At 72.6% G+C, this 113,877-nt stretch carries 103 protein-coding genes (1 of these 103 only partly in view); 36 read left to right on the top strand and 67 right to left on the bottom strand.

Annotation, left to right across the window (positions count from 1 at the left end):
- The 3 genes in view from KLI87_RS07255 to KLI87_RS07245 are tightly spaced (at most 5 nt apart) and all read left to right on the top strand, a layout consistent with a single transcriptional unit that may run on beyond the window.
- A protein-coding gene (locus KLI87_RS07255) for a hypothetical protein (RefSeq protein WP_214616300.1) crosses the window boundary here: on the top strand, positions 1–138 show its end. 1,578 nt of this gene lie to the left of the window's left edge; 138 of the gene's 1,716 nt are visible here — the last part of the coding sequence; its start codon lies beyond the left edge, outside the window; its stop codon occupies positions 136–138.
- A 5-nt stretch (positions 139–143) separates the two neighbouring features.
- On the top strand, positions 144–1,421 hold the full coding sequence (locus KLI87_RS07250) for a CHAT domain-containing protein (protein ID WP_214616299.1): 1,278 nt from the start codon (positions 144–146) through the stop codon (positions 1,419–1,421).
- Complete coding sequence (locus KLI87_RS07245) at positions 1,418–3,019, top strand: TIR-like protein FxsC (protein ID WP_214616298.1); 1,602 nt, start codon at positions 1,418–1,420, stop codon at positions 3,017–3,019. Before KLI87_RS07250 ends, KLI87_RS07245 begins: the two co-directional genes overlap by 4 nt.
- A gap of 6 nt (positions 3,020–3,025) precedes the next feature.
- Here KLI87_RS07245 and KLI87_RS07240 read toward each other — a convergent pair whose 3' ends face one another.
- Positions 3,026–3,658, bottom strand: a complete 633-nt coding sequence (locus tag KLI87_RS07240; RefSeq protein WP_214616297.1) for a TetR/AcrR family transcriptional regulator — start codon at positions 3,656–3,658, stop codon at positions 3,026–3,028.
- A 105-nt stretch (positions 3,659–3,763) separates the two neighbouring features.
- Between KLI87_RS07240 and KLI87_RS07235 the strand changes: the two genes are divergently transcribed.
- The 3 genes from KLI87_RS07235 (at position 3,764) to KLI87_RS07225 (ending at position 5,954) form a co-directional block, all read left to right on the top strand.
- On the top strand, positions 3,764–4,231 hold the full coding sequence (locus KLI87_RS07235; RefSeq protein WP_156214226.1) for a cupin domain-containing protein: 468 nt from the start codon (positions 3,764–3,766) through the stop codon (positions 4,229–4,231).
- 419 nt (positions 4,232–4,650) lie between these two features.
- A complete protein-coding gene (locus KLI87_RS07230) occupies positions 4,651–5,310 on the top strand; it encodes a DNA alkylation repair protein (protein ID WP_250903494.1) in 660 nt (219 codons plus the stop codon).
- A gap of 185 nt (positions 5,311–5,495) precedes the next feature.
- Positions 5,496–5,954, top strand: a complete 459-nt coding sequence (locus tag KLI87_RS07225) for an SgcJ/EcaC family oxidoreductase (protein WP_156214228.1) — start codon at positions 5,496–5,498, stop codon at positions 5,952–5,954.
- A gap of 121 nt (positions 5,955–6,075) precedes the next feature.
- On the opposite strand, the gene hemC is transcribed toward KLI87_RS07225, so the two are convergent.
- The 22 genes from hemC to KLI87_RS07120 form a co-directional block, all read right to left on the bottom strand.
- Entirely contained in the window at positions 6,076–7,047 is a 972-nt protein-coding gene (gene hemC / locus KLI87_RS07220) for a hydroxymethylbilane synthase (protein ID WP_284734056.1), read from the bottom strand.
- 129 nt (positions 7,048–7,176) lie between these two features.
- Positions 7,177–7,437 (bottom strand): hypothetical protein, encoded by a 261-nt coding sequence (locus tag KLI87_RS07215; protein ID WP_156214230.1) that lies wholly within the window; start codon positions 7,435–7,437, stop codon positions 7,177–7,179.
- A gap of 51 nt (positions 7,438–7,488) precedes the next feature.
- Positions 7,489–8,688, bottom strand: coding sequence for a helix-turn-helix transcriptional regulator (locus KLI87_RS07210; protein WP_214616295.1), 1,200 nt, complete (start codon positions 8,686–8,688; stop codon positions 7,489–7,491).
- Between the two features lie 44 nt (positions 8,689–8,732).
- Positions 8,733–9,947, bottom strand: coding sequence for a helix-turn-helix domain-containing protein (locus tag KLI87_RS07205; protein WP_214616294.1), 1,215 nt, complete (start codon positions 9,945–9,947; stop codon positions 8,733–8,735).
- Positions 9,948–9,991: 44 nt separating this feature from the next.
- The gene (locus KLI87_RS07200; protein WP_214616293.1) at positions 9,992–11,200 is read right to left on the bottom strand and encodes a helix-turn-helix domain-containing protein; all 1,209 of its coding nucleotides are present in this window, start codon (positions 11,198–11,200) and stop codon (positions 9,992–9,994) included.
- A gap of 43 nt (positions 11,201–11,243) precedes the next feature.
- Positions 11,244–12,461: a helix-turn-helix transcriptional regulator gene (locus KLI87_RS07195; RefSeq protein WP_214616292.1), complete on the bottom strand. Its 1,218-nt coding sequence runs from the start codon at positions 12,459–12,461 to the stop codon at positions 11,244–11,246.
- Positions 12,462–12,582: 121 nt separating this feature from the next.
- Entirely contained in the window at positions 12,583–12,978 is a 396-nt protein-coding gene (locus tag KLI87_RS07190) for a DUF3224 domain-containing protein (protein WP_214616291.1), read from the bottom strand.
- A 96-nt stretch (positions 12,979–13,074) separates the two neighbouring features.
- Entirely contained in the window at positions 13,075–14,157 is a 1,083-nt protein-coding gene (locus tag KLI87_RS07185) for a methyltransferase domain-containing protein (protein ID WP_214616290.1), read from the bottom strand.
- Positions 14,154–14,279, bottom strand: coding sequence for a hypothetical protein (locus tag KLI87_RS40920; protein WP_284734055.1), 126 nt, complete (start codon positions 14,277–14,279; stop codon positions 14,154–14,156). Before KLI87_RS40920 ends, KLI87_RS07185 begins: the two co-directional genes overlap by 4 nt.
- Positions 14,280–14,802: 523 nt before the next feature.
- Positions 14,803–15,597, bottom strand: coding sequence for a helix-turn-helix transcriptional regulator (locus KLI87_RS07180; RefSeq protein ID WP_214616289.1), 795 nt, complete (start codon positions 15,595–15,597; stop codon positions 14,803–14,805).
- A gap of 53 nt (positions 15,598–15,650) precedes the next feature.
- Positions 15,651–16,166: a DUF6879 family protein gene (locus KLI87_RS07175; RefSeq protein WP_250903493.1), complete on the bottom strand. Its 516-nt coding sequence runs from the start codon at positions 16,164–16,166 to the stop codon at positions 15,651–15,653.
- A 419-nt stretch (positions 16,167–16,585) separates the two neighbouring features.
- Positions 16,586–17,254 (bottom strand): carboxymuconolactone decarboxylase family protein, encoded by a 669-nt coding sequence (locus KLI87_RS07170; protein ID WP_214616288.1) that lies wholly within the window; start codon positions 17,252–17,254, stop codon positions 16,586–16,588.
- Positions 17,251–18,714, bottom strand: coding sequence for an NAD(P)/FAD-dependent oxidoreductase (locus KLI87_RS07165; RefSeq protein ID WP_214616287.1), 1,464 nt, complete (start codon positions 18,712–18,714; stop codon positions 17,251–17,253). Before KLI87_RS07165 ends, KLI87_RS07170 begins: the two co-directional genes overlap by 4 nt.
- 7 nt (positions 18,715–18,721) lie before the next feature.
- Entirely contained in the window at positions 18,722–19,993 is a 1,272-nt protein-coding gene (locus KLI87_RS07160; protein WP_156214237.1) for a M20/M25/M40 family metallo-hydrolase, read from the bottom strand.
- Positions 19,986–21,203 (bottom strand): M20 family metallopeptidase, encoded by a 1,218-nt coding sequence (locus KLI87_RS07155; protein ID WP_214616286.1) that lies wholly within the window; start codon positions 21,201–21,203, stop codon positions 19,986–19,988. Before KLI87_RS07155 ends, KLI87_RS07160 begins: the two co-directional genes overlap by 8 nt.
- Positions 21,204–21,295: 92 nt before the next feature.
- On the bottom strand, positions 21,296–22,399 hold the full coding sequence (locus tag KLI87_RS07150) for a GDSL-type esterase/lipase family protein (protein WP_214616285.1): 1,104 nt from the start codon (positions 22,397–22,399) through the stop codon (positions 21,296–21,298).
- A complete protein-coding gene (locus tag KLI87_RS07145) occupies positions 22,396–23,550 on the bottom strand; it encodes a CaiB/BaiF CoA-transferase family protein (protein ID WP_214616284.1) in 1,155 nt (384 codons plus the stop codon). Before KLI87_RS07145 ends, KLI87_RS07150 begins: the two co-directional genes overlap by 4 nt.
- Entirely contained in the window at positions 23,547–25,175 is a 1,629-nt protein-coding gene (locus KLI87_RS07140; RefSeq protein WP_214616283.1) for a urocanate hydratase, read from the bottom strand. The genes KLI87_RS07145 and KLI87_RS07140 overlap by 4 nt, the downstream gene beginning before the upstream one ends.
- Before the next feature lie 52 nt (positions 25,176–25,227).
- Positions 25,228–25,842, bottom strand: coding sequence for a PadR family transcriptional regulator (locus tag KLI87_RS07135; RefSeq protein WP_214616282.1), 615 nt, complete (start codon positions 25,840–25,842; stop codon positions 25,228–25,230).
- Between the two features lie 74 nt (positions 25,843–25,916).
- Positions 25,917–27,593: a thiamine pyrophosphate-binding protein gene (locus tag KLI87_RS07130; RefSeq protein WP_214616281.1), complete on the bottom strand. Its 1,677-nt coding sequence runs from the start codon at positions 27,591–27,593 to the stop codon at positions 25,917–25,919.
- Complete coding sequence (locus KLI87_RS07125; protein WP_214616280.1) at positions 27,590–29,023, bottom strand: aldehyde dehydrogenase family protein; 1,434 nt, start codon at positions 29,021–29,023, stop codon at positions 27,590–27,592. Before KLI87_RS07125 ends, KLI87_RS07130 begins: the two co-directional genes overlap by 4 nt.
- A 195-nt stretch (positions 29,024–29,218) precedes the next feature.
- Complete coding sequence (locus KLI87_RS07120) at positions 29,219–30,508, bottom strand: CdaR family transcriptional regulator (protein WP_214616279.1); 1,290 nt, start codon at positions 30,506–30,508, stop codon at positions 29,219–29,221.
- Positions 30,509–30,836: 328 nt separating this feature from the next.
- Between KLI87_RS07120 and KLI87_RS07115 the strand changes: the two genes are divergently transcribed.
- The 8 genes from KLI87_RS07115 (at position 30,837) to KLI87_RS07080 (ending at position 39,992) form a co-directional block, all read left to right on the top strand.
- Positions 30,837–31,736 carry an ABC transporter permease gene (locus KLI87_RS07115; protein ID WP_214616278.1) on the top strand — a complete coding sequence of 300 codons (900 nt, stop codon included), beginning with the start codon at positions 30,837–30,839 and terminating at the stop codon, positions 31,734–31,736.
- Positions 31,733–32,617 (top strand): ABC transporter permease, encoded by an 885-nt coding sequence (locus KLI87_RS07110; protein WP_214616277.1) that lies wholly within the window; start codon positions 31,733–31,735, stop codon positions 32,615–32,617. The genes KLI87_RS07115 and KLI87_RS07110 overlap by 4 nt, the downstream gene beginning before the upstream one ends.
- Positions 32,614–33,774: an ABC transporter ATP-binding protein gene (locus KLI87_RS07105; RefSeq protein WP_214616276.1), complete on the top strand. Its 1,161-nt coding sequence runs from the start codon at positions 32,614–32,616 to the stop codon at positions 33,772–33,774. Before KLI87_RS07110 ends, KLI87_RS07105 begins: the two co-directional genes overlap by 4 nt.
- A 92-nt stretch (positions 33,775–33,866) precedes the next feature.
- On the top strand, positions 33,867–34,655 hold the full coding sequence (locus KLI87_RS07100; RefSeq protein ID WP_214616275.1) for an enoyl-CoA hydratase/isomerase family protein: 789 nt from the start codon (positions 33,867–33,869) through the stop codon (positions 34,653–34,655).
- Positions 34,656–34,672: 17 nt separating this feature from the next.
- Positions 34,673–36,826, top strand: a complete 2,154-nt coding sequence (locus KLI87_RS07095) for an acetate--CoA ligase family protein (RefSeq protein WP_214616274.1) — start codon at positions 34,673–34,675, stop codon at positions 36,824–36,826.
- Positions 36,826–37,986, top strand: coding sequence for an acyl-CoA dehydrogenase family protein (locus KLI87_RS07090; protein ID WP_214616273.1), 1,161 nt, complete (start codon positions 36,826–36,828; stop codon positions 37,984–37,986). Before KLI87_RS07095 ends, KLI87_RS07090 begins: the two co-directional genes overlap by 1 nt.
- Positions 37,987–38,048: 62 nt before the next feature.
- On the top strand, positions 38,049–39,140 hold the full coding sequence (locus KLI87_RS07085) for an ABC transporter substrate-binding protein (RefSeq protein ID WP_156214249.1): 1,092 nt from the start codon (positions 38,049–38,051) through the stop codon (positions 39,138–39,140).
- Positions 39,141–39,152: 12 nt separating this feature from the next.
- A complete protein-coding gene (locus KLI87_RS07080) occupies positions 39,153–39,992 on the top strand; it encodes an SDR family oxidoreductase (RefSeq protein ID WP_214616272.1) in 840 nt (279 codons plus the stop codon).
- A 743-nt stretch (positions 39,993–40,735) separates the two neighbouring features.
- On the opposite strand, the gene KLI87_RS07075 is transcribed toward KLI87_RS07080, so the two are convergent.
- The 5 genes from KLI87_RS07075 to KLI87_RS07055 form a co-directional block, all read right to left on the bottom strand.
- A complete protein-coding gene (locus tag KLI87_RS07075; protein WP_156214250.1) occupies positions 40,736–41,302 on the bottom strand; it encodes a carboxymuconolactone decarboxylase family protein in 567 nt (188 codons plus the stop codon).
- The gene (locus KLI87_RS07070) at positions 41,299–42,144 is read right to left on the bottom strand and encodes an MBL fold metallo-hydrolase (RefSeq protein ID WP_214616271.1); all 846 of its coding nucleotides are present in this window, start codon (positions 42,142–42,144) and stop codon (positions 41,299–41,301) included. Before KLI87_RS07070 ends, KLI87_RS07075 begins: the two co-directional genes overlap by 4 nt.
- 54 nt (positions 42,145–42,198) lie before the next feature.
- Entirely contained in the window at positions 42,199–42,900 is a 702-nt protein-coding gene (locus KLI87_RS07065; RefSeq protein ID WP_156214252.1) for a hypothetical protein, read from the bottom strand.
- A 141-nt stretch (positions 42,901–43,041) separates the two neighbouring features.
- The gene (locus tag KLI87_RS07060) at positions 43,042–44,403 is read right to left on the bottom strand and encodes a DEAD/DEAH box helicase (RefSeq protein WP_214616270.1); all 1,362 of its coding nucleotides are present in this window, start codon (positions 44,401–44,403) and stop codon (positions 43,042–43,044) included.
- Between the two features lie 159 nt (positions 44,404–44,562).
- Positions 44,563–44,766, bottom strand: coding sequence for a cold-shock protein (locus KLI87_RS07055; RefSeq protein WP_067460243.1), 204 nt, complete (start codon positions 44,764–44,766; stop codon positions 44,563–44,565).
- A 287-nt stretch (positions 44,767–45,053) separates the two neighbouring features.
- Between KLI87_RS07055 and KLI87_RS07050 the strand changes: the two genes are divergently transcribed.
- On the top strand, positions 45,054–45,278 hold the full coding sequence (locus KLI87_RS07050) for a hypothetical protein (protein ID WP_156214254.1): 225 nt from the start codon (positions 45,054–45,056) through the stop codon (positions 45,276–45,278).
- Between the two features lie 53 nt (positions 45,279–45,331).
- On the opposite strand, the gene KLI87_RS07045 is transcribed toward KLI87_RS07050, so the two are convergent.
- Complete coding sequence (locus KLI87_RS07045) at positions 45,332–45,940, bottom strand: GAF domain-containing protein (RefSeq protein WP_156214255.1); 609 nt, start codon at positions 45,938–45,940, stop codon at positions 45,332–45,334.
- Between the two features lie 125 nt (positions 45,941–46,065).
- Positions 46,066–46,452 carry an STAS domain-containing protein gene (locus KLI87_RS07040; RefSeq protein WP_214616269.1) on the bottom strand — a complete coding sequence of 129 codons (387 nt, stop codon included), beginning with the start codon at positions 46,450–46,452 and terminating at the stop codon, positions 46,066–46,068.
- 351 nt (positions 46,453–46,803) lie between these two features.
- Between KLI87_RS07040 and KLI87_RS07035 the strand changes: the two genes are divergently transcribed.
- Positions 46,804–47,775: a phosphotriesterase gene (locus KLI87_RS07035; protein ID WP_214616268.1), complete on the top strand. Its 972-nt coding sequence runs from the start codon at positions 46,804–46,806 to the stop codon at positions 47,773–47,775.
- Entirely contained in the window at positions 47,772–48,830 is a 1,059-nt protein-coding gene (locus KLI87_RS07030; protein WP_214616267.1) for a phosphotriesterase, read from the top strand. The genes KLI87_RS07035 and KLI87_RS07030 overlap by 4 nt, the downstream gene beginning before the upstream one ends.
- A 6-nt stretch (positions 48,831–48,836) precedes the next feature.
- Here the strand turns inward: KLI87_RS07030 and KLI87_RS40915 are convergent, their stop codons facing one another.
- The gene (locus tag KLI87_RS40915; RefSeq protein WP_284734054.1) at positions 48,837–48,968 is read right to left on the bottom strand and encodes a hypothetical protein; all 132 of its coding nucleotides are present in this window, start codon (positions 48,966–48,968) and stop codon (positions 48,837–48,839) included.
- 1 nt (position 48,969) lies between these two features.
- Between KLI87_RS40915 and KLI87_RS07025 the strand changes: the two genes are divergently transcribed.
- From KLI87_RS07025 to KLI87_RS40910, 4 genes are all read left to right on the top strand, one after another.
- Positions 48,970–49,764 carry an enoyl-CoA hydratase-related protein gene (locus KLI87_RS07025; protein ID WP_214616266.1) on the top strand — a complete coding sequence of 265 codons (795 nt, stop codon included), beginning with the start codon at positions 48,970–48,972 and terminating at the stop codon, positions 49,762–49,764.
- 260 nt (positions 49,765–50,024) lie between these two features.
- Positions 50,025–51,356, top strand: coding sequence for a YcaO-like family protein (locus KLI87_RS07020; RefSeq protein WP_156214259.1), 1,332 nt, complete (start codon positions 50,025–50,027; stop codon positions 51,354–51,356).
- Positions 51,353–52,015, top strand: coding sequence for a TfuA-like protein (locus tag KLI87_RS07015; RefSeq protein WP_156214260.1), 663 nt, complete (start codon positions 51,353–51,355; stop codon positions 52,013–52,015). The genes KLI87_RS07020 and KLI87_RS07015 overlap by 4 nt, the downstream gene beginning before the upstream one ends.
- A gap of 70 nt (positions 52,016–52,085) precedes the next feature.
- Positions 52,086–52,760: a response regulator transcription factor gene (locus KLI87_RS40910; RefSeq protein WP_156214261.1), complete on the top strand. Its 675-nt coding sequence runs from the start codon at positions 52,086–52,088 to the stop codon at positions 52,758–52,760.
- Positions 52,761–52,778: 18 nt separating this feature from the next.
- On the opposite strand, the gene KLI87_RS07005 is transcribed toward KLI87_RS40910, so the two are convergent.
- The 8 genes from KLI87_RS07005 to KLI87_RS06970 form a co-directional block, all read right to left on the bottom strand.
- Entirely contained in the window at positions 52,779–53,111 is a 333-nt protein-coding gene (locus KLI87_RS07005; RefSeq protein ID WP_214616265.1) for a YdhR family protein, read from the bottom strand.
- Positions 53,112–53,133: 22 nt separating this feature from the next.
- A complete protein-coding gene (locus tag KLI87_RS07000; RefSeq protein WP_214616264.1) occupies positions 53,134–55,041 on the bottom strand; it encodes a TOMM precursor leader peptide-binding protein in 1,908 nt (635 codons plus the stop codon).
- Entirely contained in the window at positions 55,034–56,947 is a 1,914-nt protein-coding gene (locus KLI87_RS06995; RefSeq protein ID WP_214616263.1) for a hypothetical protein, read from the bottom strand. The genes KLI87_RS07000 and KLI87_RS06995 overlap by 8 nt, the downstream gene beginning before the upstream one ends.
- On the bottom strand, positions 56,944–58,308 hold the full coding sequence (locus KLI87_RS06990) for a SagB family peptide dehydrogenase (protein ID WP_214616262.1): 1,365 nt from the start codon (positions 58,306–58,308) through the stop codon (positions 56,944–56,946). The genes KLI87_RS06995 and KLI87_RS06990 overlap by 4 nt, the downstream gene beginning before the upstream one ends.
- Positions 58,305–59,360: a thiopeptide maturation pyridine synthase gene (locus KLI87_RS06985; protein WP_156214266.1), complete on the bottom strand. Its 1,056-nt coding sequence runs from the start codon at positions 59,358–59,360 to the stop codon at positions 58,305–58,307. Before KLI87_RS06985 ends, KLI87_RS06990 begins: the two co-directional genes overlap by 4 nt.
- A gap of 4 nt (positions 59,361–59,364) precedes the next feature.
- Positions 59,365–60,351, bottom strand: a complete 987-nt coding sequence (locus tag KLI87_RS06980) for a lantibiotic dehydratase C-terminal domain-containing protein (protein ID WP_214616261.1) — start codon at positions 60,349–60,351, stop codon at positions 59,365–59,367.
- 1 nt (position 60,352) lies between these two features.
- Positions 60,353–63,004 carry a lantibiotic dehydratase gene (locus KLI87_RS06975; RefSeq protein ID WP_214616260.1) on the bottom strand — a complete coding sequence of 884 codons (2,652 nt, stop codon included), beginning with the start codon at positions 63,002–63,004 and terminating at the stop codon, positions 60,353–60,355.
- A gap of 62 nt (positions 63,005–63,066) precedes the next feature.
- Positions 63,067–63,240, bottom strand: a complete 174-nt coding sequence (locus KLI87_RS06970; protein ID WP_156214269.1) for a thiomuracin/GE37468 family thiazolyl RiPP peptide — start codon at positions 63,238–63,240, stop codon at positions 63,067–63,069.
- 256 nt (positions 63,241–63,496) lie between these two features.
- Between KLI87_RS06970 and KLI87_RS06965 the strand changes: the two genes are divergently transcribed.
- Complete coding sequence (locus KLI87_RS06965) at positions 63,497–64,669, top strand: cupin domain-containing protein (RefSeq protein WP_214616259.1); 1,173 nt, start codon at positions 63,497–63,499, stop codon at positions 64,667–64,669.
- Between the two features lie 2 nt (positions 64,670–64,671).
- Here the strand turns inward: KLI87_RS06965 and KLI87_RS41435 are convergent, their stop codons facing one another.
- From KLI87_RS41435 to KLI87_RS06945, 4 genes are all read right to left on the bottom strand, one after another.
- Entirely contained in the window at positions 64,672–65,343 is a 672-nt protein-coding gene (locus KLI87_RS41435) for a response regulator transcription factor (protein WP_214616258.1), read from the bottom strand.
- On the bottom strand, positions 65,328–66,545 hold the full coding sequence (locus tag KLI87_RS06955; protein ID WP_214616257.1) for a hypothetical protein: 1,218 nt from the start codon (positions 66,543–66,545) through the stop codon (positions 65,328–65,330). The genes KLI87_RS41435 and KLI87_RS06955 overlap by 16 nt, the downstream gene beginning before the upstream one ends.
- Entirely contained in the window at positions 66,538–67,716 is a 1,179-nt protein-coding gene (locus KLI87_RS06950; RefSeq protein ID WP_214616256.1) for a sensor histidine kinase, read from the bottom strand. The genes KLI87_RS06955 and KLI87_RS06950 overlap by 8 nt, the downstream gene beginning before the upstream one ends.
- Positions 67,717–67,883: 167 nt before the next feature.
- Positions 67,884–68,480 (bottom strand): TetR/AcrR family transcriptional regulator, encoded by a 597-nt coding sequence (locus KLI87_RS06945; RefSeq protein WP_214616255.1) that lies wholly within the window; start codon positions 68,478–68,480, stop codon positions 67,884–67,886.
- A 157-nt stretch (positions 68,481–68,637) separates the two neighbouring features.
- On the opposite strand from KLI87_RS06945, the gene KLI87_RS06940 reads away from it, so the two are divergent.
- The 3 genes from KLI87_RS06940 (at position 68,638) to htpG (ending at position 72,371) form a co-directional block, all read left to right on the top strand.
- Positions 68,638–69,477 (top strand): NAD(P)-dependent oxidoreductase, encoded by an 840-nt coding sequence (locus KLI87_RS06940; protein ID WP_250903492.1) that lies wholly within the window; start codon positions 68,638–68,640, stop codon positions 69,475–69,477.
- Between the two features lie 144 nt (positions 69,478–69,621).
- Entirely contained in the window at positions 69,622–70,446 is an 825-nt protein-coding gene (locus KLI87_RS06935; RefSeq protein WP_214616253.1) for an SAM-dependent methyltransferase, read from the top strand.
- Between the two features lie 32 nt (positions 70,447–70,478).
- Complete coding sequence (gene htpG, locus KLI87_RS06930; RefSeq protein WP_214616252.1) at positions 70,479–72,371, top strand: molecular chaperone HtpG; 1,893 nt, start codon at positions 70,479–70,481, stop codon at positions 72,369–72,371.
- Between the two features lie 42 nt (positions 72,372–72,413).
- Here the strand turns inward: htpG and KLI87_RS06925 are convergent, their stop codons facing one another.
- From KLI87_RS06925 to KLI87_RS06905, 5 genes are all read right to left on the bottom strand, one after another.
- Positions 72,414–72,842: a cold-shock protein gene (locus KLI87_RS06925; RefSeq protein WP_214616251.1), complete on the bottom strand. Its 429-nt coding sequence runs from the start codon at positions 72,840–72,842 to the stop codon at positions 72,414–72,416.
- A 403-nt stretch (positions 72,843–73,245) separates the two neighbouring features.
- Complete coding sequence (locus tag KLI87_RS06920) at positions 73,246–73,548, bottom strand: PGPGW domain-containing protein (RefSeq protein WP_214616250.1); 303 nt, start codon at positions 73,546–73,548, stop codon at positions 73,246–73,248.
- Between the two features lie 226 nt (positions 73,549–73,774).
- Positions 73,775–74,839, bottom strand: coding sequence for an FAD-binding oxidoreductase (locus tag KLI87_RS06915; protein ID WP_156214279.1), 1,065 nt, complete (start codon positions 74,837–74,839; stop codon positions 73,775–73,777).
- Positions 74,840–75,093: 254 nt separating this feature from the next.
- A complete protein-coding gene (locus KLI87_RS06910) occupies positions 75,094–75,825 on the bottom strand; it encodes an isocitrate lyase/phosphoenolpyruvate mutase family protein (RefSeq protein ID WP_214616249.1) in 732 nt (243 codons plus the stop codon).
- A 151-nt stretch (positions 75,826–75,976) separates the two neighbouring features.
- Positions 75,977–76,657, bottom strand: coding sequence for a peptidylprolyl isomerase (locus KLI87_RS06905; RefSeq protein WP_214616248.1), 681 nt, complete (start codon positions 76,655–76,657; stop codon positions 75,977–75,979).
- A gap of 176 nt (positions 76,658–76,833) precedes the next feature.
- Between KLI87_RS06905 and KLI87_RS06900 the strand changes: the two genes are divergently transcribed.
- The 4 genes from KLI87_RS06900 (at position 76,834) to KLI87_RS40905 (ending at position 84,790) form a co-directional block, all read left to right on the top strand.
- The gene (locus KLI87_RS06900) at positions 76,834–77,862 is read left to right on the top strand and encodes an esterase family protein (RefSeq protein ID WP_214616247.1); all 1,029 of its coding nucleotides are present in this window, start codon (positions 76,834–76,836) and stop codon (positions 77,860–77,862) included.
- 408 nt (positions 77,863–78,270) lie between these two features.
- On the top strand, positions 78,271–80,679 hold the full coding sequence (locus KLI87_RS06895; protein WP_308165883.1) for a M4 family metallopeptidase: 2,409 nt from the start codon (positions 78,271–78,273) through the stop codon (positions 80,677–80,679).
- Between the two features lie 124 nt (positions 80,680–80,803).
- On the top strand, positions 80,804–82,363 hold the full coding sequence (locus KLI87_RS06890) for a M28 family peptidase (protein ID WP_214616246.1): 1,560 nt from the start codon (positions 80,804–80,806) through the stop codon (positions 82,361–82,363).
- Positions 82,364–82,735: 372 nt separating this feature from the next.
- Complete coding sequence (locus KLI87_RS40905) at positions 82,736–84,790, top strand: M4 family metallopeptidase (protein ID WP_214616245.1); 2,055 nt, start codon at positions 82,736–82,738, stop codon at positions 84,788–84,790.
- Positions 84,791–84,937: 147 nt separating this feature from the next.
- On the opposite strand, the gene KLI87_RS06880 is transcribed toward KLI87_RS40905, so the two are convergent.
- The 6 genes from KLI87_RS06880 to KLI87_RS06855 all read right to left on the bottom strand — a co-directional run bounded on the left by KLI87_RS06880 (position 84,938) and on the right by KLI87_RS06855 (position 88,486).
- The gene (locus KLI87_RS06880; protein ID WP_156214285.1) at positions 84,938–85,219 is read right to left on the bottom strand and encodes a hypothetical protein; all 282 of its coding nucleotides are present in this window, start codon (positions 85,217–85,219) and stop codon (positions 84,938–84,940) included.
- 200 nt (positions 85,220–85,419) lie between these two features.
- Complete coding sequence (locus KLI87_RS06875) at positions 85,420–85,761, bottom strand: hypothetical protein (RefSeq protein ID WP_214616244.1); 342 nt, start codon at positions 85,759–85,761, stop codon at positions 85,420–85,422.
- A gap of 98 nt (positions 85,762–85,859) precedes the next feature.
- Positions 85,860–87,089 (bottom strand): helix-turn-helix transcriptional regulator, encoded by a 1,230-nt coding sequence (locus KLI87_RS06870; RefSeq protein WP_214616243.1) that lies wholly within the window; start codon positions 87,087–87,089, stop codon positions 85,860–85,862.
- Positions 87,090–87,207: 118 nt separating this feature from the next.
- Entirely contained in the window at positions 87,208–87,468 is a 261-nt protein-coding gene (locus tag KLI87_RS06865; RefSeq protein WP_214616242.1) for a DUF3703 domain-containing protein, read from the bottom strand.
- A 16-nt stretch (positions 87,469–87,484) separates the two neighbouring features.
- Positions 87,485–88,084 carry a TetR/AcrR family transcriptional regulator gene (locus KLI87_RS06860; protein WP_173390600.1) on the bottom strand — a complete coding sequence of 200 codons (600 nt, stop codon included), beginning with the start codon at positions 88,082–88,084 and terminating at the stop codon, positions 87,485–87,487.
- A gap of 42 nt (positions 88,085–88,126) precedes the next feature.
- Entirely contained in the window at positions 88,127–88,486 is a 360-nt protein-coding gene (locus tag KLI87_RS06855; RefSeq protein ID WP_214616241.1) for a MerR family transcriptional regulator, read from the bottom strand.
- Positions 88,487–88,540: 54 nt separating this feature from the next.
- Between KLI87_RS06855 and KLI87_RS06850 the strand changes: the two genes are divergently transcribed.
- Positions 88,541–88,876, top strand: coding sequence for a putative quinol monooxygenase (locus tag KLI87_RS06850; protein ID WP_214616240.1), 336 nt, complete (start codon positions 88,541–88,543; stop codon positions 88,874–88,876).
- Here KLI87_RS06850 and KLI87_RS06845 read toward each other — a convergent pair.
- Positions 88,853–89,599 carry a DUF4097 family beta strand repeat-containing protein gene (locus KLI87_RS06845; RefSeq protein ID WP_214616239.1) on the bottom strand — a complete coding sequence of 249 codons (747 nt, stop codon included), beginning with the start codon at positions 89,597–89,599 and terminating at the stop codon, positions 88,853–88,855. The genes KLI87_RS06850 and KLI87_RS06845 overlap by 24 nt on opposite strands.
- 58 nt (positions 89,600–89,657) lie before the next feature.
- Here KLI87_RS06845 and KLI87_RS06840 point away from each other — a divergent pair, with 58 nt between their 5' ends.
- Genes KLI87_RS06840 through KLI87_RS06830 form a run of 3 tightly spaced genes read left to right on the top strand, consistent with a single transcriptional unit; the run spans position 89,658 to position 92,720 of the window.
- On the top strand, positions 89,658–90,260 hold the full coding sequence (locus tag KLI87_RS06840; protein WP_156214293.1) for a TetR/AcrR family transcriptional regulator: 603 nt from the start codon (positions 89,658–89,660) through the stop codon (positions 90,258–90,260).
- Between the two features lie 11 nt (positions 90,261–90,271).
- Complete coding sequence (locus KLI87_RS06835; protein ID WP_214616238.1) at positions 90,272–92,455, top strand: MMPL family transporter; 2,184 nt, start codon at positions 90,272–90,274, stop codon at positions 92,453–92,455.
- A gap of 43 nt (positions 92,456–92,498) precedes the next feature.
- Positions 92,499–92,720, top strand: coding sequence for a DUF2277 domain-containing protein (locus KLI87_RS06830; RefSeq protein ID WP_156214295.1), 222 nt, complete (start codon positions 92,499–92,501; stop codon positions 92,718–92,720).
- Positions 92,721–92,833: 113 nt separating this feature from the next.
- Here the strand turns inward: KLI87_RS06830 and KLI87_RS06825 are convergent, their stop codons facing one another.
- The 9 genes from KLI87_RS06825 to KLI87_RS06785 all read right to left on the bottom strand — a co-directional run bounded on the left by KLI87_RS06825 (position 92,834) and on the right by KLI87_RS06785 (position 106,508).
- Positions 92,834–93,853, bottom strand: a complete 1,020-nt coding sequence (locus tag KLI87_RS06825) for an aspartate-semialdehyde dehydrogenase (RefSeq protein ID WP_156214296.1) — start codon at positions 93,851–93,853, stop codon at positions 92,834–92,836.
- Between the two features lie 124 nt (positions 93,854–93,977).
- Entirely contained in the window at positions 93,978–94,928 is a 951-nt protein-coding gene (locus KLI87_RS06820; RefSeq protein ID WP_214616237.1) for a hypothetical protein, read from the bottom strand.
- Positions 94,929–94,947: 19 nt separating this feature from the next.
- Positions 94,948–96,216 carry a hypothetical protein gene (locus KLI87_RS06815; RefSeq protein WP_214616236.1) on the bottom strand — a complete coding sequence of 423 codons (1,269 nt, stop codon included), beginning with the start codon at positions 96,214–96,216 and terminating at the stop codon, positions 94,948–94,950.
- On the bottom strand, positions 96,213–98,924 hold the full coding sequence (locus KLI87_RS06810) for a hypothetical protein (RefSeq protein ID WP_214616235.1): 2,712 nt from the start codon (positions 98,922–98,924) through the stop codon (positions 96,213–96,215). Before KLI87_RS06810 ends, KLI87_RS06815 begins: the two co-directional genes overlap by 4 nt.
- The gene (locus KLI87_RS06805) at positions 98,912–100,015 is read right to left on the bottom strand and encodes a hypothetical protein (RefSeq protein ID WP_156214300.1); all 1,104 of its coding nucleotides are present in this window, start codon (positions 100,013–100,015) and stop codon (positions 98,912–98,914) included. Before KLI87_RS06805 ends, KLI87_RS06810 begins: the two co-directional genes overlap by 13 nt.
- The gene (locus KLI87_RS06800; protein WP_214616234.1) at positions 100,012–101,841 is read right to left on the bottom strand and encodes a hypothetical protein; all 1,830 of its coding nucleotides are present in this window, start codon (positions 101,839–101,841) and stop codon (positions 100,012–100,014) included. Before KLI87_RS06800 ends, KLI87_RS06805 begins: the two co-directional genes overlap by 4 nt.
- Positions 101,828–104,410, bottom strand: a complete 2,583-nt coding sequence (locus KLI87_RS06795) for an AAA family ATPase (protein ID WP_214616233.1) — start codon at positions 104,408–104,410, stop codon at positions 101,828–101,830. The genes KLI87_RS06800 and KLI87_RS06795 overlap by 14 nt, the downstream gene beginning before the upstream one ends.
- Positions 104,407–105,798 (bottom strand): hypothetical protein, encoded by a 1,392-nt coding sequence (locus KLI87_RS06790; RefSeq protein ID WP_214616232.1) that lies wholly within the window; start codon positions 105,796–105,798, stop codon positions 104,407–104,409. Before KLI87_RS06790 ends, KLI87_RS06795 begins: the two co-directional genes overlap by 4 nt.
- Entirely contained in the window at positions 105,795–106,508 is a 714-nt protein-coding gene (locus KLI87_RS06785; protein WP_214616231.1) for a 4Fe-4S single cluster domain-containing protein, read from the bottom strand. Before KLI87_RS06785 ends, KLI87_RS06790 begins: the two co-directional genes overlap by 4 nt.
- 713 nt (positions 106,509–107,221) lie before the next feature.
- Here KLI87_RS06785 and KLI87_RS06780 point away from each other — a divergent pair.
- Positions 107,222–108,850: a DUF4407 domain-containing protein gene (locus tag KLI87_RS06780; RefSeq protein ID WP_156214305.1), complete on the top strand. Its 1,629-nt coding sequence runs from the start codon at positions 107,222–107,224 to the stop codon at positions 108,848–108,850.
- Between the two features lie 3 nt (positions 108,851–108,853).
- Here the strand turns inward: KLI87_RS06780 and KLI87_RS06775 are convergent, their stop codons facing one another.
- The gene (locus KLI87_RS06775) at positions 108,854–110,005 is read right to left on the bottom strand and encodes an acyl-CoA dehydrogenase family protein (protein ID WP_214616230.1); all 1,152 of its coding nucleotides are present in this window, start codon (positions 110,003–110,005) and stop codon (positions 108,854–108,856) included.
- Positions 110,006–110,142: 137 nt separating this feature from the next.
- Here KLI87_RS06775 and KLI87_RS06770 point away from each other — a divergent pair, with 137 nt between their 5' ends.
- Positions 110,143–110,466 carry a PspC domain-containing protein gene (locus KLI87_RS06770; RefSeq protein WP_214616229.1) on the top strand — a complete coding sequence of 108 codons (324 nt, stop codon included), beginning with the start codon at positions 110,143–110,145 and terminating at the stop codon, positions 110,464–110,466.
- On the opposite strand, the gene KLI87_RS06765 is transcribed toward KLI87_RS06770, so the two are convergent.
- Both KLI87_RS06765 and KLI87_RS06760 read right to left on the bottom strand, forming a co-directional pair.
- Complete coding sequence (locus tag KLI87_RS06765; RefSeq protein ID WP_308165882.1) at positions 110,467–111,750, bottom strand: MFS transporter; 1,284 nt, start codon at positions 111,748–111,750, stop codon at positions 110,467–110,469. It abuts the gene before it with no gap.
- 156 nt (positions 111,751–111,906) lie between these two features.
- A complete protein-coding gene (locus KLI87_RS06760; RefSeq protein ID WP_156214308.1) occupies positions 111,907–112,257 on the bottom strand; it encodes a metallopeptidase family protein in 351 nt (116 codons plus the stop codon).
- 17 nt (positions 112,258–112,274) lie between these two features.
- Between KLI87_RS06760 and KLI87_RS06755 the strand changes: the two genes are divergently transcribed.
- A complete protein-coding gene (locus KLI87_RS06755; RefSeq protein ID WP_308165881.1) occupies positions 112,275–113,855 on the top strand; it encodes a metallophosphoesterase in 1,581 nt (526 codons plus the stop codon).
- Positions 113,856–113,877 lie beyond the last annotated feature (22 nt).

The raw sequence follows: 113,877 nt of genomic DNA, 5'->3' as shown, positions 1-113,877 counted from the left end.
GTCGCCCGAGCGATCCGCGCCCTCGGCCACGTCGAGACCGTCGTGGTCGACCCGGGACCCCGGCACAACGCGCGGCTCACCGTCCAACTGTCCGAGGCGCTCGGCGCGCGGCTGCTGTCCGACCGCGAGGCGCCATGAGCGGCATGATCAGCAGGCTGAACCAGGCGCTGGCCGGGCAGAAGCTGCAACGGCCGCTCGCACGCCCGCCGCGTCCCACCGGCGGGCGCCGCCCCGACCCGCCCGCCGCCCGGCCCGAGCCGGTGGCGCTGGCGGCTCGGCCGTCCGCCATCACCGAAGCACTGCCGGCCGGGACGGCACGTCTGACCGTGACCCGCGACCGCAGCGGTGACACCGAGGTCTTCGGGCTCACCGGCGCCTGCTGCTGCGGCATCGAACTCCCCTACACGGCCCCGCGCACCCAGGCGCGCCCGCCGCGCCTCTCGCTCGGCTCGCTGATCACTCCCGAGACGGGCGGCGAGTCCCCGGCCGAGACATGGAAGCGCCTCAGGTCGTGGTCGGTGCACTTGAACGAGCGCCTGCACGGCTGGCTCGCCGCGATCCGCCGCGCGCACGGCGCGGACCTCCGCCTGATCATCCTGGACCTCACGGACTACGACCTGCCGTGGGAACTGCTCTGGCTGGACGAGCCGCCGGAGTCCGGATGGATGGGCGCCCTCGTCACCGTCACCCGGTCCACGACGGCGGTCGAGCGGCGGCGCCTGGCGGAACCGCCGCCGGCGACCTGCAAGGGCGACGTCGCCGCCTACATCAACAAGGAGATGCGCGCCGACCGAGTGCTCCTCGACCACCTCTCCGCCCAGATCTGGGACGACTCGCTCGACGGCCTCTTCCTGCACCTCGACCAGCCCGGCGACCCGGTCGCCCTCGTCTACATCGCCTGCCACGGCGAGTACCCCTCCGCCGAACCGTCCGGCGCGAAGATCAAGCTCAGGGACGGCCCGGCCGCCTGGGACGTCGTCTCCGTCCGCGACATCGACGCCCGCACCTTCCGCCGCATCTCCTCCTCGCGCAGCGTGGTGTTCCTCAACGCCTGCCATTCCGGACGCCAGGCGTTCGACCCCGAACTCGACGACGCCACCCTGCGCGGTTTCGCCGAGGTCTTCCTGCGCTCCGGCGCGTCCGGTTTCATCGGAACGCTCGGCGCCGTCGGAATGCGCGCCGGACACGAGGCGGGCCGCGACCTCGTCGCCCATGTCATGCGCAACGGAAACGCGCCGCTCGCCACCGCGCTACGCGACTACCGCCGCCGTATCGCCGACGCCGCCCCGGAACCGTCCCGGGGAACCGACACCGAAGCCGCCCGCCTGCTCTTCCCGCTCTTCTATGCCTTCATGTACGTCTACTACGGCTACCCCGACACCGTTCTCGAACTGCGATCGAGAAAGGCCGGGGAACCATGACGGCGCACGCGGTCAACCTGCAACCCGTCATCGGCTGGCCACGCCAGGTGCGGCGCGGCGAGGAATACCTCGTCACGGTCGAATGCCGTGTTCTCCAAGAGCCGGGAGCCTGGCCGTACGAGGCCGAGGAGGTGGCGCTGACCTGCGTCCTGGACGGCGGCCCCGACTTCGTCGTGGAATCAGTAGACGACAACACGGTGATCGTCCACCGCTTCGGCGGAAGCTACAGCCCCACCCGCTTCGTCATCAAAGCAACCCCCTCGTCAGACCCGGGAGAACACCCCCTGACCCTCACCATGATGACGCAGGGCGGCGCGGCGACCCGCAGCGACGAACTACATGTAACGGTCCTGGACGACGCCTCACCGCCCCCGCCGAAAAAACCGGTCGAGATCCCGTCCGCGCCCCCCAGACCCGTCCGAGGACGCCTGCCGGTAGCAGAGGACCGGCGCCCGCTCTTCTTTCTCAGCTACGCTCGGTCGCGTTTCCGCGCAGGAGATCCCGATCGATGGGTGCAGAAATTCTTCGATGACCTGTGCGCGGACCTCGGCCAGATGACGGACGCACCGAACCCAGGGTTCATGGACCGCCAGATCGCGCCGGGTTCCGACTGGCCGCGGCAAATCAGGGACGCGTTGTCGAGCTGCCGCGTCTTCGTCCCTCTGCTCTCGCCCGCCTATTTCACAAGCGAGTACTGCGGCAAGGAATGGACAGCCTTCCAGGAACGCGCGCAGGCGGAGACCGCGGGGCCCAGTCGCCTCTCGGCGATGGTGCCCGCACTATGGACGCCGATGGGCATTGCAGACATCCCCCCGCCGGCGCGCACCGTGCAGTTCATCCCGTCGAGTTTCCCGCCCGCGTACGCGGCGGAGGGCCTGTACGGAATCATGAAACTGGGCCGGTACCGTGAACAGTACAAGGAGACCGTGTTCCGGCTCGCGTCCGCCATCAAGGAACAGGCCGCCCAGGCCGATCTTCCCCCCGGCCGGATCCCCGCCCTGTCCTCGGTGCGAAGCCTGTTCACCGATGAACAGCAGCGCTCCCGGCTGCCGTTGGTCCTGCTCACGCTCGTCGCTCCGTCCCTCGACAGGCTCCCGCCCGGCCGCGATGCCCGTTACTACGGCGCAAGCGCCTTTGAATGGGCGCCCTACCGTGAACGGTCGGTCGGCACGATCTCCCAGCAGGCGGCCATCGCGTCCGAAACCAACTGTGTCGTCGAGTCCTTCGGCCGCGTCCTGCCCAACCCCGCCGACGCACCGCGCATTCTGATCGTGGACCCCTGGGCGCTTCGGGACCCGATCCTGCGCGAGCGCCTCCGACAGCTGGACGAGACGCCCCTCGTCACCCTCGCTCCGCTCAACTCATCAGACCAGCAGACGATGGACGAAATCAGCGATCTCTCCCACGAACTACGCGAAACGCTACCGAGAAGCTGCGCACTGACGGGGTCGACCGTGGGCATGCCGTCTTTGGAGGCGTTTCGCCTGGCCCTCAACTCGGCCGTTCACGAGGCGCTGTCCCGCTATCTCACAACAGCGGACGTACCGTCGGTGCCGCCTGACGCCCGCCGCCGCTACCGTCTGCCCAACCCGGACTGAGACAGCTCACCGGTTCCCGTCGGCGAAGGCGTCCTCAATACCTTCCCGCCGAATCTCGGTCCCAAGCTCCACCGGGCCGTCCGCCGCGAGAGCGTTCAAGAACAGTGCTGTCTGGCGCTCGGCCATCCGCGGCCAACGAGGCCCGAATGGCAACGGCTGCGTGATGAGGGCACCGAACGCGATGACATCGGTGGCGTTGACGGCCGCGCGAATGCTCCCGTCCTCCCGTCCCCGCCCGAGGAACTCCTCCAGGTACCGGTAGATCTCCCCCCGCGCCCCCACCGCCTCCGGACTCATCAACGGCGGCGCCCCGTGCAACGGCAGAACAAGCTGGTCCCCGACCTCAACATTCCGCCGCAAATACTCCCCGACGGCCTCAAGCCCAGAACAACGCAGCTCACCGATGCTCTCCAGGATTCCGACAAGCAGCCCATAGGCGCGGTACTCCAGCGCATGCAGCAGCGCCTGCCGGTCCGGATACTTCCGGTACAGCGTCCCGACGCCCACCCCGGCCTCGGCGGCGATGGTGGCGAGCGGGACGCCCCGTCCCTCCCGAAGCATCACCGTGACCGCGGCGGCGAGGAGCCGCTCACGGTTCGCCTCGGCGTCACGCCGGGGACGCCGCCCACCAGGAGCCATGCGCCCAGTATGCCAGCAAAGCGGACGAATACTTCCGCTTACTCTCCCGACCGGCTACACTCGGCCTTAAGCGGATGAAATCGTCCGCTTCAAGGAGGCGCAGCCATGAGCATCCCGTACCTGGCCCAGCGCGAGGACCAGCAGAAACTCGAATGGCTCGACGGCGGCACCTTCTCCGTCCTGCTGGACGCGGCGGCGACCGACGGGCAGCTCACCGTCGGCCGGTTCGACGTCTCCAAGGGCGAGGCGCCGCCGTTCCACATGCACACCCGCGAGGACGAGATCTTCCTCCTGATCAAGGGCTCCGCCCTGCTGTGGGTGGGCGAGGAGCGGATGGAGCTGTCCGAGGGCGGCATCGTCTACCTCCCCCGCAACATCCCGCACGGCTACCGCATCACCTCAGACCGCGCGGACCTGCTGATGATCGCCACCCCCGGCGGCCTGGAGGGCATGTTCCGCCAGGCGGGCCGCGACCTCTCCACTCCCCGCCCGGACGACTTCGAGATCTCCCGGGAAGCCCTGGCCGCAGCCGCCGACGCCTACGGCCAGATCGTCGTGGGCCCGCCCCGCTGACCCCGGTCCGTCGGGCGCGAGGGGGGAGCACCCGGCGGACCGGCCCACCACCCCGACAGCGCGCGAGATGGCCACAACCCTTAACGCACCGATCCGTTTCGCGGAGTCACCGACAGCACCCGGCCGTTAAGGGGGTCGATGACCACATCGGTCGGCACCCCTGAATCCAATAGCCGTTGTTCTGTTCCTGGCGGAGGCGGCTCCGCGGCGACCCCGAATACGGTCACCCCCGCACCGACCAACCCCTTCATTCCAATAATCATGGAATTGACGCTTCCACGAAGTTCAATCGAAGAAAGCTAGCAGAAACCGCCGCGAACCACGTTCCGACCCCAGTCCTGGTTCGGCCGTTCACGACCGAAACCCCTTTCCAGCAGGCAACGGCCATAAGCTGCTTCCAGGACGAAGGGAGCCCGAGCATGCCGACCGACGACGTGATGGCCGAACTGGCCGCCCTCGCGGACCCGAAGACACGCGCGGTGAACGAACGCCACGGCGACGACCACGCCGTGAACCTCAGCAAACTTCGGGCGCTGGCGAAACGGCTGAAGACACAACACGAACTGGCATGCCAACTCTGGCGAACCGACGACAGCGCCGCGAAACTCCTCGCGACCCTGATCTGCCGCCCCAAGAGCTTCGAACGCGCCGACCTGGACGCGATGCTGCGCGAGGCCCGCACTCCCAAGGTCCACGACTGGCTCGTGAACCACGTCGTGAAGAAGAGCCCGCACGCCGAAGAACTACGCCTGGCCTGGTTCACCGACCCCGACCCCGTCGTGGCAAGCGCCGCCTGGGCCCTGACCACCGACCGCGTGACGAAGAACCCCGAGGGCCTGGACCTCGCAGCGCTCCTGGACACCATCGAAGCGCGGATGAAGGACGCCCCAGACCGCCTGCAATGGGAAATGAACCACTGCCTGGCCCGAATCGGAATCGACCACCCCGCCCGCCGCGCCCGCGCGCTCGACATCGGCGAACGCCTGGAGGTACTCAAGGACTACCCGACTCCCCCAGGCTGCACGTCCCCCTACGCCCCCACCTGGATCAACGAGATGGTGTCCCGCCAACACCCCTAACACGACATCCCCGCAACGCCAACGGCCGGTGACACCGGGACGGGTCCGCGCCCGCCGAGATGCGTGCGCCCCTGGCCGATACCACCCGCACCGGCATCCGGGACCCACCGCGCCCACGGGCAGCAGTAATACAGTGCCCGAAACGTCTTGACCTCAAGCACAGTTGAGGTCGCAGAGTAGCCTTCATGAGCACATCGGGCCTCGACGCACAATCGAGCAAGGCTGAGATCGAGGCGATCCTGCAAGTGATCGCCACCGTCGAACACGCACAGAACAACGAACTCCCCGAAGAATTCCTCAAGCTTTTCCGGGCCGACGCCATCTGGACGACCGGCGGCGGAAAGCGCCTCTTCGGCATCGAAGAGATCTCGGCCTTCACCCACCAAGTGCTTCCTGGCGGGATGAAGGACCTGACGATCACATTCGAACTGGAGCACGTACTGTTCATCCGCCCTGACGTCGCCGCCGTCAAGCTGCGCCAGATATACCAGACGCCCGAGGGGCCGGACGTGGGCTCTCCGCTGTGGGTCATGGCAAAGGAGAACGGGACGTGGCTCCTGACCGCCGCCCAGAACATCGGCGCACCCGATGACGAGCTGGATTCGGCGACGACGAGCCGGCCTATCTTCGACCCCGGCAGATGAGGTCCGAACTCGGCGCCTGGAACCACTCCATGTCACGGAGCAACGGTTCGAGCGCCGTCGCGGACCCGTCCAGTCTGCGCCCCTGCCCACCCAGACTTACGTCCTCATTCGAACCGCGCCGCTAGTGCGGGATGCGGTCGATCAGGTCGCGGGCGCCCTTGCTGAGCAGGTCACCGGACACGTACGTGCCGAGATCCTCACCCTTGTCCGGTGAGGCCCATTCCTGGGAGTGGACGAACTGCGAGCCGTCCCGGGTGAACACCATCCCCCGCAGGCTCAGTTGTCCGTCACGCTCGATCCGGGCGTGCCCTGCGATCGGGCTGTTGCAGTGTCCTTGCAGGCCGTGGAGCATCGTGCGCTCCGCGGCCACACACTGGCGGGTCTCCTTGTCGTCCAGCAGCCGGACCAGTTCGACGATGTCGGGATCGGCGCGGCGGCAGTCCACGGCCAGTACGCCCGAGCCGACCGCCGGAACGATGTCGAGGCTCTCGCCGTGCCGCTCGATCCCCAGTCGATCGAGGCTTGCCCGCGCCAGCACGATGGCGTCGAACTCCTCACCCGCGTCCAGCCGGCCCAGCCGCGAGTTCACGTTGCCGCGCAGGTACTCCACCCGCAGGTCGGGACGGATACGCCCGAGCTGCGCACGCCGCCGCACGGCCGACGTCCCGACCAGCGCGCCCGGCGCGAGATCGGCCATGCACTGGACGTCGCTCGCCACGGGAAACAGCATCACGTCGCTGGTGTCGTCCCGCTCGACGTAGGCGGCGAATACCAACTCCCCCGGACGAGGCACGTCGCCGGGCACGTCCTTCAGGCAGTGCACCGCGACATCGATCTGCCGCGTCAGTAGCGCGCGGTCGATCTCGCGCATGAACGCGCCCTTGCCGCCCAACTCACCCAGATGCCCTTGGTGCCGGTCCCCGGAGGTCTGGACGCCGACCACCTCGACCGGCACGTCCGCCAACTCCCGCAGCCGCACGGCCACCCCGTTGGCCTGCACCATCGCCAACGGCGACGTCCGCGTCCCCAGTCGCAGACCTCCGCCCCCGGCACCCCAGGAGGACCCCGGCTCACCATCGCCCCGCACACTCATCTCCTTCTCGCCCGCGCAAGATGCACCGTGGTCCATCACAGCACCGGCACGGGGAGCAGCGTGGGCGACTCTCCAAGTGAGCGCGGCGGCCGCGTCCGCGTCTTCGCCACGGCCGCCGCGCTCACGTCTTCACATGCCGTTCGTGCGCAGCACGTACATGACACGGTCGGCCACCGCCGCCGTCTCCGAGAGCGGACCGATGTCCTTGCCCCACGTCCACCGGTAGGCGGACGTGTCGGCGACGACGTCGTCGTTCATGCGTGGCGCCTCGGGGTTGCGGACATGCAGGCAGGGCGTCCGGCCAGGCTCGACACGAACCTTCGCGTGCCATCCCCGAACCTTCAGCTCCCCCGCCAGCCGCTCCAGATGCGCGGTGATTGTCGCGTCCATGACGCGAGAAGGTAGCCAGCCGATGACACACAGTGATTCTAGATGGAAACCCTAATGCGGGACGCCCATGCGAGCGGCCATCCCCCGCAACTCCCGCCCCACCGCCGCCTCCCTCGCCTGCGACAGCATGACCTCGATGGCATGCCGCGCGGGACCGCTGTTGCGGATCCGCTGCGGAGCGATTCGCTCGGCGCGCACTAGGGCGGACACCGCGTCCCGCTGACGGCCTGGCATGTGTGCCAGCGCTCGCCCGAGGTCGGCCCACAGCATCGCCTGCCGCTCTCGACTGCCCAACCGCTCCGGGTCAACCGTCTCGGCCGTACGAGCCGCGCCCTCGTGGTCACCGACCTCCGTCGCGATGGCGACGCCCCACACACCCACGTTCGCAGGGCCGAAACCGCCCCAGGCTCCGGGATGCTCACCCATGCGGGACGCGGTGTCGCGCGCCTCGGCGAGGTGCGCCTCAGCAGCCCCGAGGTCGTTGAGGGTCGCGGCGCACATCGCGGCGCTCAGGTGGAGCATCCCGTAGGTCTCCAGCGCCTCAGGGCCGTCCATATCCTGCAGATGGTCGGCCGCATGCGCGGCGACCCGCCTCCCGGTGTCCGTGCCGCGCGGCAGCGTCTGCACCCGCACCCATGCGGCGCGTCCGCCGACCACAGGGTCCTCCAGGCGCGCCGCCGCTTCACCGGCACGGTGAGCGGCCAGCGACGCGAGGTCGTCGTAACCGAGGAACCGTGCCGTCATCGCGACACCGTGGCTCGCCTGGACGAGCAGCGGCAGGGCGCGAAGCTGGTCCGCTTCCCCGCCTCTGGCGACGTGGGCATGCAACTCCGCCAGGATCGGCGCGAGCAAGGTGCCGCGCGTGGCGTAGTCGGCGCTCTTCTCGGCTTTGTGCACTGGCCCGTCCAGTGCGGCGGCGAGGTCATCAAGGGGGCGCGGACGATCGGTCCCGGCGTCGTCCAGCGTGTTGACGGTGAGCGCCGTCCGTAGCGCCGGAACAGCCCTGTGCCCGCTGGCCTGGACGGGATCCTGCATGAGGTGGGGGCCGCCCATGAGGTCGGTTTCGGAGACCTGGAGGGCCTGGGCGACGGCGGCGATGTGAGAGCGACGGTCAAGAGGCTGCTTGCCGTTCTCCACCTTGGACAGGAAACCCTGACTCAAATCCGCCAGATCGGCCAAAGTCCGCAGCGACATCCCCCGCCAACGACGCAACGCCCGCAGACGAGCCCCAATGGTGCCCTCGTCGTACATCGACCTCACTCCCTCCCCAGGTCTCGGCACCAGCACACAAACCTCTAATGCGGGACGCCCATTCGAGCGGCCATCCCCCGCAGCTCACGACCCACGGCCGCCTCCCTCGCCTGCTGAAGCATCACCCCGACCGTCTCACGCACCGCAGCGTTGTTGCGGATGCGCTGCGGCGCGACCGCCTCCGCACGCTTGAGCCATCGCAGCGCCTCGGCCTGTGTCCGGCGGTCGCGCGCCAGCCCGCGACCTACGTCGGCCAGGAACGCGGCGCGACGGCTCGAACGTCCGAGACTGGTCTCGTCAACGCTTTCGGCCAGTTTCAGGACGGACGCGCCGGAAGCGCCGCGCTCGACTTCCACCGTGACCCGCCAGACACCGACGTTGGCGGTGCTGAACGACTGCCAGTTCGTCAGGGGCTTGTCCGGCACACGCGCTGCCAGGCGTGCGGCCTCGGCGAGCCAGTACTCGGCGCCTGCCTTGTCGTAGCACGTCGCGGCCGTAAGCGATGCCGTCAAGGCCAGCATGCCGAGCGCTTCAACCGCGCCCGGTGCGTTGACGTGCGGCTCCAGGGCGTCGGCGGCTCGCTCGGCCATCAATAGCGTGCGCGCTTGGGGAGCCTTCGGCACTGTCTGCATTCGCAGAAAGGCGGCCTTACCAATCTGTGCGGGCTCGGCAAGATGGCTCGCGGCATCGGCAGCCTGCGCTGCGGCCATGTACGCGAGGTCCGGGTAGCCGAGGTTCTTGGCGGTGAATGTGGCGCACACGCACGCCTCGACGAGTGTTTCCAACGCTGTCCGTTGTGCGAGCTCGTCGGCGGGCTCCGCCGTGTGGACATACAACTCGTCCAGCACGGCGGGGAGCCGCTCGCCGATGGCGACATAGTCGCAAGCCCGGCGCAACGGCTCCAGCCCATCGCGAACCTCAACGACCAACGCCGCCAACGGGCGGGCCCGATCGGTCGCGGCCGCCTTGATGCCGTTCGTCTGCAAGGCAACACGCAGAGCGGGGATGTGCACGTGCGGTTCGGATTGGACGGGGTCCTGTGTCAGGTGGGGGCCGCCCATGAGGTCGGTTTCGGAGACCTGGAGGGCCTGGGCGACGGCGGCGATGTGGGAGCGACGGTCAAGGGGCTGCTTGCCGTTCTCCACCTTGGACAGGAAACCCTGACTCAAATCCGCCAGATCGCCCAAAGTCCGCAGCGACATCCCCCGCCAACGACGCAACGCCCGCAGACGAGCCCCGATGGTGACCTCCTCGTACATCGACCTCACTCCCTCCCCAGGTCTCGGCACCAGCACACAAACCTCTAATGCGGGACGCCCATTCGAGCGGCCATCCCGCGCAGTTCACGACCCACGGCCGCCTCCCTCGCCTGCTGAAGCATCACCCCGACCGTCTCGCGGACGGCCGTCGAGTTGCGGATCTTGTGGGGCGCGGTGGATTCGGCGCGGCGGAGCCAGCGCACCGCCTCGCGATGGGTTCGCGGCTCGCGTGCGAGGCCACGTCCCACGTCGGCGAGGAATGTCGCGTGGCGGCCGCGGCGTGGCCTCAGCTTCGCCTCGTCGACGCCTGCGGCGAGGTCAAGGAGCGGCCTGCCGGTGGCGCCGCGTTCGGTGGCGAGCGCGACGCGCCACACCCCGACGTTCGTCGCCGAGAACGCGCCCCAGTTCGCGCCCGGGTCATCGGCGGTGCGGGTGGCGAGGTCACCGGCTTGGGCCAGCCAGTGCTCGGCACGGTCGTACCTGTAACTCAGCGTCGCGATGAGAGAGGCCACCAGGGTGATCATTCCAAGTACCTGGACGTCGAGATCATCGCGGACGTGCGGCTCCATCGCCTCGGCCGCGGACTCGGCGGCCGTGAGCCTGAGGTCGCGCGCGCCCGTCGGCAGCGTGTGGATCCGCAGTGTCGCGGCTTTGCCGACGCTCACCGGGTCGTCGAGGATCCTCGCGCTGTCGTGCGCGCGCATGGCGGCGACGGCCGCGAGGTCGGTATAGCCGAGGTCCTTGCTGAGGAAGGTCGCGGACTGGAACGCCTCGATCAGCGTCCGCAGCGCCAGCCGGTGCGCTGCCTCGTCCGCCGGGGCACACACGTGGACGTGCAACTCGTCAATGATCGGCGGGAGTTTCACAGCGACCTCGTCATGGCCGTACTCGCTGCGACCGATGCGGACCATCTCCGCGACGAGTTCGGCGAGCGGCCTGGCCCGGTCCGTCGCAGGCGCGGTGAAGGTGTTGGTCATCAACGCGGTGCGCACTGCGGGAATCGTGCGATGCGGTTCGGACTGGACGGGGTCCCGTGTCAGGTGGGGGCCGCCCATGAGGTCGGTTTCGGAGACCTGGAGGGCCTGGGCGACAGCGGCGATGTGAGATCGACGGTCAAGAGGCTGCTTGCCGTTCTCCACCTTGGACAGGAAACCCTGACTCAAATCCGCCAGATCGGCCAAAGTCCGCAGCGACATCCCACGCCAACGACGCAACGCCCGCAGACGAACCCCGATGGTGACCTCGTCGTACATCGACCTCGCACCTCCGAAGGTCTCGGCGCCAGAACTGGAACCTTTAATGCGGGACGCCCATTCGAGCGGCCATTCCCCGCAGCTCACGACCCACGGCCGCCTCCCTCGCCTGTTGAAGCATGACCCCGACCGTCTCGCGCACCGCAGCGTTGTTGCGGATGCGCTGCGGCGCGACCGCCTCCGCTCGCCGCAACCAGCGGAGGGCCTCGCCTCGCCGGTTCCGGTCCCGGGCGAGGCCTCGGCCGACGTCTGCGAGGAAGGTCGCGTGCCGCGAGCGGCGGGCGCTGAGTTTCGCCTCGTCCACGGCGTCGGCAAGTTCCAGGACGGCGGCCCCGCCTTCACCGGACTCGACACCGACAGCCACCCCCCACACGCCGACGTTGGTGGTCGAGAACGACGACCAGTTGACGAGCGGTTCGTCGGGGACGCGGGCGGCGAGCGCGCGGGCCTCGTCCAGCCAGGCCCCGGCCGCTGCCGTCTTGTGCTGCACGGCCGCCGCCATCGCCGCCGACAAGGTGAGCATGCCGAGCACCTGGATGCCAAGCGGATCCGTCGCGTGGGGTTCGAGCATCTTCGCGGCCTGCTCGGCGGCGATCTGGGCCCGGTCCCAGGAGTTCTCGCGTGGCATCGTCTGCACGCGTAGGTAGTCGGCCTTCCCGGCGGCCACCGGATCGCCGGAAAGCTTCGCGGCGTCCATCGCCCGTGACGCGGCCAGGTGGGCGAGGTCGGAATAGCCGAGGTCCTTCGTCCGGAACGTGGCGAACATGTACACCTCGACCAGCACCGTCAAGGCTGTGAGTAACGCGGGCTCCCCAGCGGGCTCGGCGATGTGGAAGTGCAGTTCGTCGATGACGCTCGGCAGACGCCGACCAAGGGCGAGGTAGTCGCAGCAGATGAAGACCTCCTCCAACTCCCGTGTCTCGGCGAGGAGGTCGGGCAGGGGGCGCGCCCTGTCGACCGCCGCGTCGCCGAGCCGGTTGGTCTGAATCGCGGCCCGCAGCGCGGGGACGACCGAATGCGGCCCGGCCTGGGTCGGGTCGGTACTCAGGTGGGGGCCGCCCATGAGGTCGGTTTCGGAGACCTGGAGGGCCTGGGCGACAGCGGCGATGTGAGAGCGACGGTCAAGAGGCTGCTTGCCGTTCTCCACCTTGGACAGGAAACCCTGACTCAAATCCGCCAGATCGGCCAAAGTCCGCAGCGACATCCCCCGCCAACGACGCAAAGCCCGCAGACGAGCCCCAATAGTGACCTCGTCGTACATCGGCCTCGCACCTCCGAAGGTCTCGGCGCCCCCAGGCTACGGCGGGGCGGCGATGATCCATTCGTTCCAGCGCAGCACGGTACGTAAGAGTCACCTCACAGGATTTCCGCGTGGAAACCCTTCAGAGGGTGTAGACGAGGGTGAGCACTTTGAACTCGCGTTCCATTGCTCGGCCCGAGATGCCGGCGAGTTCTCCTGTGCCCGAGTTGGGGACGATACGCCCGTCGCTGGTTTGGGCGTCGCCGTCGGCCAGCCCGTGGTGCTGGATCACGAACGTGCCCTGGCGGCCGTCCAGGGTGCCTTCGATCCGTTCGGACGCCACGTAGCCGCCCCCTGCCGAGCCTTGGGCCGTGAGGACGTGGGTCACGCCGGCGCCTTCGATGGTTCCCTCGTAGCGCTTCTTGATCGTGACCCGGGTCAGCTTGGGGCCCTCCGCGGGCTCCTCGTAGACCGTCTCCTCGAACTCCACGATCTCGAACCTGGCCTCAACGGCGCGCTCTTTGTGCTGGTCAGACATGGAGCGCAAGGCTAGCCGACGTCGGTGACCTCTTACGCCGAGGTGGCGTCAGAACCGATCCGGCATTGAGGACGACGTCCACTACTCGACCGGCCCCTAGACGATGTTGCTTGGGTCGTCCAGCCAGATCGTGTGTGCTTGGGGAGTGACGGTCATTCCGAAGCGGGTGATGTCGGGACGTCCCCACTTCAGCCATTGGGCGTAGGCGTCTTCGACTTCTTCCCACAGGGCGCGGTCTCCGGCCTGTTCCACCCGGTAGGTCTCGTGGCCTGGTACATAGTCCACCGATGCCCATGCGCCGCCCGGCCCCCGGGCGTCCAGCACCCACAGGGTCGCCTCTCCGGTCTGCTCGATGTCCTCGTAGAAACGAGACACCACACCGGGCACGAGGGTGGCGATCACGAGATCGACGCTGACGGGTGCGGACCGGATCAGCCGGGGGTCAAGCCTTGTCGCGGAGCCGGCGGCTTTCCGGCCTGCATCGACCCATGCGCGTGGACGGCCTCCGGCGGGCCGGTGGGAACGAAGGAGCATGTAGTCCGCTGATCCGCAGAACCGGCCTATGGCGGCACCGTCGGGCAGGACGTCCAGGCGGACGATGGTGCCGCACCCGAAGCCCGGCGAATACGGGGCGACGATCACCCCGCCCGGTCGAGTCTGCTCGATCCACGCGTTCGGGATGGAGGTCACCGCGCAGGTCGCGTGCACCCGGTCGTACGGTGCTCCCGGCGGCCACCCCTCCGCGCCATCGCCCACGATGAGCCGGGGATGGAAACCGGCACCCTTGAGCCGCTTCGCGGCTTGTGCCGCCATATCCGGATCGACCTCGACGGAGGTCACCTTCACTCCGGGGCGGGAGGAAAGCAGCGCGGCCGTCCATCCTGATCCGGTGCCGATCTCCAGCACCCGGTCATGCGGCAACGGGTCGAGCCGAGACAGGAACTCGGCCACGACCGTGGGCATGGACAGTGACGAGGTAGCCAGCCCCGTCCCTTCGGCGTGGCCGTCCTCGAACTGGATGACGAGCGGCTGATCGCGCGCGACCACCTCGGCCCACAAGGCGGAGTCGGCGTCGCGGTCGATTCTGGCCCATGGGCCGGGACCCAGGTCGGCCCAGAACACCGGGGGCGCGAACAGGCTCCGGGGAACCTGCTCGAACACCTCATGCCAGTCGATCACTTCTTCTGCCCGTCGTTGGGGTTGCCGTTGGTGCCGTCGCCCTTCCCGCCGTGACCGCTGCCCTTCTGGCCGTCGCCGCTGCCCCCACGCTCATCGCCCTGCCCGCCTTCGTGCCTGCCCATCGCCGAGTTCCTTTCGCTGTATCCGTGCGGCCGGACGCCGCGTTGTGGAGCCTCCCCGCAAGGACCATGGCCTTGCTGCGGTCGCCGCCTCGGTTGTCGGGCTCTCAGTCGGAAGACGTCATCCGGTTCGTCCGGCATCAGCCACGCATCCGCGCATGAGCACCGACCGCTTGGCTGATGGCATCGACGGCGCCGTCCACCTCGTCAACCGTCCCGATCCGGTGCCACCCAGGTGAACCACCACCGGCCTTCGACGAAGTCCGCCCCCGATCTTTGCGATCGGCTCGCGGCGTCGGAGTTGATCACGTGCAGCACCGTCACGCGGAACCACACCGCACGACATCCCACCGCACACACGCACAGCCGCATCGTGGACGACCAGGTACGAACGGCGCCCACTCGTTGGCATCGGCTGATCAGCGGGGGCTTTGGGGTGTCGCGGGCTGTGGCGCCTCATACCGAGGACGCTAAGCTCATCGTCCTACAAGCATCCACAATGATGCTCGATGATGCTCACCAGGATTCAGGACTGGGCGTACGCCTTAGCGATCAGATGCTCGGCGCCCGCGCCGACGAGCGCCATGGCGGAGAGTTCAACGAAAAGGCGCCGATAGATCTCGACCTCGCCCGGCGTGGTGATGTTCAGTTCGGCGGTGGGCGTCTCCGTGATCACGCGCCGTCCATCGAAGATCCAGAAGTTGGGTACGGACCAAATACGGCGGTCCTGGTCACGGGGGATGATCCCGAGCGAAACCTGCGGCCACGTGGCAACCCGCGCCAAGTGATCAAGCTGCTGGCGCATCAGCTCGCGCGAACCGATCCGAAGCCACAACGCCGATTCCTCCAGGACAACAGCGAACGTACGCTTTCCTGACCGGACGACTCGTTGCTTCTCCATACGAGCCTGGACGGCGTCCGCTACTGCGCCCGGAAAACCATGGAATTCAGTGAACCGCCCCATTCGGGCTGTTGCGTACTCCCTGGTCTGAAACAGTCCGGGAATTACTCCTGGCTCATAGATCTGGAAGGTCGTGGTTCTTTCATAGAGCGGAATAGCGCCACGCTGCACCGCTTTCAACCCGGAACGGGCGGCCCGCCACCATTCGACGTACATCGTTTCGACGGCGCGGACCATCGCTATCAGGTCAGTTGTCTGCTCCTCGGCATCGCAGACGGCGCACCAGATACGGATGTCCGTGTCGGACGGCGTGGTCGTGGTCGCCTCGATCTTGTAGACCTTGGTGCGGTCCCAGTTCGCGGCCCGCGCCAGGGCCGCCCCACTGAGATTCGCATCACGGCGGATGTCACGAAGACGCAACGCAAGAGCGCGCCGCGCCTCCCGAACTGCCGGCGTGGGAGAGTGAGCCACCGTCAGGGCTGGAACCCGGAATGGTCGACGCCCCTCGCCCAAGCGGCTTCGAAGGCCGAACGCGCCAGCCTGGCCGATGCGTCCCGGTCATCGCGTTCGACCTCATTGAGGATACCCTCGCCAGAAAAGTGGTTCCAGTAGACGATGGCTCCGTCAATCACCCAGAAATCCGCCCCGGTAAGGCACAAGTCGGCGGCGTCACGGCGGATCAGCCACCGCACACTTTCACCGGCTCCGACGTTCATGCGCGTCGTCCAGTGGAGGTATCGCGTGTACTCACTGACGGGAGTTCCCACGATACGGGCGCGACGAACCGCAACACCACGTGCGACCGTTTCCAGGACGAGTGACACCCAAGGCGCGAACCTCTCGGCGGGGTCGTAGTCGATCCCGGCCTTCCAGTCGGCGAACGTCTTGGACGGAGGGCCGTAAAAGTCCCTCATTTCCAGATGTAGCGCCTCATGGCGTGCTTCGCGGAGCATTGCCTCGAATGTCTCCTCGAAGTTCTGCGATGACATGGTGCGCCTCCGCGAGCAACGGGTACAGCCGATCAGGGAACCTGATGATCGACTCATGGTCGGGTGTCAATTTACCCGTGGCTCGCGCGTCGGCCCTGGTCGACCCGTCGCCGGTCAGCCCTTGCACAAGGATCTCATGGGTATCGGTGTCCACCCATACGGCAGGGGAACCGCCACCTTCGCTTTGATGGTCTCCGCCGATCAACCGTAGAGTCATGCCTTGCCTCCGGCCTGGAGGATGCTCGATGATGCTCGCTACGCCTCACAGAAGCTTCTCCTGCGCGACGCCGCGCGGTCAACAGCTGCCCGGGTTGGGACTTCTACTTCCGATGGTTGAGGTAGGGGATCCCGGTTTTGGCTGGGTTGGGTCATCGTCGTGACTCGTGAGTGACGGGTGTGGCTGGACGAGCCCGGGGGCTTTACTTGAGTGGGGGGTTGTTCAGTTCTTCTTGGAGGATGGGGACTGCTACCTCTAGGGTTTGCAGGACTATTGTGCTGGCTATTTCTAGGGTGGCGGCTATCTCGGACGGGGTGGCGCCGTGGTTTTTGGCGTTGGTCATGTGCACCTTCAGGCCCTCGGTGAACATGTGGGTCGCCGAGGCGTCTATGGCTATGTAGATGAGTTCCTTGGTCTTCGGGGGGAGGGCGTTCCTGTCCCAGGGGATCGCGGAGAAGCGCAGGTAGGCCGCGAAGAGGACGGGGGCGTGGCGGAGGACGTCCTCCCAGGACGGGTCCCAGTAGCCGCGGCGGCGGGTGAACTCGGCGCGGAGTCGTTCTGTTTCCTCGGTGGGCTCCGGGGGGTCGTCCAGGAGGGGGAAGCCTGTGCTCGCGGCGTGGATGCCCAGGGTCGCGGCCAACTGGAGGGTTTCCATGACTTCTTCGCGGGTCGCGCCGTGGGCCAGGGCGGCGCGGATGTGGCGGCGGATGCCGGGGGTGTGGAGGTGGGTCGGGGCGGCATTCACCGCCAGGGCTATCAGTTCTTGGGTTTTGGGGTCCAGGGCGGCGTGGTTCGCGGGGACGTCTGCCAGGGCGGTGCAGGCGTCCAGGAGTTCGGGGTCGGAGGCCAGGAGTTCCCGCAGCGGTTTCATCGGCGGCCGGTGAAGCCCAGGAAGGGCAGGGCCTTGGTCAGGAGGTAGTACTCGCCGTGGGGCTTCGGCCATTGGGTGACGTTGCGTCCGCTCTCGGCGTGGTAGTAGTTCGTGCAGTTCGCCTCCATCGCGGAGGCGTGGCGGTGGAGTTGGGTGTCGACCCAGTCGACCCAGCGCTCGGCGGCGCCGGGGCGGGTGTCCACGACGCGGAGGCGTTTGCGGCGCATCCGGGCGACCATCCGGGCGGCCACTTCGGCCTGGCGTTCCAACTGGGCGATGATGGAGAAGCCGCCGTTGGTGTTGGGGCCGTAGAGCATGAAGAAGTTGGGGTAGCCGGGGACGGTGATGCCGAGGAACGCCCTCGGGTCGTCCTTCCAGGTGTCGTGGACGGAGATGCCGCCTACTCCGCGTACTTCCAGGGACGCCAGGTACTTCGTCGCGCGGAAGCCGGTGGCCATGATGAGGACGTCTATCTCGCGTTCGGTTCCCGTGGCGTCGATGATCCCCTTGGGGGTCATGCGGGTCACGGCGTGGGGGACGAGGTCGACGTTGGGGCGGTTGAGGGCCGGGTAGAAGCCGGTCGCCAGTACCGGGCGCTTGCATCCCCACGGGTAGTCGGGCGTGAGTGCGGCGCGCAGGTCGGGATTCTCGATGGTGGAATCGATGTACGCGCGGCAGGCCCGGAGGTTCTGCCGCTGGCGTTCGCCGTGCAGGTCGTAGCCCTTGTACATCTGGCGGAACTGGTAGAACAGGCGCAGCCGCCGGAGTTTCTGGATGGGCGGCACCCGGTACATGGCCCGTTCGCGGGGGGTGAAGTCGCGTTCGCCCTTGGGCAGGATCCAGCCGGGCTGGCGCTGGAAGACGTAGAGTTTCTCGACCTCGTCGGCGATCGCCGGGACGACCTGGGTGGCGGTGGAGCCGGTGCCGACGACCGCGACGCGCTTGCCGGTGAGGTCGTGGCCGGCCGGCCAGCGGGCGGTGTGGAATCTGGGGCCCTCGAACCCGTCCAGGCCCGGCCAGTCGGGGTAGCGGGGCTGGTTCAGGAGGCCGAGGCAGCTGATCACGACGTCGAACCGCTCGATCTCGCCATTGGGAAGGAGGAGGTCGTAGCGGGAGTTCGCCTCGTCCCAGGTCGCCGATTCGACGCGGACGCCGAAGCGGCAGTGGCGGCGCAGGTCGAAGCGGTCGAGGACGTGTTCGGCGTACGCCTGCAATTCGGGCTGGCGCGCGTGGGTGCGCGTCCAGTCGTAGGTCAGGAAGGAGAAGGAGTAGGCGTGCGAGGCGATGTCGACCTCGCAGCCGGGGTAGCGGTTGTCCCACCAGGTCCCGCCGGGGCCGTCGGACTGCTCGAAGACCGTGAAGCGGGTGAGGCCCTTCTTCTTCAGTTTCACCGCGGTGGCGATTCCGCCGAGGCCGCAGCCGATGATCGCCACCCGCGGGCTTGAACTGCGCCGTGTCATCCGGTCCTCACAGGGATATCAGTTCGTCCATGACCCGCACGCCGAAGCGCAGCGCCTCCACCGGGCAGCGTTCGTCCACGCCGTGGAACATCGCCGGATAGTCGTAGCCGGCCGGGAACAGCATCGGCGTGAATCCGTAGGTCTCCATTCCGAGCGTCCGGAACCATTTGTTGTCGGTGCCGCCGCTGAACACGAAGGGGGCGACGTCGCAACCGGGGCTCACCTCGCGCAGTGCGCGGGTGAGAAGTCCGAACCATTCACCCTCGTGGTCGGAGAGGACGGGCGGGCTGCGTCGGAGCAGTGACACCTCGGTGTTCTCGTCCAATCCGGAGGTGAGGTGCTCGTGCAGTTCGTCCTCGTGGCCCGGGACGAAGCGGCAGTCGAACCGCGCCCACGCCTCGCCCGGGATGACGTTCTCCTTGTAGCCCGCGCCGAGCCGCGTCACGTTGACGGTGCCCTGGACCCCGGCGGCGAACATCCGGCCGAAGGGACCGGTCCGGGTGGCGAGGACGTCCGCGATCTCGGCGGGCGAGGTGAGCGGGCGGCCCGCGACGCGGGAGGCGAGGACGCGCATCGGCTCGGTGACCGTGTAGGGGCGCTCGGCCGACAGCACCCGCAGCGTCGTCTCCGCCAGCCGCGGGATCGGGTTGTCCTGCGCGATCATGCTGCCGTGCCCGGCGACGCCCTTCGCGCGCACCTCGTACCAGCGCAGGCCCTTGTCGGCGACCGACACCGCGAACAGCGGCGGGCCGGACGGGGTCGGCACGTTGAAGCCGCCGACCTCGCCGATCGCGGCGCGGCAGCCCTCGAACAGGTCGGCGTGCTCGGCGACCAGGTGGCCCGCGCCGAGGCGGCCGCCGGTCTCCTCGTCGGCGACGAACGCCAGCACGATGTCGCGGCGGGGGCGGCGGCCCTCGGCCAGCGCGGTGCCGAACGCCGAGAGCGTCATCGCGACCGCGTTCTTCATGTCGACGGCGCCGCGCCCCCAGACGTGGCCGTCGGCGATGTCGCCGCTGAGGGGGTGGCGCGACCAGTCGGCGGCCTGCGCGGGGACGGTGTCGAGGTGGCCCTGGACGAGCAGCGCGGGCAGCGAGGGGTCGGTGCCCGGGACGCGGGCGACGACGTTGGAGCGGCCCGGTTCGGCTTCGATGACCTTCGGGTCCAGGCCCATGTCGGAGAGGAGGGTCGCGACGTACTCGGCCGCCTCGCGTTCGCGGCCGCCCGGGTTCGTCGTGTCGAAGCGGATCAGGTCGGCGCAGATCTCCTCGACCTCAGCCATCGGCGCCGCCCAGGGTCAGGGCGGCCAGGGCGTAGGTCCGGACGGCGGCGAGGTAGTCCTCCACCGGCACGGACTCGTCGTCCCAGTAGCAGTCCATCGAGCCGGGGCCGTAGGTGACGGCCCTGATGCCCGCCTCCCAGAAGATCGGGGTGTCGGGCCACGCCTGGTGGAAGCCGTGCGCGGCGTCCCGCCCGGTGGAGGCGCGGTGCGCGGCGGCGACGTCGGCGAGCAGGCCCTCGCCGTCCGGCACCCGGAGGGAGCTGCGCGGGTTCTTCACGCAGGTGGCCTCCAGCGACACCTCGACAGGGAACCCGGTGAGGTCGTCGAGTGCGCGCTCCACGGCGGCGCGGACGTCGCGGAGCACGTCGTCCTGCGTCTGCGCGGGCGGGAAGCGGAAGTCGAAGGTGATGTCGCAGCGCTCCGGGACGAGGTTGTGCGCGACGCCGCCGGAGATCTGCGCGACGTTGCAGATCTTGACGTCGTCCAGGACGCGGCCGTCGGCGGCGGTGATCGGCATCGCGAGCACCTCGCGGACGACCTCCGCCGCCCGCGCGACGGCGTTCACGCCGATGTCGAGCGCGGTGGTGTGCGCGGCGCGCCCGCGCACGGTGACGGTGACGTAGGCGATGCCGCGCTGGCCGGTGAGGACCCGCAGGCCGCTGGGCTCGCAGTTGACCGCGTACGCGCCGCGCAGGCCGTCGCGCAGCGCCTGGCGGGTGCCCTCGCCGCCCTCGAAGTGGTTCGGGACGGCGAGCACGACGACGTCGCGGGGCAGCGGGACGCCCGACCGCGCGAGCATGGCCGCCGCCATCGTCATCGCGGCCGTCCCGGCCTTCATGTCCGCGACGCCGACGCCGTGGATGGCGCCGCCGTCGATCTCGCCGCCGAACGGGTCGCGGCGCCAGGACGTCGAGGGCGGGTAGACCTCCAGGTGGCCGTTGAAGATCAGCGCGTCCGCCGGGTCGCCGGTGCCCGTGCGGGCGAGCACGTTCGGCATTCCGGGCGTGCCCGAGTCGGGCAGTTCGACGGTGAGGCCGGCCTCGGCGAGGGGGGCGGCGAGGTGTTCGGCCGCCGCCGTGAGCGCCGGGCCGTCGCCCCAGACACTCGGAATGCGGATGAGATCACGGAGAAAGGCGACGAGTTCCGGTTCGTGCTGATCGATGACGCCGATCACCCGGGCCGCGTCGTCCCCGGTCGCTACGGTGGTCATGGCATTCGTCCGTTCCATGCGATTCGTTTCGAGCGTAGAAGCCTTTTCCGGGGACGTCTTGAGGCCGCCGGACCAAAGAATTCCCGGGACGGCTATGCGCCCGGCACAGCCATCCCATTAGGGCCGAAGACGAGCGCGTGAAAGCGTTCGGCGATACGCCGATATCCGTCCGCGTTCGGGTGGAGGCCGTCGTAGAGGTCGTCCGCGTCGTCCTCGCCGAACAATGAGCGGCCGTCCAGGCAGGAGAGCGCGGCGTCCGCGCGGGAGGCGACGGCCTCCTCGATCAACTCCCGCATCCGGACGAGCGTCAGCCCCGACGTCGAGCCCGTCGCGTGGTAGCGGCCCTGTTCGTCCTGGACGGTGGGTCCGGCGCGGTCCTCGGCGGTCGGGCAGATGATCGGCGACACCACGACCAGTGGCGTCTCCGGGTGCCCGTCGCGGACGGTGTCGAGGAAGCCGTGCAGCGCCGGGCCGAACGTCCGCTCCTTGAGCGAGTCGAGGTTCTGGACGTTGATGCCGATCTTGAGCGTGATGACGTCGGCGGGCAGGTCGCGGATCGTCCGGGCGACGAAGGGGTCGAGGTGGCAGTTCCCCGCGAAGGCCAGGCAGGTCAGATCGAGCCCGGCGGCGCGCGCGACCCGGGCGGGCCAGGCGCTGGTCGGGCCGCCGGCCTCGGCGCAGTGGCTGATCGAGCTGCCGTAGTGCACCCATTTGCGTTCCGGGAGCCGCCCGGGGGTGACGGCCCCGTCGGCGCGCAGGTCGCGCAGCTCGACGACGGCGGCCTGGGGCAGCCAGACCTCGACGTCCTTCCAGCCGGGGCCGAGCCCGTCGAAGCGGATCGTCTCCGGCACGCCCCGGACGGTGTCGGTGACCGCGCCCGCGCGGACGATGCACAGGTCGCCGTCCCGGACGGGGCGGGAGAGCACGCGCGTCCCGTCCACGACCGCGTCGAACGCGACGGGGAACAGGGGGAAGTAGGCGTTGCGGAACCGCGTCACGAAGACGTCCAGCTCCAGGGCGCCCGCGTCGGTGCGCAGGACGAGCCGCACCCCGGCGGGGCGCGGCACCATCAGCCGCATGTAGGGGTCGGTGATCTGCGGGCGCGTCCACGCGGGCAGCCGGCGCGGGATCAGGCCGGTCTCGGTGCGCTCGATGTCGAGGGCGCCCGCCAGCAGGCCGTCGAAGGCGGCGGTCACGATGCGTCCTCCGTCCGGGGGCGGCGGGGTTCCTCCGCCAGCCAGCGTTCCAGCAGGTGGTCGTGCTCGCCCCGGTCGGGCGCGCGGCGGAACTCGCGGACGGTCCCGGTCGTGCGGACGCCGCCCGCGAGCGTCCGGAACCCGTCGGCCTCCTCGGTGACCAGGCCGCGGGCCAGCGTGTGCGGCAGGTCGAGGGCCTCGCGGACGCCGAGCACCGGCCCGCACGGCACACCGGCCCCGGCGAGCAGGGCGAGGGCCTGTTCGCAGGTCAGGTGCGCGAGCGCCGCCTCGACCTCGCGCCGCAGCGGTTCGCGGTTGCGGCCGCGCTCGGCGTCGGTGGCGTAGCGCTCGTCCTCCAGCCAGCGGGGCCGGTCCAGGACGGCGGCGAGCCGGGCGAACAGCGCGTCGCCGGCGACCGCGATCGTGATCGTGCCGTCCTTGGCCGCGAACGTCCCGTACGGCGCGCTGATCGCGTGGTGGCCGCCGGTCGGCAGCACGGGCTCATCGGTGTGCAGCGCCCGCATCGCGACCGACTCCAGGACGGAGACCAGGCCGTCGAACATGGACACGTCGATGTGCTGGCCCCGGCCCGTCCGCTCGCGCTCGCGCAGCGCCGACAGCACCGCGACCGTCGCGTAGAGCGCGGGCACGATGTCGCCGACGCTGACGCCGACGCGGACGCCGGGCCCGCCCTCCGGCCCGGTGACCGACATCAGCCCCGACATGGCCTGCACGATCAGGTCGTAGGCGGGACGGTCGGCGAGCGGCCCGCCGCGTCCGAACCCGCTGATGGAGACCGCGACGAGCCCCGGGTTGAGGCGCGCCAGCTCCGCGGGCGGGAACCCGAGCCGGTCGAGCACGCCGGGCCGGAAGTTCTCGACCAGCACGTCGGAGCGCTCGACCAGCCCGGCGAACCGCTCCCGGTCGGCGGGGTCCTTGAGGTTCAGCGTCACGCCGAGCTTGTTGCGGTTGAGGAGCCGGTGGAAGGTGCTCTCGCCGTCGACGAACGGGCCGAAGAAGCGGCCGTCGTCGCCCGCCGGGGACTCCACCTTGACGACCTCGGCGCCGAGGTCGGCGAGCATCCGCGTGCACAGCGGGCCGGACAGGATCCGGCTCAGGTCCAGGACGCGCACGTCCTCAAGCGCGGTCATCCGAACCACCGCAGGCCGCTCGCGCGGACGGCGTCGGCCGCGTCCTCGTATCCGGCGTCGGCGTAGCGCATGATCCCGATGCCGGTGTCGGCGGTGAGCGCGGAGCGGATCCGGTCGTCGGCGGCGCCGGTGCCGTCGGCGATCAGCGTGACCCCCGCGCTCTGCATGTAGCCCGCGTAGCCGCCTCCCCCGGCGTGGATCGCGACGAGGTCGGCGCCCGAACCGGCGTTGAGCAGCGCGTTCAGCAGCGGCCAGTCGGAGACGGCGTCCGAGCCGTCCGGCATGTTCTCGGTCTCGCGCAGCGGCTGCGACACCCCGCCCGCGTCGAGGTGGTCGCGGGTGAAGGCGATCGGGCCCTTCAGCTCGCCGCGCCGGACGGCGTCGTTGACCAGCAGCGCGAGCCGCGCGCGCTCGCCGTGCGCGAGCCAGGAGATGCGCGAGGGCAGCCCCGCCTGCCGGACGTGCTCGCGCGCGATCGGGATCCACCGCTGGACGAGGTCGTTGTCGGGGAACTCCCGGACGACCAGCTCGTCGATGTGGTCGATGTCGGCGGCGTCCCCGGACGAGGCGACCCACCGGAACGGCCCGAGGCCGCGGCAGAACAGCGGCCGGATGTAGCGCTCGATGAAGATCGGGATGCGGAAGGCGTCCACGCCGTTCTCCGCAGCCTGCGCGCGCAGGTTGTTGCCGTACTCGAAGACGATCGCGCCGTCCTCCTGCCAGGCGAGCATGGCCTCCACGTGCGCGGCGATGGACGCGCGCGCCCGGCGGGTCAGCTCGCCGGGGTCGTCGGTCCGCAGCTCCGCCGCCTCCGCCGGGGACATCCCGGCCGGGACGTACCCGTAGAGCAGGTCGTGCGCGGCCGTCTGGTCGGTGACGACGTCCGGGACGACGCCGCGTCCGCGCAGCGCGGGCAGCACCTCGGCGGCGTTGCCGAGCAGCCCGATCGACTCCGCGGTGCGGGCCGCGACGGCGTCCCGCGCCCAGGCGAGCGCCTCGTCGAGGGACTCGGTGGCGCGGTCGAGGTAGCCGCCGTCGATCCGCCGCCGGATCCGGTCGGGGTCGACCTCGACGCACAGCGCGACGCCGCCCGCCATCACCGTCGCCAGCGGCTGCGCACCGCCCATGCCGCCGAGCCCGGCGGTCACGACGAGGCGTCCGGCCAGGTCGCCGCCGAAGTGCGCGTCGGCGACGGCGGCGAGCGTCTGGTAGGTGCCCTGGACGATGCCCTGCGAGCCGATGTACTGCCAGTCGCCCGCGGTGTAGCCGCCCCAGGCGATCAGCCCGCGCCGCTCCAGCTCGTAGAAGTGCTCGCCGGTGGCCCAGCGCCCGACGAGGTTGCTGTTGGCCATGAGGACCAGCGGCGCCCGCGTCCCGGTGGGGAACACCCCGATCGGCTTGCCGGACTGGACGACGAGCGTCTCGTGCTCCTCCAGCTCCGACAGCGCCGCGACGATCTGCTTCAGCGCGTCGTGGTCGCGGGCCGCCTTGGCCAGCCCGGCGTAGACGATCAGCTCGCCGGGCCGTTCCGCGTGCGCCAGGGTGTTCTCCAGCATCCGCAGCAGCGTCTCCTGGCGCGGACCCCGGCAGCGCGTCCCGCCTCCGGCGGCGTCGGCGATCACCATGCTGGCCCTTCCTTCCCGCGGCGGGGGCCGCGTGTCGCGGGGCGCGGTGTGCTCAGCCCGGGTGGTGCCCCGATCCCCCATCCGGCGGCCCGGCGGTGCCCTCGGCGGCGACCGGCGCGGTCCGGGCCAGCGCGCCGCTCACGCCCGACTCGCGGACGTCCTCCCAGAACGACAGGCAGGCCGCCTCGATCCGCACGCCGAGGACGAGCGGCGCGACCCGCTTCTCCAGGTCGGGGACGGTGCCGAGGCGCTCCAGCGTCTCCCGGAACCCGGCGAGCCGCTCGCCGTGGTAGCCGGCCTGCGCCTCGGCGAGCCGCTCGACCGTCCCCGCGTCGCCCAGCTCGCTGAAGAACAGTTTCAGCTCCGCCTCGTTGCGGACCTGGAAGACTTCGGTGCCGGGGTCGCCGAGCCACGCGCGCAGCGCGTCGCGTCCGGCGGGGGTCAGCGAGTACGTGCGGCGGCGGCGGCCCTGCGTCTCGGCCGACTCCTCCAGGAGGCCGGCCTCGGCCAGCCGCTTCGGCTCCACGTAGAGCTGGCTGTGCGGAAACGGCCAGAAGTACCCGACGGAGCGCTCGACAGCCCGCTTGAGCTGGTACGACGAGCTCGGCCCGCGCAGGCCGATCAGGCCGAGCACCAGGTACGAGCTGGACGAGAGGTGGATCGTCATGGATCGAACTGTACCATCCATTCTGGACGGTCATAGGGCTCGCTCGTCTCCTGTTCGGCACCATGGGCGAGGGCTCAGCTCAGCAGTCGCTGGCGGCCGATCCGGCGTTTCATCGGCGCCAGCGCGGTCAGGTCGATCTCGATCAGATACGGGCCCGGTCCGGCGACCGAGCGGGTCAGCGCCCGGTCGAAGCCCGCGACGTCGGTGACCTTCTCCCCGCGCACGCCCATCGCCGCCGCGAGCGCGACGAAGTCGGGGGTGTGCAGGTCGACGTCGTTGCGGGCGCCGTCGAAGGTCGCGCGCTGGACGTCGCGCAGCACCCCGTACCCCTGGTCGTTGAACACGCAGACGGTCACCGGCGCGTCCGCCTGCGCGAGCGTCGACAGCTCGCCGATCGACAGCATGATGCCGCCGTCGCCGTGGATGACGACGGTCCGCTCGCCGCTGCCGATCGCGGCGCCGATCCCGAGCGGCAGCCCGGGGCCGATCGCGGCGGACGCGGGGTGCAGCGAGGTCCGCGCCGCCAGGATCGGCAGCAGCCGGTCGCCCCAGGCGTAGGCGGGCACGGTCGAGTCCCGGACGACCACGCCCGTGCGCGGCAGCACGCGCCGGACGACGTCCACGATCGCGCGGTGGTCGGGGCCGAGCGCCTCCAGCGACGCCTCCCGCGCCCGCGCGGCGGCCTCGCGCGCGCCGGGGACCCAGTCGGCGGCGGCGTCGCAGGTGGCCACCCGCTCGTCCAGCGCGCGGAGGGTCGCGCGGGCGTCGCCGTGCAGCGCGACGGCGGGCGGGTAGGTCCGGCCGAACACGCTCGTGTCGGCGTCGGCGTGGATGAGCTTGTCGGTGAGGCGCAGGCGCCACGCGTCCGTCGTGTACATCTGGAACCGCGCGCCCACGGCGAGGACGACGTCGGCGCTCTCCACGACCTCGCGCAGCGGCGGTGTCGTGACCAGCGCGCCGAGGCAGAGCGGGTGGTCCTCGGGCAGCGCGCCGCGTCCCTGGACGGACGTCACCACCGGGATCTCCAGCCGGTCGACGAGATGGCGCAACTCCGGCCAGGCGCCGCCGCTCAGCACGCCGCCGCCCGCCCAGATCAGCGGCCGCTTCGCCCCGGCGAGCAGGTCGGCCGCCGCGCGCAGCCGGTCCTCGGGCGGCACCGGGTGGACGTCCGGCGCGGGCCCCGACACCGTCAGCGACTCCGGTACGGACGCGTACTGGAGGTCGACGGGGATCTCGACGGCGGTGGGGCGCGGCGCCCCCGTCCCCGCCGCGCGTCCGGCCGCGACGACCGTGTCGGCGATGTCCTCGGCGCGGCGCACCGTCCAGGACTCGCGGGTGAGCGTGCGCAGCATCGTGAGCTGCTGCTCCGCCTCGTGCAGGTAGCCCTTGGCGCGGCCGTAGAAGCGGCTCTCGATCTGCCCGGTGATCAGCAGCACCCGCGACCCCGCGAAGTGCGCCTCGAACAGCCCGCCCATCGCGTTGGCCGTGCCGGGGCCGGTCGAGGCCAGCGCGACGCCGAGCCGTCCGGTGACGCGGGCGTAGCCGTCGGCCGCGTGCACGGCGCCCTGCTCGTGGCGGACGTTCACGACCGTGATGCCATGGTGGGGGCCGTTGTGCCGCCGGATCGCGTCCAGGATCGGCAGGTTGTGGACGCTCGCCACACCGAACACGTGCTCGACGCCGAGCGCGAGCAGCGCCTCCGCGACGAGGTCCCCTCCGCTGCGGGCCCTGTCGCCCGTCGGGGCGCTCATCGGGCCGCCGCCGTGTGCCGCTGGATCGACTTCAGCTCGGTGAACTGCGCGATGCCGTGCGCGCCCAGCTCGCGGCCGTAGCCCGACTGCTTGTGGCCGCCGAACGGCGCGAGCCCGTTGAACGGGGCGCCGTTGATCTCGATGCTGCCCGCCTCGATCCGCTCGGCGACCCGCAGCGCGTGCTCCTCGTCGCGCGACCAGACCGCGCCCGCGAGCCCGTACGGGGTGCCGTTGGCGATCGCGACCGCCTCGTCCTCCCCGACGTAGGGGATCACCGCGAGGACCGGCCCGAACACCTCCTGCTGCGCGAGGACGATGCGCGGGTCGGAGACGGCGAACGCGGCCGGGCCGGTGAAGAACCCGGCGCGCGGCAGCTCCGCGTCCGGGTAGGCCCAGATCGTGCGGGCGCCGTCGACGAGCGCGCGTTCGATGTGGTCGGTCACGCGGTGCCGCTGGCTCGCGCTGGCGAGCGGGCCGACGTCGGCGTCCGGGTCGTCGGACGGCCCGACCCGGTACCCGGCGAGCGCCGCCGCGACCAGCTCCTCGGCGTCCGGCATCGACTCGAACGGGACGAGCAGCCGGGTCAGCGCGGTGCAGGTCTGCCCGGTGTTGATCGCGACCGTGCGGACGACGCGCTCGACCGCCGCCTCCAGGTCCCCGTCCGGCAGCACGATCGCGGCGGACTTGCCGCCCAGCTCCAGCGTCACCCGCTTGATGGACGCGGCGGCCAGCTCGGCGACCCGGCGACCCGCCCGGGTCGAGCCGGTCAGCGACACCATCGACACCCCGGGGTGGCGGGTCATGTACTCGCCGACGTGCAGGCCGTTGCCGAACACCAGGTTGAGCGCGCCGGGCGGCGCGCCCGCCGCGTGCACGGCCTCGGCCAGCACGTAGGCGTCCAGCGGCGTGATCTCGCTCGGCTTGAGCACGACCGGGCAGCCCGCCGCGAGCGCCGGGCCGAGCTTGGCGGCGGTCTGGAGCAGCGGGAAGTTCCAGGGGGTCATCGCGGCCACCACGCCGACCGGCTCGCGGAGCACGGTGGACCCGCCGATCCGCTCGGTGAAGTCCATCCCGCGCGCCGCCGCCGCACTGTTGCGGAACGTTCCGATCGCGGTCCGCACCTGGTAGCCGAGGCAGTGCTTGCGCGGCATGCCCATCTCGCTGGAGATCAGCTCGGCGAGCCCGCCCTCCCGCGCCGCCAACTCGCCCGCGACGCGGTCGAGGAGGGCGGCCCGCTCGTCCGGCGGCATCGCCCGCAGGACGGGGCGGGCCCGCCCGGCCGCCTCGACGGCCCGGTCCATGTCGTCGGTGGAGGACTCGCGGACGGTGGCGACGCACTGCCCGGTCGAGGGGTCGATGACCGCGATGACGTCGTCGCCATTGTTCTCGACCCATTGCCCGTCGATGTATGTGTCCGCACGATGGTCCATGACGCTCCGCTCACCAGGTCCTGGGCGATTGGTCTCGAAGCCTAGGATCAAACGGCGAAGACCTGTTCGGGCCGGGCCACCAAAGAAATCCGGCACTCATTATGTGAGCGGCACAGGGTGAGCGGCACAGGGTGAGCGACACAGGGCGTGCGGCACGGGGCGTGCGGCACGGGGCCCGGCCCGGCGGCCCGCCGGTCAGGCGAACAACCGCGCGCGAAGATCCGTCCGCGCCTCTTCCCGGTCGCGCCTCATCTGGATCGCGTCAAAGGCCATCAACGCCACGTTGAGATCACCGATGTCGGTGATCCGGCGCATATCCCGGCCGGTGAGCGTGGCGATCTGCCGCAGCCGGTAGGCGACCGTGTTCGGATGCACGACGAGTTCCTCGGCGGTGCGCTGCAACGCCATATCGCAGGCGATATAGACGCGCAGCGTGTCCAGCAGATGCGGTTTCTCGACGAGCTGCCCGATCCGGGTCTCGATGAGCCGCTTGGACACCCAGCGGTTGTGCGCGAGCAGCACTTCGAGGATCACGTCCGTGCACTGCGTGACCTGGCCGCGCTGGTCCCGGTAGATGCTGATCTCCAGGGCCGACAGCGCCTGCCGGCAGCTGTGCCCGGCGGCCGACAGCGACTGGCCCGGCTCGCCCGCCGACACGAACAGCGCCCGGCCGGGCTCGCCGTCCAGCATGGTCGTCAGCAGGTCGACCAGGCCGGGGCCCTCGCGTTCGATCGGCACCAGCGCCAGCAGCAGGCCGCGCCGCTCGCGCAGCAGGATCTCCCGGCGCGGGTCGTGCCGCCATAGCACCTCCATGATCCGCCGCCGGGCCCGCACCCACTGCTGCGAGGTCGGCGCCGGGTCGTGGTAGGCCGCGACCGCGCGGAACCGCTGGTGCGGGTTGATGTTGAGCATCCTGGCCTGGTCGTTCACCGTGCTCGCGTCCACCACGGGCCCGGCGATCAGGCAGCTCAGCAGGTCGGTGCTGACCCGCGCCTGCCATCCGGCCAGCTCGTTGTAGGTGGCGGTGAAGGACTCCAGCTCCCGTGTGCACAGGACGTCGAACAGCTCGGCGAGCCTGCCGAGCACGGCCCGGATCTCGTCCATCCCGCCGGTGGCGTGGGCGAGCACGTGGTCGGTGACGACCCGCTCCAGCAGCCGCAGCCACTCGACGGCCTCGGCGACCGGCTTGCCCTGGAGGGCCATGCGGGCGCCGCGTCCGGACGGCGGCCCGGTGGCGGGCATCCCGCCGGGTGGGGTTCCGCCGGGCGGCGGACGGTCGACCAGCCCGTTCGCGCACAGGTCGATCACGTGCACCGCCATCTCGAACGCCTCGACGGGCGCCTGGCGGTCGACCGAACCGGAATCGGTCGTGGAGACGTACTGGCGGACGAACTCGTTCGCGAGAGCCGTCGACGCCGAACTCAACTCGCGCGACACCGCCGTCATGTGATCGGCGGTGGCGTGCGACGTGCCGGATGGTGCCATGATCACCCTCCCAGAACCGGGTCCGCAAGATCGGCATCGCCTCGAAGACCCGGGTCGTGGTGGTCTAACACGCTATGTCGTCCCACGTCAACGGCCTGCGGGCGCGACCCGGGCCCTCACCGGGGCCCTTCCGTCCAGTGAACGCGCCTGTGGACTGTGTCACCGGCACAGGTGCCCTGAGGGACTTTTGTGAGCGCGACCTCATGACATGGAGCGGCCTTAAACGTTGACTGTGTCGACATGCGGCGCGGACCGGCGCCACCGGTCCCCAGCGGAACCGCGTGTCGCCCGTTCCGGGTGCACGCAGGAACGGAGGGACGGTGAAATCATGACGGCGCGCACCACCATCACAAGGCTTCCCCCCGGCGGCGGTCCCGCCCCCGGACGGGTCGCGCCGAGAGCGCGCGGCAGGCGTCCGACCTTCGTCACGATGGCGCTCGGACTGCCGGTCGCGTTCATGGCGATCGTGTACGCCTATCCGGTCGGCAAGATGCTGATGAAAAGCGTCACCGAGCCGAAGGCGGGATTCGGGAACTTCACCGAGGCGGCGACCGATTCGACGATCTGGGACGTCCTCTGGGTGACCGTTCGGCTGTCACTCGAAGTGGCCGTGCTCACGGTCGTCCTCGGATTCCCGGTGGCCTATTTCCTGGCCCGCACGTCCGCGCGTAAAGCGCGCTTCCTGTCCCTTCTCGTGGTCATTCCGTTCTGGACGAGCATCCTGGTCCGCTCGTTCGCCTGGATCGTCCTCCTCGGTGACAACGGGCTGGTGACCAAGGTGCTCGACCCGCTCACCGGGGACTCGCAGGGGCTGCTCTACAGCGAGAGCGCGGTGGTCATCGCGATGACCCACATCCTGCTGCCGTTCCCGATCCTGATCATCAAGGGCACGCTCGACCAGATCGACGCGTCGCTGCCGCGCGCGGCGCGGTCCCTCGGCGCGGGCCCGGTGCGGGCGTTCGTCCAGGTGTACCTGCCGCTGGCGGTCCCGGCGATCGTCAGCAGCGGCATGCTCGTGTTCGTCATCGGGCTCGGCTTCTACGTCACGCCCGCGCTGGTCGGCGGCCCGAAGCAGAGCACGATCGCCGTGGTGATCGCGCAGAACGTCCAGGTGAACTTCGACTGGGGGATGGCCGCGACGCTCGCGACCATGCTGCTGGTGCTGGCGACCGCGCTGACGCTGGTCGTGCGCCGCCTCACGAAGGTGAAGGGGCTGGTGTCCCTGTGAGCGTTCCCGCGAGCACGATCGAGGCGCCCGGCGTCCCGAGGACGAGGCCGCCGACGCGGCGGCGCGGGCGCCTGCCCGCGACGCCCATGGAGCGCGCGCTGCACTGGTCGCTGCTGGGCGTGGTCACGCTGGTGTTCGCGTTCCTGGTGATCCCGATCCTCATCGTCGTCCTGGAGTCCTTCAACAGCGCCGACTACCTGTCGTTCCCGCTGGAGGGCTGGTCGCTGCACCACTACCGGCGGTTCTTCGCCGACTCGGCGTGGGTGGAGGCGACGCTGCTGTCCGCGCGGATCGCGCTGCTGGCGGCGGTGATCGCGACCGTGGTCGGCACGGTCGCCGCCTGGGGCCTGGCGCGCAGCACCAGCCGGGGCAAGGGCCTGGTGTTCGCGCTGCTGTACTCGCCGCTGGTGATCCCGATCATCGTGCTGGCGATGAGCTACTACTTCACCTTCGCCGACTACAAGCTGATCGGCCAGTGGCAGATGGTCGCGGTCGCCTACTCGGTGATGGGCATCCCCTACGTCCTCGTGTCGGTGTCGAGCGCGCTCCAGCAGTTCGACCCCGAGCTGGAGAACGCGGCGCGCACGCTCGGCGCCGGCATGACCCGGACGCTGCTGCGGATCACGCTGCCGTCGCTGACCTCCGCGATCTCGGCGGGCGCGCTGTTCGCGTTCGTGATCGCCTTCGACGAGGCGGTCATCATCCTGTTCGTGGCCGGCAACGACTCGGTCACCCTCGCGCGCAAGCTGTGGGACAGCGTGCGCTACGACCTGACGCCCACGCTCGCGGTCGCCGGAACGATCCTCATCGCCGTCTGCGTCGGGCTGTTCTGCCTCTCCGAGCTGATCAAGACCATCCGCGAACGGCGGGAGCGCCGATGACCGAGCAGGGACGCGCCGGGCGCGGCGCGCAGATGACCGACGAGCGGCCCGCCGGGGAGCGCCGCGCGGAGACGGCCGGGCAGGTCGTGTTCGACGGCGTCCACAAGTGGTACGGGGACGCGCCCGCCGTGCACGACTTCGACCTCGCGATCGGCAAGGGCGAGTTCGTCACGCTGCTCGGGCCGAGCGGCTCGGGCAAGACCACGAGCCTGCGCATCCTCGCGGGCCTGGAGTCGGCGACCGCCGGCGAGGTCTACCTCGCGGGGCGCGCGGTCACCGACGAGGTGCCCGAGAAGCGCAACATCGGGCTGGTGTTCCAGAACTACGCGCTGTTCCCGCACATGACCGTCGCGCAGAACATCGCGTTCCCGCTGCGGATGCGGCGGATGAAGAAGGCCGAGGCGCAGGGCCACGTGGACCGCGTGCTGGCGATGACGCAGCTCACGCCGTTCCGCGACCGCTACCCGCGCCAGCTCTCGGGCGGGCAGCAGCAGCGGGTGGCGCTCGCGCGGGCGTTCGTGTTCGACCCGAGCGTCCTGCTGATGGACGAGCCGCTCGGCGCCCTCGACCGCAACCTCCGCGACCACATGCGGCTGGAGCTCAAGTCGCTCCAGCGGCGGATCGGCGCGACCGTCCTGTACGTCACCCACGACCAGGACGAGGCGCTGGCGCTGTCCGACCGGATCGGCGTCATGCACCAGGGCGTGCTCCAGCAGACCGCGCCGCCGGACGAGCTGTACGAGAAACCCGTCAACTCGTTCGTCGCGAGGTTCCTCGGCCAGTCGATCTGCCTCCCCGCGACCCGGGTCGAGCAGGGCGCGCACACGGTCGTGGAGGTGGAGGGGATCGCGGGCCGGATCCTCGTCGACGCCGAGAACGACTGCTCGGCGGAGACGGGCGGCGAGTTCATGATCCGTCCCGAGCGGATCCGGATCGGTACCGACAGGCCCGACCCGGCCGAGCGCAACGCGGTCGCCTGCACGGTCGCGGCGCAGGTCTACCTCGGCCCGCAGATCGAGGTGCACCTGCGCACCGAGCAGGGCGCGGAGATGCAGGTCATCGTGCCGTCGGCGGCCAAGGCCGACTACGCGGCCGGCTCGGCGCACTGGCTGAGCTGGACGGCGCGCGACTGCCGCTTCCTCGCCCGCGTCAACTGACCCCCCCGCCGGGACACCGGCGTCCGAGAGCACACTCCCCCGCCGCGACCTCTGTTCGAGCATGCCGTGATTCGCACCGGAAAGGCGAAGTGATGGAAGTCCCAGCACTCAAGTGCTGCACCTGGCACATGGACGGCGACGTCGGTGTGCTCACGCTGAACCGCCCGGAACGGCTCAACGCGATCGCCAACACCGACATCGACGAGCTGGACCGCGTCGTCATGCGGGCGGGCAAGGACCCCGACGTCCGCGCGCTGGTGATCACGGGCGCGGGGCGCGGCTTCTGCTCGGGCGCGGACGTCAAGGAGTGGGCGGCGCGGTCCGACGCCGACGAGGAGTCCTGGCCCGCGAAGATGCACCGGACCATCGCCCGCCTGTACTGGCTGCCCAAGCCGGTGGTCGCGGCGGTGAACGGCGTCGCCGCCGGGTCGGGCTTCGACATCGCGCTGACCGCCGACATGCGGTTCGGCTCGACCGCCGCCCGGTTCGGCCAGGTCTACGCCCAGCGCGGCATCTGCCCCGACGCGGGCGGCTCCTACCTGCTGCCCCGCCTCGTCGGCGAGACCCGCGCCGCCGAGCTGATCTACACCGGCCGGATCATCGACGCGGACGAGGCGCTGCGCATCGGCGTCGTCAGCGAGGTCGTGGCGCCCGAGAGGCTGCTGGAGCGCGCGCTGGAGCAGGCGCGGATCTTCGCGGCCGGGCCGACGGTGGCGATCGGCGAGGCCAAGCAGAACATCCGGCTCGGGCACACGATCGGGATCGAGGAGGCGCTGCGCAACGAGGCGCGGGGAGCGCGGATCTGCGTGCACACCGAGGACAAGGTCGAGGGCCTCCAGGCCGCGATCGAGAAGCGCCGCCCGGTCTTCGTGGGGCGATGATGACGATGTCGGAGGCCATGTCAGAGGTCGTCTCGGAGGTAGTGGCGGGGCACCGGCTCGACCGGCTGTTCCGCCCCGCGAGCATCGCCGTCGTCGGCGCCTCCCCCAAGGGCGGGTACGGGCTGCGGACGCTGCGGAACACGCGCGGCGCCGGGTTCGCCGGGCGGCTCTACGCCGTCCACCCGTCCCATGCCGAGGTGGACGGGGTGCGCGCCTACCCCTCGCTCGCCGACCTGCCCGAGGCGCCGGACGCGGTGGCCGCCGCGATCCCGGCGGCGGGCGTCCCCGCGCTGGCGGCGCAGGCGGCGGACCTCGGCGCGGGATCCATGGTCGTGTTCGGCGCCGGGTTCGGCGAGCGGGACGAGGCCGGGCGGCGGCTGCAACGCGAGCTGGTCGCCGCCGCCGGCGGCCGCCTCCCGCTGATCGGGCCGAACTGCCTGGGCGTCGCGAGCTTCCGGGGCCGCGCCGCGCTGTGGGGCATCGAGCTGCCGCTCCTGCACGCGGACGCCGACGGCGTCGTCGCGCTCGCCGCGCAGAGCGGCAACATGGCGCTGACCACGATGCTGTCGGGGCGGCTCCCGTCGGTCGCCTACGGGGTGTCGGCGGGCAACCAGGCCGTCCTCGACCTCGCGGACTGCCTGGAGTACTTCCTCACCGACCCCGGCGTCCGCGTCGTCTGCCTGGTGATGGAGGGCCTGGCCGACCTGGCGCGGTTCCGCGCCCTGGCCGAGCGGGCCGCCGCGCGCGACGTCGCGGTCATCGTGCTGAAGGTCGGGCGGTCGGCGGTGGGCGAGGCCGCGACGGTCGCGCACACCGGCACGCTCGCCGGGCGGGACGCCTCCTACGACGCGCTGTTCCGCCAGACCGGCGTCTACCGCGTCGACGACCTGGACGAGATGATCGCGCTCAGCTCGCTGCTGGCCGCGCCGCGCCGCCCGCGCGGCCGGAGCGTCGGCGTCTACGCCAGCTCCGGCGGGGAGTGCGGCCTGGTCGCCGACCTCGCCGACGCGACCGGCGTCGCGCTCGCGGACCTCGACCGGGCCGCGCGCGACCGGCTGGCCGCCGCGCTGCCGCCCTACATGGCGGTGCGCAACCCGCTCGACCTCGGCGCCAACGCCTGGGGCGACCAGGCCATGTACCGGACGGCCGCGCTCGCCATGGGCGCCTCCCCCGACGTGGACGTCGTCGCGTTCGCGGGCGACGCCCCCACCCACTCCGAGCCGCTGGACGAGATCGGCTGGCCCGAGATGGTGATCGGCGCGGGCGAGGCGGCGGCGGAGCTGGACGTGCCGGTCGTGCTGATGACGACGACCACCGACGTCACGTCCGGGCTGATCGCGCTCGCGCGGCGGCACGGCGTCACGCTGCTCGCGGGGGCGCGTCCGGCGCTGCGGGCGATCGCGCTCGCGGGGGCGCCGCGTCCTTCGATCGCACGGCCGGACGAGCCGCCCGCCGACCCCGAGCGCAGGCGCCGCGCCGCCGCGCTCCTGGACGGCCCGCTGTCGGAGTCGCGGGCCAAGGAGCTGCTGTCGCTGTACGGGATCGGGTCGCCGTCCGGCGGGGTCGCCGCCGACGCCGACGCGGCCGCCGCGGTCGCGGACCGCGTCGGCTACCCCGTCGTGTGCAAGCTCCACGCGCCCGGCGTCGCCCACAAGTCCGACATCGGCGGTGTCGAGGTCGGGCTGCGCGACGAGGACGCGCTGCGCGGGGCGTTCGCCCGCATCATGCGGCGCGCCGCCGCGGCGGTCGACGCCCCCGGGGACGGCCCCGCGCCCGGCGTCCTCGTCGAGCGGATGGCGGGGCCCGGCACCGAACTGATCGTCGGCGGGCGCAACGACGCCGCCGGCTCCCTCGTCGTCCTCGGCGCGGGCGGCGTGCTCACCGAACTGCTCGGCGACTCGGCCGGGCTGCTGTGGCCGTTCACCCGCGACGACGTCCTCGACGCGGTGGGCCGGCTGCGGGCCGGCGCGCTGCTGCGCGGCTACCGGGGCTCGCCCCCCGCCGACCTCGACGCGCTGGCGGACGCGGCGGCCGCCGTGGGCCGCCTGCTCGCCGAACTGCCCGAGGTCGCCGAGATCGACGTCAACCCACTGCTGGCCGGGCCGGACGGCTGCCTCGCGCTCGACGCGCTGGTCGTCCGCCGCCCGGAGGAGAAAGGAGGGCGGGACTGATGGACTTCGCGATTCCCGACCACCTCGTGGAGTTCCGCGAGGCCGTCCGCAGGTTCACCGAGACCGAGCTGATCCCGCACGAGGACTACGTGGAGGAGCACGACGGACTGCCCGAGGAGGTCGAGCACCGGATCCGGGAGCGGGCCGTCGCGATGGGCCTGAACTCGATGGGCATGCCCGAGGAGGTCGGCGGCGGCGGGCTGGACGTGCTCAGCCAGGTGCTGGTCACCGAGGAGCTGTTCCGCGCGCTCGGCGGGCTGGCCGAGGTCGTCCCGACGACCCCGGGCATCCTGCTGGCCTGCGAGGGCGAGCAGCGCGAGCGGTTCCTGCTGCCGTGCGTGCGCGGCGACATCCAGTGGTGCTTCGCGCTGACCGAGCCCGACACCGGGTCGGACGCGGCGGGCATCAGCACCCGCGCGGAACTCCGCGACGGATCCTGGGTGATCAACGGCCGCAAGCGCTTCATCAGCCACGGCGACTCGGCCGACTTCGCGATCGTCTTCGCGCTCACCCACCCCGACCGCGAGCAGGACCGGATCACCGCGTTCCTCGTCGAGAAGGGCACGCCCGGGTTCGGTGTCGGGCAGCTCCACAAGACGATGGGCCACCGCGGCTACCGGCAGGCGGAGCTGGTGTTCGACGACTGCGCCGTCCCGGAGGGGAACGTCCTCGGCGAGCCGGGGCGCGGCTTCGGCATCGCGCACGGCGGGCTCAGCAGCGGACGGATCATGACCGCCGCGCGCTGCCTCGGCCCGATGGCCCGGCTCATCGACGACGGCGTCGAGTGGGCCAAGCAGCGGGTGCAGTTCGGCCGTCCGATCGCCGACTACCAGGCGATCCAGTTCATGCTCGCCGACTGCGCCACCGACCTGCACGCCGCCCGGCTGATGACCTACAACGCGGCGTGGGCGGCCGACCAGGGCGAGGCGCCCAAGATCGTCCACGCTCGGGCGTCGGCGGCCAAGCTGTTCGCCAGCGAGGCGCTCGGCCGGGTCGCCGACCGCGTCCTGCAGATCTTCGGCGGCACCGGCTACATGAACGAGACCTACGTCGAGCGCGCCTACCGCAACGCGCGGATCGAGCGGATCTGGGAGGGCACCTCCGAGATCCAGCGCATCATCCTCGCCCGGCAGCTCCTGAAGCGCGGCATGTTCTCCTGACCCACCGCCCGCCCACTCACCACGAGGTCGACACCCGCCGCCCACCCCACGAAGGATCAGCCATGAAGATCACCGGCAACTCACCCTCACTCTCGCGCCGAGGCGTCCTGAAGGGCGGCGCGCTGCTGGCGGGCAGCCTCGCGGCGGCGCCCGTGCTCGGCGCCTGCGGCGGCTCCGGCGGCGGGGGCGGCAAGCGCGTCGTGGTCGCCGACTGGGGCGGCGCGCTCGTCGAGGCCGAGAAGAAGTACATCTTCGAGCCGTTCAGCAAGGAGACCGGCATCGAGGTCGTGGTGTCCGGGCCGCCGACCGGCGCCAAGATCAAGGGAATGGTCGACACCGGCAACATCGAGTGGGACCTCATCGCGGGCGGCCCCGGCACCGTGCTGCCGATCGGGCGCGAGTACTTCGAGACGCTGCCCGACAACCTGCTCAACATCCCCGGCATCGACCCGTCCTACGTCGACAAGAACTGGGTCACCTACTACCTGTTCTCGGTCGTGCTGGCCTGGAACACCTCGGTGATCGGGGCCGGGAAGCGGCTGACCGGCTGGCGCGACTTCTGGGACACCCAGAAGTTCCCCGGCCGCAGGTCGCTGCGCGGCGCCGACAACGGCGTCCCGCCGGACATGGAGTTCGCGGTGCTCGGTGACGGCGTCGACCCGAAGTCGGTGTACCCGATCGACGTCGACCGCGCGTTCCGCAGCCTCGACCGGCTCAAGGGCCACGTGCCGCAGTGGTGGGTGTCGGGCGCCCAGCCCGGCCAGATGCTCGTCAGCAAGCAGGTCGGCGCCACCAGCATCTTCTCCGGACGGGTCGGCGAGCTGAAGACCAAGGGCGCTCCGCTCGACTTCACCTACAACGGCGGCATGTTCGAGCTGGCGAGCTGGTCGGTGCCCAAGGGCGCGCCGAACAAGGAGAACGCCTTCAAGCTGATCGAGTACTCCGTCCGGCCGCAGGTGCAGGCGACGATCTGGAGCAAGTACCCGAACGGTCCCGCGAACTCCAAGGCGCTCGCGCTGATGGACAAGGAGTTCGCCAAGACCCTCCCGTCACACCCGGCGAACCTGGAGGTCCAGTTCCTCCAGAACAGCGAGTGGTGGGGGAAGAACCGCGACGCCGTCCTGAAGCGGTTCCAGCAGTTCGCGAAGTCCTGAGGAGAAACTTCTGTGGAATCACTGGCAGGCCGTGCCTACCTCGTCACCGGGGGCGGCAGCGGCATCGGCGCGGCCACCGCGCTCCACCTCGCCCGGCTCGGCGCGTCCGTGACCGTGCTCGGGCGCCGGAAGGAGCCGCTGGAGTCGGTCGCCGCCGAGGTGGAGCGCCAGGGCGGGCACGCCCTGGCGTTCCCCGCCGACGTCCGCGACCCCGACGCCGTGGGGGCGGGCGTCGCGGCGGGCCTCGACCGGTTCGGACGGATCGACGGGCTCGTCAACAACGCCGCCGGGAACTTCGTCACGCCCGCCGAGAGCCTGTCCCCCAACGGCTGGCGCGCCGTCGTCGACATCGTCCTCAACGGGACGTGGAACTGCACGTCGGCGGTGGCCCGCGCGATGATCGAGGCGGGCACCCCGGGGGCGGTCGTCAGCGTGATCGCGACCTACGCGTGGACGGGCCACCCCGGCACCGTGCACAGCGCCGCCGCCAAGGCGGGCGTCGTGTCGATGACGCGGACGCTCGCCGTCGAGTGGGCGCGGCACGGCATCCGGCTCAACTGCGTCGCCCCCGGCCCGACCGAGACCGACGGCGCGGGCGGCGCCCTGTGGGCCACCCCGGAGGACCGCGCGCGCGTCCTCGCCTCGGTGCCGATGGGCCGGTTCGCGGTACCGCCCGAGATCGGGGACCTCACCGGGTTCCTGCTCAGCGACCGCGCGTCCTACATCACCGGTGAGGTCCTCACGGCCGACGGCGGGCAGTGGCTCGGCAAGCAGATCTACGGCCCGCCGCTCGGCGAGGCCATTACCACGACCAACGGAGGAGGCGCTCCCGCCGCTGGAGCGCGACACTGAACGTCCTACCGGCCGGCCTCCACACCCCTCCCGAGCAGCGTGACCGAGAGGGACGGCCGGCCGGTAGGCGTTATTCATGAAGTCACGGCCCAAGGGGGCTCGCCTGGCGGCTCGCCCCCTTGACCGCGCCTTTGGCGGGCGCGGCATCGCTTCGCGATCTTCGCGGTGGGGCCTCGCCTCCGGCGTCGGCCCCACCGCTCAGCTACGCGCCCGCGCGACGGCTGAGGTCCCTGTGCGGCGCGCTCCACCCGGTCAGGCGCGCGTCCGCGCGAACGGTGAGTCTTCGTGCGGCGCGTTGCAGGGGTATGTCCGCGCGAGCGCCAGGCTCTCCATGCGGCGCGTTCCAACCGGTCAGGCGCGCGTGCCGCGAACGGTAAGTCTTCGTGCGGCGCGCTCCAGCCGGTCAGGGATGGGTTCGCGTGAGCGCTGAGGTCTCTTGTGGCGCGCTCCAGCCGGTCATGTAAGTGTCCGCGCGAGCGCCAGGCTCTCCGTGCGGGCGCGTTCCAGCCGGTCAGGTGCGCGTCGGCGCGGACGCTGAGTCTTCGTGTGGCGCGTTGCAGCCGGTCAGGGGTGCGTCCGCGTGAGCGCTGAGGTCTCCTGCGTCGCGCTCCACCCGGTCATGCACGCGTCCGCGCGAACGGTGAGTCTTCGTGCGGCGCGCTCCAGTCGGTCAGGGGTGGGTTCGCGTGAGCGCTGAGGTTTCTTGCGGCGCGTTGCAGCCGGTCAGGGGCGTGCGGGGCGGGCTAGGTCTGGGGGGCGTCGGCGGGGAAGCCGGGGAGGCCGGGCTCGGGTTGGACGCCGACGGAGTTCAGCATCACCGCGACCGCCCAGTATCGGCCGACGACCGCGATCAGGTCGATGAGCTGGGCGTCCTCGTAGCGGCGGGCGAGCGCCTGCCAGGTGTCGTCGGAGAGGCGGCCCGCGTCGTGCAGTTCGTCCACCGCCTGGAGCAGGACCTTCTGGAACGCCGTCCAGCCGTCGGCGTCCGGGCCGTGCGGGACGCGTTCGATCTCGGCGTCGGTGAGCCCGGCGGCGCGTCCCATGCGGACGTGCTGGCCGAAGGCGTACTCCGACCCGCGCCGCCAGACGATCCGCAGGATCGCCAGCTCGCGGTCGCGGCCGGGCAGCGACGAGGCGTTCAGCAGGTACTCCTGGAGCGGGCGCTGCGCCTTCATCAGGCCCGGGTTGTGCGCCCACGTCCGGCCGACGTGCATGGTTCCGGTGAACGCGGCGTCGCCGAACAGCTCGCGTTCGAGCGCCTGGTACTCCTCGACGGGCAGCGGCGGGATGCGGGGTCCGGGCGTGGTCACGAGGCGCTCCCAAGGTCGGTGCGGACGGCGGTGCGCAGCGCGCCCGCGGCGTCGCGGTCGAGGTCGACGGCGGTGGGGATGGGGAAGTGCGGCGCGAGGATCGTCGCGCCCCGGTCGGCGGCGAGCGCGGTGATCCGCTCCCGGCTGCGCAGCGACTGGACGGGGTCGTGGTCGACCCTCGGCAGCCAGCAGTGGTGCTCCAGGTGGACGGGATGATGCGCCAGGTCGCCGACCAGCAGCGCGGTCGCGCCGCCGGAGGCCACCATCACCGACACGTGCCCCGGGGTGTGGCCGGGCGTGGGCAGGATGGTGACCTCGTCGGACAGCGGCAGCTCGCCGTCGTAGGCGTGCAGGCGCCCGGCGCCGGTGACGGCCCGCAGGCGGGGGCGCGCCTTGGTCGCGAACTCGCGGTTCACCGGGATCTCGTCGACCTCGTCGCTCGTCCAGTAGTCGACCTCGCGCTCGTGCACGTAGACGGTCGCGTTCGGGAACGTCAGCGTGCCCTCGTCGTCCTTCACCAGCCAGCCGCAGTGGTCGGCGTGCAGGTGGGTCTGGACGATCCGGTCGACGTCGCCGGGCTCGACCCCGAGCCTCGCCAGCGTCGCGGGCAGCTCGCCCGCGCCCGCCATGCCCGGGATCTCGCCGGCGCGGTGGCCCCAGCCGGTGTCGACGAGCGTCACATGACCGTCGCCGGTGATGAGGAAACCGCCGAAGTTCACCGTGAACGGCGTGTCCGGGTCGGAGACGCCCACCTCCGGCATCCATTCCGACGGGTCGACGCCATGGAACCAGTACCGGCTGGACCGCTGCGCGACCCCGTCACTGATATGCGTCACCCTCATACGGCCGACATCGAGCGTCGCCGAAAGCACGCCCCACCACCCCAATCCCGCTTTCTAGCCCATTCGCTTGTACTTGACCCGCCACCGCACCTGGCGCTCCTCCCAGGCGCGCGGCCCCGGCGTGAGGGAGACCCCCGCCGGCGGCGCGGGCGCCCGCGCGTCCTCGGCCTCGTAGACCGCGTTGTACGCGGGGCAGCCGGGCGCGGGGTGCCGGAACTCGTGCCAGAGCTGGAAGCGGCTCCCCCTGTCGTAGCCGAACCCGGCGACGATCTCCGGGAGGTGCGTCCGCGTGTAGAAGTCGTCGAACTCCGCGACCTCGGCGGGCGACGCGTCGGCCGCCGGGTCCATCCCGATCATGGCGATGCGGCCCGGGACGAGGTCGTCCGCCCCGGTCGAGCCGGTGTTCCGCCAGATCATCCGCCACACGACCGCGATGCGCTCCCAGGGCGGCCCCGGCGTGTAGGTGACGCGCTGGTCCTCGGGACCGTCCAGGCGGGCGAGGAAGCGGCGCGCCGACTCCTCGCCGTCGATGCCGTAGACCGCGAGCCAGTACGGGACGGCGTCGCCCGCGCCACCGGAGTCGGTCAGCTCGTACCGCGCGGCGCTGACGAACCCCTCGTTGAGGGTGACGACCTCGCGCAGGTGGACTTCGTCGTAGAAGTCGGCGAGCGCCCGCTTCATACCCTCGGGCTCGTCCGGACGGGTGTTCAGGCCCACCGCGAGAAAGAACGGGCAGCTCAGCGGTTGTTCACCCATGGGACGGTCGCCACCTCCGCTCCGGCCGCACGGGCGGAGACATCGCTCGGACAATCATTCAGAATGAACCATACATTCTGCACCATGTCAATGGGCATGCGGCGGCACCCCGCCGGTGGCGGGGTGCCGTTCTCGCGGAAATCAGGTGTTGTGGGACGACGCGCCGCGGCGGGGCTTGCGGCGGCGCGGGCGCCGCGCCTGGCCCGCCGGCGCGGCGGCGGCGGCCTTGGCCGGGGCCTTGCCCGCGGGCTTGGCGGCCTGCTTGGCGGCGGGGCGCGCGGGCGCGGGGACGGGCGTCCCCGACGGGGTCCGGGCGCCGGTGATCCGGGCCAGCTCGGCGTCGCCGGGCCGGACGCGGGTCGTGCGCGGCGCGATCCCCGCGGCGGACATCATCGCGTCCACCTCGCGGCGCTGGTCGGGCAGGACGAGCGTGACGACCGTCCCGGACGCGCCGGCGCGGGCGGTGCGGCCGCCCCGGTGCAGGTAGTCCTTGTGGTCGGCGGGCGGGTCGACGTTGACGACGAGGTCGAGGTCGTCGATGTGGATGCCGCGCGCGGCGACGTTGGTGGCGACCAGGACGGCGACGTCGCCCGTCCGGAAGCCCTCCAGCGTGCGGTTGCGCTGCGACTGGGTCTTGCCGCCGTGCAGCGCGGCGGCGAGCACGCCCCGGGACCGCAGCTTGCGGACGAGCCGGTCGGCGCCGTGCTTCTTGCCCACGAACATGATCACGCGGCCGTCGCGGGCGGCGATGTGCGCGGTGGTCTCCAGCTTGTCGGTGTCGACGACGTGCAGCAGGTGGTGCTCCATCGTCGTGACCGCGCCCGCGGACGGGTCGACCGAGTGCGTCACCGGGTCGTCCAGGAAGCGGCGGACGAGCGTGTCGACGTTCCGGTCGAGCGTCGCGGAGAACAGCATCCGCTGCCCGCCGGGCGGGGTCTGGTCGAGGAGCCGGGTGACCTGCGGCAGGAAGCCCATGTCGGTCATCTGGTCGGCCTCGTCCAGCACGGTGACCGCCACGTCGCCGAGATGGCAGTCGCCGCGCTCGATCAGGTCGGCGAGGCGGCCGGGCGTGGCGACCAGGACGTCGGCGCCGCGTTCGAGCGCGGCGGCCTGCCGCCCGATCCCCAGCCCGCCGACGACGGTGACGAGGCGCTGCCGCAGCGCGTCCGCGTACGGGGTGAGCGCGGTGGTGACCTGCTGCGCGAGCTCCCGGGTCGGGACGAGCACCAGCGCGAGCGGGCGCCGGGGCGCGGCGCGCCGGCCGTCGAGGCGGGCGAGCGTGGCGAGCCCGAACGCGAGGGTCTTGCCGGAGCCGGTGCGGCCGCGGCCGAGGACGTCCCGTCCGGCGAGGGCGTTCGGGAGCGTCGCCGCCTGGATCGGGAACGGGTCGGTGACGCCCTCGCGGGTCAGCGCCGCCAGCAGGGCGGGCGGCAGTTCGAGCTCGGCGAAGGACGAGACCGGGGGTAGGGCGGGACGGCGGACGCGGGTGGCGCTTCGGGGCATGGAACCTTCCTCAGTGATGGCGCGTGTCGAGGAGTGCTCCGCTGCGCGGGACCGGCCGGAGGGCCGGGCGAAGAAATCTCAAGAACGAACCGGGAGACGATGGGCGCGGGAACGGCGCGGACGGGCCGAGGGCCCGCCCGCGCCGTGCCGTGCAGGGTGTCAGGCGGGGACGATGTTCTCCGCCTGGAGGCCCTTCTGGCCCTGGGTGACGTCGAACGACACCTTCTGGCCTTCCTGGAGCTCGCGGAAGCCCTGCGCCGCGATGTTGGAGTAGTGGGCGAAGACGTCGGCGCCTCCGCCGTCCTGCTCGATGAAGCCGAAGCCCTTTTCGGCGTTGAACCACTTGACGGTGCCGGTGGCCATGGTGATCTCCTTTTGGCTCAGTCCGGGTCCCACACCCTGTGGGCCCGCGGACGCCGCGATGGCCCATCCGGAAGATCCGAACAACAAAAATGCGCCTGAGGTGGAACCAGCAGGCGCACACAAATGTCTATGGGAACCGCAACGTCCCGGACACTACCACATGACCCCGGGCCCCCACCGCCGGAGCGTCATGGAAGTGCCGCCGGGACGCCTCGGACGCAACGAATTCGCCAAGCGGTCACCGATCGGGGCCCCGTCAGGGTCCGGACGGGCGCATACTAGCGCTGATGAGACCCCCGCGAGCCGCGCAGCGGCGACACCTGCCCACCAGTCCCTTCAAGCCACCGCCACCGGCTCCGCCCGCCAAGGAGTTCGCCGTGGAGGACCGCGTGACCCACGACAAGTACGGCCTCGGCCGCGTGGTCGAGGTCGAGCGCGACGCCGTCTTCGTCGACTTCGGCACCCGCAAGGTCCGGATCCCGGCGCCGTACGCGAAGCTCTTCCCGCTCTGAGGCCGGGCCCTTCCCCGTTCGGAGGTCCCGGCCGCCGGTACCGCGCCGCGCGCTCAGGAGAACGTCCCGGGCGCCGGGGCGAGCCCGGTCGCGCGGCGTTCCTCCGCGAGCTCGATCAGGCGCGCCGACATGTCGGCGAAGAGCATCAGGTCCCGCGCCACGGCCGTCGTGAACGGCGACGCGCCGGGCCGGTCGACGACGGCCAGCACCCCGCGGGTCGCCTCGCCCGTCTCCAGCGGGAGCATGAGGATGGGGCCCGGCGGAAGCTCGCTGAGCCCCTGGTCGACGGCGACCCGCGACGAGAGGGCCCGCCGTGAGCTGAACACGCGTCCGATCATCGACCGGCCGCGCCGGACGGTCAGCCCGCGCAGCCGGTCACCGCCGGCGCCGACCGCGACCTCGATCCGCAGCGTGTTGCCGCCGTCCTCGGCGGGCAGCGCGACGAACGCCAGCGGCGCGCGGGCCATGGCGCGGGCGTGCTCGGCGACCAGGCCGAGCGCCTCCGCGGGCTCGGCGCCGCCCAGGATCGCGGCCATGAGGTCGAACGACGCCGCGAGCCGGTGCCCTTCCTCGGCGGGCCGCGGGGCCCGCGCCGGCCGCCAGGTGATCGGCGGCACGCCCGCGGGCCCCGCGCCGTCCCGCGGCGTCGCGGGCGGGGGCACGGGGCCGTGCCCAGCCTCGCCGTGCCCAGCCTCGTCGTGCCTGGCCTCCTCCTGCCGGGCGTCGCCGTGCCGGGCCTCGTCGTCCGGCCGGGCCGCCTCGTGCGGCGTCCCGGTCCCCGGCGGGTTCAGGCCGCGGCCGATCCGCCGCCGGGCCCGGCGAGCCCGGCCGCCTCGACGGTGCGGTGCACGCTGAAGTACCGGTCGAGACCGCTGATCTCCAGCAGCCTCGCGAGTTGCGGGCGGGGGGCGGCGAGCACGACGGCGGCGCCCTCGCGCTCCGTCCGCCGCCGCGTGCCGACGAGCAGGGCGAGGCCGGAGGCGTCGCAGAAGGTCACGTCCGCGAGGTCGATGACGACGAGGGCGCCCGGGTCGCGCAGGGCGATCCGCAGGGCCTCCCGCAGCGCTGGCGCGGTGGCCATGTCGAGTTCGCCGCGGAGGGCGACGACGGTGGCTCCCGGGCGGCGCTCGCGGCTCAGCCCGGTGGGGGGTGCGGGACGGTCGGCGCTGGTCATGCTGGTGTCTCCGATCCGGAGTACGGGGCCGCCGGGTTCGGACGCCATGGCGCGGGCGGGGTCGCCCGCGTCCGGCCGAGATGGTGTCGAGGCGTCATGGGTGCCGGACCGATCCGGACCCTTCAGGAGGCCGCGTAGTGGCGAACCAGGGGGAAACGGGCTTGGCCGCCCGCGTCGAGAACCCCTTGTCCACAACCGAGCCTACGCCCTCCGGGCCGGCGGCGCGGGCCGCGCGGGGCGGGGCGGCCCGCGCGACGGGGAGGCCGCCCGTTTATGCTCACGCAGGCGGGACGCGGTTTCGGTGCCGCGTACGGCATGTTTCCTGGAGCGAGGAGAACCGGTGGAGTCTCGATGAGCGCGCCCGACACACCCGGCGCGGGGCGGGTCATGACCGTGACCGGACCGGTCGCACCGGACGCCCTGGGGCACACCGTCACCTCCGTCCACGTGGTGAGCGACCTCCCCGCCGGCGAGAACGGCGGGGACGTCGACGAGACCCCGGTCGGCCTCGGGCTGCTCGGCGCGCTCAGCCTGGGCGCCGCGAACCGCGACAACGCGCGGCTGACCGAGGAGGGCGCGGCCGCCGAGCTGGCCGACTTCGCCGCGCTCGGCGGCGGGACGGTCGTGGACGTGACCGGCGCCGGCCGCGGCCGCGACCCCCGGGCCCTCGCCCGGCTCGCCCGCGCCACCGGCGTGCACATCGTCATGGGCGCCTCCGGCGGTGTCGCGGAGGAGATCGTCCGCGAGGTCGTGGACGGGGTGGACGGCGTCCGCGCGGGCGTGATCGGCAGGATCGGGACGCTCGACCCCGACCGCGCGGCGCACCGGGCCGTGGCGGCGACCGTCGGGGAGGCCGCGCGCGAGACGGGCGCGCCCGTGCTGCTGGACCGCGCCGCGACCTACGAGGCGACGCACCGCGTCCTCGACCTGCTCGACGGGGTGGACCCGGCGCGCGTGGCCGTGGGCGCCTGCGACGCGTTCGCCACCGACCACGAGGCGCTCGCCTCGCTGGCCGAGCGGGGCGTGTCCGTCCAGTTCGACCGGCTCGGGCGGCTCACGAACGTCTACACCGAGGTGGACGACCAGGACGTCGCCGCCGCCGTCCTCGCGCTGGCGGAGCGCGGCCACGCCGAGCGGGTGCTGCTGTCCCCCGGCGTGTCCCGCAAGATCGACCTGAAGGGCTTCGGCGGCGGCGGGTACGGGTTCGTCGTCCAGCAGTTCGTCCCCTTCCTGCGGTTCCAGGGCGCCGACGACGCGCTCGTGCACGCCCTGACCGAGGCGAACCCGGCGCGCTGGCTGACGATCACGGAGGAACGCCGATGACCATCCCCAACCTCGCCGGCCAGGTGCTCACGGTCGCGGGACCGGTCGACCCGTCGGCGCTCGGCCCGACGCTCATGCACGAGCACATCTTCCTCGACCTGCGCCGCCCGGCCCACGCGCTGCGTCCGGGCGAGGACTCCCCCGAGGCGCTGGAGCCGCTGACGCTGGCCAACCTGGCCCGGACGCGGCACGGCGGCGTCAACGCCGACAACGACGTCCTCGCCGACTTCGCGGAGATGCTCGCCGAGGTCGGGGAGTTCCGGCGCGCGGGCGGCGGCACGATCGTGGAGGTCACGAGCCTCGGGATCGGCCGCGACCCGGAGTCGCTGCTGAAGATGGCGCGGGCGAGCGACCTCAACATCGTGATGGGCGCGGGCTGGTACACCCCGACGTTCCAGCCGCTCGACATGGACGACCGGTCCGTCGAGGAGTTGACCGAGGGCATCGTCCGCGACGTCGTCGAGGGCGCGGACGGCACCGGGATCCGGGCCGGGATCATCGGTGAGATCGGCGCCGAGACCGCGCCGCTGACGCCGAACGAGCTGAAGAGCGTCCGGGCGTCGGGCCGGGCGAGCCGGATCACCGGCGCGCCGATCTCCTTCCACGTCGGCGGGGTCGGCGAGGAGAAGTTCGCCGTCCTCGACATCCTGGACGAGGAGGGCGTCGACCCCGCGAACGTCGTCTTCGGCCACGCCGGGGACATGGCCGTCGACCTGGACTTCGCCCGGCGGATCCTCGCGCGGGGCGTGTTCGTCGAGTTCGACTTCCTGACCTCGCCGGGCAGCCCGTGGGGGCATCTCGTGCTGATGAGCGACCACAAGGTCGCGCGCGGCATCGCGAACCTCGTCGCGGAGGGCTTCGCCGGGCAGATCGTGCTCGGCCACGACGTCTGCCAGAAGATCCAGCTCAAGCGGTACGGCGGGCAGGGCTACAGCTACATCCCCGACCACTTCCTGCCCGCGCTGCGGCGGCTCGGCGTCGGCGAGGACGCGCTGCACGCGATCATGGTGGAGAACCCCGCGCGCGCCCTGACGTTCACCGCGCCCGCCCCCTGACCGGGGTCAGGCGATCGCGCGCAGGCGGACGCCGAGCGCGCCCCGCGTGATCTCGCCCGCGGCGCGGGTGGCGAGTGCAGAGCGCTCGTCCGGGCGGGCCGCCGGGGGACGCCGGGCGGGCGGTCCGTACGCTGGCACCGTGTCCGAGCAACGGATCTTCAGCCCCGGCGTCGACGCCGCCGCCGACGGCGACATCGGGTGGGTCACGGTGCGCAACCCGGCGCGGCGCAACGCGCTGTCGATCGCGATGATGGACGCGCTCGGCCGGGCCCTCGACCGCCTCGACGCCGACCCCGGGGTCAAGGTGATCGTCGTGCGGGGCGAGGGCACCGCCGCGTTCGCCGCCGGGGCCGACATCTCCGAGTTCGAGGCGGAGCGCTCCACGGCGGAGGCGCGCCGCCGCGCGGACGGCGCGATCACCGACCTGTTCGGCGTGCTCGACCGGCTCGCGACCCCGCTCATCGCCATGATCCACGGGCACTGCCTCGGCGCCGGGCTGGCGCTCGCGCTCGGCGCCGACATCCGGATCGCCGACGACCGGGGGCGGTTCGCGATCCCGGCGGGACGCCTCGGCCTCGCCTATCCCGTCCCGCTCGTCCACGCGCTGGTCCGGGCGGTGGGGCCGGGCCAGGCCGCCGAGATCCTGTTCACGGCGGCACCGCTGGGGGCCGCCGAGGCGCTCCGGACGGGGCTGGTCAACCGCGTCGTCGCGCCCGGGGAGCTGGAGGAGGCCACCCGCGCGACGGCGGAGCGGATCGCGGCCAACGCGCCGCTGTCGGTGCGGGCGGCCAAGACGGCGATCAGGTCGGCGGCCGATCCGGCGCTGGCGGCGGCGGCCGAGCGGCTCGTCGAGGAGTGCGCGGAGTCCGGCGACGCCCGCGAGGGGCGGCGGGCGTTCATGGAGAAGCGCCCCCCGCGCTTCACCGGCCGCTGAACCCCCTCATCGGCGCCGGTGCGCCGATGACCCCCGAACGGCTGTCATGACAATTCCGTCAGCATGATCGAATAATGGAGGGGCCCGCCGAGGGGAGCGCGGGCCCGGCCGGTACGGGGGGTCGGGGCCGTTCCCAGGGTTCTCCGGTTCGGCGTTGGAGAGCACGGCGACGGGCATCGGACCGTCCCCCTGAGAAAGGGCCGTGACCCAATGTGCGAACGCTGCCGGACGTCTCTCCGAACGGTTCGACGGGCGGGCCGATGAGACTACGGGAACGCGTGCCCAAGATCGGGCCGACCCGCGAGGTCGTCGCCGCTAGGACCCTCGACAGGGTGACTCCGCTGCTCCGGACGGTCGGCGTGACACGCGTCGCCGACATCACCTGGCTGGACCGCGTCGGCATCCCCGTCTTCAACGCGATCGTGCCCCGCTCCCACGACCTCCTGTCGGTCTACAACGGCAAGGGGCGGACGCGGGACGACGCGCGAGCGTCGGCGATCATGGAGGCGGTGGAGCGGTTCGCCGCGTGGCAGCCGAGGACGCCGGACGTCGTCGCCTCCTGCGCCGAGCTGGAGGCCGCGGGACGTCCGGTGCTGAACCCGGCCGACCACAACCTGGCGCCGGGTCACGCCTACCGTCCGGACAGGCCCATCTCCTGGGCCACGGGGTTCGACCTGCTCGGCGACGAGGAGGTCCTCGTGCCGCTGTGCCTCGCGGGCTACTACGTCGACTTCCACGAGCCGCAGCCCTTCTCCGTCAGCACGAGCAACGGGCTGGCGTCCGGGAACTCGCTGGAGGAGGCGATCTGCCACGCGCTGTGCGAGGTGATCGAGCGGGACGCGCTGACGCTGGCCGACCTCGTCAGCAACCGGCTCCGGCACATGGTGCGCGACAAGCTGGGCGACCGCGTCCCGCCCGGCGTCGAGGAGCGGCTGGAGGACCGGCACCCGAGCGTCGACCTGGACACGCTGCCGGAGTCGGCGGCCTGGTTCGCCGGGCGGATCGTGGACGCGGGGCTGCCGCTGGTCGTCCGCGACCTCACCTCCTCGCTCGGGATCGCCACCTTCGCCGCCGTCACGCACGAGAGCGTCGCCGAGACCTTCTCCCCCGGGCACTCCGGATACGGGACGCACCCGAACGCCGAGGTGGCGCTGGTGCGGGCGCTCACCGAGCTGGCGCAGAGCCGCGCGGTGGACATCCAGGGCATGCGCGAGGACATCACGCTGCCGCAGGAGCACAACGGCGAATGGGCCGAGCACGTGTCGCGCGGCGGGTCGGTGGACGGGTCGGTGTGGCCGTGGCGGGAGTCCGCCCGGCCGGTGCGCTTCGGCGACGTCCCCGACCATCCGAGCGACGACGTCGTCGCCGACATCGACCTGATGCTCGGCCGGTTGGAGCTCGACGGCCTGTACCGGGCCGTCGTCGTGGACCGGACGCCGCCGGGCTTCCCGGTGCACGTCGTCCGGGTGATCGTGCCGGGGCTGGAGTCCTGGGCGGTCGACCAGAGCAGGCTCGGCCGGCGGGCGGGCGCGTGCTGGGAGGCGGCGCTGAACGAGGCCCGCGGCCGCGGGCGGGAAGCGAGGACGGCATGACGCGCGCCGTGGTGTTCGCGGGGCCGAGCATCGACAGGGCCGCGATCGCGGAGCTGGCGCCGGTGGAGGTGCGCCCGCCGGTGAAGCGCGGCGACCTCGACGCGCTGCTCGCCGAGCCCGACCCGCCCGGCGTGGTCGGGATCGTGGACGGCCAGTTCCTGCACGGCCTGATGATCTCGCCCAAGGAGGTGCTGCGGGCCCTCGACCGGCACCCGCGCCCGGTGCGGGTGCTCGGGTCCTCCAGCATGGGCGCGCTGCGGGCCGCCGAGCTCTCGGAGGAGGGCATGGTCGGCGTCGGGCGGGTCTTCGAGCTGTACCGGTCGGGCGAGGTGGACGCCGACGACGAGGTCGCGATCACCTTCGACCCGGACACGCTGCGCCCGCTGTGCGAGCCGATGGTCAACATCCGGATCGCGGTCGCGGCGGCGCGGGACCAGGGGGTGGTCTCGGCGGAGGCCGCCGAGACCGTCCTCGCGGCGGCGAAGGATCTGTATTTTCCGGAACGCTCCTACGAACGGATCCTGCGGCTGCCCGCGGTGCGGGAGCGCGTCGGCGCGGACGAGCGGGACGCGCTGCGCGCCTTCCTCGACTCGCCCGCCGCGCCGGACGCCAAGCGGGAGGACGCGGTGGCGCTGCTGCGGCTCATGCACGGCCGATAGCGAGGGCCGACAGCGGGGGCCGGTGGCGACGACCGGTGGCGAGGCGGCTTCACACCAGGGGGATGTGCCAGTGTCGACTCAGCTCGCGGGCCCGGAAGCGCCCGCCCATTTCCTGCCCTGCCGGGCGATAGTGATCGAGATCGTGAGCACGACGCCGCTGCTGCGGCACGGCCTCGCCGAGCTGCTGCGGAAGGTCCCGGGGTTCCAGGTGCACGACGCCGACGCGCCGAGCCCGGAGCTCGGCGCGGGGACGCGGCCGTGCACCACGATCCTCATCACCGACGACGACGAGGACGCGCCGGACGCGCTGGTGGAGCCGATCCTGTCCGCCTCGCCCCGGTCGAAGGTGATCGTCCTGACCGACTCGGGCGACCACCTGTTCCTCGGCAAGGTGCTCACCTCGGGCGCGCACGCGTGCCTCGCCAAGCGCGTCCAGCTCGACGAGCTGGTCTCCACGATCATGACCGTGCACCGCGAGGACGGGCGGTTCGTCCTGTCGGCGCCCGTCGAGGCCGTGCGGCGGCTGCGGCCGGGGCCGGCCGGTCCCGGCGCGCTGACCAACCGGGAGACCGAGATCCTGCGGCTGGTCGCGGCGGGCATGCGGAACCGGCACATCTCCCGGCGGCTGTTCATCACCGAGGCGACCGTCAAGCGGCACCTCACCAACATCTACGGCAAGCTGGAGGTGACCTCCCGGGCCGAGGCGGTCCGGAAGGTCGTGGAGTCGGACCTGCTGCGCGACTAGCCGTCGGGCGGCCGGCCGTCAGGCGAAGGCGGCGCCCACGGACGCCAGCGCCGTGTGGACGCTGTGCCCCTCGGCGGCGGCCTCGACCTCGAAGACGCTCACCGACGTCGGCGGGTATCCGATCAGCTCGATCGCCCTGCTGACCTGGGCCGGGCCGCTGATGTGCTCGACGGCGTCCCACAGGTAGACGGCGCCCCAGACGCGGCGTTCTGGGTTGGCGAACCAGACCTTGAGCCGCATGCCGGGGAGCTGCGAGTACGCCTCGACGGCGTAGTCCCTGAGGTAGGCGCGCAGGTCGTCGATGGAGACGTCCGACTCGGCCAGGTCCCAGACGACGAGCTGGAGGTACATCGCTTCGGCTCCTTGCGAGGGCTTACGGGAACGGGTGGGGGTGCGGGTTGGCATCGGACGGCTCCAGCGGCGCGTCCCGGTATCCGAGCCGGTGCGGCACGTCGCGCAGGCGCGGGATGCCGTCGACCCGGCGCTGGTCGTGGCCGAACGTCATCGGCAGCGTCCCGGGGATGATCACCTTGACGCAGGACAGGTCGAACGCGCGGTGCTCGGGCGTCGTCTGGTCGACGACGATCACGTCCAGGCCGGCGTCGAGGTAGCGGCGCGCCAGCTCCCGGAGGTCGTCGCCGAGGTCGGTGTGGCGGAGCGCGGCGGGGCGCCGCATGTCCGCGAACCGGACCGTGTGCGGCGTGCCCACGAGGAAGTCGAGGCGGGAGAACGCCTCGCGCGTGCCGTAGAGGAGGGAGTGGTCGGCCATCTCCCTGACGCGGGAGGGGTCGTCCACCATCGCGCGGGCCCGCTCCCGCTCCGCCGGGTAGCGGCGGACGAGGTCGGGCAGGATCGACCCCAGCTCGCTCAGCGCGTTCTCCACGGCCGACTCGGGATCGAGGTGCGATCCCGCCGCGCACACCGCCGCCGGACGGTCGTCCCGGGACGAGGGGTCGACGGCCATGACCCACGCGCAGGGGATGCCCTGTTCGAGCGTGGTGTCGAACGCCATGACGTCGTATCCGGTCTCCGCGCGGATCGCCTCCGCGATGAGCGGGACGGTGGGTCCGCGCGCCGAACCGAGGTCGATGCGCGGGACGGGCATGCGCGCGTACCAGGTCATCAGGAACGCGTCGCGCTCGGCGACCTCCAGGACGCCGTGCAGGATCGCCTCCTCACGGCATCCGCCGAGCGCGCACCCGTTGGAGATCTCGTAGACGAACCGGCCCTTCCCGGAGGCGTGCACGCGGTAGTAGGCGTAGGTCTCCGGCACGAGGATCGGAGCGTCCCGCCGGAACGAATATCCCCACACCCAGTCGTATCGGCGATCGGGGTCGAACGGCTCGTAGCCGGGCGGCTGCCGCTCGGGCGGGTAGAGACCCAGCTCCACCGGGTCCAACGCGCGGTCGCGGAGTTCGGTGTGGCTGCCGCGGACGGCGGTCCGCCTGCCGCCGGGGAACATGCCGCCGTGCCGTTCCAGCGCTTCGAGGATCGCGACGAGCTCGCTGCTCTCGTAGCTGCGGGTGCGGCCGTAGCCGCCCTCGGTCGCGCCGTCCCGCAGGCCCATCCACGCGGCGGCGATCACCGATCCGGCGTCGCTGTCGCGGGCCAGCAGCCGGATCAGCCCGCACTCGGCGTCCACGTAGGTCGCGGCGAGCGCGTCCCGGTGCGCGGCCAGGTCCCGGACGCGGTAGCGGCCGGGCGCGAGCTTGCGCCTGGGCCGCGGCACGATCCGGGCCGCGTCCTCGGTGTCGTCGTCCAGGCCGCCGCACACCGGGCACATCGGGTCGGGCAGGAACGCGTGCCTGGTCACCTCCAGCGTCCGCAGGTCGAGGTAGAGCAGCGCGTCGGACGTCCGCGCGCGGCCCCGCGCCGACCGGTCGATCTCGTCGGCGACCAGCGCGGCGACGGTGTCGGCGGCGAGGCCGGTGAGCCACGCCGACGGCCTGCCGCCCAGCTCGTCCCGGTGGTCGGCGAGGACGGTGTCGTGCGCGCGGGAGTGCAGCCGGTTGGCGCGCCGCCGCTGCTCCGCGCAGTCGGCGCAGCCGGGTTCACCGGGGCGTTCGAACGGGCCGATCACCACGCGTCCCAGCTCGGCGCGGACCGGGATCCAGGGGATGTTCCGTTCCCGGCTCAGGGAGCGCGCCCGGGGATGGTCGGCGGTGCTCCAGGTGTCGGCCGCGCTGACGACCACCGAGGCGCCGCCTGGGCCGGTCACGCGCGTGTCGCGCGCGACGGCGTCCGCGAGCGTGCCCGCGCCGAGCAGCAGCACGTCAGGCATCGGCCATCACCACGTGGACCGTGTAGGGCATCACGGCGCTCACCTCCGGGTCGTGGTCGAGGGGGACGACGACGGGCTCGTGCCCGCGCGCGGCCAGCGCGGCGACGACCGTGTCGAGATCGCATCGGCCCGCCGGAGCCGGCCGGAGCGCGCCGTCCGCGGGCAGGGCCGGGACGGGCGGCGGGGCGTAGTCGGGCTGCCCGTGCAGGCGCGACTGGTGGTCGAGGATCGCGGCGCCCAGGGCGTCGCGCAGCGCGCCCGCCATCGACAGGCCGCTCGCGCAGCCCCGCGCCGAGGCGCCGATCTGGCAGTGCACCGTCGGCGCCGGGAAGTCGCCGCCGAGCCGGTGGAGGGTGACGTCCTCGCCCAGCGCGTCCAGGATCGTCAGGTAGCGCGAGGTGACCGGGTCGCGCGGGACGTCCGCCACGTCGACGCGCGGGGCGTCGCCGGGCGCCGCGTCGAGCGCCAGCCGCCGGACGCAGGCGAGGACGCCCGCCGTCACCGCGTCCCGCCGCGAGTACGCCGAGACGATCTCCGGCGGGACGGCGAACGGCACGTCCGCCGACCGCAGCGCGGGGAACGCCCTCGCCACCCGGACGAACCGCTCCCGCCCGCTCGCCAGCGCCCGCCCCGGCACGTACACCTCGCGCCAGGCGCCGTCGCGGAGCAGGGCGAGGGCGTGGAACGGGTCGTCCTCGCCGGGGAAGGCGGGCTCGCCGTCGGGACCGGTGAGCCGGCGCGGGTCGATCATGAGCGAGCCGTAGGCGGAGAACGCGGCGAGCGCGGCGGCGAGGCGGGCGGCGGCGAAGCCGAGGCCGGCGCCGGTGGCGCGCGCCGGGCGGGCGCCGGGCCCGAGCAGCCCGACCGGGTCGGACACCTCCATCTCGCACACGTGCAGGGGAAGCTGGACGAAGTCGCGTTCCGTGGGCGGCCCGAAGACACCGACGTGGTCGTCGACGAGGCGGGCGGCCCGGCGGGAGAAGTCGTCCTCGTCCAGGCGGGCGTCGCCGTTCTCGGTCGGCGGCGGCGAGGTGGAGTCGAAGGGGTGCGGGACCACCGTGTGCGTCCGGCGGGCCAGCGTGCGCGGATCCAGCCGCGTGACGGTGCCCGGCTCCGGCCGTCCGACGCCGGTCAGCGACCGGAACACCTGGTGCATGAGCTGCGCGGAGGCGACCCGGCCCGGCACGCCGTCCCACGCGGCGGGTGCGGCGGGCCCGGGGCGGCGGGCCGCGCGGCGCAGCTCGATCGAGGTGGCGCCCGGCCCGTCGCCGACGCGCGGGCCCGTCGCGGCGCACCACAGCGAGCCGTCCAGGACGAGGCCCAGCACCAGGTCGGCGCCCGCCTCGGCGCAGGCCCGCTCCATCTCGGCGGCGGACGGCCCGCCGAGGTGCACGACGAGCCCGGCGCCCTCGACCGGCCCGCCCTCCACCACGCGGACGGACGCGATGCCCGACCGGCGCGCGGCGTCGGCCATGGCGGCGGCGGAGTCTCCCGCGCCGACGATCAGGACCCGCTCGTCCTGGTAGGCCCGGAACGCCCGCTCGGCCCGTTCCCGCGTGTCGTGGAAGTAGCCGAGGAAGGAGACCTCGTCGCGCCGCCCGTGCACGGCGTCATCGGCGGGCTCCCCGTCCCGCTCCGGGACCTGTTTGATCGCCCCCCTGCGCACCAGCGCGGCCAGCAGCCCCCGCACCATCTCGCGCCGCTCGCCGGACAGGTTCTCCGTCAGCTCCGCCAGTGAATGGCGGCCGTTCAGATAGGGCGCCAGCCTGACCAGCAGAGGATGGACGGACGAGCCTCCGAAAATGACCGGCCCGTCGTGCGTCAGCATGTAGAGGCCGTCGCCGGAACGGGTGTAGTAGACGTCGGGACGCAGCAGCAGCGCCCCGGAATCCCGCGCCTCGCTCATGGCTTCTCCGTGTGGGTGGAGGCGGGACGGCTGCCGAGCATGAACTCGCCGACGGCGCCCTCCTCGGTGAACCCGGTGCCGGTCACCGCGTTGAACGTCCGGGAGTCGCCGCCGCCGAGCCCGCACGGCGCCAGCCCCATGGCGGTCGCGACGAGGTACATCGTCTGGTAGAGCACGCCGACGTGCTTGAGGATCAGCGAGTACGGCATCTGCTCGTAGGCGCGCATCAGCCGGCCGAAGCGGGCGGTCACGACGATGAGCACCTGCGGGGCCGCGCGGACGAGCGTCCCCTGCCGCGCCGTGGCGAGCAGCCGGGCGGTCTCCGCGCCCGGCTCCCGGACGCGCCGCAGCACGTGGTCGTGGCCGTCGTAGTGGTAGGCGCCCGCGTCCAGCCCGGACGCCAGCCGCACGACCGGATACAGCTCCAACTCGTACGCGGACCCGCCCGACGGATAGGGCCGTCCGGTGAGATGCCCGCCGTTCTCGGATGAGACCGTACGGATCCGCGCGCACCGGTAGAGGAATTCGCCGAGTTCCTCCAGCGTGATCGGTGCGGCGTCGTCATGGACGCGCACCGACCGCCGATCCTCGACCACCGCGCTCAGCGTCGGATCGCCGTGCCGGAGTTCGGCCAGATCGGGGCGGTAGAGCGGAATCGGCTCTCCCGGATAGGGCTCGCGCCGGAACGGCGGCTCCTCGTAGACGCCGTCCGCCCAGCGGGTCCGGCCGTAACCGCCCCCGAGACGGTCGCGGTCGCCCAGGCGGCTGCGCCGGTGGAACCACAGCTCGTGGACGCTCCACTGGCGGAGTCGCGCCTCGTCCTCGTCCTCGTCGCCGGTCACGGCCAACCCCGTCCGCAGCAGGTCGCGCTCCAACCGCCGCGCGGCGGGGCCGCCCGCCCCGACCCCGCCCACGACCCCGAACAGCGCGGGATCGTGCAGGTGGACGCGGCCCCACGACAGCGGGGACTCGACGACCAGGTGCCCGTCCTCCCGGTGGACGACCGCGAACCGCGACAGCACGGCCTTTCCGCCGGGCTCCGCGTACGCGATCGCCTCGGGGCGGCCGGTGGGCTGCACCGCGTACAGCGGCACGCCGTCCCGCAGGACCTCGGTCGTCAGCCACCCGCCCTCCCGCAGCCTCCCGACGAGTTCGGCCTCACGGCCGTCCGCCGCGTCGGCGGCGCCGGTGACAAGGCGCTTCAGCAGTTCGCTTTTCCAGGGTTCGGCGGGGCCGAAGTCCTCGAAGCGGGAGCCGATCACGAGCCGGAGCCGCCCGTCGCGGGCGATCGCGCTGTAGACCCCGGCGACGAGCGCCAGCCGTTCGGTGAGCACACCCGGGGACTCGGGCGAGCCGATCATCTCCGCACCTCCCCGACCGGGGTGCGGGCCAGTTCCGCGACCGAGACGCCGAGCGCGTCCTCGACCGCGCGGGCCGCCATGTCGCAGAGCAGGAACCGTTCGACGGGCTTCACGCCGAGCCGGGTCAGGTGGAGATAGGTGCAGTTCAGCATCAGCTTGTAGCCGAGGAACCAGTCGGCCGCCTTGACCTGCTCGTTCCACACGTCGCTGCCGAACAGCTCGCGGTGGAAGGGGCTGACCCGGGTCAGGTCGGTGATGCCCAGGGAGTCGGCGCCGGGCGGCGGTCCGTCGTCGGAGAGCAGGCCGTCCGCGACGGCGCGGTCGCGCAACGGCAGAAGGGTGTCGACCCATTCGCGGACGTGCGGGACGTGCCCTCCCCCGCCGTCGAGCGCGGAGGCCACCGCCCGCACGCGGCCGGTCAGCGCCGCCGCGTTCCGCCGGTAGTGCTCGTCCCACCCGGACGAGAGCCCCCGCCCCTCGGGAAAGCCGTGCAGGAACGCGTCGGAATGCGAGCGGTAGGAGATCGCCCCGCGCGCGAGCCCGACGCCCGACAGCGTGTGCGCGGTCGCGACCATCAGGTCGAACGCGGCCGCGAGCCGCTGCCGTCCGGCCGCGACGGCCTCGGTCATCGCGAAGGCGAGGCCGCTCGTGCCGGAGTAGAAGTCGGCCTTCAGCGCGTCGATGTCGAAGGTGCCGGTGAACCGGATCGTGTTGTCCCACCGCCAGGGCAGCAGGTCCTCGGTCTCCGACTCCAGCTCGGCCAGCCGCCGGTGCATCGGAAGGTGCTCCTCCGGCACGAGCCGCCGCGTGGACGGGCATTCCAGCAAGAACCCGCCCACCGACTCGGTGACGGCGGGTCGCACGACGGTCTCCAGCGCGTCCCGCTCGCACCGGACGCAGATCCGCACGTGCGGTCCGTGAATCCAGTGCCGGAGGAAGAACGCGGCCTCGACATCTCCCGCGAAACGCTGGAACGCGGGCCTGATCCCGTCGAGGATCAGCGCCTCCTTGTCGTCGGCGTAGTAGTAGATCCGGAAGCCGTACCACCGCATCGCCTCAGCTCCCCTTCTCGGTGATGGACTCCAGCGCCGCGACGGCGAGCCGCCGCAGCCCGATCTCCGCCGGGAGGTCGACGGCCAGCCGGTTGCAGACCAGGTGCGCGCAGATGTCGACGACGGTCAGCACGGACAGGTCGGCGACGACGCGTCCCGGCCCCTCCCACCCCGACGGGGGCGGGCGGAGCGCGCCGCGGTCCAGCTCCTCCTGGAGCGCGCCGCGCAGCGTCCGCACCGACCGCAGCCACTCGACCAGCAGCCCCTTCCCCGGGTGATCGGGATCGAGGGTCGTCAGCGCCCGCATCCGGCGCGCGACCGCGACGCCCTTGTCCAGCCGCTCGGCGTCCGGCTCCGGCGGCGGAGCGAGCGGAGCCGCCGGATCCTCGCGGCGCGGCGCCGAGCTGATCCACCCCACCAGCCGCGCGGGATCGGTCTCGCAGGTCAGCCAGGCGAGCAGCAGCGTCGCGAACGCGGCCGTGGAGCGCTCCCCGGCCGAGGCGCCCGACACGAGCAGCCGCATCGCCAGCTCGCTCGAATCGGTGAAATGCCGCTCGACGGCCTCGATGGCCGCGCCGTACCCGTAGCGGTCGTGCTCCCGCCGGTACGGGACGGGGACGACGGTGTCATTCGGCTGAAGGGTCGCGAATCCCGGCTCGACCTCCTCCCAGGAGGCGAGCATCTCGGCCGTCCGCGCGTATTCGTCCTCGCCCATCGACGGCTCGGACGGGTGGTCGCGCAGATACGCGCCGACATGCTTGGTGAAAGCCTGCTCGATCTCCTCCGGCGGTGTTCCCGCCGAGGGCAGCGCACGCAGCCGGACGTGCGGCCCGCCGTCCCAGTAGCGCAGGAAGAACCACCCGGCGATCCGGCCGCCGTCGGTCAGCTCCCGGGCCAGCGGCGCGACCGCCTCCCTCAGCAGCCGGTCCTGGTCGCCCTGGTGGAAGGCGTGCAGGCTGACCCAGCCGTGCTCGCTTGCGTGCTCGCTCATCTCACGCCACCCCGCCGGAGATCTCGACCAGGAACTCCGACACGAAGCCCCCGGCCGCACCGGCCGCGGTCGGCTCCGGCAGCGCCTCCTCGAACACGATCACCGGTCCCGGCGTCTTCAGCATCCGTTCGAAGACGGCGACGAGATGCCAGATGGCGAAGTCGATGTAGACGGGCTTCCGCGATTTGTCGAGCACCCATTTTCCCCAGTTGTTGTCTTCGGCGTCGTCCTGCCAGAGGCCGTCCGCCCACATGCGCACATAGCAGCGGCCGGGAATCCCGTTCGCGCGCAGCCAGCCGACCAGCCTCACCAGGTGATCGGCGTCGGACTCGGCCTTGCGGCGCGCCGGGACGAGGCCGGTCGGGACGCTCCACCGCGCCCGCCGCAGCACGACCCGTCCCGCCTCCACGCGGGGCGCGGCGACGATCGAGGTCGGCGGCTCCCAGTCGGGCGCCAGCGGGGAGAAGCTCGGATGCAGGTAGTAGCTCGCCCCGAAAGCCCAGGTCAGGAAGCGCGCGACGGGCGGCAGCAGGACGTCGGCCATCATCCCGAGGTGCAGCGGGACGACCCGCTCCCCCAGCCGCCGCGACACGAGGTCCGCCAGCCCGGTGCGCGGGTCGTGCACCATGTCCAGGTCGCCCAGGGGCAGCCGCTCGGGCGCGGGCCGCGCGGAGACGGTGTGCGGATAGTCGATCTCGTACGCGGTCCCGGGGGCGCGGGCGTTCAGCGCGGACGCGAACGTCCCGCCCAGTTCCGCGAACACCGTGCCGGGCGGCGCGTCGAAGGGACGCTCCGGCGGAACCGTGCCGCCCGCGAATCCGGTGAGCCGCCGGATGCGGCTGCGCCCGCGCCCGTACCCGGCGTGCGCGACGTTCAGCGTGATCAGGTCTCCGGCCCTCTGCACGTAGCAGCCCATCGAGACCGGCGCGCCGATCCACTCCGGGGAGCGCGCGGCGAGGGCGCGCAGCCGTGCGACCGGGGCGCGGACGACGCCGTCCGCGTCGGCGGGGACGAGCACCGCGCGGCGCGCCGCGTCGCGGATCCGGCCCAGCTCGCGCAGCCGCTCCAGCGGGCTGCCCGCGAGCGCCGCGTCCCCCGCCATCGGCGACGCGCGCAGGAACCGCACCAGTTCCCGCGCCGCGCCGGGCGCTCCGTCACCCCGGTTCATCTCCTCGTGGACGGCGCGGAACAACTCCAGGAACGGCACCCGCGCGCCCGCGCCGAACCGCTCCCCGCAGAACGCGCCGAGCGCGAGCCGCAGCGGCAGCGCCGGGTCGAAGACCGCCAGCCAGTGCCGGACGGCGTCCAGGTCGTCCAGCAGGGGCCGCCAGCCCTCCACCGAGCATTCGGCGGGCACGTCGCCGAAGACCGCGTTCTCATGGAAGACCGACTTGCTGAGCCCGGTGACCGGGAACGGCAGCCCGAGCCGCTCGACCAGCGCGGACGCCGCGTCCCGCAGCCGGTCCTGGCGGGCGCGGTGGCCCTCGACGTCCTCGACCGGGACGGGCGGCACCACCTCGCGGCGCAGCCGTTCGAGCAGCGGGACGACGTCGGCCGTCTCCTCGCCGCCGCGCGCCGCCCACGCCGACAGCTCGCGCAGCGGGTCGGCGGCCTGGTCGGCGACCGGCGGGTCGAGGATCAGCAGCCCGGCCTCCACCAGCGCGGCGAGGAACCCCTCCACCCGCTCGCGGTTCCGCCCGCCGGGGGCCAGCACGTCCGCCAGCGCGGCGAGGGTGCCGGGCGGCCCGGCCGCGAGGAGCCGCAGGCACGCGCGGACGGCGGGCGTCTCCGGCAGCGTCACGATCGGCTCGCGCGGCGGCGGACCGGGGAAGGAGACCCGGCCGTCCGCGACGACCGCGCCCGGGTTGGCGCGCACGGTGAGCGTGGCGCGCAGCGCGGGCACCTCGCACAGCGCGCGGACGATGCTCCGCAACAGGAACCCGTCCAGCTCGACGACCCCGTGGACGGGCTGCTCGGCGAACTCCTCCCGCTCGCCCCACACCGCGAGGCCGCTGATCGTGAAGGTGCTGTAGGGGCTGGTCTTGGCCGCCGCCCGCGCGACGTACTTCACGAGCCGCGCCATCGTCTGCGGGCGCGGGCGCCTCCTCGGGTCGTCCAGCCACTTGGCCAGCTCCCCGTACAGGGCCGGGCTGGCCTGCGACAGCGCGCGGCGCAGGCACGGGTCGGAGGCGACGCCGCGCAGCACCTGCTCCCGCTCGGCGACCTCGGCGGCGAGGACGCCGGGCAGCCGCGCGGCGAGCCGGTCGGCCTCGTCGAACCGCGCCAGCCACTCCCGGACGCGGCGCGCCGCCTCCGGCCCGAGCGCGCCCTCGACCTCCGCGTTCCACTCCTCCGGCCGCGGCCGCCGCGACCGGAACACCGCCCGGCGCAGCCCGACCAGCCGGGGCTTCGGGCCGCCGTCCCCCACCGCGCCGATCTCGGCGAACAGGACGTCCGACAGCGCCGCGCCCTCGGCCGCCAGCCACGCGCGCAGCCGCGCCAGCTCGCGGGCGCACCCGTGGGCCTTCTCCGTGCGCAGCACGTCCAGGGCGGCGGCGGGCAGCCCCGCGCGCCGCAGCACCAGGGGCGCGTCGGCCCGCGCGCCGCCGTCGAGGGTGATCCCGCCGGATACCGTGCCGAGGTTCTCGCTCATGGCCCCTCCTGCCCGAGGCCGTGCCGCCGGCGCGAGGCCGGCGGCACGGCGGTGAAGGTTCGTCAGCTGCAGCAGCTGCACGTGGCGCTGCACGAGCAGAAGGGCAGCGAGGCCCCGTGCTCGGGCATGCCGTGACCGGCCGTCAGCGACTCGATGGTGAGCCCGCTCTCGGCGAGGTCGAACACGTCCATCGGTACGTCCTGGAGATCGAAATCGAGCTCCTCAGGAGCGTTCATGGGATTCTCCTTTCTTTCGTCTTCGTGGGCTGGAAGACCTTCCGGGACGAAACGTAAACGGCGGGGAGGCCCGCCGACAGTGGCGGCGCGGAATTGCGGAACAACTCCGACGAAGGTGAAAGCCCGGCTACGACCACCGCGTACACCCGGGGTCGTAGCCGACTGCGCCCCGGTCGCGTGCCCCTTGCGGGAAAATGGCGGGAAAGAACATCATGGCGGCGATGAAGATTCGCGACGACGCCCGCGGAGGCGGACAATGAAAAGCGCACTCGGCCGCCTCTCCTCCCAGCCCGACGGCTTCGCCGAGCGGTGGCCCGACGAGCCGCGGGTGCACCACGGCGACCCGGCGGAGGCGGCGCGGCTGCTGAGCGTCGGCGACCTCGACCGGGTCATCGCCGACCAGGGCCTGCCCGCGTCCTCGGTCACGATGGCCAAGGACAACGTCATGGCGAGGCCCGGCAGCCTCACCGCGCCCGAGCTGGCCGCCTTCCCCGGCACCGCCGGGGCCGTGGACGCGCGCCGCGTCGGCGAGCGGCTCCGCTCGGGGCACACGCTGCTGGTGATGGGCCTGCACCGCACCTGGCGCCCGCTGAGCGAGTTCTGCCGGCTGCTGACCGCCGAACTCGGCCACCCCCTGTACGCGCACGCCTTCCTCACACCGCCGGGCAACCAGGGCTTCGCCCACCACTGGGACACCGAGGCCGTCTTCATCCTCCAGACCACCGGCCACAAGACCTGGGAACTGCACGAGCCGGTGCTGGCCGACCCGCTTCCCCGGCACCGCTGGGGGCGTACTCCCGTCCCGCCGAAGGAGCGGGAGCGGTTCGAGAAGGGCGAGCCCTTCCTGCGCGTGCGGCTCGCGCCCGGCGACGCGCTGTGGATTCCGCGCGGCTGGGTCCACAACGGCTACGCCGAGGACGACACGAGCCTCCACATCAGTCTCGGAATCCTCCAGCTCACCCGGCACTGGGTCATCGAGAGATTGCTCGACCTGGCCGCGGGCGACCCGCGGTTCCGGGCCGCGCTGCCGCCGGCGCTGAACGAGCGCGGCATCGACGAGGCGGCCGCCGAGGCCGCGCGGTGCTTCGCCGCGTGGCTGTCCGACCTCGACCTCGACCGCGCCGCCCCGGCGCTGCGCGCCGAGCAGTTGCGCGCCCAGGGCGGCCCGCGCAGGGCGTCGGTGACCGCGGCCGTGCGCGCACCCGGGGAGGAGGGCGCGGTCGCCGCCGTGCCCGGGGCGGTGCTCGCGACGGGCAAGGGCGACGGCGGCCTCGTCCTGCACCTCGGCGACCACGACGTCCAGGTCCCGGACGCGTTCGCGGGGACGGTCGAGGCGCTGCTCGGCGGCGCGCGCCTGGAGCCCGGCGAGCTGCCCGCGCCGCTCGTCGGGGAGCTGCTCAGGGAGGGCGTCGTCGCGCCCGCCGGGTGACGCTACTCGCGCAGGATGCCGTCGCGGCGCGCCTCCCGGTAGAGGTCGACCCGCGTCGGCGCCTCGCGTCCGGCCCTGGCGTACTTCTCCCTGGCCCGCTCCAGGTACTGCTTCACGGTGTGCTCGCTGATCCCCATCTGGCGCGCGACCCCGGCGCGGGTGAGGCCGCCCAGCCACAGCCGCATCGTCCGCAGCTCCTGGTCGGAGAACCTCGGCTGCGCGAGCCCCGACGCGAGCCCCGACCCGAGCTCGGACGCGCCGAGCATCGCGGCGGCCTGCGTCGGCGAGGTGTAGGACTCGCCCGCCGCCACCGCGAGGATCGCCTCGATGAGGTGCCGCCGCCCCTCGCTGGTCTCCTTGGTGATGTAGGCGCGGGCGCCCGCCAGCTCCGCCCGGTAGATGATCTCGGGCTCGGAGTGCTGGGAGAACACCACGATCCGGCGCCCGCGCGCGGCCAGCTCCGCGATCTGGTCGAGTACCAGAGCGCCGTCGATGCGCAGGTCGATGACCAGCACGTCGGCCTTCGCGGCCGGTCCGCAGTCGACGTCGTCCAGGTGGGTCGCGGTGTAGATGATCTCGACGCGGCGGAGCGGGTCCTCGGAGACCCAGGTCTGGATCCCGGAGAGCACCACGTCCTGGTCGTCGATGACGGCGATGGTCACGTCCGGTGCCACGAAACCTCCACCCACAGCAGTTCTCCGTCGTGGTCGCTGGTGACGGTGACGTCGCCCCGCACCTCGAACCGGGGGACCGCCGCGTCGGTGCCCGCCAGCACCGACACGCTGACCCGGTCGGCGCCCTCGGGGACGATGGTGACGCGGGCGTGGCCGCGCGCCTTCGCCAGCACGGCCAGCGGGACCTCGGCAATCGCGGACGCCGTCCGCTCGTCGATCCCCATCCCGGTCAGCTCGCCCACCCTGACGACGTCGACGACCACCCCCCGCCGCATGACCTCGTCGATCCCCGGACGCAGCGCCTGGAGCAGCGGGTCGGGGATGTCCTCGTGCTCGGCGAGCAGCTGCCGCAGCATCGCCTCGGCGGTCGCGCACCGGCCCCGCACGGCGGGCTCGGCCGGATCGACCACGCCGGCGGCGAGGTCGCGCAGAATGGGCGCGATCAGCCGCCGCACCTCCTGGTAGCGGTCCTGGCGCGCCCGCGCGACCTCGTTGATCACGGCCTCGCGGCTCGCCATCCGCCAGCGCGCCGCCGCCGCGGTCGCCGCCATGCCGCCGCTGTAGCGGAACACCCGCGCCCCGGCGATCATCGCGAGCTGGATGCTCCCCGAGGCGTACAGCAGCGTCACGAACCCGGCGACGCTGTGCCGGTCGCAGGTGCCGGTGGCCAGCAGCACGGCGAGGACGGTCCCGCCGTTGGCCGCCTGGAACGCCACGATCCTGCTCACCGGCCGGTGCAGCAGGAGCAGCACGCCGATCAGCCCGGTCGTCGCCCACCCCCAGTTCACCTTCAGCAGCTGGCCGCCGGGGCAGTTGACCGCCATCGCCAGGCCGCTGGCGAGGGCGACCGCGACCATCGGGCCGATGACGGCCGGGCCGTCCTTGCCGCGCAGCAGCGCGACCGCGCCGACGACGATGACCAGCAGTTGCAGCCCCCACACCGCCACGCCCACCGCCGGGGAGCGGTACTCGCCGAGGTAGACCAGCAGCGCGGCGCCCGCCGCCCCCAGATGCCACAGCGCGACCGTGATGACGGTCGCCACGTCGAACGCGCGGTGGAAGCCGGCCGCGAACGGGGCCGCCGCCACGGTGTCGCCGCCCGCCGAGCCGTGGTCGGCGGCGTCCGCGCCGTGGTCGCCGCCGTTCGCGCCGTTGACCGCGCCGTTGGCCGCGAGTCGGGCGAATATCGCCATCTCAGCCATGGGGCCACCGCAACGTGACGACGGTTCCCCCGCCCGGACGGGAATCCACCAGGCCCGTACCGCCCACCATCAGCATGCGCTCCCGGATCGACCCCCGGATGCCGTGCCGCCCGCCCGGGACGAGCGACGGGTCGAACCCGCGCCCCCGGTCGGCGACCGTGACCGTCATGACCCCGCCCGCCCGCACCTCGGCGCGCACCTCGGCCCGCGCGACGCCGGAATGGCAGGCGACGTTGCGCAGCGCCTCCCGCGCCGCGCCGGTGAGCGCCACCGCGACCGGCTCGGGCACCATGAGCGGCACGCCGCCGGTGGTGATGTCCGCCGCGACGAGCGAGGCCATCTCCACCGCCAGGCCCTCCAGCCGCTCGCCGAGGTCGACCGGTGGCGGCTCGCCGGTCAGGGGGGATACCGAGAACTCCTCCAGGACGTCCAGCGCGGCCTGCGCGTTGCGTGACAGCACCGGCGATCCGCCCTGGACGGCGCCCGAGGCGACCATGACCAGCGTGGCGAGCACCGAGTCGTGCATCTCCGAGCGGTGGTGGCGCTCGTCGGCCCGGCGCGCCGCCTCGACCATCGCCTGCCGCCGCTCCCGGTCGCGTTCGGCGACGATCGCGTCGGCCCGTCCGCCGCCCCGGCGCAGCAGCCACATCAGCGCGTTGACCACGACGGTCTGCACGAACAGGATCCGGACCTGGCTCGTCTCCGTCGGGACGCCGGTCATGTACGCGGCGGTGACGGCCATCGCCATCGCCAGCCCCGCGGGCTGCGACAGCGCGAGTTGCGCCACGTAGATCGAGGTGCTGGCCAGCATGATCGCCCAGGTGGTCTCGTCGACCACCGCGTCCACGGCCACGAGCCTGTCCTGGACGAGCAGCACCAGCGACACCGCGAACGTGTCGGCGGCCACCAGCCCGAACGTCAACCCCCGCCCGACGGCCCGCGCGGCGAAGAACACCGCCCACGCCGCCAGCCCGCCGAGCACCCACGCCTGCCAGACGCGCGAGACCCCGGCGCCCTCGCCGATCACCGCCGCGATGATCGCCGCGAGCACCCCGCCGCAGCGCAGCGAGATCGTGAACCGCAGCACCGTGCGCGTCAGCGCGTAGTCCGACGGCCCCGGCCTCGCCCTCGGCCGTTCACCGGCACCCGGCCCGACACGCCATGTAACCATCAGCCACGTCCGAACGATCGTCCTGATACCTACGCAGTAGGCCCACGGGGGGCATACGCAGTATGCCTCCTCGATGCGCGGTCTACGCGTCGATCATCGAACAAATGGCCACAATTGGCACCCGAGGTCCCGGTGATAAAACCCCTGCCGAACCGTCCGCAACGGCCTCAGCCGGACTGGAGGGCGCAGGAGTCCAGGTAGGGGCCGAGTTCGCGGGCGACGGTCCGCAGCGGGCGGACGTCCCGCTCGGCCCGCGCCATCAGGATCGCGCCCTCCAGCGAGCCGACCATCAGCGTCGCGAGCCCGGCCGCCCGCCGGGCCGGGACGCCCATCGCGGCCAGCTCGCGCGCGATCGGGCGGCGCCAGGCCGCGAACGCCTCGGCGGACGCGGCGCGCGTGGAGGCGACCGAGTCCGCGCAGTCGACGGTCGCCGCCGCGACCGGACACCCCCGCTCGAAGCCCGCCGAGGTGAACTCCTCGACCCACTGCCCGACCATCGCCGCGAACAGCCGGGACGGCGTCGGGCGCGGCATCGCGGCCACGAACCGGGCGACGCGCTCGCTCGCGTAGCGCCCGGCCCACTCCACGGCCTCGTTCACGAGCTGCTCCTTGCCGCCCGGGAAGTAGTGCTGGAGCGACCCGCGCGGCGCGCCCGCGTGGACGGCGACGTCGCGCAGGCCCGTCGCGGTCACCCCGTCGCGGCGGATGAGCTGCGCGGCGCTGAACACCATGCGCTCGCGCGGCCCCCGCTCCCGCTCCGCCATGGCCGCCCCCGCCCGAGAAGAAAGTTCTGAAGGCTATTGCCGCCTTCACCTGGGCCATTATCATGACCGTTGTCATAACTCGCAAGGAGGCGGTCCGGATGGGCGTCGATCCCGCCGAGCGCGTGGGCTTCATCGGGCTGGGCGTCATGGGCAGCCCATGGCCCTCAACCTCGCCCGCGCCGGAACCCCGCTGACCGTGTGGAACCGCACCCCCGCCAGGTGCGAGCCGCTGCGCGCGGCCGGAGCGGAGGTCGCGGCGGGCCCCGCCGAGGTGTTCCGGCGGGCGCGCGTGGTGTTCCTCATGCTGGCGAACGGGCCCGCGATCGACTCCGTCCTCGGACGCGGCGCCCCGGAGTTCGCCGCGAACGTCTCCGGCCGCGTCACCGTCCACATGGGGACGACGTCGCCGGAGTACTCGCGGGGCCTGGAGGCCGAGATCCACGCGGCGGGCGGCGCGTACGCGGAGGCGCCGGTCTCCGGCTCGCGCGGCCCCGCCGAGGAGGGGCGGCTCGTCGCGATGCTGGCGGGCGACCCGGCCGCCGTCGCCGCGACCCGCCCGCTGCTGCCGCCGATGTGCCACGAGACCCATCCGTGCGGGCCCGTCCCGAACGCGCTGCTCATGAAGCTGTCGGTCAACATCTTCCTGATCACGATGGTCACCGGGCTCGCCGAGTCGTTCCACTTCGCCGCGCGGCACGGGCTGGACGAGCGGCGGCTGCTGGACGTCCTGGACGCGGGCCCGATGGCGAGCACGGTGTCGCGCGCGAAGGGCGGCAAGCTGCTCGCCCGCGACTTCGGCGTCCAGGCGTCCATCGCCAACGTCCTGGACAACAACCGCCTCATCGCCGAGGCCGCCCGCGCCTCCGGCGTCGCCTCGCCGCTGCTGGACGTCTGCCACGCCCTCTACCGCGAGACGCTCGCCCTCGGGCACGGCCGCTCGGACATGGCGGCCGTCCTGCACGCGCTCGAATCCCGGACCTCCCTCACCGGACCGTGAAACCGGCGCGGCCTGTTACACCGTTCCCGACTCCCCGGCATCCCGGCCGTGTCATGTTTGGTCTCCCACATTTCATGTGACGGGTGGGAGGTTGCCGTGGCCGGCGACGACTCGTTCCTCTGGCACGCCGCGGAAAATGATCTGATGACCGGGATCGACATGTCGATCCCGCATTCGGCGCGAATCTGGAACTACTGGATGGACGGCAAGGACAACTATCCCGTCGACCGGGAGGCCGGCGACCGCTTCTCCGCGATCTATCCGGGAATCATCGACATGGCGCGGTCGTCCCGGTACTTCATCATGCGCGTCGTCCGCCACCTCGCCGCCGGGGGCGCGCGACAGTTCCTCGATGTCGGAGGGGGACTGCCGAGCCACGACAACACCCACGAGGTCGCGCAGCGCGTCGCGCCCGACGCGCGGGTCGTCTACGTCGACAACGACCCGCTCGTCCTCGCGCACGCGCACGCCCTGCTGACGGGTCCGGACGCGGGCGGCACCGACTACTTCGACGGCGATCTCAACGACCCGGAGCGGCTCCTCGCCAAGGCCCGCACGCGCCTCGACTTCACCCGTCCGGTGGCGCTCATGCTGATGAACGTGCTCGGCCACATCCCCATCACCGAAGACGACGGGCGGGCGCTGTCGATCGTCGCGGCGCTCAAGGACGCCCTGCCGCCCGGCAGCCACCTCGCGCTCCACGACGGCACCGACACCGACCGCGCCCACGTCCAGGCGTGGCGCCTTTACAACCGGGGCGGATCGGCGCCCTATCATCTGCGCGGCCCCGAGCGACTGCGCCGTTTCCTGGACGGGTTCCAGCTGCTTTCTCCCGGGTTCGTCCCGATCCCGCAATGGCGGCCCGACCCGAGCCCGTTCCGGACGCCCGGGCGGTGCGCGGCGTGGGGCGGCGTCGCGAGAAAGCCGATCACGGCGACCGGCGGCGCCCCTGGGAAGGCGGTCATTTGACCGCGCCCTGACCCAATTCTAATCTCGCTGCAATGACGGCGCAGACGACCGAAGAGACCTTCACGTTCCAGGCCGAGGTGGCGCAGCTTCTCGACCTGATGGCCCACTCGCTCTACAGCAACAAGGAGATCTTCCTGCGCGAGCTGATCTCGAACGCCTCCGACGCGATCGACCGGCTGCGCTTCGAGCGGTTCTCCCACCCCGAACTCGCCGAGGACGGCGATGACGACCCGCGGATCCGCGTCGGCTACGACCGCGACGCCGGGACGATCACCATCTCCGACAACGGCATCGGGATGAGCCGGGACGAGGTGATCGGGAACATCGGCACGATCGCGCGCTCCGGCACCGCCGAGTTCCTGCGGAACCTGAGCGGCGACCAGCGCGGCGACTCCGCGCTGATCGGCCAGTTCGGCGTCGGGTTCTACTCGGCGTTCGTCGTGGCCGAGCGGGTCGTGCTGACGACGCGGCGGGCGGGCGCGGCGGCGGCCGACGGCGTCCGCTGGTCCTCCGACGGGCGGGGCGAGTACACGCTGGAGTCCGTCGAGCGCCCCGAGCGCGGCACCACGATCGTGCTGCACCTGCGCGACGGCGAGGACGAGCTGCTCAACGGCCACCGGCTGCGGACGATCGTCCAGCGCTACTCCGACCATGTCAGCGTGCCGATCGTGATGCCGTCCGAGGACGCGGACTCCGCCGAGGAGACGACCGTCAACCAGGCGTCGGCGCTGTGGGCGCGGCCGAAGGGCGAGCTGACCGAGCGCGAGTACCACGACTTCTACCGGCACCTCAGCAACGACTTCACCGACCCGCTCGCCTACGTCCACGCCAAGGTGGAGGGCCGGTACGAGTACACGCTGCTGCTCTACGTCCCCTCGCAGGCGCCGTACGACCTGTGGGTCCCGCAGGCGCGGCGCGGGATGCGGCTGCACGTCCAGCGGATCTTCATCCTGGAGGACAGCGGCCAGCTCATGCCCGCCTACCTGCGGTTCGTGCGCGGCGTCATCGACTCCAGCGACCTGCCGCTGAACGTCTCCAGGGAGATCCTCCAGGGCAGCCGCGCGGTCGACCACATCCGCTCCAGCGCGGTCAAGCGGGTGCTGCGGCTGCTGAAGGACATGGCCGCGAACGAGCCCGAGAAGTACGCGACGTTCTGGCGGAACTTCGGCGCCGTGCTCAAGGAGGGCATCGCCGACGACTACGCCAACCGCGACGACATCGCCGAGCTGCTGCGCTTCACCACCACCCGGTCGGCCACGCAGGAGGCGGACGTCTCGCTGCGCGACTACGTGGGCCGGATGAAGGAGGGCCAGGACAAGATCTACTACCTGCTCGCGCCGACCCCGGCCGCCGCGTCCGCCAGCCCGCACCTGGAGGTGTTCCGGGAGAAGGGCATCGAGGTGCTGCTGCTCGGCGAGGCCGTCGACAACTGGGTCGTGACCGGCCTCGTGCAGGAGTTCGACGGCAAGCGGCTCCAGTCGGTCGCGCAGGGCGTCCCCGACCTCGGCGACCTGGAGGACGACGCGGAGAAGGAGGCGGCGGAGAAGGCCGGCACCGAGTTCGCGCCGCTGCTGGAGCGGCTGAAGGCCGAGCTGGACGGCCAGGCGCACGACGTGCGGGTGACGACCCGCCTGACCACCTCGCCCGCGTGCATCGTGGGCGACGAGGCGATCACCGACCTGGCGCTCGCGCAGCGGCTGCGCGGCTCCGGGCTGCCCAACCGGCCGGTGCTGGAGATCAACCCCCGGCACCCGCTGATCGAGCGGCTGAACCGCCGCCAGGACGACCCGCGCCTGGCCGACTGGGCGCACGTCCTGTTCAACCAGGCCGTGCTCACCAGCGGGGCGCTCGTCGAGGACCCGGCCGCGTTCGTCGGACGGCTCAACGACCTGCTCGTGGCGCTGGCGGCCGACGACACGCCCTGAACCCCGGGCGCGGGCCTCCGCCGGGGACCCCCCGGCGGAGGGTCAGCCCTCCACCCAGCCGTACTTCTTGGCGAAGGCGAGCAGCCCGCGCCGCAGCTTGAGGATCTGCGCGCCGGTCAGCTCGGGGTCGTCGCGCAGCAGCAGCTCGGTCAGCTCCTGCGTGAACTCGTCCTGCGACAGGACGTCGCACAGGCCGTCGTCATCGTCCCTGTCCAGCACGGGGCCCCGGTCGAGCGAGCGCGCCGGGGGCCGGGACACCGGGTCGGCCTCCAGCGCGCGCACGGCGAACGCCTTCAGCCCCCGCTCCCCCTGGGTCACCTCGAACTCGACGGGCGTCCCCGGGGAGAACACCGCCTTGTCGTCGAGCAGCTCGTTGGCGTGGACGAAAACGTCCTCTCCGCCGCCGTCCGGCACGATGAATCCGTATCCGCGGAAATCGTCGAACCTGAGAACCTTGCCCGTCTGCGTCATGACCACCCCTCCGCAAAACACACGACGCCTGCCCGTCCACTACACAGCCGGAACCGTCCAGACGCCGAATCGGTGCTCCCCCGTTTACGCCGGCGCCGCGGTGCCCCCTGGAGACGCCCCCCGGGCATCACGCCGATATCCTAAGCCACCCTCCCGCCGTTCGAAGCGTTCCCTTCAATCGGGCTCTTCACTCAAGCGGGCGGTGATGCGGGGCGCACGGACGGTTCCGTTGTCGGCCGGGCGGGGCCGCAGAAAGCACCGGAGAATTCGCCCTTCCTCCAACACCTTCGGACGAATCACCGGCGGGCGCCGCCGGGCCCACCAAGATCCATTCCGCTCATCCGGCGGATGCCGGCATGCGGAGCCGGCATGCGGAGCCGGCACGGTAATGGCCGGCGCGGGATCAGGAGCGCTTCACCTTGCGCCAGGCGGCGGCCAGGTAGCCGCGGACGCGGTCGTTGACGCGGCGCGCGGCGGGGAACTCGGTGCCCAGCAGGCCCAGCCCGGCGAGGATCGCCACCACGCCCGGCCCCGGCAGCACCAGCATCACGACGCCCAGAACGATCAGGCCGAGTCCGGCCACGGCGACCGCCGCCTTGCGCAGCAGCCGCAGCGGCGTCCTCGCCTTGGCGGCCGGGACGACGTCGGCCCCGGCCGTCCGGTCGGACATGTGATCGGACATGTGATCGGACATGGTCGCGGTCATCTGGTATCTCCTTGATCGCCGGCCTTACCGTGTCCGACGATCGGGACGCCGCCATCGACCCCGGATGTGTCCAGTGCCACAGCCGCCGGCGCGAGGCCGCCGCGGACGGATCGACGGCGCCACGCGCCGGCGCTGGAGCGCGGCCCCGAGGGCCTGAAGTCCGCGATCTACCAGGCCGCCGGCCAGGAGCAGGGCCGCCACCGGATGGGCGGCGGCCGGTGCGCCCCTAGCCCGCAGGGGCCGGGCGGGGCCGGAAGGGCTCCAGGCCCGGGTACCGGCGGCCGGTGATGATCTCCTCCGCGAGCAGCCGCCCGACGAGCGGGGCGAGGACGACGCCGCTGTGGCTGACCGCCTCGTGGTAGCCGGGCAGCTCGGGGACCGCGCCGATGCTCGGGAGCCCGCCCTCGGGCAGGACGCGCTGCCCGATCCTCGGCCGGACGACCGCCGCGTACGCCAGGTGCGGCAGCACCCGGGCGGCCCTCGCCAGCAGGTCCTGGGTCAGCTCGCGCAGGTCGGAGCCGTCCTCCAGGCGCCGGTCGACCGGGCCCGACCTGATCAGGACGCGGCCCGGCCCGTCCGGGCGGATCGACACCTCCGGCGAGTGGACGATGTGGCGCAGCGTCTCGCCGGGGATCGCGACGGTCAGCAGGAGCCCGGGGCCGCGGGTCAGCGCCAGCGACGTCCCGGCGCCGGCGGCGATCGCGGGGGCGCCCTGGCCCGCCGCGTTGACGACGACGTCGGCGCTGAGCACGCGCCCGCCCGCGGTGGTGACCGTCCAGCTCGCGGCGCCCCGGGCGAGGCCGATGACCGGTGTCTCCGGACGGACGACGGCGCCGTGCCGGGTCGCCAGCTCCAGCAGGTGGCGGGTGAGCGTGACCGCGTTCACCCAGCCCTCGGTGGGGGCGTGGAGCACGCGGGCGGGCAGCCGCGCCACCGGGCCGAGCCTGGTCTCCGAACGCCAGGCGAGGGGGTATCCCCAGGCTCGGTAGCGCTCGGCGCGGCGTCTCAGCTCCTGCTCGTCGTCGGAGAGCAGGACCGTCCCGCAGGGGTGGTACCAGTTCGACAGCGGGGTCTCGGCGGCGAGCCTGGCGTGCTCCTCCATCCCCGCGCCGTTGAGCCGGAAGTAGTCGTGCGGCTCCTTGTCGAACGCGCTCAGCCGGGAGAACGTGACGCCGGTCGCGCCCCGGGACGGACGGCCCGCCTCCACGATCTGGACGCTCGCGCCCGCCCGCGCCAGCTGGTGGGCGACGGCCGCGCCCATGATCCCCGCGCCGACGACGACCGCCTTCACCGCACCACCCGGGGGCGGCCGCGCCTTGTCAGCCGGGTCACCGAACCTATTCCGTTCACCGCCCGGATCATGACCGGGAGCGGCACATGTTTACGATCCGTACATGAATGACTACCATACGTGCATGATACCGAGGCGACGGCTTGACGCAAGACGTGACGGGAGAGGCGCCGGCGACGCGGGTGCCGGTGGGCTGGAGCGGCGTCCCGGGCGGGACGCGGCGTCCGGAGCGGACCCGGACGCCGCGTGCGAGGTCACCGGTGGGGGTCGCCCTTGGCGAGCACGCGCCCGGCGAACTCCGTCAGCGCCTGGAGCGCGAGCCGGTAGGGACGCGGACCGTACGACACGCGCGCCACCCCGGCCGCCGCGAGGTCGGCCAGGGACGTGCCGGGGGCGTTGTTGGCGTTCACCGGCCCGGGGATGCCCGCGACCAGCGCCGGCACCGCGTCGATCGGCGCCCCGATCGGGTACACGCAGTCGGCGCCGGCCTCCAGGTAGAGGCGGCCGCGGGCGATCGCGTCCGCGACCGGGTCGGCCGCCTTGGCGACGAACGAGTCGGCCCGGGCGTTGATCACCAGTGCGTCGCCCGCCGCCGCGCGGACGGAGGCGAGGTAGGCGGCCTGGTCCTCGGGGCGCGCCAACCCCGCCGCGTAGGTGTCCTCAAGGTTGCAGCCCGCGGCGCCGATCGACAGGAGGCGGTCGACCAGTTCGGCGGGCTCCAGCCCGTAGCCCGCTTCCGCGTCCACGGTGACCGGCACGTCCGCCACGCGGATCACGCGGCCCGCGGCGGCGAACATCTCCTCCACGGGCGCGCCCTCGTGGTCGGGGTAGCCGAGCATGGCCGAGACCGCCGCGCTCGCGGTGGCCAGTGCGGGGAAACCGGCCTCCTGGACGGCGGTCGCGCTGCCCGCGTCCCAGACGTTCGGCAGGAGCAGCGGGTCACCGGGGCGGTGCAGGTCGCGAAGGCGCTGGGCGTGCTCGGTCATGATTCTCCTTCTGTCCTTTTTCAGGGGGGACAGGTGAGGACGGTCGTCTGTGACGACCTTCGTGTACCCGTCCGTCCGGAGAACCGAAGCGGGGCCGACCGAAATTCCGCCGCGCGCCGCCGTGCCGCGCCCGTGCCCGAACCCGAGCCGCTCAGCCCCGGGCGAAGACCTTGTAGATCTTGACGGGCTTGGCGGGCTCGCCGTCCTGCGGGCTGCTTCCGCCCGGCTTGATGCCGCCCTTGACGATCCGGTCGAGCACGCCGAGGCCGTGCGTGACCTTGCCCAGGACGGTGTAGGCGGGCGGGATGTCCGCGCGGGAGTGGACGAGGAAGAACTGGCTGCCGTTGGTGTCGGGCCCCCAGTTGCCCATGGCGACCGTCCCGCGCGGGTAGGTCTCCTTGCCGGTCAGCTCGTCGTCGAACTCGTAACCGGGGCCGCCCTTCTCGGCGGCGTAGATGTCGCCGCACTGGAGGACGCCGAGCCGCGCCGAGTTCGTCAGCCGCCAGCACCGCGTGCGGTCGTAGAACCGCTGCCGGGTCAGGCTCGCGAAGTTGTGCACCGCGCAGGGCGCGTTCCCCGGGTCCATCCGGATGCTGACGGCGCCGAAGTTGGTGATCAGGACGACGTCGACCTTGCCGTGGGCGCGGGCCGTCGAGCGCGGCGCGCGCACGGGCTTGGCCGCCGGGTTGTCGGGCGTGGGCGTGAAGACGCACCGCACCTGCTTCCCGCCGTGCCCCGGCGAGGCGGGGGCCGCCTGCGCGGCGCCCGCCGGGACGAGCGCGGCGGCGACGGCTGCGGCCAGGGCGGCGGTGACTGTCCAGCGCGGTCTCATGCCGCCCCACGGTAGTGATCGTCCGCGCCGCCCGGTAGTGGCAAATCACGACGAAGCGCGGCCGCGCCCGGCCCGCCAAGACCCCTGCTCAGCGGGCCGGGATCCGCGCATGGCGTGCCGCTCCGGGCTGGGTTAGCGTCGAGGTGATCATTCATCCCCGCCTTGAGGGAGTGCGCATGCTGCCGTGGTCCGCCGACTTCGCCGGACGCCTGGAAGAGCACGTCGTCAGCAGCGAGCTGCTGCGCGGCAACCCGCTGAAGGACCCGCACGAGCGCCCGCTGCTGGTGTACGTCCCGCCCGGATACGACGACGACCCGTCACGGCGCTACCCCACCGTGTACGTGATCACCGGGTTCACCGGGCACGTCGGGATCTGGCGGAACCGGATGCCCTACCGCCGGCCGTTCCCCGAGACCGCCGACGCGGTGTTCGCCTCCGGTGAGGCGCCGCCCGCGATCGTCGTGTTCGTCGACGCGTGGACGGCGCACGGCGGCAGCCAGTTCCTCGACTCCCCTGGCACGGGCCGCTACCACTCCTACATCTGCGACGAGCTGGTCCCGTGGGTGGACGCGCACTACCGGACGCTCGACGCGCCCGAGCGCCGGGCGATCAGCGGCAAGTCCAGCGGCGGCTACGGGGCGATGATCACCCCGATGCTGCGCCCGGACCTGTTCGGGGCGCTCGCGACGCATGCGGGCGACGCGCTGTTCGAGTACTGCTACCTGCCCGAGTTCCCCAAGTGCGTCCGGCACCTGCGCGGGTACGGCGGCGACATCTGGCGGTGGTGGGAGGACTTCCACGGCCGGGCGTCCTTCACCAAGCCCGAGGACATGGAGCTGCTCAACCTCCTCGGCATGGCGGTCTGCTACTCGGCGCGCGAGGACGGCACCCCCGACCTCCCCTTCGACCCGGTCACCGGGATCATCCGGCCGGAGGTGTGGGAGCGCTGGCTCGCGTGGGACCCGGTGCGGATGGTGCCGGGCCACGCCGAGGCGATGCGGTCGCAGCGCGCGATCTGGATCGACGGCGGGACGCGCGACGAGTGGTTCCTGGACGTGGGCGCGCAGGCGTTCCACCGGGCGCTGCTGGACGCGGGAGTGTCCGAGGACGTGATCCATTTCGAGCTGTTCGACGCGGCCCACGGCGGCATCGACTACCGCTACCCGATCGCGCTCTCCTGGCTCTGCCGGCGCATCGCGCCCTGATCCCGAAACCAGAAATCGCCCTTCATAACCCGACAGACGCCGAACCGATATGAAATTGAAACCGGCGCCCCAGGCCGCGCCGGTCGGGGAAGTCCAACGGCGGGACGGGGTTCCAACGCCCCGCCCGCCTCGGCGGTTCCAGCACGCGGCGGGCCGGACGGGAAGGCCGGCCCGCCGGTCGCCCCTGTCCAGGAACGTTTTACGGGCCATCCATTAACTTGCTCTGAAATTTTGAAAATCCAGTACCAAATGGATTCATTGACTCTTTTCACACGCCGGGGTGCACTTCGGGACAGCTCATCCGGATGAGTTCCCAGTCCTCGCTCGACGGACAGGGGTGTCGCGGAGCGTTCCAGGAGGGACGCGCCCGTGCCCCGCCCCGCCCGGGCACGTGGAAGGAGCACCCCTGTGAGACACCAGACCGCGTTCGGGGCGGCGGCGCTGGCCGCGAGCCTCGCCGTGGCGATGTCCGCCCCCGCCACAGGTGCGACCACCCGCACCACCCCCGCGGCCCCGGCCAAGCCGGACCCCCGCGCCGTGGCCGCCGCCTCGGCCGACACCTTCGTCGTCGCCAAACCGGCCGCCTTCCGCACCGCCCCCAAGGACCGGATCATCCGCACGGGCGTCACCTCGGGCCTGCGCGGTCTCCAGCACGTCCAGTACCAGCGCACCTACGACGGCCTGCCGGTGTACGGCGGCGACTTCGTCGTCACGACCAACGCGACCGGCGGCATCCTGAGCACCTCCGTCGACCAGAGCGAGCGGCTGGACCTGCGCACCAAGGCGACGATCACCGCCGCGCAGGCCGCGAAGGCCGCGAAGGCGAAGGTCAGCGAGATCGGCACCGTGTCGTCGCCGCGACTGATGGTGCTGGCCGAGGGCTCGGGACGGCTGGTCTACGAGACGGTCGTGAGCGGTCACCAGAAGCGTGCCGAGACCAAGCTGCACGTGATGGTGGACGCCAAGTCCGGGAAGGTCGTCAAGACCTGGGACGAGGTCCGCGACGTCGCCGACGACCAGAGCAACTACCACGGCACCGTCGACCTCAGCACGGCCGCCACCTCGATGACCGACCCGCAGCGTCCCGGCCACCAGTGCGGCGGCCAGGGCGGTTCCGCCTACACCGGCACCGACAGCGCCTGGGGCACCGGCAGCGGCACGAACCTGGAGACCGCGTGCGTGGACGTGCTGTACGCGGTCCAGAAGGAATGGGACATGCTCAAGGCATGGCTCGGCCGCAACGGCACCGACGGCAACGGACGGGGCTTCCCCGCGCGTGTGGGCCTGAGTGACGTCAACGCCTACTGGAACGGCAGCTACACCAACTTCGGCCACAACCAGGCCAACAACAAGCAGGCCACCTCGGTCGACGTCGTCGGCCACGAGAACGGCCACGCCGTCTTCACCAACACCCCCGGCGGCGACAGCGGCGGCAACGGCAACGAGAAGGGCGGGATGAACGAGTCGGCCGGCGACATCTTCGGCGCGCTGACCGAGCACTACATCAACGAGCCCGCCCAGTACGACCCGCCCGACTACCTGGTCGGCGAGGAGGTCGACCTGGTCGGCCAGGGCCCGATCCGCAACATGTACGACCCCGGCCAGCTCGGTGACCCCAACTGCTACTCCTCCTCGATCCCGCGCACCGAGGTGCACTCGGCGGCCGGCCCGCAGAACCACTGGTTCTACCTGCTGGCCGAGGGCTCGAACCCGACCAACGGGAACCCGACGAGCCCGACCTGCAACAACTCCACCGTCACCGGGATCGGCATCCAGAAGGCCGGCCAGATCTTCATGGGCGGCCTCAACAAGAAGGTGACGAACTGGAGCCACGCCCGGGCCCGCGTCGAGACCATCAACGCGGCGATCGAGCTGTTCCCGAACTCCGGCGCCGAGTGCGTGGCGGTCAAGGCCGCGTGGAGCGCCGTGGACGTCCCGCAGCAGGGCGCCGAGGCCGCCTGCGCGCCGCAGGGCCCGGACTTCTCCGTCGCGGTGAACCCCGCGTCCGGCAGGGCCGACGCGGGCGGATCGGCGAACGCGACCGTCACGACCCAGACCACCGGCGGCGGCGCCCAGCAGGTCACGCTGTCGGCGACCAGCACCCCGGCCGGTCCGACGGCGACGTTCTCGCCCGCGTCCGTCTCCTCCGGCCAGTCGTCCACGATGACGGTGAACGTCCCGGCGGGCACCGCCGACGGCACCTACAAGATCACCGTGCTCGCGGACGGCGCGTCGGTCGACCGCACCGCGACCTACACGCTCACGGTCGGGGCGGACCAGCCCGGCACCGTGTTCGCCGACGACTTCGAGGCCAACGGGAGCTGGACGGCCAACCCCGCCGGTTCCGACTCCGCGACCGCCGGGAAGTGGGAGCGCGGCGCCCCGCAGCCCACCAGCTACAGCGGGACGAACCTCCAGCTCGCCGCCGCCGGCGGCAGCAACACGCTGGTGACCGGGCCGCAGGCGGGCAGTGACGCCGGGACCTACGACGTCGACGGCGGCGTGACCACGATCCAGTCGCCGGAGATCACGCTGCCGTCCGGCACGCTGGCGCTGAAGCTGTCCTGGTACTTCGCCCACCTCAACAACAGCGGCACCGACGACTACTTCCGGATCAAGGTCGTCGGGACGCAGACCACGACGGTCGTCCAGCAGACCGGCGCCGCGGCCAACCGCGCCGGTGCCTGGAAGAACGAGACGATCGACCTGTCGGCGTTCGCCGGCCAGAAGATCCGCATCGTGGCCGAGGCCGCCGACAACGGCTCCGGCAGCCTCGTCGAGGCCGGGCTGGACGACATCAAGATCACCAAATCCTGACCGCCCCCCGCCCGCGGCCCGTGACGGGGGCCCGCTCCCCCGTCGCGGGCCGCGACATAAGGGCCTGGTCACCCGCAAGCTCAGTGTGACCACCGTCCGACACGACGTGACCATCGGAGAGACCATGAGACCCCGGATCACGGCGGTCGTGGGGGCGTCGGCCCTCGCGCTGGCCGCCTTCGCACCCGGCGGCTCGGCCTCGGCCGCGCCCGCCGCCCCCGCCGCCCCACCCGCACCAGCCGCCCACGCCGGGGCGGCGCTGAAGTCGCCCGACATCCCGCTGGCCAATGTCAAGGGGCACCTGGCCCAGCTCCAGTCCATCGCGACCAGGAACGGCGGCAACCGCGCCCACGGCCGCGCCGGGTTCAAGGCGTCGATCGACTACGTCAAGGGCCAGTTGGACACGGCCGGCTACCAGACGCAGGTCCAGTCGTTCAGCTACAACGGCGCCACCGGCTACAACCTGATCGCCGACTGGCCGGGCGGCGACGTCAACAACACCCTGATGACCGGCGCGCACCTCGACAGCGTCAACGCCGGCCCCGGCATCAACGACAACGGCTCCGGCTCGGCCGCGAACCTGGAGGTCGCGCTCGCGGTCGCCCGCGAGAAGTACCAGCCGAAGCGGCACCTGCGGTTCGGCTGGTGGGGCGCCGAGGAGCTCGGCCTGATCGGCTCGACCCGCTACGTGGACACGCTGCCCGCCGCCGAGCGGTCGAAGATCAAGGGATACCTGAACTTCGACATGGTCGGCTCCCCGAACCCCGGCTACTTCGCCTACGACGGCGACGGGTCGAGCGGGGGCGGCGGCCCGGCGGGCTCGGCGGAGATCGAGCGGGTGCTGCGCGCCTACTTCGCCACGATCAACGTCCCGGTCGAGGACACCGCCTTCGACGGGCGCTCGGACTACGGCCCGTTCATCCAGTACGGGATCCCGGCCGGCGGCCTGTTCACCGGCGCCGAGGACTACAAGACCGCCGCGCAGGCGCAGAAGTGGGGCGGACAGGCGAACACGCCCTACGACCGCTGCTACCACTCGTCCTGCGACACCTCGTCCAACATCAACGACCCCGCGCTCGACCGCAACTCCGACGCCATCGCCTACGCCGTGTGGACGCTGGCCGGGGACGGCGGCCAGGAGCCGGGCGGCGAGACCGTCTACTCCGACGGCCTCGAATCCGACACCGGCTGGACGGTGAACCCCGGCGGCACCGACACCGCGACCGCGGGCCGGTTCGAGCGCGGCGCCCCGCAGGCGACCGCCTACAGCGGGACGAGCCTGCAACTCACCGCGCCCGGCGGCAGCAACGCGCTGGTGACCGGCGCGCAGGCCGGGACCGACGCCGGGTCCAACGACCTCGACGGCGGCACCACGAGCGCCCAGTCGGGCCCGATCGCCCTCCCGGCGGGCGCGAAGACGCTGTCGTTCGCCTGGAACTTCGCCCACCTCAACAACAGCGGCGCAGACGACTACCTGAGGGTGCGCGTCGTGGGCCCGAACGGGTCGGCGACCGTCCTCGACCAGACCGGCGCGGCGGCCAACCGCGCGGGCTCCTGGCAGACCCAGACCGCCGACGTCTCCGCGTACGCGGGGCAGTCGGTCCGCATCGTCGTCGAGGCCGCCGACAACGGCTCCGGAAGCCTCGTCGAAGCGGGTCTGGACGACATCAAGATCACCAAGTGAGACGGTGTCCGCCCAGGTCAACCGGTAATTTCAGGGGATTTCAGACCTTGACCGACAATTATTGAAATTCCAGTACCAAATGGATTTGTTGACATCAACCAGCTCGCACGGTGAGCTTCTGGAACCAGCTCACCCGGTTGAGTTCAACGTCCACCAGCACCCCAACGGCGTGGGGCCCCAGACCCGCGCCAAGCGTCCTGTGCCCCCGCAACGGACGCTCGCGGATGCGGCCGCCCCCGCCCGGCCGCATCCGCGATCAGCCGACCTCGCGGGTCCACTCCTAGTCAACGCCGGGCGACAGCGGCGCCCGCGGCGACTCCCACAAGGACCTCCGCGGGCCAAGCGCCCCCGGCCCATGTAAGGAGCACCGCTGTGAGACACCAGACCGCGCTCGGGGCTGCGGCGATCAGCGCCGGCCTCGCCGTGGCGATGTCCGCCCCCGCTTCGAGCGCGAGCGCCACGCCCGCGCCGCCCACCCCCTCCCCCAAGGCGGCCGCAGCCTCCGCCGACCGGTTCGTGTCCGCCGGTCAGGCACCCGTCCACGCGTCCCCCCAGGACAAGATCGTCCGCCGTGGCGTCACGTCCGGGACCGGAGGACTCCAGTACGTCTCCTACGACCGCACCCACGCCGGTCTGCCCGTCCGCGGCGGCGACTTCGTCGTCGCCACCGACGCCGCGGGCAAGGTCCTCAGCACCTCGACCACCCAGACCGGCGAGCTGACGGTCTCCACCACCCCGTCGCTGACCGCGGCCAGGGCCGCCGCGATCGCCCGCAAGCAGATCACGCGGCCCAAGAGCACGACGACGCCGACGCTGTCCGTCCTGGCCGAGGGCAACGGGCGGCTGGTGTACGAGACGGTCGTCCGCGGCTTCAACCGCCCGCCGGGCTCCTACGGCTTCGGCCCGCACGGTTCCTACGGGTTCCGCCCCGGCGGTTCCTACGGCTTCGGCCCGGGCGGCTCCTACGGCTTCGCGGGCCCCCCGGGTTCCTACGGCTTCGCGGGCCCCCCAGGTTCCTACGGCTTCGCGGGTCCCCCCGGCTCCTACGGCTTCGCCCCCGCCGGCTCCTACGGCTTCGCCGGGCCTCCCGGTTCCTACGGCTTCGCAGGGCCTCCCGGCTCGTACGGCTTCGCCGGCCCCCCCGGGTCCTACGGCTTCGCGGGCCCGACCGGCTCCTATGGCTTCGCGGGCCCGCCCGGGTCCTACGGTCTCGCGGGCCCGCCCGGCTCGTACGGGCTCGCCGGCCCCAAGGGCTCGTACGGCTACGGCCCGCGCGGGTCCTACGGGTTGGCCGCGCTGCCCGAGCGTCCGTCCAGGCTGCACGTGATGGTGGACGCGAAGACCGGCAAGGTCGTCCGCACCTGGGACGAGGTCGTCGACGTGAACGACGACCAGTCCTACTACCACGGCGGCCGCACCAAGCCGACCCACATCGACACGTCCGGCTCCAACGGCCGGTACACGCTGAGCGACGCGCGCCGTCCGGGGATCAGCTGCGGTGGCGAGAACGGCACACCCCTCAGCGGCACCGACGACGCGTGGGGCAACGCCGACGGCACCGACCTGGAGACCGCCTGCGTCGACGCCATGAAGGCGGCGCAGGCCGAGTTCGACATGGTCAAGGCATGGCTCGGACGCAACGGCCTGGACGGCAACGGGCGCGGCTGGCCCATGAAGGTCGGCCTCCGGGACGTCAACGCGTACTGGGACGGCAGCTCCGCCTACTTCGGCCGCAACCAGCATGGCACGCGCCAGGCGACCCCGACCGACGTCGTCGCGCACGAGCTCGGCCACGGCATCTTCCAGTCCACGCCCGGCGGCTCGGGCGGCAGCAACGAGAAGAGCGGCCTGAACGAGTCGACCGGCGACATCTTCGGCGCCCTCACCGAGTGGTACCTGAACGAGCCGAGGGTGGACGAGAAGTTCGAGGGCACGGTCGCCCTCCTGAACTACGACCCGCCGGACTTCGAGGTCGGCGAGGAGGTCGACCTGGTCGGCTCCGGACCGATCCGGAGCATGTCCGACCCGACCACGGCCTCCCGCAGCCACCCCCTCTGCTACGGCCCGGACGTGCCCCCCATGGAGCCGCACGCGGCGGCCGCCATCCAGAACCACTGGTTCTACCTGCTGGCCGAGGGCTCCAACGCCAACGACCCCAAGAACGGACGGCCCAACAGCCCGACCTGCAACAAGATGGTGGTGACGGGCGTCGGCCTCAAGAAGGCCGGACAGATCTTCATGGCGACCCTCAACATGAAGACCTCCAACTGGACGCACACCGCCGTCCGCAAGGCCTCCCTCCAGGCCGCCCTCAACCTGGCGAAGTCCGGCGCGCTGACGTGCACCGACTTCACCCGCACCCGGGACGCGTGGGAGGCCGTGCGCGTCCCCCGAGCCAGCGGCGAGCCCACCACCTGCACGGGCTGACCGCGGACGGCCGTACGGGGCGATCTCGGCCCGTCCCGTGCGGCCGTCGTTCCCACGGGGACCCGCCCCCCGCCGGGCCCTCGGCGCCACCCTGTCCTCGGCGCCGAGGGCCCCTCAACATCTGAGCGCATGACAGGCCACCCTGGATCAACGGGTGAGCCGCCGGGCGACGTCGAGATGCGGCTCGGCCACCGTGCGCGGCACGAACAGCTTGCACACGCGCCCGTGAATGGTGCAGTTCCACCACCCCGACGAGACGTCGTCACTGTGCGCGGCACCGACGATCTCACGGGTCTTGATATCGGCGACGATGAAGGCTTCCTCATCACCGATGAACTCATACTTGCCGTCGATCTGATACCTGTCATCCACCGGCTCGGGCCTTTGTGGTGTGAACCAGAGCGCCGTCCAAGGATTGGGCACGATCACGCCTTTCCTGAGAGATGAGCGCGGCGGCGGGAGGCTCCAGTTCCCGCCGCCGCGCCGTCCGTACGGCTGCCTGCGATGCCGTCCAGCCGCGGCGCTGGCCGCACGGAGCAAAAGCACGGCGGCGCGGGGTCCACGGGGGGCAGGACCCCGACGCCGCCGTGGTGAATGCGACAGCCCCAGCCGCCGCACCCACGCCTGTGTCATTCATGGGCCCACACAACCGAGCCGCTGTCCCCATCCAGCCGCGCCTCCCCCACCACACGAACGTCGCGGTATGTGATAGTCCCCGTACCGAGCACGACTTCCCGAACCACTCCGACCGCGCCGGGCTCACCCTTACGCAAGGCGGCGTCGACCTCCTGGAACGCGCGCTCGCGCACATCGGTCACGCCGCCCGCCCCAAGATCGGGGGTCCGGACGTCCCACGCGTACATGGGCTCCTCCTCGCCCGTGAGCAGGAGAGCGAGGCCGCGCGCGATGCACCAGCGGTAGACGTCCCGGGGCTCGGGGTCACCGGTGGCATGCTGGTGAGGTGCTGACACGACACGCTCCTCTCACGTTGAGTGAGTGAAATGGTGCCGTGCGTGAGCGCGGCCAACCGCACAATATGTGCGGACCACGCTGCTTGACTGGATCTTTTCTACCTAGTAATGCCAGCCCAGCGAGCGAACGCAGCGACCTCTTCACCGGACGTGCGGTCCACCCGCGCCAAGGTGGCCGCCGTGGCGCGAAGTGTCGGGTGGTTGCGTGCGTGGTTCGGCGCGATCCGGCGCGCGGCCTGGAGTGAGCCGAACGCTCCCCGCGCGTCGCCCGTCGCCAGCCTCGCGGCGGCCACGTCGATGTGATGGTGGCTCGCCCGCTCACCGGCCAGCGGAACCGGCAGTTCCCACTCCGCCCGGCCTTGGGAGGCTCCCCATTCCCCGAGCCGCGCCAGCGCCTGGTCCGCGTCGCCCGAGTCGATGAGGGCGGCGACCCAGTGAATCCGCACGTTGGTCGGACCGAACGACATCTCGTAGTGGACGCTGTCGGCGCCCAGCAGATCCGCGCAGGCGTGGGCCTCGCTCAAGCGGTCATGGGCCCGTTCGGGACGGCGGTCTCGCGCTTCCAGGATCGCCAACTTCAGGAGGATCGCACCCTGGACGGCGAGGGCCTCGTCACTCAGCGCTCCCTCCGGAGCCAGCCGCTCGACCGCGTCCGCCAACCCCTCAAGCAGCCGGCGAGCGGAGGTGTAGGCGCCCATGCGGAGCATCGCCCCGCCCTTGAGGTAGGCGGCGGACGTCTGCATCAGCGGGTCGCCCGACCGGTCGGCGGCCCAATGCACGCGCTCCACCGCCGTCAGCGACAGGTCGTGGTAGCCGAGCTTGTGCGCCAGCGAGTTCGTCGCGCGGTAGCCCGTCGCCAGCCACCAGAACGCCCGTTGCCGCTCCGGGCCCGATGACGACAACGCTCTATGCGTCAACTCCATCAGGAGGCCAGGGAGCAGCGGCCCCATCGGGACGTACTGCCCGTCCTGCCGCATCCGCGCCACCTGCCGCGTCTCGGCGACCAAGGCGTCCAGCGGCCGAGGGGCGGTGACCAGGTCGTCCGGCGAGTCGTAGGTGAGCAGCACGCGGCGGAGATCGGGGATGACACCCTGAACACCGTCATCGGCCTCGGCGCCGTTCATGTACGGCTGCCCGTAGAGCCGGTCCGTCCCGACGCGCAGGGCGCGGGCGAGGGCCACCACCAGCGCGGACTGCGGCACCCTGCTACCGGACTCGATCTTCTCCATGAGGCTCACGCTGATCGCGGCCGCCTCGGCGAGCTGCCGGACCGTCATCTTCCGGATTTTACGAATGGTGCGAATCTGGCCACCGACGTCCGCGCTCATGCGGGCTCCCCTCTTCGCCTGTGCACAGCGTACGTAGCACCTGCCGGAGCGTCCCGGCAGAACGCTGAATGGGGCCGGAATTCAGCTCGCGTGCTTGGCGAAGCTGGCGAATGTGGGGTTATGCGGGCTTTTTCGCCTGGGGTTGGTTGCGGTCGAAGAGGGCGGCGGCGCCGAGCAGGAAGATCTGGGTGATCATTCGGTCGGGCCTGCGCTGCTTCCAGGCGGTGGCCAGCAGACCTCGGTGGGCGGCCAGGTGGAGGGCGAGCGTGTCGTGGCCGAGGCTGTGGGCCCGGCCGAAGTGGCGGTAGGCGGCGGCGAGGTCGCGGGTCGCCAGTGCCGCCCGGCCTTGGGCCATCTCGGAGTCGTAGCCGCCGGTCACCGTTCCTCCTGAGGGGTCACAGGCCCTGGACGAGTAGCTGGAACGCCTCGTCGATGAGGGCGTCCAGCGGACGCGGGTCGACGCGGCCTCGGTTCTCGGCCACCTGCAATGCCGCGAAGGCGGCGCCGACGAGCATGGCCGGGTAGAGGCCCTCGGATCGGGGTGGGCCGATCCGCTTTGCGATCTCGGCGGCCAGGGCCGCCATCGTGGTGTCGACCTGGTCGAGGTTCATCCTGGAGAACAGTTCGGGGTGGCGCCGGTACAGCTCCTGGAGCAGTTCCCATTCCTCGCCCAGATGCGCGAAGTCGGCCGCGTGCGCCATCGCCTTGATGACCTCGCGCATCGCCAGAGCGGGGGGCTCGGTGGAGGGTCGGGCCCGCAGTTCGGCGACGATCTCCTCGGTCGTCCACTGGTGCGGCTCGATCGAGAACGCCTGGTCCTTGGTCGTGAAGTAGTTGAAGAACGTCCGCGGCGAGATGTCGGCCGCCTCGCTGATCTCCTCCACGGTCACCGCGTCGGGCCCGCCCCGCTCCAGTGCCAGCCGGACGGCCGCGCCGCGGATCGCCACGCGGCGCGCGACGCGGCGCCTTTCGCGTCGCCCTTCTCCCGCCTCCATGACTTGCAGAGTATGCAAAAAGTGCATGCTCTGCAATACGAGTCAGGCGGGGGTCAGGGCCTGGGTGGAGGAGGCGAGGATGCCGGCCAGGGCCGTGCGGGCCTGGGTCAGGTCGGCTATGCGGGTGTCCATCTCGGTGAGCTGGGTTCTGATGTGGTCGAGGACGCAAGCCTGGAGCTCGGTGCCGTCGCCCACGAAGCAGGGCATGAGTTCGCGGATGACCTTGGTGGTGAGACCGGCGGCCAGGAGGGTGCGGACGCGGGCGACGGCGGTGGGGGCCTCGGGGCCGTAGTGGCGGTGCCCGCCCTCGCTGCGGCGGGAGGTGAGCAGTCCCTGGGCCTCGTAGTAGCGGAGGAGGCGTACGTCCACCCCGGTGGCGCGGGACAGATCTCCGATCTTCATGTGACTGACCTCACCTTGAACCTGGCATTGATTGCACGTTTTAGCGTTGGTCGCATGACATCGACATCAGCACCGGTCTCGCTCTACGGATTCCTCACTCCCAAGGCGGGGCACGCCGACGTCCTCAGGAAGCTCCTGCTGGACCTCGTCGCGCCCTCCCGGGGGCACGAGGGCAGCCTTCAGTACCACATCCACGAGCAGGAGGACGGACGGTTCTTCCTCTACGAGGTCTGGCGGTCGCAGGAGGACCTCGACCGGCACAACGCGACGCCGTTGCTGCGCGAGTTCATGGCCGAACTGCCCGAGCACCTCGACGGGGACGTCGAAGCCTACTTCGGCGCGATGATCAGTACCTATCCGGCCGCCTCAGGGGGTGGTCAGGGTAATTGAGCCGTTGTCCGTGCGGGTGGTGATCGAGCGGGGGGCGGCGGCGTCCTTGGGGATGTTCTCCTGGACGTCGCCGTTCTCCGTTTCGGTGGTGACCTTGTAGGTGGCGTGCGGGACGGTCACCTTCACGTCGCCGTTGTCCGTCGTCACGTCCACCCGTTGCGGGGGCGCCGCGAACAGCAGGGCCACCTTGCCGCTGTCGGTCCTGGCCGAGACCTGGGGGGAGCTGGTCGCGGTCGCATGCAGGGCGCCGTTCTCGCTGCGCAGGTCCAAGGGGGCCGAGGCGCCGTTGACCCTGATCGCGCCGTTGGTGGTGTGGACGCGCAGCGGGGTGGTGAAGCCCTCGGCTGTGATCGTTCCGTTCTGGCCCTTGATGGCGACCGCCGTCCCGCGCGGGACCAGCACCTGGTAGCGCACCGCGCAGTCCGTCAGCGCCCCGCAGTCGGTGGCCAGGGTCAGCCGGTCGCCGGACAGTCCCCATTTCGCGGACGGGCCGCCGCCGACCAGCGTCCAGCGGTCGAAGCGCCGCGTCACCTGGACGCCTTCGACGTCGGCCGGACGGATGTCCAGGTCGCCCCGGTCCTTGGTGATCGTGAGGCTGGAGCCGACGGGGCCGAAGTCGCGGTGCTCGGGGGACGCGTCGTCGGCCGAGGCGCCGCAGCCCGCGAGGAGGACGAGCAGGAGCGGCGCGCCCAGGAGCGGCGAGCGGTGCGGCGGGATGGTCAACGGGCCTCCTGGTCGATACCGAAAGTATTCAGTACTTTGAGTATGCTACGGTCCGGTCATGAGCGACAACCCAGGGCCCGCGCGGCGCGTCCCGCGCGAGGAGGTGCGGCGGCGGCTGCTGGACGAGGCGGTGCGCGTGTTCACCGAGCGCGGCTACGACGACGCCCGGATCGAGGACATCGCGCACGCCGCCGGGTTCACCAAGGGCGCGGTCTACTCCAACTTCGGCGGGAAGCGGGAGCTGTTCGCCGCCGTCCTCGGGCAGGGGGCCGAGGACGAGCTGGCCACCGTGACCGCCGAGATCGACGCCGCCGGTGACACCCGCGCGGTCGTCGAGCGGGTCGCCGCGCTGATCGCGTCCCGGATCGTCACCGACACCGGGCACGGCCAGCTCGGCCTGGAGTTCGCCGCGCGGGCCGCCCGGGACGCGGAGACCCGGGCCGTGCTCGCGCCGATGCGCCGCGCCCAGCGCGACACGGCCGCCCGCGCCGTCGCCGAGCTGACCGGCGCGCGGATCCCCGCCGAGCTGGCCGGGCTGATCCTGCACTGCCTCACCAACGGCCTGGTGAACGAGCATCTCGCCGACCCCGAGGCGGTCACCGAGGACGTCATCGAGCAAGCCTTCGCGGCCGTGCTCACCGCCCTGCTCCCCCCGGCCTGAGAGGACCCCCGTTGGCTACCCTGCTCTACCGGCTCGGCCGTACCGCGTTCCGGTGCCGGCTGCGCTTCCTGACCGGCTGGCTGGCGCTGCTGTTCCTGGTCGGGGGCGCCTTCGCCGCCTACGGCTCGCACCTGGACAGCGAGGCCACCATCCCCGGATCGGAGTCCCAGGAGGGCATCGACCTGCTGGAACGTTCCCTGCCGGAGGCGACCGGGGTGACCGCGCAGCTGGTGTTCGCGGCCCCGCCCGGGAAGACCGTGGACGACCCCGCCCACAAGGCCCGCATCCGGGACGCGGTACGCGAGGCACGCTCGGCCCCGCAGGTCGCCGAGGTCACCGACCCGTTCAAGACCGGGAGCATCTCGGCCGACCGGCGCACCGCGCTCGCCCAGGTGCTCTACCCCATCAAACGGGACGTGCTGGAGGACTCCAGCGTCACCGCCCTGGAGGACATCGCCGCCACGGCGAGGTCCGGCGGCCTGCGCGCCGAGGTCGGCGGGACGGTCTACAGCACCGCCGGCATGGAGGCCGGCGTCGGCGAGGCGATCGGCGTCGGCGTCGCCTTGGTCGTCCTCGTGCTCACATTCGGCTCGCTGCTGGCCGCCGGGCTGACGCTGCTGACCGCCGTCGCCGGGCTCGCGATCGGGCTGCTCGGGCTGATGCTGGTCTCCAACGTCGCGACGATCTCCGACACCGCCCCGAGCCTCGCGCTGATGGTCGGGCTCGCCGTCGGCATCGACTACACCCTGTTCATCGGCTCCCGGCACCGGTCCCAGCTCGCCGAGGGGATGGCGGCCGAGGAGTCGGCGGCGCGGGCCGTCGCGACGGCGGGCGGCGCCGTCGTGTTCGCCGGGCTCACCGTGATCGTCGCGCTGGCCGGGCTGAGCGTGGTCGGCATCCCGTTCCTGACCGTGATGGGCCTGGCCGCCGCGCTGACCGTGCTGATGGCGGTGGCCGCCGCGATCACGCTGTTCCCCGCCCTGCTCGGCCTCGCCGGGGAACGGCTGCGCCCGCGCCCCGGCTCGCGCGCGGGCCGTCCGGGACGCGCCGGAGCCGGCGGCCTGCGCTGGGCCCGGCTGGTGACGCGCCGCCCGCTGGTCACCATCCCGGTCGTGCTGCTGGCGCTCGGGGCGATGGCGCTTCCGGCGCTGCGGCTCGACCTCGCGATGCCCGACAACGGCACCGCGGACCCCGCGTCCACCCAGCGCAAAGCCTACGACCTGATCTCGGACGCGTTCGGCCCCGGCAGCAACGGCCGGCTGCTGATCCTCGTCCAGACCCGCGGGGGCGACCCGGTCCGGGCCGCCGACCGCGTCGCGGGCGGGCTCGACATCCGCGGCGTGAAGTCGATCGGCGATCCCGAGCGCGGCGGGGACGGCCGCACGGCGGTCGTGAACCTCGTCCCCGAGCAGGGCCCGCGCAGCGAGGCGACCCAGGGGCTGGTCCGCAGGATCCGCGCCCGGACGCCCGCGCTCGGCGCGGCGGCCGACGCCCGGGTGCTGGTCACCGGCTCCACGCCCGCCGCCATCGACGTGTCCGACCGGCTCCGCGACTCGCTGCCGCCCTTCACCGCCGTCGTGGTCGGGCTCTCGCTGCTGCTCCTGCTGCTGGTGTTCCGCTCGGTCCTCGTCCCGATCAAGGCGGCGGCGGGCTTCCTGCTGTCGGCCGGGGCCGCGTTCGGCGCGGTCGTCGCCGTCTTCCAGTGGGGCTGGCTCGCCCGGCTGTTCGGCGTCGCCACCACCGGGCCGGTCTTCAGCTTCATGCCGATCGTCGTGATCGCCGTGCTGTTCGGCCTGGCCATGGACTACCAGGTCTTCCTGGTGTCGCGGATCCGCGAGGAGCACGTCCACACCGGACGCCCGCGCGAGGCCGTGCTGACCGGCGCGCGGCACACCGGCCGGGTCATCACCGCCGCCGCGCTGATCATGTTCGCGGTCTTCGCGAGCTTCGTCACCACCGACGACCTCACGCTCAAGCCCATCGCGCTCGGCCTGGCCGCCGGGGTGCTGGCCGACGCGTTCCTGGTGCGGATGACGCTCGTCCCGGCCGTCCTCGCGCTGACCGGGAAGGCCGCCTGGTGGATCCCCCGCCGGCTCGACCGGATCCTCCCCGACCTCGACATCGAGGGGGCGAGGCTGGGGCGGCCCGCCGCCCACGCCGACCCCGCCGCGGAGCCGGTGGCGCCGTCCAGGTAGGCCGGCCTGCGGTTTTGTCGGTGCGGGAGGTAACAATGAAGGCATGTGCCGCAGTATCAAGACGCTCCGCCCGCCCTTCGCCGAGGAAGTCACCGACCAGGACGTCCGGGCCGCCGCGCTCCAGTACGTCCGGAAGATCTCCGGCTTCCGCGCCCCCGCCGCCCACAACGCCGAGGCGTTCGACCGCGCCGTGGAGGAGGTCGCCCAGGCCACCGCCGCCCTGCTGGGCTCGCTTGAGGTCAGGGGGAGCCGCGCCGCGTCCTGACCTCCGCCGCGGCGGCGAAGCGCGCCCTCCTGATCGGCCGCCCGCGGAGACGACGGCACCGCCCGCGAGCCGAGGGGGCTCGCGGGCGGTGCTCTCGCTTCGGGTCGGGCGGGCTACTCGGCGGCGACCAGCTCGGCGATCTGGACGGCGTTGAGCGCCGCGCCCTTGCGCAGGTTGTCGCTGGAGCAGAAGAGCGCGAGGCCGTTGTCGACGGTCTCGTCGCGGCGGATCCGCCCGACGTAGGTCGGGTCCTGGCCGGCGGCCTGGAGCGGGGTCGGGACGTCGGCCAGCACGACGCCGGGCGCGCCCGACAGCAGCTCGCTCGCCCGCTCGGTGCCGATCGGGCGCTCGAAGCGGGCGTTGATCTGGAGGGAGTGGCCGGTGAAGACCGGGACGCGGACGCAGGTGCCCGACACGCGCAGCCCCGGGATCTCCAGGATCTTGCGGCTCTCGTTGCGGAGCTTCTGCTCCTCGTCGGTCTCGGCGAGGCCGTCGTCGACGATCGAACCGGCCATCGGCAGCACGTTGAACGCGATCGGCGCGACGTAGACCCGCGCGTCGGGGAACTGGACGGCGGCGCCGTCGTGGGTGAGGCGGTCGGCGCCCTCGACGACCTTGGACGCCTGCTCGTGCAGCTCGGCGACGCCCGCGAGCCCGCTGCCGGACACGGCCTGGTAGGTGGCGACGACCAGCGCGGCGAGCCCGGCCTCGGCGTGCAGCGGCCGCAGCACCGGCATGGCGGCCATCGTCGTGCAGTTGGGGTTGGCGATGATCCCCTTCGGCCGGTTCGCGGCCGCGTGCGGGTTGACCTCCGACACCACGAGCGGGACGTCGGGGTCCATCCGCCAGGCCGAGGAGTTGTCGATCACGACGGCGCCGGCGGCGGCGACCTTGGGCGCCAGCTCCTTCGAGGAGCCCTTCCCCGCGGAGAACAGGACGATGTCGAGGCCGGAGAAGTCGGCGGTCGCGGCGTCCTCGACGGTGATCTCGGCGCCGTCGAACGGGAGCCTGCGGCCGGCGGAGCGGGCGGAGGCGAACAGGCGCAGCTCGTCCAGCGGGAACCCGCGTTCGGCCAGGATGCGCCGCATCACGCTCCCGACCTGCCCGGTGGCCCCGACGATCCCGATCCTCATGCCGCTCCCTCTGGTAAGTCACTCGACCTGGGCGAACGAGTCTGCCCAAGCCTCTACGGGACGTCCATTCAATATCCCTTCCCGTCGACTCTAAGCGCTGCTCACACGTGGCGCTAACCCCCGGCTACCCGGTCCAGCCGAGGGCGGCGCGCGCCCGGTCGTGCGCCTGGACGTGCTCGGTCAGCACCCGGGCGAGGATCTCGTCGATCGCGCCGAGCCGCTCCTCGATGGTGGCCAGCTCGCGTTCGGCGCGCTCCAGGCCGCTCTCCTTGGTGAAGGGCGCGACGCCGCCGTTCAGCGCGGTCAGCAGTTCGCGGTCGGCCTGGCGGTAGGCGCGCAGCGGGAGCAGGACCTCGTCGCGGCGGGTGCGGAGCCGCTCGAAGCCCTCGGCCGCCGCGGCCAGCTCGGCGCGGGCGCTCTCGGCGGTCTCCTCGGCGCCGCCGAGCCGCTCGCGCAGCTCGGTCAGCTCGGCGTTCGCGGCGGCGGCGTCCCGCACGGCGGTCGCGACCCTCGGGCCGAGCAGCGCGAGCTGCTCGCGGGTCACGCGCAGCAGGGTCCCGGCGGACTCCTCCAGCGCCCGCTCGGCCTCCCGTGCCGGGCGCGCGGCCTCGGCGTCGAACGCGGCGGCCTGGTCGCGCAGCGCCTCGACCTCCCCGGCCAGCTCGCGCAGCCGGCGCAGCTCGGCGAGGCGCTCGCGGAGCCGGTCGTGCTCGGCGGTGAGGTCGGCCAGCTCCTCCCGCGCCTCGCCCAGCTCGTCCAGCGCGGCGCGGTCGGCGGCGAGGCGGCGCCGCGCGGCGGCCAGCTCGTCGTGCCGCTCCCGCAGGTGGGCGTCCACGGGCGCGCCCGGCGAGGCCGCCTCCACCAGCGCCGGGACGGCCTCCCGCACGGCGCCGAGCGGTTCGAGCGCGTCGTCCAGCGCCACGACGGCCTGGAAGGCGGCCACGTCGTCGTCGAAGCCGGCGGCGAGCGCCCGGCCGGACCAGTCCGCCGCGAGGCGCAGCGCGGTCAGCGCGGCGACCGGGCCCTCCTCGGCGAGCGCGGCGGCGATGCCGGCCTTCACGTCGTCGATGGTCATCGGGGCGACTCCCTGTGGATCATCTCTCCCCGGTCCCGTCCGGGTCGATCGGGTAGTGGCGGGGCTCGCCGCCGGCCGCCGGGGCGAGGACGAGCACGCCGGGGCAGGCGTGGGACGGGCGCAGCCCGACGCGGTAGTGGCCGGGCGCGAGGCCGGGCAGCCTGACCGGCACGTCCCGCCCGTCCACCTTCACGGCGAACAGCTTCGGGCCCTCGGCGGGGACCTCGACCAGCACCGCGTAGCCGTCCTGGACGGCGAACTCCGCCGACGGGTCGAGCGGCACCTCCCGGACCTCCAGCAGCCCGTGCCGGAGCCGGTGCAGCGGCAGGACGACCGACGGGCGCTCGGGCCCCGCGACCGCCATCCCCCCGGCCGCGATCCGCAGCGCGCCCCGGACGGCGGCGGCCGGGCCGAGCACCATCGGCGGCTCAGGTGGCGCCAGCTCGTCCATCAGGACCCGGCTGACCAGGGGGAACACGCCGAACTTCCCCGAGACCGCGATCGCCCGGGGCGGTGCGGAGCCGGCGAGGGCGCGGGCGACGACGCTCCGCAGCGCCGTCGCGGTGGCGGAGAAGGCGGAGATCAGCGTCCCGGCGGTGACGTCGGCGTCACCGACCCGGTAGACGGGCGCGTCCCGGTAGCGGGGATGCGACCACGCGCGCGGCAGGACGACGGCGGCGCGGCGCCCGTGCCGCGCCCGCGCGCCCTCGAACAGCTCCGCGAACCCGGCGGTGGGGCCGACGGAGGTCGCCGACGACGCGGCGGGGGCGGCGGACACGGGCAGGCTCGGCGCCGACGCGGCGACCGCGGTATCGAACGCGCGTCCGCCGCCCTCGGCGACCGCGACCGATGTGACGCGCAGGGTGCCGCCGGCGGCCTCGCACAGCGCGGCGCCGGTCGTGCGGGCGCCGAGGTCGCAGACGAGCACCGAGCCCTCGGCGGGGCGGCCCGCCCGCGCGAGCGCGTCGGCGGCGACGCAGGCGGCCTGGCTCAGCCAGGCGACGTCGGGCCAGCCCAGCTCCTCCAGCAGGGTCCAGCGCAGCCGCTCGTAGGCGCGGATGCCGTAGGGCGTCCCGTCCAGCCATGACTCGGGGACCGTGACCGTCGTCCGGCCGATCGTGCCCGGAGCCCGCTTCCTGCCCGACTCCAGCAGCTTGGACAGGAAGATCGCGAGGTCGCCGCGCGGCGTCGGGCGCGACTCGACGACGGGCACGCCGCTCCGCTGGGACAGCGCGATCCTCGTCGTCGCCGTCCCCACGTCCAGCGCGACCGCCACCGGCCCCGTCATCCGTCGCCCGACTTGCCGCGCCGTCCGAGGCCGAACAGCCCGCCGCGGCCGGACTTGGCGAGCCGCTCGATGGTGGCCTTGCACTCCTCCAGGCGGGTACGGACCTGCGGGGGCATCTCCCAGAACGGCGCGTGGGAGCTGACCGCCTCCAGCAGCCGCAGCTGGTAGCTGATCTCCTGGCTGGCGTGGCCGGCGAGCGCGTCGGCGAAGTCGCGGGCCACGGCCGACCCGAGCGCGCCCTGGGCGATGGCCTCGACCAGCAGGCGCGCCTGCTTGTCGGCCCACTGGTAGTTGCTGCCGTCCACGTTCGAGCCCCAGACCCGCAGCACGACCGTGTGCGCCTCGGCGCCCTTGAGCAGGCGGCCGGCGGCGGCCACGGCCTTGATCGCGGCGGTGGCGTTCGCCACGTTGGCTTCGAGGGGGCGCATGGCGCGCATGTAGAAGTCGGCGACCGTGTCCACGTCGGCATCGGAGGCGAGCCGTCCCAGCCCCTCCAGCGCGGGCGCGCCCAGCGACGGCGGCGGCGGGCCGGGCGGGGGCATGCCGTCCGACGCGAAACCGTCCGAGGCGTACCCGTCCGAGGTGAAGCCGTCCGGGGTGGCGCCGAGGGCGGGTGCGAACACCGGCTCGAACCTGCCCTGGTTCTCCCGGAGCAGCCTGCGCAGCTCGACGAACGCGGGCCTGCCCTCCAGCGCGGGGTCGGACGGCTCGGTGTCCAGGACCGTCCGCAGGATCGTCCAGTCCAGCCCCTCGTCCTCGACGATGACGGCCCTGACCAGGTTGATCACCGTGTCCGCGCGGGCCGGGCCGCCCGCCCAGGGACGCTGGTCCCGCAGCGCCGAGGCCAGCTCCCGGATGAACGTCGCCGCCATGCCGCGGTCCTGGCGGACCCGCTGCCACGCCCAGACGAAACCGCTGTGATACGTGGCCGGGTCGGGGAGCAGCACCGCCTTCTTCAGGTGCACGCAGGGCGCCCCGACGGTGAGCAGCACCACGTCCGCCGCGCCCCATCCACCGGGCTCCTCGGACTCCATCTGGCTCAACGTCTTCTTGACGAACTCGCGGGCCGCCAGGCTGATCTCCGGCTGCCCCTTCATCCAGCCGATCAGCGCGGGCATGACGGGTTCCAGGCGGCCGAGCCGCCCGGCGACCTGGACGAGCGCCGCCGCCCATTCGGGCGCGCCCTTCATCAGGCCGCGGAAGTCCTTGAGGGAGATCTCCCTCCCGGCGAGCAGCTCGCCGAAGCCCGGCAGCGCGTCGCTCCGCCCGGACCCGAGCCAGCGGACCCACGCCCGCACCCGGTCGGCCCCGCCGGGCTCGGCCACGAGCAGCCGGGCGGCCAGCCGGCTCTCGTTGGTCAGCTCCGCCAGCAGCTTGGAGTTCGCCCACGCCGGGGCGGCCGGGTCGACATGGTCGCGGATCAGATCGGCGGCCATGTCCAGCGCGGCACGGTGCTTGGCCGCCCCGCCGGTGAACCCGGGGACGCGGAGGGCCTCCACGACGCCCGCGAGGAACTGGTCGGTGAGCCGGCGCTCCCGGGCGAGCCTGACGTAGTCGGAGACGCGCTTGTCGGGCTCCTCCCGCCACAGCAGCCTCGCCGCCGCGTCCACCAGCGCCTCGATCAGCTCCGAGCCGCCGGTCGCGGCGACCTGGTCCCAGCGCTCCCCGATCAGCTTCAGGTCGCCCGGCTCCGCGGCGCGGATCAGGTAGGCGAGCACGCGGCCCTGCGCGCTGGGCGAGATCTCGTCGCGCCGGGGGCTCAGCAGCAGCCGCCGCGCGTCCTCCTCCTTCCCCTGGCGCCTCTCCTCGGCGTAGCGCGCGACCTGCTGCGGCCACTCGACGTCCGCGAGGTGCTGGACGGCGCTCCTCTTGTCGCTGAAGTCGCACGGTTCGGCGCCGCCCGCGAGGTATCCGACGAGCCAGGGCAGGTCCCGGCGGCTCAGCAGCCGGTCCAGCCACTGGAGGTAGTGGCCCGCCGTCGGGGACGGCGGGATGCGCTCGCCCTGGTTCCGCCAGCCCACCTCGTTCGCGTTGTCGCGGGCGCGGCGCAGGAACGCGAGCCGGATCTTGTTGGCGGACCCGGTCGCCCAGGTCGCGCCCGTGAAGTCGGCCCGGTACCCGTAGGGGAGCAGCGCGGCCACCGCGTCCAGGAACGCGAGCCTGTCCTGGAGGGACGCCTCGCCCGCGCCGACGATGTCGACCCGGCCGTCCAGCAGCAGCGCGGCCGTCCGCATGACCTTCTTCCGGTCGAACCGGTCGATGTCGCGGGCCAGGTCGGCGGCGGAGTACTCCGGCGGGGAGAGCGTGACGAGGTCGCCCTCCGGGCCGTCCATCGGCAGTTCGAGGCGGTTCAGCTCGCGGTAGAGCGCCGCATAGGAGACGGGCGTCGCCTGCACGTCCCGGTAGGGGACGCAGATGTACTTGGTGAACGCGACCGGGCGGCCCGAGCCGTCCCGGTGCTCGGTCCAGTCCTCGATCGACATGCCGAGGTAGCGGTCCGGCGCCTCACCGACCCAGCTCACCGTCACCCAGGGCAGCGCGCCCTCGCCGGTGCGGTGCGCGGGCGGCGTCCCGAGCCCGTACTGGCGCAGGATCCGCCCGAAGCTCGCCTTGCTGAACGGCTCGCGGCTGCAGTTCAGCACGCCGTAGTCGTCACTGCTGCCGGGCCGCTTTCCCGAAAGCGCCCAGCCGGCGGTCACCTGGACCATTGCGGTGTCTCTCCGTCGAGCCTGTTGCCGAGCCACAGCATCGGCTCCACCACGTTGATCGGCCACACCTTGCCGCGGATCTCGACGCTGCCGTCGGCGCTCTTGTTGATGTTCCAGTAGTCGTTCTCGGTGAACCGGTCGGACTCGCCCATGTAGAAGCCGACGGCGGACGTCGCGTAGTAGCGCACGCGCTCGTGGTGGAAGTACTTCTGGATGCTGTTGAGGACGAGGTCGGCGTTGCCCACCTTGGAGTCCTTGCACAGCTCGGAGAAGAAGTGCCCGGCCGAGTCCTCGCGGACGCGCGGGAGCATCTGCGGGCTGTCGTCGTAGGTGAGGTACCCGCCGACCCGCGCCCGCCGGAACACCTCCGGCGCGTCGAACTTGGTGACGCAGACGGCGAGGTGCTGCGGCAGCTTCGCGTCCTTGGAGCCGCGGTCGCGGAACACCTGGCGGGACAGCTTGAGCAGCGTCCGCTGGAAGTAGCTGTAGGAGTCGCCCTCGCGGCGCTCGCGGGTCGGGTCGAACAGGTAGACGATCCCGTCGCAGCCCGCGAGGTGCTCGATGATGCGGTCCTCGTCGGAGTCGCCCTGCTCCTCCTCCTGGTCGTCGTCGAAGCCGAGGTTGTCGTCGCCGCCGGAGGGCGCCATCGCCTCACCCGGGACGGACTTGCTCGCGTGGACGGCGCCGGGCGAGTCGAGCAGGTCGATGTTGACCTCGATCGGCACGTCCCGGAACTTCTTCCCGAACCGCTTGCCGGTCGGCTGCTGGGTCGTGCCGCGCAGCGTCCAGCTCAGCGCCTCGGAGAACCTCGTCGCGGCGGGGAACCGGCGGTGCTGGGTGAGCATCCCGGTCTGGGTGTCGAGGAAGTCGTTGGACTCCTCGTTCACGCCGTAGAGCATCCAGTCGCCGGAGGTGCGCAGCACCGCGACCTGGAGCGCGGCGAGGAACGTGGTCTTGCCGCTCTGCGGCGCGCCCCACAGCCCGATGCGCCGCAACTGCCGCTGGGGCTGGGCGATATCCGGGGGCGGGGGCACCGGTTGTCCGGGCGCCGCGTTCTGCGGCGGCGGGGAGAACTGCGAAGGGGTGGTCACCGGGCACCTCGTTCCAGATCGGCCAGGGGAAGGTTGAGTGTCTGCGGCGCGGACGGGAGCAGGCCGAGCCCCACCCCGAGCCGCCGCGCGTCGATGTCGTCGAGGTCGTGGACGCCCGCCGCGCCGAGGGTGTCCCAGACGGGGTGGTCGCGGAGAGCGGCGTCGTGCAGGACGGCCGCGCAGGCGACGCCCGCGTGGGTGATGGCGCCGAGGGCCGACGGCCAGCTCCGCTCGAACTGGCAGGGCAGGACGTCGTCGTCGCCCTGGACGGGCGGGTGCGGCGGCCGTCCGCCGACGGTCAGCAGGATGGTCCGCGCCGGGCGGCCGGGGGCGCGGTGGCGGAAGAGGCGCTCGGCGATCTCGTGCAGGGCGTCCTCGACCGGCGCCGCCTCCGGGTACTCGACCGGGCTCGGGCGCAGCCGCGCCAGGCCCGCGACGGCGGTGGCGGGGGTGTCGAGCCAGCCGCCGAGGACGGGCCTGCGCCCCTCCTTGCCGCGGCCGTAGGCGTGGTCCTGGTACCCGAGCACCGCCACCCGCAGGAGGCCCGAGCCGGGGTAGGTCGCGTCCACGGTCGAGACCAGCTCGCGCAGCAGCCCGAGCCTGCGCCGGACCAGCTCGTCCACGCCGCCCAGCTCGACCGCGCAGATCAGGTCGACGGGCTCGGTGAGGATCTCCAGCCGCTCGGGCAGGCCGTCCAGCAGCTCGGGCAGGCGCTCGGTCACCGGCGCCGGGTCGGCGGGCTCGGCGATGCCCACCCGGCCCGGCCCCTCCAGCACGAACCGGACGTCGGCGGGCAGCGGCACCGCGCCGGCCGTCAGCAGCGTCCAGTGCTCGGCGCTCGCGGCGACGGCCGCGAGCACGGTCGTCTCGGCGGCGCCCGGCGGACTCTCCAGCCGCAGGGTCCGGACCGTCCCGGCGGGCGTCCCGGCGGGGAACAGCGGGATCAGCCGGGGGCTCACGCGGCGCGTGCCGGGCTCGACCCCGGCCGCGAGCAGGCCCACGTCGTGCCGCGTGGGCAGCGTGGCGATCAGCGGGCCGAGCAGGTCGCGGGCGCTCGACTCCCCGGCGGGCACGACCTCGGCGTTCTGGTGCCGCTTGCGCAGCAGCCGCACGGCCCGGTCGGGGACCGGCCAGCCGATCTCCCGGTAGGCGAGCACGACGTCGTCGCCGGGCTCGTCGAGCCGCGGCGGCAGGCCGTCGCGCAGCGCCCGCCACAGCGTGTCGCGGTCGAGGTCGGCGAGCCCGCCCGCGAGCTGGAAGCGCCGCTCGCCGGGGTCGCGGGACAGGAACGGCAGCAGCGTCTCCCACGGGGTGACCTCGGGGGCGTCGTACCCGCGCGGGATCATCAGCTCGTCCAGCACGACGCGGGTGACGCTCAGCCCGTGGTCGGCGCCGATCTCGGCGACGACCAGGCCCCGGCCCGGCCGCATCCGGTGCAGCGCGTTCCCGAGCACGGACTGGAGCGCCGCGTCGGGCATCGGCGGCGCGTCCACCGCCTGCCTGGCGCGCACCCACTCCTGCGGGGTCGGTGTGCCGCCCCGGACGAACAGGTCGTCGGCGAGGCCCGCGCGGACGACGGCCAGCAGGTCGCGCTCGCGGCGCGCCGCCGCGAGCCGCTCCTCGAAGTCGCGCGCGAACGCCGGGTCGGGGACGCCGAACCGCCACTCGCCGTGCAGCGGCCACCGGCACTCCGAGCAGCCCGCCTCCTCGCTCTTGATCGGGCACCCGCACACCGGGCATCCCGGGCGCGCCCGCATCATGGCGCCCGTGCCCGCGGACTGGTCGCCCGGGGGCCGGTCGCCCGCGGGCTGGTCACCGGTCGGCATGCGGCACCCCCTCGGAGGGCAGGTCGGGGACGTCCTCGGGCAGGAAGGTGTCGACGTCGGCGTCGGGCGCGTCGGCCGTGCGGGCGGCGAGCCGCACCTCCATCGCGGGGAGCAGCCGCTCCCGCACGGCGCGCGCGTTGCCGAAGTCGCCCGGATGCGCGCGGCGCTCGGCGGCCAGCCACGCGAGGGCGCGGGCGCGGGTCGCGTCCGGGACGCGGTACCCCTCGGCCCCGGCCATCTTCTCCAGGATCCGCACCAGCTCCTCGGGCGCGTAGTCGGGGAACTCCACCCGCACCGTGAACCGCGACCGCAGGCCCGTGTTGGCGGCGAGGAACGTCCGCATCTCGTCCGGATAGCCGGCGGCGATCACGGTGATCCGGCCGCGCAGGTTCTCCATCTCCTGGGTGATCGTGTCGAGCGCCTCCCGTCCGAAGTCGCGGCCGTCGTCGCCCCTGGCCAGCGCGTACGCCTCGTCGATGAACAGCACCCCGTCCATCGCCTCGCGGACCTTCTCGCGGGTGCGCGGCGCGGTGTGCCCGATGTACTCGCCGACGAGGTCGGCGCGGCCGGTGTCGACGACGTGCCCGCTGGTGAGCAGCCCGAGGTCGCGGAAGATCCGGCCGATGATCCGGGCGACCGTCGTCTTGCCGGTGCCGGGCGGGCCGAGGAACAGCAGGTGCGGCGCGACCACCTCGCCCCTGCCGCGCCGCTGCTTCAGCCGGACCTGCGCGACCAGGTCGCGGATCGCCTTCTTCACCGGGCCGAGGCCGATCATCTGGTCCAGCTCGCCGAGCAGGACGGGCAGCTCCGGCACCGCCGTGCGCAGGTGCACCCGCAGCCGCTCGGGCACGTCGCCGGGCTCCAGCGGACGGTCGACGTCCGCGCGCGTCCGCAGCACCCACCGGCGTTTCACGTCGTCGGCGAGGTCGCGCATCGCGCCCGCGTTCCCGAACCCGGGGCCGCGCGTGCGGTGCATGCCCGCGACGACGCGGCGCAGGTCGTCCTCGGTCTCCGGGGACCAGGTGAGGCCCTGCTCGCTGAGCCGCGCGAGCGCGATGCCCGCGAGCGTGCCGGCGTCGTAGTCGGGGAACGCGATGACGTTGGCCTCGGGGAAGCGGCGGCGCAGCCCGGGGTTGGCGTCCAGGAAGTCCTTCATCCGGTCGGGGTAGCCGGCCGCGATCACGACCAGCCGCCCCCGGTCGTTCTCCATCCGGGTCAGCAGCACGCCGATCGCGTCGCTCCCGAACCCCTCGGCCTGGTCGGCCAGCATGTACGCCTCGTCGATGAACAACACCCCGTCGAGCGCGCTGTCGATCACCGCCTGGGTCTTCTGCGCGGTCTCCCCCACGTACTGGCCGACCAGCGTGGACGCCGTCGCCTCCACCAGGTGCCCGCGCCGCAGCACGCCCAACTCCCGGTACATCTCGCCGACGAGCCGCGCGACCGTCGTCTTGCCGGTTCCCGGGTTGCCGGTGAACACCAGGTGGTGCGCGGCGGGGTCGGCGGTGCCGCGCCCCTCCGCGCGCATCCGGTTCTCGGCCTCGATGAGCAGCCGCATGCCCGCGAGGTGCTCCTTGACCGCGTCCAGCCCGGCCAGCCGGTCGAGGCGCCGCCACACGTCCTCGTGGCCGGACGCGGCGGAGGTCACCCAGCCCCGCTCGCGCAGCACCGCGCCGTCCAGCGGGACGTCCTCGGCGGCGAGGCCGCGCAGCCGCTGCTCCCACGTCCGCGCGGGCTCGGCCGTCGCCGCCATCGCGCGGACGGTCTGCGCCAGCCCCGCCCAGTCGCCGATCCGCAGCCGGGGCCGCCCGGCCAGCCGCTGCACGTGGACGAGCCGCGCCAGCTCCTCCTCGTCGGGCTCGCCGACCCGACCCGGGCCGCCGCCGCGCTCGGCGAGCCGCCGCGCCCACTCCTCCAGCGTCGGGAAGCCGCGCACGTCCCGGATGAAGTCGCGGACGTCGGCGAGCGACGCCTTCCGCGACACCAGCACGCACTTGTTGCGGGCGCTGCCCCGGTAGGCGACCCACTCGGCGAACACGGTCGCGAGCGCCCGTCCGGCGACGGTGTGGCTCAGCACCTCCTCGGCGTGCAGCACGACGACCGCCGCGCGCATCGCGTCCTGGCGCATGAGGTGGTCGAGCGTCATCACCGCGTGCGCGTCGGACATGCCCGAGTTCGCGGCGGGCTCCTCCGGCGCGGGCGCGGGCGGCCGCGTCACCACCCGGTCGCCCAGCGGGCCGCTGAACCCCGGCCGCATGCGCCGGGGCTCGTCCACGACCGGCCGGGCCGCCGCCGCGTCCGGACGGACGAGCCGCCGCGACTCCGCGTCCCGGAAGTACACCTTGCGGTGCAGCGAGTAGAAGACGATCGCGTCGTACCCGGCGGCGTGCAGCGACTCCCACAGCGCGGCCTCGATCCCGAACGTGCGGTAGGCGCCGTCGACGAACGCGTCGTCGGCGCCGGGGCCGTGCACGATCATCACCGGGTCGCCGTCGACCGCCGCGCGGCGCAGCCCCGCCAGACGCCCCGCGGCCGTGCCCCCGGGCCGCTCCGTCGCCCCCGCCTTCAACGCCGCTCGCCCGGCCGGGACCGGCCGTCCCCGGCACGCGCGGAGATCTCGGTGCCCTCCGCGCGCAGGGAGTCGAAGTCGGTGAGCGCCGGGTCCGCGCGCGGGGCGTCGGCGGTCGGCTCGCCCACCGGCAGGCCGCGATCGCGCAGGCTCGTCGCTATCTCCCGCGCGCGTTCCGTCAGCTCCTCCTCCGACGCGGTGTCGCGGTCGTAGGACAGGATGCGGACGGCGAGCGTCCCCGGTCCGCCGTCCTCCTCCTCGTGCGCGACCTCGATGACGATCTCGTTGTCGTTGAGGTGGCGGAGCTTGCTGTAGAACGCGGCGCGCTGGTCGTCGCCCGCGTAGGCGTTCTCCGCCCAGGAGAACCCGGTCGCGTGCTCGACGGCGTCCACGACCTGCTCGGCGACGTTGACGCGCGCCTGCGAGGCCAGCAGCGCGGCGGTCGCGTGGGAGAGGGTCTCCTCCAGTCGGCGCTCCAGATCGGGCGCGTCCCGGCGGACGATCTCGCGCAGCTCCTCGGTCGTCAGCCCGGTGCCCTCGCCGACCCGGCCCCTGCGCTCCTCGACCTCGGCGCGCAGTTCGGCGAGGCCGCCGCCCGACCAGTGGTCGACGTCGAACGACAGCCCGTCGATCGGCTCGCCGCGCTCGTCGGGCGCCGGGAGGTCCGCGCTGAACCGCACCCGCTCGGCGACGACGGTCAGCACGTCCAGCGCCGCGAGCCGCGCCGCCTGCCACTCCTGGTCGAGCAGGACGAGGTCGGCGCGCAGCTCCGCGAGGTCGAGGTAGGTCTCCTGGAGCAGGCTCAGCGACTCCGCCGCCAGCCCCGCCGCGAGGTTGGCCTCGGCGGTGGCGATGCGGCGCTCCAGCCGGTCGAGCCGTCCGGGCGCGAACCGCTCGTGCGGCAGCTCCGCGCGGATCGCGTCGCGCATCAGCCGCGCGTCGGCGAGCGCGTTCCCGGCCGCGACGGCCGCGCGGTCGCGGTCGGCGCGCATGCCGTCCAGCTCCCGGCCGAGCTCCTGGATCTCGGCGCGCTGCTCGGCCCGCTCGCGTTCGATCGCCGTGCGGATCCGCTCGTCCTGCTCGGCCCGGAGCTGCTCCACGGCCGAGCCGATCTGCCCGCGCAGCCGGTCGGACTGCTCGCGCAGCCGCTTGGCGGTGCGCAGCTCCGCCCGCTTCGCCTCGTCGCTGAGCCCGGTCAGGACCTGCTCGACGCGCCGCTGCCGCCCCTCCACCTGGTTGAACGTGCGGTCCAGCTCCGCGCGCTGCTCCTTCTTGACGGCCTCGACCAGCTTGGGCATGTCGCTGCGCACCTGGCGCAGCTTCCGCGCCGCGGTCTGCGCCTCTCGCCAGGCGCCCTCGTCCACCGTGATCCGCTTCGCCCCGCTCACCGCGCGCTCCTCCCTGGCGTCCGGCGGCCCGCCTCCGCGCCGTCCCCGTAGCCTCTGCCTTCACGAGGGAGACCGGTCCCCCGCGGTTGGACGCCCGGGGAGGCCGTCGCGTTCGCCTCGTCACCCAGGGTTACCGGCGGGTAAAGCTCGGCGAGCGCGCGGGACGGGACGCCGACGTAGAGCGTCTCGCCCGTCCGGACGCGGACCTCGACCGAGCGCGGCCCGCCCTCCAGCGCCTCGGCGGCCCCGCGCAGCCGACCGGTCAGGTGGTGGACGCGCTGGTTGGCGCTGCCGCGCAGGCCCCGGTCGTCGTTGCGCTCGGCGACGTACAGGCCGTCGATGAGCACGTCCACCTCGGCGAGCAGCGCGGCCACCCCGTCGTTCGGCGGACGGCTGCGAAGCCGTTCGAGCCGGTACCCCGTGAAGCAGACCAACGTCAGGCCGGAACGGTCCCGGCGGGCGATCCGCGCGACCTCCGCCAGCCCGGCGGCCTGCGCCATCGGCTCGCCGCCGGAGAACGTCAGGCCGGTCACGGCGGGGTCGGCGAGCAGCTCGGCGGCCAGCTCGGCCGGCGCGACCGACCGCGCCGGACGGTCGGGGATCCACTCGGGCGCCAGGCACCCCGGGCAGTGGAACGGGCACCCCTGGACCCACACGACCGACCGCGTGCCCGGTCCGAGCGCGCGGGTACCCACGCATGTTTCAGCCACGTTGAGCATTCGACCGTTCGGGGGGATCGGGGATGGGTGAGTGACCGGGTGACGCCTGCCAGTGCGCCGGATTGTACGGGGTTGCCTGCCTCGCACTAATGGCAGGTGACACAAACTGTTGGCGGCGGCTCGGGTATTTTCGGGGGCGGTGACCGGATCCGGTCAGGTTCGGGGAGTGCGCACACCGTGACGCGGAGTCGTTCTTGTTCGCGCGCTATCCTGCCAAATCGGCCCCCGCAGCCGGTCATCATTCCTCACCACCCCGTTCGCCCGAATGAACAGGAATGGCCACCTGACATGGTCCGCGCTCACGAGGACCCTCCGAGCCATGGGGATCCCACCCGGCTACCGCCCCTGCCGCGGGTCACCACGATCGTCCCGCCGGGGGTCATCTTCGACGAGGCCGCCCTCGTCCGCCACCGGCCCGTCATCGTGGGGGCCCGAACCCGGTTCGGCCGGTTCGCGACGGGCCCGCTGCTGCGGCGCCGCCCGAGGCTGCCGCGCTTCGCCGTGGCACCCGGCCTGCCCCGGGCGCACTGGCAGATGCCGTCCGGCCCGTTCACGCGCTCGCCCGTGATGCGTTCGCCCACGCTGGGTTCCGCGCCGTCCGCCCGGGTGCCGCGGGCACCGGTTCCGGCCCCCCGCGGCACCGCCGTGACCTGGCGATTCCCCCTCCTCGACCGACTTCCCACTCTCCGCCGAAAGCAGCGTCCATGACGAGTGTCCCCAGGCGAACGGTCGGATTTCATCCGCTGATCTGGCTGTCCGGCGCCCGGCCGGAAATTCTCGCGCAATGCCCCACCGAGCGCGGGAAATACCAGGGCATCGGTGCGGCCGTGCTCATCACCGCCGGCATGGCGGCCGTCTCGATGGCGTTCGCGCTGTCGATGGCGATCAAGGCGCCGCTGGTGGTCGCGCTGGTGTTCGCCCTGCTCTGGGGTCTGGCGATCATGATGCTGGACCGCTGGCTGGTCACCACGATCCAGCGCCAGGAGCACAAGCGCCACGCGTTCTACCTCGCCGCGCCCCGGCTGCTGTTCGCGCTGCTGATCGGCATCGTCATCTCCACCCCGCTGGTCCTCCAGATCTTCAAGCCCGAGATCAACGTGCAGCTGGAGCAGATGAAGGCCGAGGCCGCCAACTCCAACGCGCAGAACGCGGAGGCCGGCAAGCTCGGTCAGCGGATCGCCAAGCTGGACGCGGAGGCCAAGCGGCTTGAGGGGATCATCAGCAACAACGGCGACACCGGCACCGACCAGAACGCCGACCGGACGCTCGCCGGGCTGCGCAAGCAGGAGGGCGACGCGCTGAAGCGCGTCAACGCCGCCCGCAAGAAGCTCGGCTGCGAGCTCAGCGGGCAGGGCGGCCAGTGCACGGCCGGCGACGGCCCCCTCGCCCGCCTGAGCAAGCAGGAGCTGGACGACGCCGAGGGCCAGCTCAAGAACATCCGCGACCAGATCGCGGCGCGCCAGGCCCAGTTGCAGCGCGAGGGCTCCACGTCCCGCCAGCAGAACCTCGCCACCGCGAAGCAGCGGCTCCCGCAGGCCCGCAAGGAGCTCGCCGCCGCGCAGCAGCAGCGCGACCGCCTCGACGAGGGCTTCGCCGACAGCAACGCCACCTCCGACGGGCTCCTGCTGCGGATCAAGGCGCTGAACGAGCTCACCGAGCAGCAGAGCACGCTGATGTGGGCGCACCTCCTGCTGCTCCTGCTGTTCACCTCGATCGAGTGCCTGCCGATCTTCGTGAAGCTGCTGCTCACGCTCATGCCGAAGAAGAACCTCTACGAGGAGATCCTGGAGGTCGAGGAGCACCGGCAGCTCCGCGTCGCCGAGGAGCGCGCCCGCCGCGAGCAGAACGCGCAGATCCTGGACGCCGAGGACATCATCACCCAGGCCCGGCTGCTCCGCGAGGCGCGCGACGCCGTCATCCCCCGGATGGTCGAGCAGACCGTCCGGGCGGAGGAGGAGATCGCGCAGGCGGTCCTGCACGAGTGGCGCAACCGGGAGCTGCGCAACATCCCGGGCAACGTCGACAACTACCTGCGCTCCGACCACTTCCCGCGCGTCGACCCGCATCCCGGGCAGCCGCAGGGCGGCGGGGTCCAGCCGGGCGCGCCGATCCCCGGCCATCCCGGACAGCCCGGACCCGCTCCGGTGCCGTCGGTGCCGCCGCGTCCGGGGCCGGGACGCGGGCCGCTCCCGCCGTCCGCGCCGCCGCCGTCGGGCCCGCCCGCCTCCGCGCCGCCCGCCCCGGCTCCGGCGCCCGCTCCGGCTCCGCCGAACGGCGTCCCGAGCAACCGCCACGGGCCGTGGCAGGGGCCGCCGCCCGGCTCGTTCTCCTGACGGTCAGCGGAACGCGTCGAGGCCCGTGACGGCCTTGCCCAGCGTCAGCAGGTGGACCTCCTGGGTGCCCTCGTAGGTGAGGACGCTCTCCAGGTTGTTCATGTGCCGGATCACCGGATACTCCAGCGTGATCCCGTTGGCGCCGAGCACCGTCCGGGCCTCGCGCGCGACGTCCAGCGCCGCGCGGACGTTCGCGAGCTTGCCGAACGACACCTGCTGCGGGGTCGCCTCCCCCGCGTCCTTCAGCCGCCCCACGCGCAGCGCGACGAGCCCCGCCTGGCCGAGCGCGACCTCCATCCAGGCGAGCTTCTCCTGCGTGAGCTGGAACGCCCCGATCGGCCTGCCGAACTGCTCGCGCGTCTTCGCGTACCCGACGGCCGCCTCGTAGCAGGACCGGCCCGCGCCGACCGCGCCCCACACGATCCCGAACCGCGCCTCCGACAGGCAGCCGAGCGGCCCCTTCAGCCCGCGCACGCCGGGCAGCAGCGCCGCGTCCGGCAGGCGCACGCCGTCCAGGACCAGCTCGGAGGTCACCGACGCGCGCAGCGACAGCTTCCGGTGGACGTCGCGCGCCGTGAACCCCGCCGTGCCCCGGGGGACGAGGAAGCCGCGGACGCCCTCGTCCGTCCGCGCCCACACCACGGCGACGTCGGCGACCGACCCGTTGGTGATCCACATCTTGGTGCCGTCCAGCACCCAGTCGGCGCCGTCGCGGCGGGCGCGGGTCCGCATGTCGCCGGGGTCGGAGCCCCGGTCGGGCTCGGTCAGCCCGAAGCAGCCGATCGCCTCGCCCGCCGCCATCCGCGGCAGCCACTCCCGCTTCTGCTCCTCCGACCCGTACCGGTGGACGGCCGTCATCGCCAGCGACCCCTGGACCGACACGAAGCTCCGCAGCCCCGAGTCGGCCGCCTCCAGCTCCCGGCACGCGACCCCGTAGGCGACCGCGCTCGTCCCGGCGCAGCCGTAGCCGCCGAGGTGCATGCCGAGGAGGCCGAGGGCGCCCAGCTCGGGCGCCAGCTCGCGGACGGGGAACGTCCCGTCCTCGAACCAGCCCGCCACGTGCGGCGCGACCCGCTCCGCCGCGAACGCCCGGACCGTGTCGCGGACCATCCGCTCCTCGCCGGTGAGCAGGTCGTCGACGCGCAGCACGTCCATGCGGGGATCCTCCTCGCGGCCGATGTCGCCGCCAGGCTACGGCCTCCGGTCTCCTCCGCCGGGCCGGGGCGCGGGTCAGGGACGAATCAGGGCGAATCCCGATGTCAGGGAACGCCCCGAATGGGCATGATCGGGGCATGGACTTCGAGAAGAGCACCACCACCACGGGCAAACAGCTGCGCCGCACCCGCGACGGACGCATGATCGCCGGGGTCTGCTCCGGCGCGGCGCGGTTCCTCGGCGTGGACGCGAACCTCGCCCGGCTGGGCATCGCCGTCTTCACGCTGTTCGGCGGCGCGGGCATCGCGCTCTACGTCATCGGCTGGGTGCTGATCCCCGAGGAGGGCGCGCCCACCTCGATCGCGGAGGACCTGCTGAAGAAGGCGAGCGACTCCCCCACCGTGCAGGACGCCGTCACCAAGACCAAGGACGCCGTCAACAAGAACCGCTCCCACACCTGATCAGGGCAGTGGGGCCGAGCGGCGGACGGCCCGCCCCGCGGCGAGCGGACGCGCCGCGCGGCCCGAGGCGTCCGCGGGGGCGGCGTCCGGCGGCGGCTCCTTGCGCATGGCCGCGATGACACCGCCGCGGATCTGGTTCCACGTGATGGTCAGCGTCGTGGCCGCCGACAGGCCGAGGACGCCCGCGAACGCGACCACGGTCTCCGGCCCGAGGACCTGCGCGGCGGCGCCGCCGACCAGGATCCCGAAGCCCTGGCCCGCGAGCAGGCCCGACTGGGCGAGCCCGAACGCCTGCCCGCGCCCCTCCGCCGGAACCGCCACCACGTACGCCGCGTTCGCCGCGATCTGGTAGGCGCTGCCCGCGCCCGACAGCGCCCACAGCACCACCACGCCCCACAGCGGCGGCCGCACCCCCGCGCCGATCAGCGGCAGGCACGCCAGCATCGACATCCACCCCATCGCCCGCAGCCGGTTCGCCGGACGGACGAACCGGCTGAACAGGAACGCCCCCGCCACCATCCCCGTCGGCATCGCCGCCATCAGCAGCCCGACCGTCGCCGCGCCGCCGCCGAACGTCGCCGCGTACGGCGCGGCCAGCCCCTCCGGCACCACGTAGAACGCGCACAGCCACGCGAACGACACCAGCGCGCGCAGCGTCGGGTCGCCGAAGACCAGGCGCGCGCCGTCCCGCGTGCCGCGCCACAGCCCGAGCGAGTCCCGCTCCCGGCGCTTGGACGCCGGACGCGGCGCCAGCCCGCCGACCAGGATCACCGCCGAGAGCACGAACGTCGCCGCGTCCATCGCGAGCGTCCCGTAGGTCCCGACCGCCGCGACGATCGCGCCGCCCGCCAGGAAGCCGAGCATCTGCGTGGCCTGGTGGGTGATGTTGTTGATCGCCGAGCCCGCGACGTAGCGGTCGCCCTCCAGCACGTCCGGCAGGACGGCCGCGCGCGCCGCCGTGAACGGCGCGCCCAGCAGCACCATCAGGAACACCAGCGCGCACAGCCCCCAGAAGGGCATCGCCACCAGCGCCATCACCGTGACGAGCCCGGCCCGCAGCACGTCGCACACGATCATGACCGTCCGGCGCGGGAAGAGGTCCGCGAGCCCCGACAGCACCGGCCCGCCCACGATCGGCGGCACATAGGTCAGCGCGTACGTCAGCGCGGTCAGCAGCGCCGAGTTCGTATGCTCGTACACGAGCACGGCCAGCGCGACCTGGGCGAGCTGGTCGCCCACGAACGACAGCACCTGCGCCAGCCACAGCGCGCGGAACTCCCTCACCGCGAACACCTCGCGGTACGTCGCCTGCGCCTCCGGCGGACGACGATGCCGGCCACTGTGCCTTCCCGTCACGCACGCTCCCTGGGTTGGGCATCCCTCCCCATTAACTCACGCTGCGTGGCAGTTATGTGACCTACAGTGCCCAATTACTCGAATCTAGTAGCCGAGTTCGTGCAACCGCTCGTCGTCGATCCCGAAATGATGCGCGATCTCGTGGACGACAGTGATCCGCACCTCCCGCACCACGTCGTCCGCGGAGTCGCAGATCCGCAGGATCTCGTTACGGTAGATCGAGATGTGATCGGGCAGGACCCCGCCGTACCAGTCGCCGCGCTCGGTGAGTGGTACGCCCTGATAGAGACCGAGCAGCCCCCGCTCGGGCGCGTCGTCCTCGACGACGATGACGACGTTGCGCATGCGGGCGGTCAGCTCGGATGGGATGGTGTCCAGGGCCTCGCCGACCAGGTCCTCGAACGCCTCCCTCGATATATCGATCACACCGTCCATTGTGCAAGGGAGGCCCTGTGTCGCGGACCCCGGTCCGTACCGTCCTGACCGCCGCCGACCGGCTCCGCACCGCCCGGCCCCGGCTCCGCGCCGCCGCGACGGGCCGCTGGGCCAGGCTCGCCCTCGTCCTCGCCGTGGGCCTGCTCGGCGGCTACGCGGGCCTGCTCCTCGGCGGGCACGCCACCACCGCCGTCGGCCCCACCGACGTCCAGCTCTCGTTCACGCCGTCCTGGGGCGGCGGCACCACGCTGAAGCTGCCGCCGCTCGGCGCCCTCCACCTCGACACCCACTGGGGCCCGGTCTCCCTCCAGGCCCGCGTCACCGACCTGCGCCCGGAGGAGGCGCGCAAGCTCATCGAGAACGACGCCGAACTCGACCGCGTCACCGACCAGATCGCCGAGCAGATCCGGCACGGCGTGATCGTCATGCTCGCCCGCGCGATCGCCTTCGCGCTGGCCGCCGGCTTCGTCGTCTCCCTCGCCCTGTTCCGCTCCTGGCGGCGCGCCCTGGTCAGCCTCGCCGCGTCCGCGACGGGCCTGGTCGCGCTCGCCCTCACCGCCGCGCTGACCTTCAACCCGCAGTCGGTCGCCGAACCCCGCTACACCGGCCTGATGGCCAACGCCCCCCAGGTCGTCGGCGACACCCAGAGCGTCGCCGCCCGGTTCTCCGTCTACCGCGCCCAGCTCGCCCACCTCGTCGGCAACGTCTCCAAGCTGTACGCGGCGACCTCCACCCTCCCGATCTACGAGCCCGACCCGTCCACGCTCCGCGTCCTGCACGTGTCCGACATCCACATCAACCCCGCCGCCTGGAACGTGATCCGCTCCGTCAGCACCCAGTTCCAGGTGGACGTCATCATCGACAGCGGCGACCTCATGGACCACGGCACCAAGGCCGAGGACAAGTTCGCCAACGACATCTCCGACCTCAAGGTCCCCTACGTCTACGTCCGCGGGAACCACGACTCCAAGAACACCCAGAAGGCCGTCGCCCGCCAGAAGAACGCCATCGTCCTGGACGACGCCACTCGCACGGTCGAGGGCCTGAACATCTACGGCGTCGGCGACCCCCGCTTCACCCCCGACAAGAGCACCCGCGACGACTTCGTCGGCGCCGACCAGCTCCGCGCCGAGGGCCTCTCGCTCGCCGACCGCCTCCGCGCCACCGGCAGGCTCCCCGACATCGCCGTCGCCCACGACCCGGCCGAGAGCGAGGCGTTCTCCGGCCTCACCCCCCTCATCCTCTCCGGCCACGCCCACACCCGCTCCACCAAACTCCTCCCCACCGGCACCCGCCTCTTCGTCCAGGGCTCCACCGGCGGCGCGGGCCTCCGCGGCCTGGAGAAGGAGCAGCCCACCCCCATCGAACTCTCCGTCCTGTACTTCAGCCGCGCCAGCCACCGCCTCCAGGGCTGGGACGACCTCCGCCTCGGCGGCCTCGGCCTCACCTCCGCCCAGATCGAACGCCACCTGGAACCCGACCCCGACCGCCCCATCAAGCCCCCGGCCCCCTCCCCGCCCCCGACCCCCACGTCCCCGTTCCCGTCCGGCGAGCCCACGACCACCCCGCCGACCAGCCCGTCCCCCGGACGCCGATAACCGCTTACCCGCGCCCCCCGGT

Source organism: Actinomadura sp. NEAU-AAG7, from assembly GCF_018603865.1.
Lineage (GTDB): Bacteria > Actinomycetota > Actinomycetes > Streptosporangiales > Streptosporangiaceae > Spirillospora > Spirillospora litoris.
Note: the sequence above shows the minus strand (reverse complement) of the source record. Positions and strands in the feature narration are given on the sequence as shown.

Excerpts from the sequence above, each read along its gene's own strand:
- htpG (WP_214616252.1), top strand. The coding sequence starts at position 70,479 with ATGACGGCGCAGACGACCGAAGAGACCTTCACGTTCCAGGCCGAGGTG.
- KLI87_RS06870 (WP_214616243.1), bottom strand. The coding sequence starts at position 87,089 with ATGAGCGCGGACGTCGGTGGCCAGATTCGCACCATTCGTAAAATCCGG.
- KLI87_RS07235 (WP_156214226.1), top strand. The coding sequence starts at position 3,764 with ATGAGCATCCCGTACCTGGCCCAGCGCGAGGACCAGCAGAAACTCGAA.
- KLI87_RS06995 (WP_214616263.1), bottom strand. The coding sequence starts at position 56,947 with ATGAGCGAGGCGCGGGATTCCGGGGCGCTGCTGCTGCGTCCCGACGTC.
- KLI87_RS06920 (WP_214616250.1), bottom strand. The coding sequence starts at position 73,548 with ATGACCGCGACCATGTCCGATCACATGTCCGATCACATGTCCGACCGG.
- KLI87_RS06975 (WP_214616260.1), bottom strand. The coding sequence starts at position 63,004 with ATGAGCGAGAACCTCGGCACGGTATCCGGCGGGATCACCCTCGACGGC.
- KLI87_RS06990 (WP_214616262.1), bottom strand. The coding sequence starts at position 58,308 with ATGATCGGCTCGCCCGAGTCCCCGGGTGTGCTCACCGAACGGCTGGCG.
- KLI87_RS06775 (WP_214616230.1), bottom strand. The coding sequence starts at position 110,005 with ATGGACGTGCTGCGCGTCGACGACCTGCTCACCGGCGAGGAGCGGATG.
- KLI87_RS07160 (WP_156214237.1), bottom strand. The coding sequence starts at position 19,993 with ATGGCTGAGGTCGAGGAGATCTGCGCCGACCTGATCCGCTTCGACACG.
- KLI87_RS06905 (WP_214616248.1), bottom strand. The coding sequence starts at position 76,657 with ATGAGACCGCGCTGGACAGTCACCGCCGCCCTGGCCGCAGCCGTCGCC.
- KLI87_RS07005 (WP_214616265.1), bottom strand. The coding sequence starts at position 53,111 with ATGTACCTCCAGCTCGTCGTCTGGGACCTGGCCGAGTCGGACGTCTCC.
- KLI87_RS06950 (WP_214616256.1), bottom strand. The coding sequence starts at position 67,716 with ATGGTTACATGGCGTGTCGGGCCGGGTGCCGGTGAACGGCCGAGGGCG.
- KLI87_RS06815 (WP_214616236.1), bottom strand. The coding sequence starts at position 96,216 with ATGACGGGGCCGGTGGCGGTCGCGCTGGACGTGGGGACGGCGACGACG.
- KLI87_RS07175 (WP_250903493.1), bottom strand. The coding sequence starts at position 16,166 with ATGTCATCGCAGAACTTCGAGGAGACATTCGAGGCAATGCTCCGCGAA.
- KLI87_RS07205 (WP_214616294.1), bottom strand. The coding sequence starts at position 9,947 with ATGTACGAGGAGGTCACCATCGGGGCTCGTCTGCGGGCGTTGCGTCGT.
- KLI87_RS06860 (WP_173390600.1), bottom strand. The coding sequence starts at position 88,084 with ATGGAGGCGGGAGAAGGGCGACGCGAAAGGCGCCGCGTCGCGCGCCGC.
- KLI87_RS07250 (WP_214616299.1), top strand. The coding sequence starts at position 144 with ATGATCAGCAGGCTGAACCAGGCGCTGGCCGGGCAGAAGCTGCAACGG.
- KLI87_RS07020 (WP_156214259.1), top strand. The coding sequence starts at position 50,025 with ATGAGACTACGGGAACGCGTGCCCAAGATCGGGCCGACCCGCGAGGTC.
- KLI87_RS07125 (WP_214616280.1), bottom strand. The coding sequence starts at position 29,023 with ATGGACCATCGTGCGGACACATACATCGACGGGCAATGGGTCGAGAAC.
- hemC (WP_284734056.1), bottom strand. The coding sequence starts at position 7,047 with ATGAGTGTGCGGGGCGATGGTGAGCCGGGGTCCTCCTGGGGTGCCGGG.
- KLI87_RS07230 (WP_250903494.1), top strand. The coding sequence starts at position 4,651 with ATGCCGACCGACGACGTGATGGCCGAACTGGCCGCCCTCGCGGACCCG.
- KLI87_RS07200 (WP_214616293.1), bottom strand. The coding sequence starts at position 11,200 with ATGTACGACGAGGTCACCATCGGGGTTCGTCTGCGGGCGTTGCGTCGT.
- KLI87_RS40920 (WP_284734055.1), bottom strand. The coding sequence starts at position 14,279 with ATGGGCAGGCACGAAGGCGGGCAGGGCGATGAGCGTGGGGGCAGCGGC.
- KLI87_RS06925 (WP_214616251.1), bottom strand. The coding sequence starts at position 72,842 with ATGACGCAGACGGGCAAGGTTCTCAGGTTCGACGATTTCCGCGGATAC.
- KLI87_RS06780 (WP_156214305.1), top strand. The coding sequence starts at position 107,222 with ATGACGAGTGTCCCCAGGCGAACGGTCGGATTTCATCCGCTGATCTGG.
- KLI87_RS07145 (WP_214616284.1), bottom strand. The coding sequence starts at position 23,550 with ATGACCGCGCTTGAGGACGTGCGCGTCCTGGACCTGAGCCGGATCCTG.
- KLI87_RS06840 (WP_156214293.1), top strand. The coding sequence starts at position 89,658 with ATGAGCGACAACCCAGGGCCCGCGCGGCGCGTCCCGCGCGAGGAGGTG.
- KLI87_RS06900 (WP_214616247.1), top strand. The coding sequence starts at position 76,834 with ATGCTGCCGTGGTCCGCCGACTTCGCCGGACGCCTGGAAGAGCACGTC.
- KLI87_RS07135 (WP_214616282.1), bottom strand. The coding sequence starts at position 25,842 with ATGACGATCCACCTCTCGTCCAGCTCGTACCTGGTGCTCGGCCTGATC.
- KLI87_RS06810 (WP_214616235.1), bottom strand. The coding sequence starts at position 98,924 with ATGGTCCAGGTGACCGCCGGCTGGGCGCTTTCGGGAAAGCGGCCCGGC.
- KLI87_RS07165 (WP_214616287.1), bottom strand. The coding sequence starts at position 18,714 with ATGACACGGCGCAGTTCAAGCCCGCGGGTGGCGATCATCGGCTGCGGC.
- KLI87_RS07030 (WP_214616267.1), top strand. The coding sequence starts at position 47,772 with ATGACCATCCCCAACCTCGCCGGCCAGGTGCTCACGGTCGCGGGACCG.
- KLI87_RS06970 (WP_156214269.1), bottom strand. The coding sequence starts at position 63,240 with ATGAACGCTCCTGAGGAGCTCGATTTCGATCTCCAGGACGTACCGATG.
- KLI87_RS07055 (WP_067460243.1), bottom strand. The coding sequence starts at position 44,766 with ATGGCCACCGGCACCGTCAAGTGGTTCAACGCCGAAAAGGGCTTCGGC.
- KLI87_RS06800 (WP_214616234.1), bottom strand. The coding sequence starts at position 101,841 with ATGCCGACCGGTGACCAGCCCGCGGGCGACCGGCCCCCGGGCGACCAG.
- KLI87_RS07195 (WP_214616292.1), bottom strand. The coding sequence starts at position 12,461 with ATGTACGACGAGGTCACTATTGGGGCTCGTCTGCGGGCTTTGCGTCGT.
- KLI87_RS06820 (WP_214616237.1), bottom strand. The coding sequence starts at position 94,928 with ATGACCATCGACGACGTGAAGGCCGGCATCGCCGCCGCGCTCGCCGAG.
- KLI87_RS07155 (WP_214616286.1), bottom strand. The coding sequence starts at position 21,203 with ATGACCACCGTAGCGACCGGGGACGACGCGGCCCGGGTGATCGGCGTC.
- KLI87_RS07035 (WP_214616268.1), top strand. The coding sequence starts at position 46,804 with ATGAGCGCGCCCGACACACCCGGCGCGGGGCGGGTCATGACCGTGACC.
- KLI87_RS07000 (WP_214616264.1), bottom strand. The coding sequence starts at position 55,041 with ATGCCTGACGTGCTGCTGCTCGGCGCGGGCACGCTCGCGGACGCCGTC.
- KLI87_RS06940 (WP_250903492.1), top strand. The coding sequence starts at position 68,638 with ATGGCCCTCAACCTCGCCCGCGCCGGAACCCCGCTGACCGTGTGGAAC.
- KLI87_RS07065 (WP_156214252.1), bottom strand. The coding sequence starts at position 42,900 with ATGGGTGAACAACCGCTGAGCTGCCCGTTCTTTCTCGCGGTGGGCCTG.
- KLI87_RS07070 (WP_214616271.1), bottom strand. The coding sequence starts at position 42,144 with ATGAGGGTGACGCATATCAGTGACGGGGTCGCGCAGCGGTCCAGCCGG.
- KLI87_RS07120 (WP_214616279.1), bottom strand. The coding sequence starts at position 30,508 with ATGGCACCATCCGGCACGTCGCACGCCACCGCCGATCACATGACGGCG.
- KLI87_RS06830 (WP_156214295.1), top strand. The coding sequence starts at position 92,499 with ATGTGCCGCAGTATCAAGACGCTCCGCCCGCCCTTCGCCGAGGAAGTC.
- KLI87_RS07130 (WP_214616281.1), bottom strand. The coding sequence starts at position 27,593 with ATGAGCGCCCCGACGGGCGACAGGGCCCGCAGCGGAGGGGACCTCGTC.
- KLI87_RS06890 (WP_214616246.1), top strand. The coding sequence starts at position 80,804 with ATGAGACCCCGGATCACGGCGGTCGTGGGGGCGTCGGCCCTCGCGCTG.
- KLI87_RS07090 (WP_214616273.1), top strand. The coding sequence starts at position 36,826 with ATGGACTTCGCGATTCCCGACCACCTCGTGGAGTTCCGCGAGGCCGTC.
- KLI87_RS07190 (WP_214616291.1), bottom strand. The coding sequence starts at position 12,978 with ATGTCTGACCAGCACAAAGAGCGCGCCGTTGAGGCCAGGTTCGAGATC.
- KLI87_RS06855 (WP_214616241.1), bottom strand. The coding sequence starts at position 88,486 with ATGAAGATCGGAGATCTGTCCCGCGCCACCGGGGTGGACGTACGCCTC.
- KLI87_RS07105 (WP_214616276.1), top strand. The coding sequence starts at position 32,614 with ATGACCGAGCAGGGACGCGCCGGGCGCGGCGCGCAGATGACCGACGAG.
- KLI87_RS06770 (WP_214616229.1), top strand. The coding sequence starts at position 110,143 with ATGGACTTCGAGAAGAGCACCACCACCACGGGCAAACAGCTGCGCCGC.
- KLI87_RS07215 (WP_156214230.1), bottom strand. The coding sequence starts at position 7,437 with ATGGACGCGACAATCACCGCGCATCTGGAGCGGCTGGCGGGGGAGCTG.
- KLI87_RS07015 (WP_156214260.1), top strand. The coding sequence starts at position 51,353 with ATGACGCGCGCCGTGGTGTTCGCGGGGCCGAGCATCGACAGGGCCGCG.
- KLI87_RS07225 (WP_156214228.1), top strand. The coding sequence starts at position 5,496 with ATGAGCACATCGGGCCTCGACGCACAATCGAGCAAGGCTGAGATCGAG.
- KLI87_RS07060 (WP_214616270.1), bottom strand. The coding sequence starts at position 44,403 with ATGCCCCGAAGCGCCACCCGCGTCCGCCGTCCCGCCCTACCCCCGGTC.
- KLI87_RS06935 (WP_214616253.1), top strand. The coding sequence starts at position 69,622 with ATGACCGGGATCGACATGTCGATCCCGCATTCGGCGCGAATCTGGAAC.
- KLI87_RS06760 (WP_156214308.1), bottom strand. The coding sequence starts at position 112,257 with ATGGACGGTGTGATCGATATATCGAGGGAGGCGTTCGAGGACCTGGTC.
- KLI87_RS06985 (WP_156214266.1), bottom strand. The coding sequence starts at position 59,360 with ATGCGGTGGTACGGCTTCCGGATCTACTACTACGCCGACGACAAGGAG.
- KLI87_RS07240 (WP_214616297.1), bottom strand. The coding sequence starts at position 3,658 with ATGGCTCCTGGTGGGCGGCGTCCCCGGCGTGACGCCGAGGCGAACCGT.
- KLI87_RS07115 (WP_214616278.1), top strand. The coding sequence starts at position 30,837 with ATGACGGCGCGCACCACCATCACAAGGCTTCCCCCCGGCGGCGGTCCC.
- KLI87_RS07050 (WP_156214254.1), top strand. The coding sequence starts at position 45,054 with ATGAGACCCCCGCGAGCCGCGCAGCGGCGACACCTGCCCACCAGTCCC.
- KLI87_RS07095 (WP_214616274.1), top strand. The coding sequence starts at position 34,673 with ATGTCAGAGGTCGTCTCGGAGGTAGTGGCGGGGCACCGGCTCGACCGG.
- KLI87_RS06910 (WP_214616249.1), bottom strand. The coding sequence starts at position 75,825 with ATGACCGAGCACGCCCAGCGCCTTCGCGACCTGCACCGCCCCGGTGAC.
- KLI87_RS06850 (WP_214616240.1), top strand. The coding sequence starts at position 88,541 with ATGACATCGACATCAGCACCGGTCTCGCTCTACGGATTCCTCACTCCC.
- KLI87_RS06965 (WP_214616259.1), top strand. The coding sequence starts at position 63,497 with ATGAAAAGCGCACTCGGCCGCCTCTCCTCCCAGCCCGACGGCTTCGCC.
- KLI87_RS07140 (WP_214616283.1), bottom strand. The coding sequence starts at position 25,175 with ATGGTGATCGCCGACGCCGCCGGAGGCGGGACGCGCTGCCGGGGTCCG.
- KLI87_RS06955 (WP_214616257.1), bottom strand. The coding sequence starts at position 66,545 with ATGGCTGAGATGGCGATATTCGCCCGACTCGCGGCCAACGGCGCGGTC.
- KLI87_RS06980 (WP_214616261.1), bottom strand. The coding sequence starts at position 60,351 with ATGAGCGAGCACGCAAGCGAGCACGGCTGGGTCAGCCTGCACGCCTTC.
- KLI87_RS07245 (WP_214616298.1), top strand. The coding sequence starts at position 1,418 with ATGACGGCGCACGCGGTCAACCTGCAACCCGTCATCGGCTGGCCACGC.
- KLI87_RS07040 (WP_214616269.1), bottom strand. The coding sequence starts at position 46,452 with ATGACCAGCGCCGACCGTCCCGCACCCCCCACCGGGCTGAGCCGCGAG.
- KLI87_RS06945 (WP_214616255.1), bottom strand. The coding sequence starts at position 68,480 with ATGGCGGAGCGGGAGCGGGGGCCGCGCGAGCGCATGGTGTTCAGCGCC.
- KLI87_RS07170 (WP_214616288.1), bottom strand. The coding sequence starts at position 17,254 with ATGAAACCGCTGCGGGAACTCCTGGCCTCCGACCCCGAACTCCTGGAC.
- KLI87_RS06825 (WP_156214296.1), bottom strand. The coding sequence starts at position 93,853 with ATGAGGATCGGGATCGTCGGGGCCACCGGGCAGGTCGGGAGCGTGATG.
- KLI87_RS07210 (WP_214616295.1), bottom strand. The coding sequence starts at position 8,688 with ATGTACGACGAGGGCACCATTGGGGCTCGTCTGCGGGCGTTGCGTCGT.
- KLI87_RS07085 (WP_156214249.1), top strand. The coding sequence starts at position 38,049 with ATGAAGATCACCGGCAACTCACCCTCACTCTCGCGCCGAGGCGTCCTG.
- KLI87_RS07100 (WP_214616275.1), top strand. The coding sequence starts at position 33,867 with ATGGAAGTCCCAGCACTCAAGTGCTGCACCTGGCACATGGACGGCGAC.